A 111,974-nucleotide genomic window follows, 5' to 3' on the forward strand; every position below is an offset into this window, starting at 1 on the left:
TTGCCCGAGCCCGACTCGCCCACCAGCGCGGTCGTCTTGCCGGGCTGGATGGAGAAGCTCACGTCGGCCACCGAACGCACGAGGCCGTCTTCGGTGGGAAAGCTGGTGCTCAGGTTGCTGACCGAAAGACGCGGCGTTGTGTTCGTCATCACGAGGTCTTCTTCAGTTTCGGGTCGAGCAAATCCCGCACGCCGTCGCCCAGCAACTGCAGCGACAGCGCCGTGAGGATGATGGCGAGCCCCGGGAACAGCACCACCCAGAAGGCCTGGTGCGCGTACTGCTGGCTGCCCGCGACCATGGTGCCCCAGGTCGGGATCTCGGGCGGCACGCCGACGCCGAGGAACGACAGCCCCGCTTCCGCCAGGATGGCGTACGCGAAGATGAACGACACCTGCACGAGGATCGGCGACATCAGGTTCGGCAGTATGTGGCGCCACAGGATGCGCGAGGTGCGCACGCCCAGCGCGCGCACCGCTTCCACGAACAGCAACTCGCGCACCACCAGCGTCGAGGCCCGCACCACCCGCGCCACGCGCGGCGTGTACACCAGCACCAGCGCGAGCACGGTGTTCATCAGCGAGGGCCCGAGGACGGCCACCAGCGCGATGGCCAGCAGGATGTCGGGGAAGGACATCATCGCGTCGACCACGCGCATCAGCGGGGTGTCGAGCCGGCGGAAGAAGCCCGCCATCAGGCCCAGCGCGGTGCCTGCAATGACGGCACCGAGGGCGGTGAGCGCCGCGATGGCCAGCGAGTAGCGCGCGCCGTGCACGATGCGCGCGTACATGTCGCGGCCCAGTTCGTCGGTGCCCAGCAGGTGCTCGGCGCTCGGCGCCTTCAGGCGCTGCAGCACGGCCGTGTCGTTGGGGTCGGCCGAGGCGAAGATCGGGGCGCCGATCGCCAGGATGGCGATCACCAGCAGCACCAGGGCGGAAACCATCACGATGCGGCGGTGCATCAGCTGGCGGAGCATTCGGGGCATGCGCATCGCTCAGACCTTCACACGTGGATCGACCACCGCATACAGCAGGTCGATCGAGAAATTGATGAGCACGTAGATCGCGGCAATCACGAGCAGCGCCCCTTGAATGACCGGGTAGTCGCGCCGCAGCACGGCGCTGACCACCAGGTTGCCCACGCCGGGCAGGCCGAACACGGTCTCGGTGATGACGGCGCCGCCGATCATCAGCGCCACCGTGAGGCCGATCACCGTGACGATGGGCACCAGCGCGTTGCGCAGCGCATGCTTCAGCACCACCGTGCTTTCGCTCAGGCCCTTGGAGCGCGCGGTGCGCACGTAGTCTTCACTGAGCACGTCGAGCATCGACGCGCGCGTGAAGCGGATGATGAGCGCCGAGTTCAGCAGGCCCAGCACCGCGGCCGGCAGCACCAGCGCATGGAGGCGTTCGGCCAGCGGCGCGTCGGGCGCGCCGTAGCCCGACACCGGGAACCAGCCGAAGGACACCGCGAAGATCTGGATCAGCACGATGCCCAGCCAGAAGCTCGGAATGCTCGCGCCCAGCATCGCGATGCCGGTGAACAGCTGGTCGACCACGCGCCCGCGGAACACGGCGGAGACGATGCCGCACGGCACGCCGATGAGCGCCGCGATGGCCACTGCCATCAACGCCAGCAGCGTGGTGGGTTCGGCGCGCTCCCACAGCGCCTGCGTCACCGGGCGCTGCAGGAAGATGGAGGTGCCCAGGTTGCCCTGCAGCACCTCGCGCAGCCAGTAGCCGAACTGCACGGGCAGCGGTTTGTCGAGCCCGTACTCCTTCTGCACGCGGGCGATGTCGGCGGCGGTGGCCTGGTCGCCCAGCAGCACCGACACCGGGTCGCCCGATGCGGCTCGCGTGAGCACGAAGACGATCACCGCCACCAGGGCGAGCACGACGAGCATGCCGGCGAGGCGGGATGCGAGATAACGAAACATGGGGCTGGCTCCGGTCGGGCTGGCTGGCTTGCTGGCGCGCTGGCCTACTTGATCTTTGCGTTCCAGAAGAACGGCCAGGTCGCGGGCGTGTAGTTGTCCAGCGCCGGGCTCTTTGCCGACAGGCCGTTGAACTTGCCCACGTTGATGTACGGCACCTCGTCGTACACCACCTGCTGCACCTTGCCCCACAGCGCACCGCGCCTGGCCGGGTCGCTCTCGACGTTGAAGGCCTGCAGCGCCGCCTTCTTGGCGGGCGTGTCCCACCAGCCGGGCGCGCCGTCGCCGAGTTGCGGCGGCGAGAGCATGGGCTCGGGGAACTGGCCCGAGTGGGTGACGTAGATGTCCCACAGTTTCGAGTCGTTGCGGCGCTGCACCAGCGTGGCCCAGTCGACCACGTTCAGGTCGACCTTGAAGCCGGCGCGCTTCAACTGCTCGGCCATCAGCAGCGACATGTTGTAGTGAAAGTCGTACTGCCGGCTGGTGAGCACGCGGATCGGCTCGCCCTTGTAGCCGGCCTTGGCCGCGGCTTCCTTGGCCTTGGGTGCGTTGCGCTGGTTGTACTGGTCGGTGCCGGCCGTCGAATGGAACGGCGAGCCCTTCGGAAAGTGGTTGCCCTCGGCCACGAAGAAGCGCGTGTCGCCGAAGCCGGCCGCGAGCATCTCGCCTTCGCCCAGCGCGGTTTGAATGGCCTGGCGCAGGGCCGGGTTGGCGGCCACGCCTTCCTTGGTGTTGAGCACGAGGTACGGAAAGCCGAACGACGGCGTCATGATCGGCACCGTCTTGCCGCCGGACTTCTCCAGGCGCGGCAGGGCTTCCACCGGCAGCAGGTCGGCAAAGTCGTACTGGCCGGCCAGCGCGCCTTCGACGCGGGTGCTGGCATTGGGCACGGGCACGAAGCGCAGCTCCTCGATGGCCGCCTCTCGCTTGCCGCCGTAGCCGTTCGCGGGCTCCTTGCGCGCGGTGTACTTGTCGAAGCGCGTGAGCAGCACGAACTGGTCGGGGCGGCGCTCCTTGAACTTGTAGGGGCCCGTGCCGACGAAGTCCTTCAGCGGCGAGGCGATCGAGTCCTTGGCCATGATGGCGGCCATGCCGCTGGGCAGCGCGAGCTGCGACAGCAAAGGCGCATAGGGCTCCTTCAGCACCACGTCGATGGCCAGCGGGCCCCTGGCCTTCAGGCTGTCGATTTCCTTGCCCACGGCCTTGCCGCGCGGCGACTGCTCCATCCAGCGCTGCAGGCTGGCGACCACATCGTCGGCGGTGAGCTCGCGGCCGTTGTGCAGCATCACGCCGCGGCGCAAGGTGATGGCGTAGGTCTTGCCGTCGGCCGAGATCTTCGGCATGCCCTCGGCCAGCATCGGCACCACGTTCCACTTGGCGTCGAAGGTGTAGAGCGTCTCGTACACGTGCTGCATGATGGTGCCGACCAGGTCGGCGGTCGAGGCCATCGGGTCGAGCGTCTGCGGCTCGGCCACCATCGCCAGCGTGGCGAAGTTGCGCGGGCCCTGCGCATGGGCGCCCTGGTGCGGCAGCGCGGCGCACAGCATCGCGAGCAAGGAAGCGCCCAGCAAGGTGCGCTTGGACAGCAGAGGCAGGGCGATGCGCTGGACTGGACCGACGTGGGGCATGGGGGACTCCTTCTTGGGGCGGGCGCCGCGAGGTGGGCGGCTTTATGAAAGAAAATTTCTTTCTTGTCCGGACTTTGAAGCACTATTCATGCCAAATCATCCGTGTTAACCCTTGTTCACCGGCTATTCTGAAATAGATTTTCAGAATGGAGAGATACTCGCGGCGCGTTTCATCCCAGTTCCGTCCCCTGATCTTTCATCCCCAAGGAGTCCCCATGCCCCTCGAATACCTCGGCGCCCCGCCCCTCGCTTCGGACCGTCAGGTGCGCCCTTTCTCCCCGGCCGTGCGCGCCGGCGACTTCGTCTATGTGTCGGGCCAGGTGCCCGTGAACAAGGAAGGCGAAATCGTGACCGGCGGCATCGAGGCGCAGACGCGCCAGGTCATGGAGAACCTCAAGACCGTGCTCGCACTGGCCGGCGCCACGCTCGACGATGTGTGCAAGAGCACCGTCTGGCTGCAGGACGCGCGCGACTTCGGTGCCTTCAACCGCATCTACATGGGCTACTTCGGCGAGAACAAGCCCGCGCGCTCGACCACCGAGGCGCGGCTGATGATCGACGCCAGGGTCGAGATCGACGTGGTGGCCTACAAGCCCAAGGCCTGAACCGTCAGTTCAGTTCGGTCTTGCGCCGGATGACGCGCGAGACCAGCCCGTATTCGACCGCCTCTTCGGCCGACAGCCAGCGGTCGCGCTCGATGTCCGCCAGCACCACGTCCAGCGGCTTGCCGGTTTCGCGCGCGATCTCGTGCGCGATGCGCAGGCGGGCCTTGATGATTTCCTGTGCCTGAATGGCGATGTCGGTCGCCTGGCCGCCCGCGCCGCCGCTGGGCTGGTGGATCAGGAAGCGCGTGTTCGGCAGGCACACCCGGCGCTCGCGCGGCGCTGCCAGGAACAGGTGCGTGGCGGCGCTGCCGACCCAGCCGGTGCCGATCATGTTCACCGGCGCGCTGATGAAGCGCACGATGTCGTGGATGGCGTCGCCCGATTCCAGGTGGCCGCCCGGCGAGCTCACGAGGATGTCGATGGGCTTGTCCGCGCTGTCGGCGTCCAGCGCGATGAGGCGGCGCGTCACGTCGGCGGCCACCGAATCGGTGATGCTGCCGAAGATCAGCAGCGTGCGCGACTTGAACGCCTTTTCTTCCAGGTAGGAGTTGCGCGGCTCGGCGGTGGCGGCGGGCTTGGTGTCGTCGTCGGATTCCATCGAGAACATGGGCAGGGTGGACATGAAGAAGGCTCCTGTAGGTTGAACTGTCTTGACGAACAAGCCCACAGTTTCGTGACATGGCGCCTGCTGTGGCAAGCTGGCCCGATGCTCGATGAACGCTATCTCTCGCAATTCGCTGCCCTGCGAAGCCGGCTGGTTCGCGCGGCGGCGCGCATGCTGGGCGGCCACGCGGAGGCCGAGGACGTGGTGCAGGAAACCTACCTGCGCGCGCTCGAAGCCGGCGGCCTGCCCGGGCCCGATTCGGCGCAGGCGTGGCTGACCACGGTGATGCAGAACCTTGCGATCGACCGGCTGCGGCGCGACAACTGGATGCAGCGCTGGCTGCGCGATGCCGATGCGCTCGCGCTCGAAGCCCCTTCGGCGGAAGCCGATGCGGCGCAGGCCGAGTCCATCGAGCAGGCGCTGCGCTCGATTGCCGCCCGGCTGTCGCCGGTCGACGGTGCCGCGGTGCTGTTGCGCGAGGTCTTCGAAGCCAGCTTCAAGGAGATGGCCCAGGCCAGCGGCAAGACCGAGGCGGCCTGCCGGCAACAGCTGCATCGCGCGCTGCTGCGGCTGCGCCAGGACAAGGACGGTGAAGACACCGGCTCGGAAGCGGTCTTCCAGGTGTACCGGCAGGCGCTGAGCGACTGCGATGCACGAACGCTGTTCGCGATGCTGCGGCAGCCGCCGGCGCGTGCGGTTGCTGTGTCGGCTGCGATGGCACCCAGGTCGGGCGCGCCGCGCGTGGTCTGCCAGGTGATGCAGATCGGCGGACGGCTCGGACTGGTGCTGACGCTGGGTGGCAAGGTGTTGTGCGTGCTGCCGCTGGATGCACGGCAGACCGAAGAAGAAGCCGCGTCTTCGTCTTCGTATTAGCCCCTTCCCCCTCTGGGGGAAGGCTGGGATGGGGGCACACGCGGCCTCGAAGGCTGCATGGCGTTGAAGGCCGCGAGCCCCGACCCCTGCCCTCCCCGAAAGGGGAGGGAGAAAGACCAAAGAATCAGCCGGCCAGGCGCCCGGCCACCAGCTGCAGCACCCGATCGCAGCGCTTCGCCAGGTCCTGGTCATGCGTGACCATCACGAACGCCGTGCCGTGCCGCCTTGCCAGGTCGAGCATCAGTGCGAACACGTTGTCCGCCGTGCCGCGGTCGAGGTTGCCCGTGGGTTCGTCGGCCAGCACGCACGCCGGCTGCGTGACCAGCGCGCGCGCGATGGCCACGCGCTGGCGCTCGCCGCCCGACAGCTCGGCCGGCCGGTGATGCAGCCGCTCGCCCAGCCCCACGCTCTGCAGGATCTTCGTGGCCGCCTGCGCGGACGTCGAAGGCTCCACGCGCCGGATCTTCAGCGGCATCGCCACGTTGTCCAGCGCGCTGAACTCGGGCAGCAGGTGATGGAACTGGTAGACGAAACCCAGGTGCTGGTTGCGCAAGCGCCCCTGCTCGGCCGCATCCGCGTGCGCGATGTCCTTGCCGAGCAGCTCGACCTTGCCCGCCGTGGGCGCGTCCAGCCCGCCCATCAGGTGCAGCAGCGTGCTCTTGCCCGAACCCGACGCGCCGACGATGGCCAGCGTTTCGCCGGCGTGCACATCGAGGTCGACGCCATGCAGCACGGTCAGGTCGAGGCGGCCTTCGTGGAAACGCTTGGTCAGTCCACGGGCCTTCAACACAACATCACTCATAGCGCAGGGCCTCGGCCGGGTTCACGCGGCTGGCGCGCCAGCTCGGATACAGCGTGGCGACGAAGGCCAGCACCAGGGAAATGATCGCGATCGGCACGATGTCGCTTTGCTGCGGATCGCTCGGCATCTTGCTGATCAGGTAGATGTCCTTCGGCAGGAAGCTCGCATGGAACAGCTGCTCCAGGAAGGGCACGATCACGTCGATGTTGTAGGCAATGCCCAGCCCCAGCAGCAGCCCGGCCACGGTGCCGATCACGCCCACCATGGCGCCCTGCACCACGAAGATGGCCATGATGCTGCGCGGCGAGCTGCCCAGCGTGCGCAGGATGGCGATGTCGGCGCGCTTGTCGGTCACCGTCATCACCAGCGTGGAGACCAGGTTGAAAGCGGCCACCGCCACGATCAGCGTGAGGATGATGAACATCATGCGTTTCTCGACCTGCACGGCCGCGAACCAGGTCTTGTTCTGGCGCGTCCAGTCGCGGATGAGGAACTCGCCCGGCAGGCTCGTGGCCAGTTGGTCGGCCACGTCGCGTGCCTCGTTCAGGTCCTTCAGCTTCAGCCGGATGCCGGTGGGCCCTTCGAGGCGGAACACCTTGGCCGCGTCCTGCTCGTGCACCATGGCCAGCGCCGAGTCGTACTCGTAGTGGCCCGAGTCGAAGGTACCGACCACGGTGAACTGCTTCAGCCGCGGCACCACGCCGGCCGGCGTGACCTGCCCGCCCGGTGCCACCAGCGTGACCTGGTCGCCCGGCTGCACGAACAGCGAGCGCGCCAGCTCGGCGCCCAGCACGATGCCGAACTCGCCCGGCACCAGCTTGTCGAAGGTGCCCTTGGAAGCAATGCCGTTGATGTCGGTCACCTCGGGTTCGAGCTTGGGTTCGATGCCGCGCACGATGGTGCCCTTCATGTCCTCGCCGCGCGCAATGAGCGCCTGGGTGCTGATGAAGGGCGCCGCGCCGACCACCTCGGGGTGCTTGCGCGCCGCGGCCATGATCTGGTCGAGGCTTTGCAGCGCCTGTCCGTCGCGCGAGAAGATCTCGATGTGCGACACCACGCCGAGCATGCGGTCGCGCACCTCCTTCTGGAAGCCGTTCATCACACTGAGCACAATGATCAGCGCCGCCACGCCCAGGGCGATGCCGAGCATCGAGACACCGGAGATGAAGGAGATGAAGCCGTTGCGCCGCGTCGCCCGGCCTGCGCGCGTGTAGCGCCAGCCGAGCTGCAGTTCATAAGGAAGTCGCATCAAATTTCCTGCCGAGCCGCCTCAAGGGAAATTTGCCCGCCCTCGGGGGGCAGCGAATACACGAAGTGAGGAGCGAGGGGGTACGTCATACGGCGGAATTGTGGCATCCCGGATTAATGAAGGGCTTCCCGGACAATAGGGGAATGGCCGAACCCTCCCCACGTCACCTCTTGATCCCCTTCGCCGGCCGCGGTTCCCCGGCTTGCCGCGCGGCACTGCCCACGTTGCGGCTCCCCAACCTCGAAACCCTGCTGCTTCGCCTCACGCTCGCACACACCGACACGCAGAGCGACAGCACGCGCTCGCCGCCGCACGAACGCGCGCTGGCGCAGGCGCTCGGCATCCTGGCGGCAGACGGCTGCATCCCGTGGGCCGCGTTCGAGGCGCGGCAACTCGGCATCGCCATGCAGGACGATGCCGAAGGCTGGGGCGTCGTCACGCTGTGCAACTGGCAGGTCGGCATCGACGACGTGGCGCTGGGCGACCCGTCGGCCATCGAGATCGACGCGGCCGAATCGGCGGCGCTGCTGGCCGTGGCGCGCCCCTTCTTCGAGGAAGACGGCATTGCGCTGCACGCGTCTCCCGTGCCCGGCCGCTGGCTGGCGCGCGCGCGCATCTTCGACGGACTGGCCACCGCCTCCATCGACCGCGCGGTGGGCTACCCGATCTCGCAGTGGTCGCCGCTGGCCGATGCCGGGCGCTCGCTGCGCCGGCTGCAGAACGAAATGCAGATGCTGCTGTACACCGAGCGCGTGAACGACGACCGCGCCGCGCGCGGCGTGCCGCCCATCAACTCGTTCTGGCTCAGCGGCACCGGCGCGCTGAAAGCAACACCCTCCCCGACCGGCCCCGCGCCCGAGGTGAGCGACGCGCTGCGCGTGGCGTCCCTGCGCGACGACGGCGCCGGGTGGGCCGAGGCGTGGCGGGCGCTGGACGCCGGCCCCATCGCCACGCTGCTGGCCGACTACACCCGCGGCACCGACGTGGCGCTCACGCTGTGCGGCGACCGCGCCGCGCAGCGCTACACGGTGCAGCCGCGCGGCTTGGCGCGCTGGGCCCGGAGCCTTTTCGACCGCAAGCGGGCGTCGGTCGTGCTGGAGTCGCTATGAAAATCATAGCTAGAGAGATCCCGCCGCGCACCGTCTGGGCGCTGGAGCAGGCGGGCGTGCACCCGCTGCTGGCGCGGCTGTTCGCGGCACGCGGCGTGCGCGCCAAGGACGAGCTGGACGACGGCCTTGCGCGCCTGCTGCCGCCCGACACCTTGCGCGGCACGCAGGCGGCCGCCGTGCTGCTGGCCGATGCGATCGCGCAGGACAAGCGCTTGTGCATCGTGGCCGACTATGACTGCGACGGCGCCACCGCCTGCGCGGTCGGCGTGCGCGGCCTGCGCCTGCTGGGCGCCAGACACGTGAGCTACCTGGTGCCCGACCGCGTGGTCGACGGCTACGGCCTCACGCCCCCCATTGCCGAACGCGTGGCCGACAGCGGCGCCGACATGCTCGTCACCGTGGACAACGGCATTGCCAGCGTCGACGGCGTGGCCGCCGCCAAGGCGCGCGGCCTGCAGGTGCTGGTGACCGACCACCACCTGCCCGGCCCCGAGCTGCCGGTGGCCGACGTGCTGGTCAACCCGAACCAGCCCGGCTGCGAGTTCGAGAGCAAGAGCATCGCCGGTGTCGGCGTGATGTTCTACGTGCTGCTCGCGCTGCGCTCCGAGCTGCGCAAGCGCGGCGTCTTCGACGTGGCCACACAGCCCAAGCTCGATGCGCTGCTGCCGCTGGTGGCGCTGGGCACGGTGGCCGACGTGGTGAAGCTCGACGCCAACAACCGCCGCCTCGTGGCGCAGGGCCTGCGCCGCATCCGCGCCGGAACCATGCCGGCTGGCGTGGCCGCGCTCTTCAAGGCCGCGGGCCGCACGGCGGCGGTGGCCACCACCTTCGACTTCGGCTTTGCCCTGGGCCCGCGCATCAACGCGGCCGGCCGGCTGGCCGACATGACGCTGGGCATCGAATGCCTGCTGACCGACGACGCGGGCCGCGCCGAAGAGCTGGCGCGCATGCTCGACGGCATCAACCGCGAGCGCCGCGACATCGAAGGCGGCATGCGCGACCAGGCGCTGCTGCTGGCAGAGTCGCTGTTCGCCATGGACGACAGCGGTGAAGGCATCGCGGCCCCGCCGCCGGCCATCAGCGTGTTCGACGCGAACTTCCACGAAGGCGTGGTCGGCATCGTGGCCTCGCGGATCAAGGACCGTTTTCACCGCCCCACCTTCGTCTTCGCCGCGAGCGGTGCGCCGGGCAAGGAACACGAGCTCAAGGGCTCGGGCCGCTCGATTCCGGGCTTTCATTTGCGCGACGCGCTCGACCTCGTGGCCAAGCGCCATCCGGGCGTGCTGCTGCGCTTCGGCGGCCATGCCATGGCGGCCGGCTGCACGGTGGCGCGCGAGCACTTCAAGACCTTCGAGCAGGGCCTGGCGCAGGTGGCCGGCGAATGGCTGGCGGCCTCGGCGCTCACGCGGCAGCTGGAGACCGACGGGCCGATCGCGCGCGAGTACATGCGCATCGACCTGGTCGACACGCTGCACAAGGAGGTGTGGGGCCAGGGCTTCGCACCGCCGACCTTCAGCGAAGAGGTGGAGGTGGTGTCGCAGCGCCTGGTGGGCGAGAAGCACCTGGCGCTCAAGCTCAAGCACCAGGGGCAGCCGATCGACGCGATCTGGTTCAGCCACACCGAGCCGCTGCCGCCGAAGGTGATGCTGGCGTTCCGGCTCGACGCGGACGAGTGGCAGGGCGTGCGGCGGCTGCGCTTTTTGGTCGAAGGCGCGGAGTTCTAGTGCCGAAAACAGACGCTGCGCCAAGGATTCTGAGACGCAGCGCATAGGCAGCCTGCGCGCGGGAGATACGATCAGTTACTGTTTCTTTCACCGATGCCTTTGACTCGACTTGCCCGAATGCTGCCCAGCCGCCATTTCCGCACCTTGCCCTCCCAAGGCCGCCGCTCATGTTCGACGGCGTGAGCCTTGGCCTGCTGGCGGGCCTGATGGTGTGCGGCCTGGTGCTGCTGCTGGTGTTCGGCACCTTCATCCATGTCTGGTACGTGCTGGCCTGCGGTTTCGCGCTGGCGGCCGTTGCGGGACTGAACGGTTTGGCACCCCACGACGCACTGGCGCACTGGCCGGCCGCGGCGCTGGTGCTGTGGGCCGCGTGCCGGCTCCAGTTCGCGCGGCAACTCTTGCGCATGCGGCATTTCGCGCCGCGCCTGGACAAGGCCGCGCTGGTGCTGCTGGCCGCGCTCGGCCTCACCCTGCTCTACGCCGCGCTCGACACCCGGCTGGCCTGGACGCTGCGCGCGGTGCAGGGGCTGGTGGTGGCCTCCACCGTGCTGCTTGCAGTCGGTGCGCTGCTCGCGCGGCGCGCGCTGCCCTTGACGGTGGCCTTGTTCTGCGCCGGTGCCATGCTGCTGATGGCCGGCATCTGTGCCTCGCCCCTGCCGGCTTGGGGTGAACCCGCCTGGAGCGCCTGGCGCATGAATCCCGCGCAGGCCGCGGTGATCGCCGAACTGGCGCTGCTGGCGCTGGCGCTGGCCGCGCGCATCCGGCTGGTGCTGCGCGCCGAAAAGGCCCTGGAACAACGCACCCAGGCCCTTATGGGCGCCATGGGCACCGACGCGCTCACCGGCGCCACCAGCCGCGCGGGCCTGGAAAGCCGCGGCGCGGAATGGCTGCGCGAGGGCCGCCCCTTCTCGCTGATGATGGTCGACCTGAACGGCTTCAATCGCGTGAATGAACGCCACGGCCGCGCGGGCGGCGACGCCGTGCTCGCCGCCATCGCCCAGCGCCTGCGCCAGCAGGTGCGCGCAGACGACATGGTGGCGCGCCTGGGCGACGACGAGTTCGCGATCCTGCTGGCCGGCAACCCGGCGCGGCAAAAGCTCGCGGAGATGGCGATCCGCATCGAGACCGCGGGCGCCACGCCGGTGGCCTTCGAGGGCCGGCTGCTCGCGGGGGGCGAACTCAGCATGGGCATTGCATGCCACCCCGCCGACGGCGACACGCTGGCGCGCCTGCTCGAATCGGCCGATCGCGCCTTGCGCCATTGCAAGCGGCAGCGCATGGGGCCGTCGTATGCGTTCGCCGGCGAAAAGTCGGGCAGCGCGGCGCCGGGCTGACATCAAGGACGCGCGCGGCACGCCAGCGAGGCGCCCGGCTTTCGAACCTTCTTCTTACCTCGCGCCACGCGAGGCGCAGTGCATGATTCGGGCATGAGATTCCATGCCTTCGCACTGCCTGTTTTTTCAGCACCACCGACGGCACCGCCCTCGCGTGGCTGACGGGCACGGCCTGCCAGGGCCCTCTCATTCATCCGCCCCACATCCAGCGCTTCGCGCATCGCGAGCGGGCGCGTCATGCATCCACAGGAGGACGTTTTTTCCATGCGCCGTTTTGAACTGATCGAAGGAACCGCCAGCAAATTCTGGGAAGTGGAGCGGTCGGACACCGACCTCAACATCCGTTGGGGCCGCATCGGCACCGCGGGCCAGAGCCAGACCAAGTCGTTCGCCGACGCCGCCAAGGCCGCCACCGCGATGACCAAGCTGGCGGCCGAGAAGTCGGGCAAGGGCTACAGCGAAGTGGGCGTGGCGGCGGATGCGGCCATCGGCAAGACCGAAGCCAAGCCGAAGGCCGAGGCGGCGCCGGAAAAGACCACGGCCGCATCGGCCACATCGGCCGCCAAGGCCGCGCCGGCAAGCGACACCGCAGCGGCGGACGCACCGGCCGAAGGCATCGACAGCCAGGCCGACCGCGTGTTCGAAAGCGTGCGCTCGCAGATCGAAGCCGGCACCCTCACCCGCAACGACACGCTGTCGCCCGCCAGCCTCAAGCGCCCGCACGGCGTGAGCGAGCAAGGCGCCGCGCTGGCCTTCAAGCGGCTGCAGTCCGCGGGCCTGCTGGAGGGCTGGGGCACCAGCTGCTCGCCGCCGAAAGACGCGCAGGCCATCGCGAAGGAACTGGGCACTTCGGCGTCGACCACGCAGGCCGCGTCTTCGCCCGCACCGGCCGCGGAACTCGCCATCAACGCCGACACACCGCCCTGGCTTGCCGCCGGCACGCCCATCCGGCTGTCGCCCGACATGCTGCGCGAAGCCTTCCCCTCGCGCCGCTTTCCGCCCAAGCAGGTCGAGCCCCCGGCGAGCGTGGGCGCGGCCTGGCTGCCGGTGCGCCGCAAGCTCGACCTCCACGTGAACATGACCGGCACCGACGCTTCGCTGCGCGACGCCACGCAGCGCATGATCGATCGCAGCACGCAGCCCATTCCCGCGGCCGACGCCGAGGCCGACACCGTGCTGCTGGCGCTGGCGCTGAGCAGCGGCAACCACGGCAACAGCCAGATGGGCGCGGAGCTGGTGCCCTACCTGGCGGCGCAGTACGGCCTGCCGGGCGCGGTCGATGTCCTGCTGGCCGCGCAACAGATCGAGGTGCAGTCCGACTACGACCGGGCGGCGAAGAAGCACCAGTACAGCTTCAGCGCCAGCGTCTCCAAGCAGATGGGCAGCGCCTACTACGGCCCCTTGGGCGAAGGCGAGCAAGCCTTTCGCGCGCACCTGGCGCTGGCCGCCCCCGAGGTCTGGCAGGACTGCCGCGACCGCATCGAGGCCGGCCTGCCCCGCGTGCACCCGAGCCGCCAGCCCGCGCTGGCGATGCTGCTGCCCGACGCGCCCGAAATTTCCAACGCGCTGGTGCACGCGCTCGCGGCCGCGAAGCCCGCGCCCGAGACGATGCACTGGCTGCAGCTGACGGCCACCGACCCCGACGCCGTGGCGCTGGCTGCGAAGGTGCGGCTGAGCTATTCGAGCGGCTTCTGGGGCAGCGGCCCCATGACCAGCACGCTGGTGCAGGAGCGCGGCGTCGACGCGGTGCCCGTGCTGGAGCGCGGCGCGGCCACCGACGACGCGGGCGACGCGCTCGCCTGCATCGGCACGCCCGATGCGGTGCAGGCGCTGGCCCGCGTGGCGAGCACGTCGAAAGGCGCGCTGGCACGCCTGGCACTGTCGGTCGACCGCTGGCCGCTGGCGGCGATTCCCGCGCTGTCGCGGCTGGTCGCGGCGGGCGGCAAGGACGCCAACCTCGTCAAGCCCAGCCTCACGCGGCTGCTGCGCGCGCACGGCGCCGCCCTGCCCGCGCTGCGGCCCTGGCTCGACGCGGGCGCGCAGGCCGTCATCGACCAGCAACTGGCCTTGCTGGCCGGCCCCACCGAGGTGGCCGATGCGAGCGAGCTGCCCGGCGTGCTGGCCGCGCCGCCGTGGCTGGCCAAGGTGCAGAAGAAGACCGCCGCGGCGCTGGTGCTCGAACCGCTGGCGCTGGCCCCGGTCGAGCAATGGGGCGACGGCCTGCGCGAGAGCGCGCTGCGGCTCGCCTCCTGGCAACAGAGCCGCCAGGCCCTGGCCAGGAAAGACATCGCGGTGCTGCTCGACCAGCTGGGCTTCGACCGCAAGGACAAGAAAGAGCACGGGCCGCTCGGCAAGGCGGCGGAGTCGGCAATCAAGGCCGGCGACACCGCCGCGCTGATCGCGCACTGGCGCGCCATGCTCGGCGAACGCAAGGAGGGTCGCTACTACTGGTTCCGTTTCGACTCGTTCGTGGCGGCGGTGCTTCCGGCCGCGGTGGGCGTGCCGTTCTGGAACGCGATTGCCGGGGAATCGGAAAGCGACGACATCGGCGTGATGCTGGCCACCCACGGCCTGGCCGTGCTGCCGGGGCTGGTGGCCATGGTGCGCACCAAGCCCACCGAAAACCTTTCGTACGCGCAGAACTACGGCGCGGCCGAACTCGCCATGCCTGCCGCGCGCGCCTTCGCCAAGCTGAAGACACTGCGCGCCGAAGGCCGCGCCTGGCTGCTGAAGTACCCCGAGCACACCGCCTGCGGCCTGATTGCGCCCGCGCTCGGCAAGGCCGGCGAGGCCCGCGACTGCGCGGGCTCCGCGCTGCGCCTGCTGCAGGCCAACGGCCACGAGGCGCTGCTGCTCGACGTGGCCGGCCGCTACGGCAAGCCCGAGGTGGTGGAGGCATTGCGCGCGGTGCTCGACGAGAGCCCGCTCGACCGTTTCCCCACCAAGCGCGCCAGGCTGCCCGAGTTCTGGCAGCCGCGCAGCTGGCGCCGGCCGACGCTGAAGAACGGCAAGGCATTGCCCGACGAGGCGCTCGACCACCTCGGCCAGATGCTGACCTTCCCGACCAACGAGGAAATCTACGGCGGCATCGCCGTGGTCAGGGAGGCCTGCGACGCCGTATCGCTGGCCGAGTTCGCCTGGGACGCCTTCACCGCCTGGCTCGAGGCCGGCGGCCCGAGCAAGGAAGGCTGGGCACTCGCCATGCTGGGCCAGTTCGGCAACGACGACACCGCGCGCAGGCTCACGCCCTTCATTCGCGCGTGGCCCGGCGAGGCGGCGCATGCGCGCGCCGTGACCGGGCTGGACGTGCTGGCCACCATCGGCAGCGACGTGGCGCTGATGCTACTCAACGGCATTGCGCAGAAGGTCAAGTTCAAGGGCCTGCAGGACAAGGCGCGCGAGAAGATCGACGCCATTGCCGAAGCGCGCGGCCTGAGCACCGAGGAGCTCGAAGACCGGCTCGCGCCCGACCTCGGCCTGGACGAGCAGGGCACCCTGCGGCTGGACTTCGGCCCGCGCGCGTTCAAGGTGGGCTTCGACGAAACGCTCAAGCCCTATGTGCGCGAAACCACCGACGGCGTGGACGGTGCCCGCCTGCCCGACCTGCCCAAGCCCAAGAAGACCGACGACGCCGAACTGGGCAAGGAAGCGGTCGAGCGCTTCAAGCTGCTGAAGAAGGACGCGCGCACCATCGCCAGCCAGCAGCTGCTGCGCCTGGAGGTGGCGATGTGCGCGCGCCGCCGCTGGACGCCCGAGGTGTTTCGCATGTTCCTGGTCGAGCATCCGCTGGTGCGCCACATCGTGCAGCGGCTGATCTGGGGCGTGTATGCGGTGGAAGGCGCAGCCGAGGGCAGCAGCTACGGCGGCACGCTGCAGGCGTGCTTCCGCGTGGCGGAAGACGGCAGCTGCACCACGGCGGAGGACGACACGTTCGCGTTGCCCGAGGGTGCGAGCATCCGCATCGGCGTGCCGCATGCGCTGGACCTGCCGCCCGCCGATGCCGCGGCCTTCGGCCAGGTGTTCGCCGACTACGAGCTGCTGCAGCCCTTTGCGCAGATCGGCCGCGACGTCTACACGCTGACCGACGAAGAAAAGAAGAGCCTGAAGCTGGAGCGCTGGAAGGACGTGAAGGTGCCCACGGGCCGCGTGCTGGGGCTGGCCAACAAGGGCTGGCGCCGCGGCCAGGCGCAGGACGCGGGCTGCATCTGGTACTTCAGCAAGCCGCTGGGCACGAACCGCGTAATCGAGCTGGGCCTGGACCCCGGCATCATCGTCGGCATGGTGGACGAATACCCCGAGCAGACGCTGGGCCAGGTGCAGGTCGGCAAGCCTTCGGGCTGGGGCGACATGCAGGATGCGCAAACGCTGGACCAGCTCGACCCGATTTCCGCCAGCGAACTCATCCGCGACATGGAAGGCCTGCGGGCCTGAACGACACACACATGGCCACACCGAAAAAGACCAACGACGCGTCGGGTACGGCATCGCAGCAACTGCAGCGCCCGCCGGCCGAGATCCAGTACGCCGCGCAGCTCGCGCGGCTGCAGGCGCAGGACACCGACCCGCGACCGCCCGGATGGGCGCTGGGCCTGAAGGCCGCGCGCTCGTTCATCCTCGGCGACGCGGCGCTCGACATTGCGCCGAAGATCGTCGCGCCGGTGGCCAGCATCGAGCGCATGCTGGTCACGCTGGCCACCGGCCGCGGGCTGATGCTGGTGGGCGAGCCGGGCACGGCGAAGTCGATGCTGTCGGAGCTGCTGGCCACGGCCATCTCGGGCATCTCCACGCTCACGATCCAGGGCGGCGCATCGATCACCGAAGACCAGATCAAGTACGGCTGGAACTACGCGCTGCTCATCAACGAAGGCCCGAGCCCGCGCGCGATGGTGCCCGCGCCGCTGTACCTGGGCATGCAGCGCGGCCAGGTGGTGCGCTTCGAGGAAATCACGCGCGCGCCGCTGGAGGTGCAGGACTGCCTGCTGGGCATGCTGTCGGACCGCGTGATGGCGGTGCCCGAACTGGCGGGCGAGCACGGCATGCTCTACGCGCGCGAGGGCTTCAACATCATCGCCACCGCCAACACGCGCGACCGCGGCGTGAACGAAATGAGCGCGGCGTTGAAGCGGCGCTTCGACTTCGAGACGGTGTTCCCCATCCTGGACTTCGACCGCGAACTGGCGCTGGTGCAGGAATCGTCCGCGCGGCTGCTCGCGCAGAGCGGCATTCCGAAGACCGTGCCCGCGCCGGTGCTGGAGCTGCTGGTGTCCACCTTCCGCGACCTGCGCGGCGCGCCGGGCAAGGCTGAAAAAGCCAACGGCAACTGGGGCAACGACGGCGCCATGGACAAGCTCACCGCCGTGATGTCCACCGCCGAAGCGGTGAACGTGGCCCACGCGGTGGGCGTGCGCGCCTGGTTCCTGGAGCAGCGCGAAGGCTCGCCGGCCGACCTGGTCGATTGCATCGCCGGCACGGTGGTGAAGGACAACGCGGACGACCGCGCCAAGCTGCGGCGCTACTTCGAGCAGAAGGCGGCCAAGCGCAACGGTGCCCACTGGCGCGCCTACTACGAAGCCCGGCACCGTCTGCCCTGAACTCGCGCCGATGCAGCAACCCCACATCGTCGGCGTGCGCCACCACAGCCCCGCGTGCGCCGGGCTGGTGGCCGAGCGTATCCGCGCGCTGCGCCCGGCCTACGTGCTGATCGAAGGCCCGGCCGATTTCAACGAACGGCTCGACGAGCTGTACCTGCCGCACCGGTTGCCGGTGGCGATCTACAGCTACCTGTCGGGCGACGACCGGCACCACGGCTCGTGGTCGCCCTTTGCAGAGCATTCGCCCGAGTGGCAGGCGCTGGTGGTGGCGCGCGAGGTGGGCGCGGCCGTGCGCTTCATCGACCTGCCCGCATGGCACGGCGCCTTCTCGCACATGGAGAACCGCTATGCCGACGTGGCCGACCATGCGCACGAGGAGCGCGCCGAAGCCTACGAGCGCGCGCTGACCGAAGAGCTTTCGGTGCAGGGCCGCGACGCCCTGTGGGACCACCTGTTCGAGGACGGCTGCGACGCGGCCGAACTGGCGCGGCGCCTGTCCACCTACTTCGCTCATCTGCGCGGCGACGACGCCGGCTCGCAAGGCAACCAGGCGCGCGAACAGATGATGGCGCGCTGGATCGCCTGGGCGATGGCGCAGCCGACGCAGCCCGGCCGCGCGCAGGCGCTGGTGGTGTGCGGCGGCTACCACGCGCCCGCGCTCGCGCGGCTGTGGCCGGGCATGCCCGCCGAGCTGCCCGCCACGCCGGAGCCTTCGCACGAATCCGTCGAGGCGAACGACGAAGATGCCGGCACGCGCGATGCGCAAGCCCCGCTGCGCTTCGGCTCCTACCTCGTGCCCTACACCTTCAAGCGGCTGGACGCCTTCGCCGGCTACGCCTCGGGCATGCCCTCGCCGGCCTACTACCAGTGGGTGTGGGAGCTGGGCGCCGAGGGCGCGGCGCACCGCGCGCTGCAGCAGGTGATGCGGCGCCTGCGCGAGAAGAAACTCCCCGCCTCCACCGCCGACCTGATGGCCGTGCACCTGCGCGCCCAAGGGCTCGCGCGGCTGCGTGGGCACGAGAAGCCGCTGCGCTCCGACTGGCTCGACGCGCTGGCCGGCGCGCTGGTGAAAGACGCGCTCGACGCCCCGCTGCCCTGGACCTATCGCGGTGCCATGCGCCCCGGCACCGATCCCGTGCTGGTGCAGGCGATGGACGTGCTGGCCGGCGACACCGTCGGACGACTTGCGCCCGGCACGCCGCAGCCGCCGCTGGTGGCCGCGGTGCAGGCCGAGCTGGCGGCGCACGGCATGGTGCTGCGCGGGCAGCTCAAGCTCGACCTGCTGGGCGAGGCCGACCGCGCGAAGAGCCGCGTGCTGCACCGGCTGTCGATCCTGCGGCTGCCCGGCGTGCGCCGCACGCAGGGGCCGAAGCTCGCAATGTCGGGCGAGCGCACCGAGCTCTGGTCGCTCGGCGAACCGCTGGAGCAGCAGGCCGCGCTGATCGAGGCCGGCGCCTGGGGCGCGAGCCTGCACGACGCGGCGCGTGCCCGGCTGGAAGACGACCTGCGGCAGGCGCAGGGCCGGATCGCCCCGCTGGCCGAAGGACTGAACCAGGCGGCATGGGCGGGCCTGTCGGCGCTCAGCGATTCGCTGCTGCGCGAACTGCAGGGCGCCATCGCCAACGAAGCGCGCTTCGAGGCGCTGGGGCCGGCCCTGTCGGTGCTGCACACGCTGCTGCGTCACGGCCAGACGCTGGGCATGGCCGACGCACCGGTGCTGCGCGTGGTGATCGGCGCGGGCTTCGACCGCGCGCTGTGGCTGCTGGAGCCGCCCGCCGCCGTCGCGCCGGCCGAGATGCAGCCGCACCTGGAAGGCCACCTGGCGCTTCGGCAGATCGTGGCCGATGTGCTGGCCCATGCGCAGGACAACGCGCACCACGTGCACGACGCGCACGTGCCCTCGCTGCTCGACGTGGAGCCCGCCCGCGCGCTCGCCGTGTGGCAGCGCAAGGCCGCCGACGCCAGCGCCGCGCCCGTGAGCCGCGGCGCGGCGTTGGGGGCCACGCTGAGCCTGGCCGGTCGCCTGCCGCATGCACAAGCGCAGGAAGACGGCGTGGGCGAAGCGATGCGGCTGCTGCACTCGATGCCTGCCCCGGTGCTCGGCGATGCGCTCACCGGCCTGCTGGCGCTGGCGCGCGAGACGCTGGCGTCCGAGCCCGCCTTCATCGCCGGCATGGACCGCACTGTGCAGGCCCTCGACAACGCCGACTTCGTGCGGGCCATGCCCGGCCTGCGCGGCGCCTTCGCCTGGCTGCCGCCGCAGGAACGCGGGCTGCTGGCCGACCAGGTGCTGGCGCTGCACGACGCCACGCACCTGTCGCGCCGCACACTCACGGCCCACCGCGCAGGAGAGGCCGCGCCCGGGCAGCTGGCCGAGGCGCGGCGCGTGGAAGACGCCGTGCTCGCGCGCCTCGCCGCCTGGGGCGTGACGCTCGACGGTACGCAAGGAACGCTTCACCCATGAGCCTGGACATTCCCGATCCGCTGCAACGCTGGCGCCTGCTGCTGGGCGATCCGGCCGAAGCGGCCTGCGGCGCCCTGAGCGCTGAAGCCCAGGCGGCCGACGCCGCGCTCGACTGGCTCTACGGCCGCGACAGCGACCGCGCGAGCCGCGGCGAACGCAGCGCCGGCCTGGGCCCCTCGGCGCTCAGCACGCCGGACTGGATCAACACCATCCACACGCTCTTTCCGAAAGAGGTGATCGAGCGGCTGGAGCAGGACGCGGTGGAGCGCTACGGCATCGACGAGGTGGTGACCAACCTGGAGGTGCTGGAGCGCATCGAGCCGTCGGAGTCGCTGCTGCGCGCCGTGCTGCACACCAAGCACCTGATGAACCCCGAGGTGCTGGCAGCCGCGCGCAAGCTGGTGGCCGAGGTGGTGCGCCGCATCATGGAGAAGCTCGCCACCGAAGTGCGCCAGGCTTTCAGCGGCAGCCGCGACCGGCGCCGCCGCTCGCGCATGAAGGTGGCGCGCAACTTCGACTTCAAGCAGACGCTGGCTGCCAACCTGCACCGCTACGACCCGGAGCGCCGCAAGCTCTACGTGGAGCGCCCGGTGTTCATCAGCCGCACGCGGCGGCATGCCGAGCCGTGGGACATCATCCTGCTGATCGACCAGAGCGGCTCGATGGTCGACTCGGTGATCCACAGCGCAGTGATGGCGGCCTGCCTGTGGCAGCTGCCCGGCATGCGCACGCGGCTCGTGGCCTTCGACACGGCGGTGGTCGACCTGACGGCCGACGTGTCCGACCCGGTCGAGCTGCTCATGAAGGTGCAGCTGGGCGGGGGCACCGACATTGCGAAGGCGGTGGGCTATGCGCAGTCGCTCGTCGCCAATCCGGCCCGCAGCATCGTCGTGCTGGTGAGCGACTTCTACGAAGGCGGCAGCCCGCACGAGCTGGTGCGGCGCGTGAAGGCGCTGGTGGAGTCCGGCGCCAAGGTGCTGGGCCTGGCCGCGCTCGATGCGACTGCCGAACCCAACTACGACCGCGAGATGGCCGCACGGCTGGTGCGCGAAGGCGCGCAGATCGGCGCGATGACGCCCGGGCAACTGGCCGGCTGGCTCGCCGAGAAGGTGCAGGCATGAGCGGCGACATCGCATGGCGCACCGACCTGCTGGAGCTGACGCCCGAGGCGCTCACGGCACTGGCCAACGCGGGCTTCGTGAAGCGCGCGCAGAAGGACGTGGCCGCCGGCCTGCTGCCGCGGCTGGAGGCCGGTGCGGACGGCGTGGTGCAGGCACATTTCGACGACGGCGTGCGCACCAGCCTGCCGCCGGGGCGCACGCTGCGCGATGCGCAGTGCAGCTGCCCGGCCAGCGGAATGTGCCGGCACCGCGTGATGCTGGTGCTGGCTTACCAGGCGCTGGCCGCATCGTCGAAGGCCGACGCCCCCGAGGCCGCGCACGATGCGCCCACCGACGCCGACGGCGCCTGGAGCCCCGCGCAGTTCGACGACACCGCGCTGGCCGCGAGCTTTGCGCCGTCCGTGCTCGAGCAGGCGAACAGGCTCGCCGCCGCACGGCCGGTGGTCGGCGTGCAGGCATGGCGCAGCGCGAGCGCGCCGCCGGTGGCGCGGCTGCCGATGTGCAGCGTGCGCTTCTTCTCGCGCAGCTCGCTCGTGCATGCGCGCTGCGACTGCAGGCAGGGCAGCGGCTGCGCGCACGTGGTGGTCGCGGTGTGGGCGTTCCGCCAGGCCGGCGCGCTGCCGCCGGGCACCGCGGAAGCGATGGTCGAAGTTCGCCCGCCCGCTTCGGCGGATGAGGACACGGACGCAGCGGGCGTCGCACAGCAGCCGCTGATGCAGGGCGAGGCCGCGCGCGTGCTGCGCGGCCACCTCGACGCCTTGCTGCTCTCGCTCTGGCTCGACGGCTCGAGCCAGCCGCTGATGGCGCTGGCCGCGCGCTTCGAGGCTGTGCGCCAGCAGGCGCTCGCGCTGGGCTGGAACTGGGTCGACGACGCGCTCGACGAGCTGTGGCAACTGCTGCAGGCGCAGCAGGCACGCAGCAGCCGCTTCGAGCCGCTGCGCCTGGTGCGCGTGCTGGCCGAGCTGTGGGCGCGGCTGCAGGCGGCGGCGCATGCCGAGCGACCGCAACCGCAGGCAAGGCCGGCGCTGCTGGCGAGCCAGATCCTCGGCGTCGGGGTGAAGGGCGAGGTGGCGCTCGACCACCTGCGGCTGGTGTCGCTCGGCGCCGAGCTCTGGTCCGACGACACGGCCGAAGGCGCGAGCATTCTCTTCGCCGACCCCGACACGCAGAACGTGACGGTGCTGGAGCGCCAATGGACGCGCGCAGCCGACGCGGCGGCCGGCGGCGCGGCGCAGGCGCTGATGAACCGGCGCGTGGCGGGCTTTCCGCTGCGGCAACTCGCGAGCGGCCAGGTCATCACCAAGACCGCGACGCGGCGCGCCAACGGGCGGGTCGACATCACGGCCGGCGCGCGGCAGACGGGCGTGCTGCCGCTGTCGCCCACGTCGTGGAACGACCTCGTCGCGCCGCTGCGGCAAGGCAGCGTGGCCGCGCTGGTGGCGCACCTGCGCGAGGCGCCGCCCGATTTCGTCCGGCCCAGGCAGGCGGCGAACGGCGCGTCCGCCGGGGCCTCGGGGCAGCTGCACGTGGTGGCCTTCGATCGCATGGAAGTGGTGTCTTGCCACTGGGATGCGGCCGCGCAGGTGCTGCATGCGGCGCTGGCACAGGCGCTGATGGACGAGGAAGTCGAACCCACGGCGGTTCCCGCCGCAGAGCAACTGCGTCTGGCGCTGCCGCACCGCGCGGTGGCGCCGGACGCGGTCGATGCGCTGGCCCGCACGCTGGCTGGCGACCATGGCGCGCTGCGCGCCGTGGCAGGCACGGTGCACCTGCGGGGCGGCGTGGCGGTCATGCAGCCGCTGAGCCTGCTCACCGCGCAGCGCGCCGTGGTGCTGCAGGTGGAGGCGATGGCGCCGCAGCCGCTGGGCTTGCACAGCGAAGTCGACGAGCTGCCCGCGCTGAACGCGCTGGCGAACGACACGCTCGCGCTGCTGGCGTTGTGGCTGCGCCAGGGCCTGCGGCACCAGGGCGGCAATGCGCTGTCGCGCGCCGAGGCGCAGGTGCTGCACCTGAAGCAGGCCGGGCTGGACCGCGGCGCGGCGCTGCTGGGCACGGTGCTGGAGAACCTGCGCTCGGCACAGCGGCCGGCGCTGGCGGCGCAACTGGCGATGCTGGGGCTGCTGATGCAGGGCGTGGCGCAGTCCGCATCGACCGAGGCATCGGTATGAAAAAACCCCCAAGCCATCGCTGACTTGGGGGTTCCTTGCATGGTGCCGCTTGTCGGAATCGAACTGACGACCTTCCGCTTACAAGGCGGGTGCTCTACCAATTGAGCTAAAGCGGCTGAAATTCCAGTGCGTGATTCTAGTGGCGTCGGCCGGCGTGGCCGGCCGCCCAATCACACACCTACTTGACGCGCTTGAGCGACGGCCGCGAGCCGCCGTTGACCGGCGGGCGCGGCGGCTCGTCGACCGGGTCGGTACCTGCGCCGGCATCGACGACGGATTCGTCGCCGTCCTCGCCCGTCACCAGGTGCACGATCTTGCCGGCATCGCCTTCGGTGCCGCGCGAAGCGTCACGCAAGGGCATGCGCGCCGGGCCCTGGGGCGACGGCACGGCCGCCGGGGCGTCGCCGCCCTGGGGGTCCGCGGGAACCGACGGCACGGGCGCCGGAAACGCCATGCCCTGTCCGTTTTCGCGCGCGTAGATCGCAATCACGCGCCCCACCGGCACGCTGATTTCCCGCGCCGAGCCCGCGAAACGGGCCTTGAACTCGATGAAATCGTTGCCCAGCTTGAGCGAGCTGGTCGCGTCGAAGCTGATGTTGAGCACGATCTCGCCGTTCTTCACGTACTCGCGCGGCACCTGGACGGTGTCGTCGACCTGCACGGCGACATAGGGCGTGAACCCGTTGTCGGTGCACCATTCATACAGCGCCCGGATGAGGTACGGGCGGGTGGAAGACGACTCGAGCGCGTTGATCATGAAAGACGGTGAAGAACAGTGAAAGCGGCCACGAAGCTTACTTACTTGCGCATGACCTTTTCGGACGGGGTCAGTGCCTCGATGTAGGCAGGGCGCGAGAAGATGCGCTCGGCGTACTTCAGCAACGGCGCAGCGTTCTTGCTGAGGTCGATGCCGTAATAGTCCAGGCGCCAGAGCAGCGGCGCAATGGCCACGTCGAGCATCGAGAAGTTGTCGCCCAGCATGTACTTGTTCTTGAGGAACACGGGCGCCAGCTGCGTGAGGCGGTCGCGGATATGCGAACGCGCCTTCTCGATCGCCTTCTCGTTGCCCTTGGTGGTGCGGTTCTCGAGCATGGCGACATGCACGAAGAGCTCCTTCTCGAAGTTGAGCAGGAACAGGCGCACGCGCGCGCGGTCGACCGGGTCGCCGGGCATCAACTGCGGATGCGGGAAGCGCTCGTCGATGTATTCGTTGATGATGTTCGACTCGTACAGGATCAGGTCGCGCTCGACCAGAATCGGCACCTGGCCGTACGGATTCATCACGCTGATGTCTTCGGGCTTGTTGTAGAGATCGACATCGCGAATCTCGAAGTCCATGCCCTTTTCGAACAACACGAAACGGCAACGGTGGGAAAAGGGGCAGGTCGTTCCTGAATACAAGACCATCATGGCGAGAGACTCCTAAAAATCAAAAAGAGTGGGTCGCGTTGGCAACCCACTCTGTGGGACCGGATGCCTGGGGCAGGCGTCCGGTCGGCGTGGACGGAACTACTTGACGTCTTTCCAGTACGAGGCGTTCAGTCGCCACACAAAAACCACCGACATGGCCAGGAACAGCAACACCCACACGCCGATGCGAACGCGGGTGTTCTGTGCCGGTTCGGCCATCCATTGCAGGTAGCTCACCAGGTCGCCGACGGCATTGTCGTACTGCACCGATGTCAGGGTGCCGGGAGTGACTTGCTCCCAACCCTTGAACACCTCGGTGGCATGGCCGTGCTGCTCGACCTTGGTGTAGACCGGGCGGCGCTCGCCCTGCAGTTCCCACAGGGGGTTCGGCATGGCGACGCTGGGGAACGCGAGGTTGTTCCAGCCGGTGGCCTTGGTGTCGTCGCGGTAGTAGGTGCGAAGGTAGGTGTAGAGGTAGTCCGCACCGGTGCCGCCGTGGCCTGCGCGCGAGCGTGCCACCAGCGTCAGGTCGGGCGGGTTGGCGCCGAACCATTCCTTGGCCTGGCGCGGGTCGATGTTGGCCTTCATGGTTTCGCCGACCTTGTCGGTCGTGAACAGAAGGTTGTCCTTGATCTGCTGCTCGGTGATGCCGAGGTCCTGCAGGCGGTTGTAGCGCATGAACGCGGCCGAGTGGCAGTTCAGGCAGTAGTTGACGAACAGCTTGGCGCCGTTCTGCAGCGAGGCCACGTCGGTGGTCTTGTTGGGCGCCTTGTCCCAGGCAATGCCCTCGGACTCGGCGGACGCCGCCGCGGAAAAGGTCAGGCCCACTGCCAGACCCAGGACCGCGAGCCAGCCGGAAATGCGTGTCTTCATCGTGTGTTCTCTCAGCTCTTTGGGGCGGCTTGTCTCAATGGGCGGCGAAAACCACGCGCTCGGGCACGGGCTTGAATTCGCCCTTGCGGCTCCACCAGGGCATCAGCAGGAAAAAGCCGAAGTAGAAGAGGGTGCCGATCTGCGAGATGGTCTGGGCGATGTCGAGGGCAAAAGAGCCGATGACCAGGTTGCCCCAGACGCCGGGCGGCTGGATGCCGAGGTAGCCCAGCACCAGGAAGAACAACACGAACACGCCGTACACGTACTTGTGCCAGCTCGGGCGGTAGCGGATCGACCTGACTTCGCTGTGGTCCAGCCACGGCAGGAAGAACAGGATGATGACCGAGCCGCCCATCACCACCACGCCCCAGAACTTGGCGTCGAAGCTCTTGAGCAGGAAGATGACCACGGCGGCCACGACGAGGGCCGCGATCTTCAGGCCCGTGCCCGACTTGCCCTTGACGAAGTTCCAGATGGCGGCCGCGCCGATGATCAGCGCGAACACGTTGACCATGTCGTCGGTGGTCGCGCGCAGCATCGAATAGAACGGGGTGAAGTACCACACCGGGGCGATGTGGTTGGGCGTCTTCAGCGAGTCGGCCGGAATGAAGTTGTTGTATTCGAGGAAATACCCGCCGGCTTCAGGGGCGAAGAAGATCACCGCCGAGAAGATCGTCAGGAACACCACCACGCCGAAGATGTCGTGCACCGTGTAGTACGGGTGCGACGGGATGCCGTCGACCGGATGGCCGTCGGCCCCGCGGTTGGCCTTGATCTCGATGCCGTCGGGGTTGTTCGAACCCACTTCGTGCAGCGCGATCAGGTGGGCCACCACCAGGCCGAGCAGCACCAGCGGCACGGCGATCACGTGGAAGCTGAAGAAGCGGTTCAGCGTGGCGTCGCTCACCACGTAGTCGCCGCGGATCAGCAGGGCCAGGTCGGGACCGATGAACGGAATGGCGGCGAACAGGTTCACGATGACCTGGGCGCCCCAATAGGACATCTGGCCCCAGGGCAGCAGGTAGCCCATGAAGGCTTCGGCCATCAGGCACAGGAAGATCGCGCAGCCGAACACCCAGATCAGCTCGCGGGGCTTGCGGTAGCTGCCGTACATGAGGCCGCGGAACATGTGCAGGTACACCACGATGAAGAACGCCGAGGCGCCCGTCGAGTGGATGTAGCGGATGAGCCAGCCCCACGGCACGTCGCGCATGATGTACTCGACCGATGCGAACGCCTGGGTCGCGTCGGGCTTGTAGTGCATCACCAGGAAGATGCCGGTGACGATCTGGATCACCAGCACGAGCATGGCCAGCGAGCCGAAGATGTACCAGAAGTTGAAGTTCTTCGGCGCGTAGTACTTGCCCCACTGGTCGTTCCAGAGCTTGGTCAGCGGGAACCGGTTGTCGACCCAGTTGAGCAGCTTCGCGCCGGCGGGCGCATTGGGGGAGATATCGTGGAATTCAGCCATGTCGTTCTTCTGCCTCAGGCCTTCTTGGAGTCTTCACCGATCAGGAGCTTGGTGTCCGACAGGTACATGTGCGGCGGCACCGGCAGGTTGTCGGGCGCGGGCTTGTTCTTGAAGACTCGGCCGGCCAGGTCGAACGTGGAACCATGGCAAGGGCAGAGGAAGCCGCCTTCCCAGTCGGCGGGCAGCGAGGGCTGCGGGCCGGCCTGGAAGCGGTCGGTGGGCGAGCAGCCCAGGTGGGTGCAGATGCCGACCACGACCAGCACGTCGGGCTTGATCGAGCGGTGCTCGTTCTGCGCGTACTTGGGGGTGAATTCGTCGGGGTGACGCTTGGAGAGGGGGTCGGCGAGCTGGCCGTCCAGCTTGGGAAGTTCGGCGAGTTGCTCCGGCGTGCGCTTGAGGATCCAGACCGGCTTGCCGCGCCATTCGACGGTCATCTTCTCGCCGACCTTGAGGCCGCCGATGTCGACCTCGACCGCGGCGCCCGCGGCCTTGGCCTTCTCGGACGGCTGGAAAGTGCTCACAAAGGGGATGGCGGTGGCCACGCCACCTGCTACGCCGGCACAGCCGGATGCGATCAACCACGTCCGCTTGCTGGTGTCGATCCGGGGCGAGCCGGAGGTCATGTCACTCATGGGGATCCTCTTGTCTTCTTCGCTGGAGCAGGGGGGTCAACCCGCGATTGTAGCGGGGCGCCGAAGGGATATTCAATGGCGGCCATGCGCATGGCAGGCAGCCGGCGGCCGGGCGCGCCGCATTCGCGGGGCGCCCGCCGCAGGGCGACAAAGGCTGTCGCCAGGGGGACTTCAGTTCAGAAGACCGTGCTGGGTCGCCTCGTGCACGGCCTGGGTCCGCGACTTGACGGACAGCTTGCGATAGATGCTCTTGGCGTGAAACTCGATGGTGTTGACCGACAGGTAGACCGCCTCCGCGATCTGCCGATTGCTCCAGCCCTGTGCGATCAGCCGCAGCACCTTGAGTTCCCGCGGCGACAGCAGTCCAGGCCCTGATTTGCCGGCCGGTTGCGCGGCCCCGGGCGGCGGTGCCTGCACGCGGATGGGTTCGATGCTGCGCGTTCTCGCCGACGCGGCAATCGACCCGACGATGCGCCGCGCGATGCGCGAGTCCATCGGCGAGCCGCCGCGCTCGATCGAACGCAACAGGTAGGACAGCTCGAAGTCGTCGGTCTCGGTCAGCAGGTAGCCGATGGCACCCGCGGCGATCGCGGCGCTGACCAGTTCGGCGTCGTCCTGTGCGGACATGCCGATGCTCTCGATGCGCGCATGGTGCTGGCGCACATGGTTGAGCAGCGCCACGCCGTCCCTGCCCGGCAGTTGCATGTCGACCAGCAGCAGGTCGTAGGGCAAGGCGGCCAGCAGGTTGAGCGCCTCGGCACGGCCCGACGCGACGACCACGCGACGATGCGGCGCGAGCTCCGCAAGAATGCGCCGCATGCGGTCGGCCACCTGCGCATCGTCGGCGACCACGAGCGCGGCATGGAACACGCCGCCGTACAACTGCGCGATCGACAGCGCGGGCCGAGCAGCGGCGTACTGGAGCGTCATTTCCATGACGGCACTCCCCGGTCGATGCGACGGACGGTGTCCGCGCTTCGTGCACTGCTGGCGATGCTCGATAACAAATTGATCACGCGATGCTCCTGCGGCTTTCGGGCTACCTACAGGCAGCCTCGAACTGTTGACTTTCGTTTCAGATACCGCAGGAACGATGCCCACGCGCGCCGGCATCGCGGCGCCGAGGGGCGCAAACGCTGTAGCACTTTGATTTCATTGGGGAATCTGCCGCTGGACACCTGAAAGACAGCGCTCGGATGCGGCCACCGAAGGGCTGTTTTTGCGTCGTTGTTACGTGCGCGTTTCTGCGTGTGTTACGTAGCAGCGCGACACGCCACGCGCGCCCGAAACCGCATGCCGCGACCTGGGAGCGCGTGGTGCGCGATGGCTGCAAAGCCGCATGGGCATTGGGTCTTCGGGCATTCGATTGGTCTGCACATGCGCCGTCGTGCGATGCGCATCGGTCCAGAACTACGGATCCCGGTGATGTTCAGCAACGGACCGGATTCCTAGCATCGGTTGCATGGGGTAACGCAATGAAACCCACCTCCGACTCCCTTGGCGAATCGCCTGGAAGTCGACCAGTGCAAACGATCCTTCAAGGAAGAAATTTTCAGATGACTACACCCAGGCGCTCTGCTTCCCACCCGTCTTCCATCGCTCGCCACTCGGGTGTCGGCCGCCTGCTTGCGTCGGTGCTGGTGGGTGCCGGCTATGTAATGACGCTGCCGGTGGCACATGCACAGGTCACGATCGGCGGACAGACCGTCAACGCCGGCAACGTCGGTGCCAACCCCAACCCCGGCAACAACGGCACCCTGCTGAATGCCCCGGGCGGCATCAACACCAACGCGCTGAGCGCCACGGCTGCCAGCATCACGACCTTGAACGCGACCACGCTCAACGCGACGACCGGCAACATCGGCGCCGTCAATGCCAGCACCGTGACCGCGACCGCGGGCACGATCCGCGCGCTCAGCTCGACGACCGTCAACGCGACGACCGCGAATGCCACGACGCTGAATGCGACCACCGGCAACATCGGCGCCGTCAATGCCAACACCGTGACCGCGACCGCAGGCACGATCCGCGCGCTCAGCTCGACGACCGTCAACGCGACGACCGCAAACGCCACGACGCTGAATGCGACCACCGGCAACATCGGTGCCGTCAATGCGAATACCGTGACTGCGACCGCTGGCACGATCCGCTCGCTCAGCTCGACGACCGTCAACGCGACGACCGCGAATGCCACGACGCTGAATGCGACCACGGCGAACGCCACGACCCTCAACGCAACGACCGGCAACATCGGCACCGTCAACGCCAACACCGTGACTGCGACCGCTGGCACGATCCGCTCGCTCAGCTCGACGACCGTCAACGCGACGACCGCGAATGCCACGACGCTGAATGCGACCACGGCGAACGCCACGACCCTCAACGCAACGACCGGGAACATCGGCGCCGTCAACGCCAACACCGTGACTGCGACCGCTGGCACGATTCGCGCGCTCAGTTCGACGACCGTCAACGCGACGACCGCGAATGCCACGACGCTGAATGCGACCACGGCGAACGCCACGACCCTCAACGCGACCACCGGCAACATCGCCACGCTGAACGCCACCGACATCACGACGTCCAGCCTGTCGGCCACCACCGGCACGATCAACACGCTGAGCACCACCAACGTCACCACGTCGAACCTGTCGGCGTCCAGCGGCACCGTCAACAACCTGACGTCGACCAACGCTTCGACCACCAACCTGTCCGCCGCCAGCGCCACCCTCAACGCCCTGACCGCCAACGCCATGAGCGTCACGACGGTGAGCGCCGGCACGGTGAACGCCGGCACGGTGAACGCAACCACGGTGAACGCCAGCACGGTCAATGCCACCACCGGCAACTTCCAGACGATCACGGCGGCCAACGGCAATATCACGGTGCTGAACACGCAGACTGGCAACATCGCCACCATCAACGCAGTGACGGGCAATGTCACGACGCTGAACGCCGGCACCGTCAACGTGACGGGCAACGTGAGCGCGGGCGGCACGATCACCGCGGGCAACGGCGTGGTCGCCAACGGACGCGTGCAGAACGTGGCACCCGGCGTGCTGCCCACCGACGCCGCGAACATCTCGCAGCTGAACCAGGTCCGCAGCGAAGTGCAGGATGTGCGCAAGACAGGCAGCACCGGCGCGGCCATTGCGCTGGCTGCCGCCTCGGTCCCGGCGCTGGAGGCGGGCAAGAACTTCGGTGTGGGCGTGGGCGTGGGTTCGTACGATGGGCGCTCGGCGGTTGCAGCGGCGGCGAGCTTTCGCATCGGGGAGTCCGCACAGCTCAAGGTCAACTTCGGCAGCGGCAACAACGGCAAGGTCGGCGGCGGCATCGGCGCGTCCTGGTCCTGGTGATGCGCGGCGGTCCGCGAAGCCCCTGCTCCGCGGACCCGCCAGCGGCTGAAAACGAACGACCGGCCCCTATACTGGCCGGGCGGTTTTCTTGCCTTTGCATGCCTTGCCTGCCTTGGACTGAAGCCGGGCTTTGCTCGACGGCCTCCTGACCCGTTCACACGCGGCTTCATGAACTCAACCTCTCCCGCCCCCGCGCCCATGGCGCCGGCCGAAGATGCCGGCCACCTGCTGGAACAGGGGCTGGCGCTGCACCGGGCGAGCCGCATCCCGGAGGCGCTGCAGGTGTACGAAGTGCTGCTCTCGCGCTTTCCGGAACATGCCGATGCGCTGCACCTCACGGGCGAGGCGCTGTGGCGGCAAGGCCGGCCGAAGCTGGCGCTGAACTGGGTGAACCGAGCGATCGCCAGTTCGCCGCACCCCTTCTACTTCAACACCCGCGCCACGATCCTGATGCACATGGGGCTGCTGGCCGAATCGCAGCAGGACCTGCGCCGCGCGATCAAGGCGCTCCCGAACTACCCCGAGGCCTACGTCAACCTGTCGGCGGTGTACCGCCAGCAGAAGAAGTTCCGCCATGCCCGCGAAGCCGCGGCCGAGGCCACGCGGCTTGCGCCGCAGGCGCCCGCGGCCTGGAACAACGCCGGCGCGATCGACATGGAACAAGACCGCTTCGAAGAAGCCGTCGCGCAGTTCGCCCGGGCGCTGGCGCTCGACCCGGGCTACCTCACCGCGCACAAGAACATCGGCAAGATCCGCGCGCACCAGCACGACTGGCAAGGCGCACTGGCATCGCTGGAGCAAGCCCAGGCAGACCCCTGCGACGTCGAAGCGGCCTGCCTGCTGGCGCGCGCGCTGGTCCATTGCGGCCGCCACGACGACGCAGTGGCGCCCATGCAGCGCGCCATGCGCCATGCAACGCCCGAGGTGCGCGCCCGCGCGCTGGCCGAGCCCGACGCCATGGCCGCGCTCTACGGCGTATGCGCCACGCTCGAAGGCGCGGCCATGCGCTTCGCCGAATCGGCGGAGCTGTACCGGCTGGCGCTGGAGTCCATGCCCGAACAGGAGGCGCTGCTCAACAACCTGGGCGCCACGAACTTCCGCCAGGGCCACTACGACGCGGCCATCGAGGTGCTCAGGAAAGCGCTGGCACTGCATCCGCGCCAGGTGCTCGCGCGCTGCAACCTGGGCGTGACCTACGTGATGGCCGGGCAGTCGGAGGCGGCCATCGCGGAGTTCGAGCAGTGCCTGCGCGACGACCCCGACTTCATGCCGGCCATGGTGTGGATGCTGGGCGAAAAGACCCACATCGCACGCTGGGAGGGCGTGCCCGAACTGCGCGAGCGCATCGCCGCGCACCTGGACAACCCCGGCAACGAACAGACCGTGTCGTCGTTCATCCTCATGTCGAACTACGACGACGCGAAGCGCCTGAAAACCTGGACGCAGCGTTCGGCGACGCTGGCCGACGCGAACCTGGGCATCAGGCCCTTCGCCGATGCCGCCACGCGGCGCACGGCGCCGCGCATCCGCGTGGGCTACTACTCGTTCGACTTTCGCAACCATCCCGTGGCCCACCTGACGGCGGAGCTCTTCGGCCTGCACGACCGCCATGCGTTCGAGGTGTTCGTCTACTCCTACGGCCCCGACGACGGGCATCCGGCGCGCACGCGCATCGCCGCATCGGCCGAGCACTTCGTCGACCTGCAGGGGCAGTCGATCCAGCAGATGGCCGAGCGCATCCGCGAGGACGAGATCGACATCCTGATCGACCTGTCGGGCGACACGCGCGGCGCCCGGCCGCAGCTGATGGCCTGCCGCGCGGCGCCCGCGCAGATCATGTGGCTGGGCTACATGGGCACCAGCGGCACACCCAGCTACGACTACCTGGTGTCCGACAACTTTCTCGCGCCGCCCGGCACGGAAGACTGCTACACCGAAAAGCTGCTGCGCCTGCCCGAGACCTTCCAGGTGATCGACACGCAGCGTCCGGTCAATGCACGCCAGGCCACGCGCGCCGACCACGGCCTGCCCGAAGACGCCTTCGTGCTGTGCAACTTCTCGCAGTCTTTCAAGATCCAGCCCGAGACCTTCGACGCCTGGGTGCGCATCGTGCAGGGCATTCCGCACGCGGTGCTGTGGCTGGCGCAGGGGCCCGAGGGCTTCGAGCACAACCTGCGCGCGCACTGGGAGCGGGCGGGCCTGGCGAGCGGCCGGCTGATCGTGTCGCCGCGCATGCCGGTCGAGCAGCACCTGGCGCGCATCGGCCTGGCCGACCTGTTCATCGACACCTTCCCCTACAGCAGCGGCGCGACCGCGAACGACGTGCTGTGGTCGGGCGTGCCGCTGCTGGCGCTCACGGGCACGACCATGGTGTCGCGCATGGCGGGCAGCCTGCTGCATGCCATCGGCCTGTCCGAACTGGTGGCCACGGACCACGCCGACTACGTGCGCAAGGCCGTTCACTTCGCCACGCACCGCGGCGAACTCGCGGCGCTGCGCGCACGCCTCGCGCAGGCCAAGGACGCGCGCCGCGGCTACTTCGACACGCCGCGCTTCGTGCGGCATCTCGAGGACGGATTCAGGCAGATTGCCGCGCGCAGCCGCGCGGGGCTGCCGGCCGCGCACATCGATGTGGCCGCGCAACCGGATGACAAACAGCCGATCGCGGGCATACTCGGCCTTCCCTCAACAAGCAAAGCTCAAGCAGCCATTTGAATCATGAGCATCGTCAGTGAATTCAAGGAATTTGCCGTCAAGGGCAATGTGATCGACCTCGCGGTGGGCGTGATCATTGGCGGCGCGTTCGGCAAGATCGTCGACTCGCTCGTGGCCGACATCATCATGCCGATCGTGGGCCTGGTGTTCGGCAGGCTCGACTTCTCGAACCTCTTCGTGGTGCTGGGCACCGCACCGCCCGGCGTGGCGAACACGCTGGCCGACCTGAAGAAGGCCGGCGTGCCGGTGCTGGCCTACGGTAACTTCATCACCATCGCGGTCAACTTCGTGATCCTGGCTTTCATCATCTTCATGATGGTCAAGCAGATCAACCGCCTGAAGCGCAACGACGAACCGGCCGCGGCACCCGCCACGCCTGAAGACGTGGTGCTGCTGCGCGAGATTCGCGACAGCCTCAAGCAACGTCCTTGAGCACGAAGGCGCATTCAGGCGCCTTCAGGTAGCCCGGGCGCCGTTCACGCGCCCTTGAGCACCCTGGCCATGCGCAGCGCCTCGACGAGGCTGGACGCATCGGCCCGCCCCGTGCCCGCGATGTCGAACGCGGTGCCGTGGTCGGGGCTGGTGCGCACCAGCGGCAGGCCCAGCGTCACGTTCACGCCCTTCTCCACGCCCAGGTACTTGACCGGGATCAGGCCCTGGTCGTGGTACATCGCCACCACCACGTCGAACTCGCCGCTGGACGGCACGCCGGCCTTGGCGCGCGCGCGCATGAAGACCGTGTCGGGCGCATGAGGTCCGCGGGCGTCGATGCCTTCGGCGCGCGCCGCCTCGATGGCCGGCGCAATGATCTCGCGCTCTTCCGAGCCGAACAGGCCGCCCTCCCCCGCATGCGGGTTAAGGCCCGCCACGCCGATGCGCGGCACGCGGCCCAGCGCATGGCTCAGCGCGCGGTGCGTGATGCGCAGCGTGTCGAGCACGCCCTCGAAGCGCACCGCCTCGATGGCGTGGCGCAGCGACATGTGGATGCTGACGAGCACGGTGCGCAGCTCGTCGTTGGCCAGCATCATGCGTACAGGCACCTCGGCCACGGTGCGCCCCAGGTGCGCGGCCGCCTCGGCCTGCAGCAGCTCGGTGTGGCCGGGGTACGGAAAGCCCGCGGCGGACAGCGCTTCTTTGTGCAGCGGCGCGGTGACGATGGCGCCGATCTCGCCGCGCAGCGCAGCCCGCGCGGCCCACACTACGCATTCGCCCGCCACGCGGCCGGCCTCCGCGCTGATGCGGCCCTGTTCGACGTGCGACGGCGCAGCGACCACCTGCAGCACCGGGATGCAACGCGGCGGCACGGTGGCGGCCTCGGCGACCGACGCGATCTCGAGCACCGGCCAGGCCGGCTGCCCCGGCGCGGCGAGCGCCTGCGAGGCCCGGCGCACGGTGCCCACATCGCCCGCGACGAAGGCGCCGCGCGTGGCCTCGGGCGCGTCGCGGAAGGCCTTGACGATGATCTCGGGGCCGATGCCCGCGGGGTCGCCCAGGGTGATGGCGATGGCGTCGTTCATGCGGGGTTGTCGATGTCGATGAATTCGTGCACCAGCCCGAGCTGCGCCGCCACGTGCCCGGCCACCGCCTGGGCGCCGTAGCGCTCGGTGGCGTGATGCCCGCAGGCCAGGTAGGCGACGCCCATCTCGCGTGCGTAGTGGGCCTGCGGCTCGGAGATCTCGCCGGTGAGGAAGGCGTCCGCGCCTGCGGCGATGGCGGCCTCGAAGTAGCCTTGCGCGCCGCCTGTGCACCACGCTATGTTTTTAATAGCGCGATATGCATTATCGACGAGCGTTACCGGCCTTTTCAGCACCGATTCGACGTGCGTGGCGAGCGCTCGGGCATCGGCAAAGCCCGCGCCGCTTTCCTGGGTGCCCAGAAAGCCGAGTTCCTGCTCGCCGAAGCGCCCGCCAGCGCCGGCGTGCGCCACGAGCCCCAGCTGCAGCCCGAGCTGTGCGTTGTTGCCGAGTTCCGGATGGGCGTCCAGCGGCAGGTGGTAGGCGAACAGGTTGACGTCGGCGCCCAGCAGCAGGCCCAGGCGCTGCTTCATCCAGCCGGTGACGCGCCCGTCCTGGCCGCGCCAGAACAGGCCGTGGTGAACGAAGATGGCGTCGGCCTCGGCGTGGATCGCGGCCTCGATCAACGCGCGGCTGGCGGTGACGCCCGAGACGATCTTGCGGACCACGGTGCGGCCCTCGACCTGCAGGCCGTTGGGTCCGTAGTCCTTGAAGCGGCCGGGGGCCAGCAGCAGGTCGAATGCGTGAAGCAATTCGTGGCGGGTGGTGCTCATCGCGACATTGTCGCGCCGCCTCGGCAAGCCGCGCCGGTGCGCCGGGCCTTACGCCACGCAGCGCGTGGGTGCCATGTGTCGGCCAACAGCCCCCTCTTCGACCTGGCAGTGCGGTCTCCGGCGCGCACGATTGGGAGACAATTGACAACGTTGCTGCGCCTCGAAGCAGCCTTGACCGTCTTTCTCTCCAATCTTTCATGAAACGCACCTGGCTGCTCTTTGCCCAAGCCGTGACCGTCCTGCTGGCGGCCTACTTCGTCGTTGCAACGCTCAAGCCCGAGTGGATCCACAAGCGCTCGACGTCGCTGGGCGGCGTGGTGTCCATCGTGGAGGCGCCGACGGGCGGCGCTGCCGTCGCGGCGCCCGGCAGCCTGAGCGTGCCGGCCAAGAAGGCCTCGCCCGCGGTGGTGAGCATCAACACCAGCAAGGCCGCGCAGCGCCACCCGCGCAGCAACGACCCTTGGTTCCGCTTCTTCTTCGGCGACCAGGACGACCAGCCCCAGGTGGGCCTGGGCAGCGGCGTGATCGTCAGCCCCGACGGCTACATCCTCACCAACAACCACGTGGTCGAGGGCGCCGACGAGATCGAGGTGACGTTGAACGACAGCCGCCACGCGCGCGGCAAGGTGATCGGCACCGACCCCGACACCGACCTGGCCGTGCTGAAGATCGAGCTCGACAAGCTCCCCGTGATCGTGCTGGGCGACTCCGATGCATTGCTGGTGGGCGACCAGGTGCTGGCCATCGGCAACCCGTTCGGCGTGGGGCAGACGGTGACCAGCGGCATCGTCTCGGCGCTGGGGCGCAACCAGCTGGGCATCAACAACTTCGAGAACTTCATCCAGACCGACGCGGCCATCAACCCGGGCAACTCGGGCGGCGCGTTGATCGACGTCAACGGCAACCTGCAGGGCATCAATACCGCCATCTACTCGCGCTCGGGCGGCAGCATGGGCATCGGCTTCGCCATTCCGGTGTCGATGGCCAAGATCGTGCTCGAGGGGATCGTCAAGGACGGTCAGGTGCGCCGCGGCTGGATCGGCGTGGAGCCGAACGAACTGTCGCCCGAACTGGCCGAGACCTTCGGCGTGAAGGCGGATGCGGGCGTCATCATCACCGGCGTGCTGCAGAACGGCCCGGCCGCCAAGGCGGGCATTCGCCCGGGTGACGTGATCACCTCGGTGGGCGAAAAGAAGACGGACAGTGTGCAGGCGCTGCTGACCGCGGTGGCGGGCCTGAAGCCCGGCAGCTCCTCACGGTTCGCGTTGCAGCGCGGCAGCGACAAGATGGAGCTGGATGTGACGCCGGGGCTGCGACCGAAGAGCCCCGTCAAGCAGGTGCCCGCCCAACAACCCGAATAACGGGCCGGCGGGCCGGTCGGGTCAACCGATCAGGACTGCGCCGAGTCGGCGCTTTCCTCTTCTTCGGGCTTCCTGCCGCTCCTGGCGAAGTACTTGGCACCCAGGATGCCGACTTCGTAGAGCACGCACATCGGCACTGCCAGCGCCAGTTGAGACACCACGTCGGGCGGCGTCAGCACGGCGGCCACCACGAAGGCCACCACGATGAAGTAGCCGCGGAAAGACTTCAGCTTCTCGATGGTGACCATCTCGAAGCGCACCAGCAGCATCACCACGATCGGCACCTGGAAAGCCACGCCGAAGGCGATGTACAGCGAGAGGATGGCCTCGACGTACGAAGAGATGTCGGGCGTCGCCTGCACCGCGGCCGGCGCAAATCGCTGGATGAAGCTGAACATCTTGTCGAGCACGAACAGCTGCACGAAGGCGATGCCGCTGTAGGCCAGCAGGCTGCCGAAGAAGATCAGCGGCAGCGCGAACTTGCGCTCATGACTGTAGAGCCCGGGCGCCACGAACATCCATGCCTGGTACATGAGCCAGGGCAGCGCCAGTAGCACGGCCGCCATCATCAACACCTTCAGCGGCACGAAGAACGGCGAGAACACACCGATGGCGATCAGCTTCGCGTCGTGCGGCATGTGCGCCTTGATCGGCATCGCGATGATGTCGATCAGCCCGCCGGGGCCCGGCCAGATGGACAGCAGGATGCCCGCGATCACCAGGCCGTAGACGCAATAGAGCAGGCGGTCGCGAAGCTCGACCAGGTGAGCCACGAACGGCTGTTCGGTGCCCGCCAGCTCGTCTTCTTTGTCGTTGTTCTTGTTGTCGGAATCGGCCATTGGAAAAGAAGATAGCGTGACGTCGGCCGGCGTGCGGCGCTCGGGGAACGCGGTGGTGGGGGTGCGCTAGTTGATCTTGTTGATCGTGTGCGGGCGGAAGCGGGCGACCCGTGCCGCGCCCGACAGCGCCTTGGTGCGCACGCCGTTGCGCGACTTGTACCACTGCGGCGTGGCGCCCTGCTTCAGGCGCCAGTTCTTGCGCGGATGCTTGTATTCGGGCGGCGCGGGCGGCTCGGGTTCGGCCAGCGCCGAGAGTGTTTCGCCCGAACCGCTGAACTGCTTCTCGAAGTCGCTCGCGCCGGTGTGGATGCTGTGCTCGACGTCGCGGGCCGCATCCTCCACGGTGGTCTTCATCTTGCGGAGCTCGTCGAGCTCCATCGAGCGGTTGACTTCGGACTTGACGTCGTTCACGTAGCGCTGCGCCTTGCCGAGCAGGGTGCCCACGGTGCGCGCCACGCGAGGCAGCTTTTCCGGACCGATGACGATCAGCGCCACGACGCCGATCATCGCCAGCTTCTCGATACCGAGGTCGAACACGTGCGGTCCGCGCTCAGGACTTCTGACGCGCTTCGACGTCGATGGTCGACTTGTCGTTGACCGGCTGGCCGGTCACTTGCTGGGCGGGTGCCGAAGTGCCGGCGGGCGCGTCGGCGCTGCCGTCCTTCATGCCGTCCTTGAAGCCCTTGACGGCGCCGCCAAGGTCCGAACCCATGTTGCGCAGCTTCTTGGTGCCGAAGATCATGACCACGACGAGCAGCACGATCAGCCAGTGCCAGATGGAAAAAGAACCCATGGAGAACTCCTAAGAATGTGTCCGATTTTAGTCGGGCGAAATGTGACAGTTTGGCTTAAGCGTACTCAGCCGCGAAGCCATGGCCGGGGACCGCCCATGACATGGACATGGAGATGGTGAACCTCCTGCCCGCCCTCGTTGCCGGTGTTCACGACCACCCGGAAACCGCCCTCCGGATAGGGCTTGCAGCCCTGCTCCAGTGCCAGCCTGGGGGCCAGCGTCATGATCTTGCCCATGAGCGCCGCGTCCTCGGGCGTGAGCTGCGCCATCGAGGCGATGTGCTTTTTGGGCACCATCATGAAATGCACCGGCGCCCAGGGCGCGATGTCGTGAAAGGCGAACAGGTCGTCGTCTTCGTAGACCTTGCGCGAGGGGATCTTGCCTTCGACGATCTTGCAGAAGACGCAATTCGGGTCAGATGACATCTTGGGGTTCCATGGGGCGGCTGTCGTTCATGCGGATCATGCCTTTCACGATCCGGTACAGGAACCACAGCGAAATCAGGCTCCAGGCGATCCAGCCGGGGATGAAGAAGAGCAGCCAGAGCCACGACGTCACGATGTAGAGCAACCCGGCCCACAGCACCGAGCGGATGCGCCAGCTGAAATGCGAGGCCTGCCAGGTGCCGGCTGCGTCGTCGCGTTTCACGAAGTCGATCACCAGCGCCAGCAGGAGCAGCAGCACGGAGGCCTGCGCCCCCGGCACGACGGCGCCGATGGCCACGATCAGGTGGAGGATGTAACTCACCCAGCCCCAGGTCTTGAGGGAATCGTCGGGTTTCATGTTCACGATGTCGTTGGCCATGAGGGGTGTCCTTTCAACCGTTAACCGTTGCCGTTGCCGGCCTCGCGGGCCTGCACCTTGCGCAGCGCCTTTTCCTCGATGCCGCTGGTGCCCTCGCGGCGCTCGAGCTCCGCGGTGACGTCGGCGGGCGAAAAACCGTAGTGCGCCAGCGCCACCATGGTGTGGAACCACAGGTCGGCCACTTCGTTCACTATTTTCGAGCGGTCGCCACCGTGGTCGGCGTCCTTGGCGGCCATCACGACCTCGGTGGCTTCCTCGCCGATCTTCTTCAGGAAGGCATCGGGGCCCTTGTGCAGCAGCCGGGCGGCGTAGCTCTTCTCGGGGTCGCCGCCGTTCGCGGGCAGGCGGCTCTCGATGACGGCGGCCAGGCGTGCCAGGGCATCGACGGACGAGGAAAGACTGGGGTTGTTCACCGTGGCGGTCATTTGTAGATCGACTCCGGGTCTTTCAGCACGGGTTCGACCACCGTCCACTGACCCTTTTCGTACTTGCTGAAGAAGCAGCTGTGGCGCCCCGTGTGGCAGGCGATGCCGGGCTCGTGGCCGAGCTGGGTGACCTTGAGCAGCACCACGTCGTTGTCGCAGTCCAGGCGGATCTCGTGCACGGTCTGCACGTGGCCCGACTCCTCGCCCTTGAACCACAGCTTGTTGCGCGAGCGGCTGAAATACACCGCACGGCCCAGCTCGGCGGTCTTTTCGAGCGCCTCGCGGTTCATCCAGGCGAACATCAGGACGTCGTTGCTGCCCTGCTCCTGCGCGATGACCGGCACCAGGCCGTTCGCGTCCCACTTCACTTCATCGAGCCATTTCATCGCGGTATTGTCGGGGATAGAAAAAGACCCTTGAGGGGCGTTCGAACGCGGCCCCGGGGGCGTTCGCTCAGCGATCGATCCGCACGGGAATGCCCCGCGCGGCCATGCGGGCCTTGGCCTCGCCCACGGTGTGCTCGCCGTAGTGGAAGATGCTGGCCGCCAGCACCGCGTCGGCGCCGCCGGTCTGGATGCCGTCGGCCAGGTCGTCCAGGCTGCCCACGCCGCCCGAGGCGATCACCGGCACGTTGACCGCATTGCTCACCGCGCGGGTCAGCTCCAGGTCGAAGCCGCTCTTGGTGCCGTCGCGGTCCATGCTGGTCAGCAGGATCTCGCCGGCGCCGCGTCGCGCCATCTCGGTGGCCCACGCCACGGCGTCCAGGCCGGTGTTCTTGCGCCCGCCATGGCTGTACACGTCCCAGCCGGCACCGCGGGTAGCGGCCTCTTCGGGGCTGCGGCGCTTGGCGTCGATGGCAACCACGATGCACTGCGAGCCGTACTTCTGCGAGGCGGCGTCGATCACGTTCGGGTCGGCGATGGCGGCGGAGTTGAAGCTGGTCTTGTCGGCGCCCGCGTTGAGCAGCCGGCGCACGTCGGCCACGGTGCGCACGCCGCCGCCCACGGTCAGCGGAATGAAGACCTGCGAGGCCACCGCCTCGATGATGGGAAGGATCAGGTCACGCCCGTCGCTGGTGGCGGTGATGTCGAGGAAGGTGAGCTCGTCGGCGCCTTGCGCGTTGTAGCGTGCGGCAATCTCGACCGGATCGCCCGCGTCGCGCAGTTCGAGAAAGTTGACACCCTTGACGACACGGCCGCCGGTGACGTCGAGGCAGGGAATGATGCGTTTGGCAAGCATGGGGTGGACCAGAAAAAGAACCGGATGAATCAGAGAACGCGCAGCTGTTGCCAGCCCTGCCATTGGGCGCCGGGCGCCAGCAGCACGGGCTCGTCGATGCGGGCGGCCTCCACGCACAGCATGTGGCGAAAGCCGTCCGCGGGCATGTCGGCGAGTTTCGCACCGAGCACCGCGCCGGGGTTCCACACCACCGTTTCGCTGCAGCTCGCGCTTTGCGAAATCTCGAGCTTGCCGCCCGGCTGCACGAGCCGCAGCGGCTGGGCGGGCGCGGCGTACACGCTGTCGAACTCTGCATCGAAATGCAACGCCGCCGCGGTTTCCACGTGGCGGTCGTCGCGCAGCGAATCCCAGCGGTTGGCACCCTGCAGGCCTTCGAGCCGCACATCGGCGATGTCGTCCACGCGCAGGTAGGTGTGCAGCGCCGCTGTGAAGGTCCAGGGCGCGCGGTCGATGTTGATCAGCGTGAGCGTCGTGCGCAGCTGGCCGCGCGACAGGGCGGCTTCGAGCTGCGCCTCGAAAGCGTGCGGCCAGAGCTTGCGGGTGGCGTCTGAATCGCGCAGCGTCAGGCGCAGCGTATCGGGCGCGTCCGACGCCTCGTGCTTCCAAGGCAAATTGCGCATGAAGCCATGCTTGGGCAACATGCCGCGCTGGTTGAACTGGGGGCAGCAAACGGGTACGCCGCCGCGGATGGCGGTATGCCCGTCGAACACCGCCGAAGGGCTCAGGTAGAGCCTTTCCACCCCGTCGCCCGCGGTCCAGGAGAGCACTTGCGCGCCATGCAAAGCGACGGTGAGGGTGCTTTCGTCGGGGCCTGCAACGCGCAATGCGGGCTGGCCGCGAAACTCGATCGGGGTGATTTGCATGGCCGGAATTGTAGGCAGCGCCCGCGCGGTGGCACGGAATTGGCATCGGGGCCCATTGCGTGCACGGGGCCTTCTTGGATACCCTGTGACCGCTTCAGTCCCGTGCTCGAAAAAATCACTCACACACGACAAAAGGGGATACGCATGAAGAAAAAGCTGCCGATGGCCGCCTGGATCCTGATTGCCATGGTGCTAGGCATCATCGTGGGCTACATGATCTTCACGAGCTTCCCGGACAAGAAAGCCGCCAAGGAGATCGCCGACTACGTCTCCATCGTCTCGGACGTGTTCCTGCGCCTGATCAAGATGCTGATCGGCCCGCTGGTGTTCTCCACGCTGGTGGTGGGCATCGCGCACATGGGCGACGCCAAGTCGGTCGGACGCGTGTTCGGCAAGGCCATCGGCTGGTTCCTGACCGCCTCGCTGGTGTCGCTGGTCATCGGCCTGATCATGGCCAACCTGCTCAAGCCCGGCGAGAACCTGGGCCTGCCGCTGCCCGACATCGGCGCCTCGGCCAACCTGGCCACCTCCAAGTTCACGCTGAAAGACTTTGTCAGTCACACGGTGCCCAAGTCGTTCGTGGAAGCCATGGCCAACAACGAGATCCTGCAGATCGTGGTGTTCTCGATGTTCTTCGGCGTGGCGCTCGCCTCGCTGGGCGACAAGGCCAGGACGCTGGTGGCCGCCATCGAGGAGCTTTCGCACGCCATGCTCAAGATCACGGGCTACGTGATGAAGCTCGCGCCGCTGGCCGTGCTGGCCGCCATGGCGGCCACGGTGGCGGTGAACGGCCTGAGCATCCTGCTGAAGTTCGCCGTGTTCATGGGCGACTTCTATCTCGGCCTGTTCGTGCTGTGGAGCGTGCTGGTGCTGGCGGGCTTCGTGTTTCTGGGGCCGCGCGTGTTCAAGCTGCTGGTGCTCATCAAGGAGGCCTTCCTGCTGTCCTTTGCCACGGCGAGCTCGGAAGCTGCTTACCCGAAGATCCTGCAGGCGCTCGACCGTTTCGGCGTGAAGCGCAAGATTTCGAGCTTCGTGATGCCGATGGGCTACTCGTTCAACCTGGACGGCTCGATGATGTATTGCACCTTCGCCGTGCTGTTCATCGCGCAGGCCTACAACATCCACATGCCGATCAGCACGCAGGTCACGATGCTGCTGATCCTGATGCTCACATCGAAGGGCATGGCCGGCGTGCCGCGCGCCTCGCTCGTGGTAATTGCCGCCACGCTGAACCACTTCGACATTCCCGAGGCGGGGCTGCTGCTGATCCTGGGCGTGGACACCTTCCTCGACATGGGCCGCTCGGCCACCAACGCGGTGGGCAACTCCATCGCCACCGCGGTGGTCGCCAAATGGGAAGGCGAGCTGCTCTCCGAGAGCGACGCCGACGTCAACGCCCGGGCCATCGACGAGGAAGCCAACGCCACCCTCGCCCACCCGGCGCACGCGTGAGCCGGCACGCCATGAAGCGCATCGGCACGCTTGCATCCGCCTGCGCCGCGTTGCTGGCGGCCCTGGTGCTGGCGGTTCCTGTGCAGGCGCAGGAGCTCACCGGCACACTGGCCAAGGCGCGCTCCACAGGCACCATCGCCCTCGGCTACCGCGAGTCGTCGGTGCCGTTCTCGTACCTCAATGCGCGCAAGGAGCCCATCGGCTATTCGATCGAGCTCTGCCGCTCGCTGGTTGCCTCCATCGAGGACGCGGTGAACAAGAGCTTGGCCATCAAGTGGGTACCCGTGACCTCCGACTCGCGCATCGACGCGGTCGCCAGCGGCAAGGTCGACCTGGAGTGCGGCTCCACCACCAACAACCTCGAGCGGCAGAAGCGCGTGAGCTTCTCGCCCACCATGTTCGTCTCGGGCACCAAGGTGCTGGTGAAGAAGGGCTCGCCCATCAAGTCGTTCCGCGACCTGGCCGGCAAGAAGGTGGCCGTGACGGCCGGCACCACCAACGAGAAGACGCTGCGCGAGCTGTCGGAGAAGTTCAAGCTCGGCATCGACCTGGTCGTGACGCCCGACCATGCGGAATCCTTCGGGCTGGTGAAGAGCGGCCAGGCCGACGCCTTCGCCACCGACGACGTGCTGCTGTACGGCCTGATCGCGCAGGACGCCGCCAAGGCGAACTACGAGGTGGTCGGCGACTTTCTCTCCTACGACCCCTACGGGATCATGTACCGCAAGGACGACCCGCAGCTCAACAAGCTGGTCGTCGACGCCTTCCAGGTGCTGGCCGAAGACGGCGAAATCGAGCGGCAGTACAAGCGCTGGTTCCTGCGCAAGCTGCCCACCGGGGAGAGCATCAACCTGCCGATGAGCGCGCAGCTGGAAACGATCATCCAGACGATGTCGGTGAAGGCCGAATAAGCCTTTCGCCGCCCTGCCCTACCGTGCGGGCCACTCCCAGCGCGGGATCTCGCTCATGTCGAGGTTGGCGATGCGCGTTTCGCCGAACTGCTTTTCGAGCACCACCGGCTGCAGGCCGTCGCTGTCTTCCAGCGCCGCGATCAGCCGCGCGGCATGCGACACCACGATCACCTGCGACTGGCACGCCGCCTGCGCGATGAGGCGGCCGAGCGCGGGCAGCAGGTCGGGGTGCAGGCTCGTTTCCGGCTCGTTGAGCACCAGCAGCGCGGGCGCGCGGGGCGTCAGCAGGGCCGCGATCCACAACAGGTAACGCAGGGTGCCGTCGGACAGTTCCGCCGCCGTCAGAGGCCGCAGCAGGCCGTGCTGGTGCATCAACGTCTCGAAGCGGTCGCCGGTCACCTGGACTTGGACGCGGGCTCCCGGAAAGGCGTCGTCCACGGCACGGTCGAGCGCCTCGCCGTCGCCGATCTCGCGGATGGTCTGCAGCGCCGCGGCCAGGTCGGCGCCGTCGTTGGCGAGCACGGGCGTGCAGGTGCCCAGCTGCGGCTGGCGCGCGGGCGCCTCGGCATCGCAGCGGAAATGGTCGTAGAAGCGCCAGGAGCGCATCTGCTCGCGCAGCGTGAGCATCTCGGGCGCGTCGCGCGGGTCGGCGTGCTCGGTCATCATGCTGGCGAAGGCCGGCATCGGCCGGCCGACGGCCTGCCAGCCCTTGCCGTCGCGCAGGCGCAGCGCGGCACCCTTGCGGTCGACCAGTTGCGTGGAGGGGCGCAGCATCGGGCCGCTCCAGATGGCCTCGTGCTTGATCTGCGGATCGCACGAAAAAGCCGTCGACGGAACCGGCGGCGGCAGGCCGATATCGATGGCGTAGCCGAAATCCTCGCTTTCGACGCCGGCGAAGCCCAGCTTCAGCGCCACCGGCTCGCTGCGCGTGGTGCCTTGCACGGGCACCTCGCCGCGCAACATGGCCGCCGGGAACCGCTCGGGCCCGGCCCACAGCGTGGAAGACAGGCCGCCTTCGCGTACCAGCGAGCGGATCACGCCGCCGTTGGCAATGTCGGCCAGCAGCCGCATCGCCCGGTACACGCTCGATTTGCCGCTGCCGTTGGCGCCGGTCACCAGCGTGAGGCGGCCGAGCGGCACCGTCAGCTGGCGCAGCGAGCGGTAGTTGGCAATGGCGAGCGCGGAGAGCACGCGCTGCTACGGCAAAGGCGTCAGGCGCCTGCCAGCTCGTCCGCGCGGGCTTGCGCCGCGGCGAAATCGAGGTCGCCCGAATAGATGGCGCGTCCGCAAATGACGCCTTCGACGCCCTCGAATTCGACCGCGCAGAGCTTGTCGATGTCGGCCATGTTCGACAGGCCGCCCGAGGCGATCACCGGAATGCTCAGCGCCCGCGCCAGCTTGACGGTGGCCTCGATGTTGATGCCCGAGAGCATGCCGTCGCGGCCGATGTCGGTGTAGATGATCGACTCGACGCCGTAGTCCTCGAACTTCTTGCCCAGGTCGGCCACCTCGTGGCCCGTGAGCTTGCTCCAGCCGTCGGTGGCGACCTTGCCGTCCTTGGCGTCCAGGCCCACGATGATGTGGCCGCCGAAGGCGCTGCAGGCGTCTTTCAGGAAGCCCGGGTTCTTGACCGCGGCGGTGCCGATGATCACGTAGCGCAGGCCGTCGTCGATGTAGCGCTCGATGGTGTCGAGGTCGCGAATGCCGCCGCCGAGCTGCACCGGAATGTCGTCGCCGACTTCCTGCAGGATCGCCTTGATGGCGGCGTGGTTCTGCGGCTTGCCGGCGAAAGCGCCGTTCAGGTCGACCAGGTGCAGCCGGCGCGCGCCGGCGGTGACCCACTTGCGGGCCATGGCGGCAGGGTCTTCGCTGAAGACGGTGGACTGGTCCATGTCGCCCTGCTTGAGGCGAACGCAGTGGCCGTCTTTGAGATCAATGGCGGGAATGAGGAGCATGGAAGTGACGCGAGTGTGCGGAGTCCGGGCTGTGGGGGTTCGGCCCGGACAAAAAAGGTTCAGGGATTCCAGTGGAGGAAGTTGCGATAAAGCTGCAACCCGTGGTCCGCACTCTTCTCGGGGTGGAACTGGGTGGCAAAAATGTTATCGCGTGCAATGGCTGCGGTAAAGCTCGCGCCGTAATCCGCTTCGCCCACGCTGTGCTTCGGGTCGACCGGACAGGCGTAGAAGCTGTGCACGAAATAGAAATAGCTGTCGTCGGGCACGCCCGCCCACACGGGGTGGGGTTGGGCCTGGCGCACCTGGTTCCAGCCCATCTGCGGCACCTTGAAGCGGCTGCCGTCGGGCTGCAGGCGACCGGCCAGGTCGAACTTGACGACCTCGCCCGGAATGAGGCCCAGGCCGTCGGTCGGGCCTTCGTGGCTGTGCGACAGCATCATCTGCATGCCCACGCACACGCCGAACAGCGGCTTGCCGGCCGCCGCCTCGAGCACCGATTCCTGCAGGCCGGACTCGCGCAGTTCGCGCATGCAGTCGGGCATGGCGCCCTGCCCCGGCAGCACCACGCGGGTGGCCTTGCGCACCACGTCGGGGTCGGAGGTGACGAACACCTCCACGCCCACCTGGTCGGCCGCATGGCGCACGGCCTGCGACACCGAGTGCAGGTTGCCCATGCCGTAGTCGACGACCGCGACGGTATTTGCTACGGATTTCATAGCTGTTTGCCGGCGCGCATCACAGCGACCCCTTGGTCGACGGGATCACCCCGACGGAGCGGGGGTCGAGCTCCAGCGCACCGCGCATGGCGCGCGCGAAGGCCTTGAACACTGTTTCGCACTGGTGGTGCGCGTTGATGCCCTTGAGGTTGTCGATGTGCAGCGTGACGAAGGCGTGGTTCACGAAGCCCTGGAAGAACTCGTAGGTGAGCTGGCTGTCGAAGGTGCCGATCATCCCGCTGGTGAAGGGCACGTGCATCACGAGGCCGGGGCGGCCCGAGAAGTCGATGACCACGCGGCTCAGCGCTTCGTCCAGCGGCACGTAGGCATGGCCGTAGCGGCGGATGCCCTTCTTGTCGCCGATGGCCTTGGCCACCGCCTGGCCGAAGGTGATGCCCACGTCTTCCACCGTGTGGTGGCCGTCGATGTGCAGGTCGCCCTGGCAGTCGATGTCCAGGTCGATCAGCCCGTGGCGGGCGATCTGGTCGAGCATGTGGTCGAAGAAACCGATGCCGGTCGAGAGCTTGGCGCGGCCGGTGCCGTCGAGGTTGACGCTGACGCTGATCTTGGTTTCCGCGGTGTTGCGGGTGACGGACGCGATGCGCTCGCCGCTGTCCTGGGGGGTGGGGGTGGTCATAGTGAGGCTTCGAGTGCCGAGAGCATGCGCGCATTCTCGTCGGCCGTTCCGACGGTGAGGCGCAGGCAGTTGGCGAGCAGTTCGTGCATTTTAGAAACGTTCTTCACCAGCACCCCGCGCGCCTTCATGCCCTCGAAGGTCTTGGTGGCATCGGGCACGCGCAAAAGGATCATGTTGGCGTCGCTGGGCCAGGTCTTCACGCCGGCCAAGCGGCCGAGCCCCGTCATCAGGCGCTCGCGCTCCTCGCGGATCTGCCGGGCCTGGGCCTCGAACACCTCGGCGTGCTCCAGCGCGAACAGCGCGCACTCGCAGTTGAGCACGCTGATGTTGTAGGGCGGGCGCACCTTGTCGATCTCGGCGACCAGCGCGGCCGGGCCCATCAGGTAGCCCAGCCGGATGCCGGCCAGGCCGAACTTGCTGAGCGTGCGCATCAGCAGCACGTGGCCGTGCTTCGCGAGCCGGTCGATGTAGCTTTTGGCGGCAAAGGGCTGGTAGGCCTCGTCCATCACCACCAGGCCGCCCTGCGCGCCCTGGGCCTGGACGATCTTCTCGATGACGGCGTCGTCCCAGAGGTTGGCGGTCGGGTTGTTCGGGTAGGCCAGGTAGACGATGGCGGGCTTCTCGCGCGCGATGGCAGCCAGCATGGCGGCCTCGTCGAGCTCGAAATCGGCCGTGAGCGGCACGCCGACGAACCTCAGGCCCTGCAGCTGCGCGCTCATGGCGTACATCACGAAGCCGGGCAGCGGCGCCAGCACCGTGGCGCCGGGCTGGTCGCAGGCGATGTCGAGCAGCGAGATCAGCTCGTCGGAGCCGTTGCCCAGCATCAGGGCGAAGCCTTCGGGCATCTGCGCGTGGGCGGCGAGCGCACGCTGCAGGTCGGCGCCGCGTTCGCCCGGATACCGGTTGAGCGCCAGCGCGCCGAGCCGCGCGCCGAGCTCGGCCTGCAGCGCGGGCGGCAGGCCGAAGGGGTTTTCCATCGCGTCGAGCTTGATGAAGCCGCTGGCGTCCTGCACCGCGTACGCATGCATGGCCCGCACGTCGGAGCGGATGCGGTCGAGCGGGGAGCGGGCGTTTTCAGGAGCGGTCATCGGGTGCAGCGGTAGCTGTTTTTCAGGGCGCCGGCCATGACCAGTTGAACGGGCATGTCGGCTTCGTAGCTGTCGGCGTTGCGGCTCAGCTCGCTCTGGTAGAGCGAGCGGGCCATGGCCGGTTCCAGGCGGCGGCCCTCGACGCAGAACACGGGCGCCTGCCCGTTGCGCTGCGAAGCCTCGACGCCTTCGCGCAGGCCTTCGAGCACACCGACAAGGTAGTAGCTGGCATAGGCCTTGCCGTCTTTTTCGCCAGCCTCGAGCGTGCGCAGCTCGCGGATGCTCATGGCCTGCGCGCCGGCGGCGGCCATCAACGCAAGAAACAAAAAGGCAGCACGTTTCACGGGCATCACTTGCGGTAGCGCGGCGCCGGCGCGTAGGCGCCGTCGGCCGGGAAAGCGCTGGGCTGCGACGGGGTGGCGTCACGGCGCTGGCGGCGGGGGGCGTCTTTTTCTTCGAGCTCGAACAGCGCGGCGCCAATGACGCCGATGTTGCGCACGTCGCCGGCTTCGGTGTTCGCGGCATAGGCACGGCCCGGCGCGGCGAAGCGGAAGGCTGCGACCTCGTTCTGGTTCTTTCGGAAACCCTCGACGGTCAGGGCCTGCAACGGGCGCAGCACGTAGCCGCCGTTGCGCAGGCTGCCGGGCTTGCCGTTCAACACGTCCAGCCCGTCGACCGTGGCGACGACCTCGTAGCTGCGCTCGCTGAGGTTGCGAAAGCGCAGCGTGTAGCGCGAGCCCTGGACGCCGGCCAGGCGGAACATGTCTTCTGCGCCCGCGCCACGGCGTGCGCGCTGCAGCGACAGGGGCTGGCCCTCTTCATCGAGCACCGACCATTCGATGTCGCCGTCCGCCAGCATCAGGCTCAGGCGGCGTTCGGGGTTGTTGCCCACCGCACGGCGCACGGCCGCCGCTTCGTTGTAACCGAGCGAAGCCACGTCGTCCGGCTGGGTTGACAGGCGCGTGGTGACGACCTCCTGTGTCTTCGACTCGCGGCCCTCGCCCCACTGCGTGCCGAGTTGCGGCGCGGGCGCGGCCGGCGCAGGGGCCGCGCGGGAGGTGACACCGACAGCAGACAAGTCGCGCGGCACCTGCGGCATCTGCGTGCAGGCGGCCAGCAGCGCGGCACCGGCAACGAAGCCGGTGGCGAGTCTGGACAGACGCGAACGACAGAGACGGTCAATCATCTTGCTTGCTCCTTCCGGAGGCTTGTCATGGGAGCTCAGATCTTACGCAGCCGCATGCGGGCGGCTTCGGCGTGCGCCTGCAGGCCTTCGCCTTCGGCCAGCGTGACGGCGATGGGGCCCAGCACCTGGGCGCCGGCCTCGCTGACCTCGATCAGGCTGGAGCGCTTCTGGAAGTCGTACACGCCCAGCGGGCTCGAGAAGCGCGCCGTGCCGCTGGTGGGCAGCACGTGGTTCGGGCCGGCGCAGTAGTCGCCCAGGCTCTCGCTGGTGAAGGCACCCAGGAAGATCGCACCGGCGTGGCGCAGCAGAGGTTCCCAGCGGTTCGGCTCGCTGCTGCTCACCTCGAGATGCTCAGGCGCGATGCGGTTGCTGATCTCGCAGGCCTCTTCCATGCTCCGGGTGTGGATCAGCGCGCCACGGCCGTTGAGCGAGGCGGCGATGATCTCGGCGCGCGGCATGGTGGGCAGCAGGCGGTCGATCTCGGCCTGCACACGGTCGATGTAGGCGGCGTCGGGGCACAGCAGGATGCTCTGGGCCAGCTCGTCGTGCTCGGCCTGGCTGAACAGGTCCATGGCCACCCATTCGGGCGGCGTGCTGCCGTCGGCCAGCACCAGGATCTCGCTCGGGCCCGCGATCATGTCGATGCCCACGGTGCCGAACACGCGGCGCTTGGCGGCCGCCACGTAGGCATTGCCGGGGCCGGTGATCTTGTCGACGGCGGGGATGGTGGCGGTGCCGTAGGCCAGTGCGGCCACGGCTTGTGCGCCACCGATGGTGAAGGCGCGGGTGACGCCGGCGACATAGGCGGCCGCCAGCACCAGCACGTTGCGCTCGCCCTTGGTCGACGACTGCCCGCCCGCCCCCCCGGTGGCCACGCTGCCCTTCACGGGCGTCGGAACCACCATGATGATTTCGCCGACACCGGCCACATGGGCTGGAATGGCGTTCATCAGCAGGCTGGACGGATAGGCCGCCTTGCCGCCGGGAACATAGATGCCGACGCGGTCCAGCGGCGTGACCTTCTGGCCCAGCAGCGTGCCGTCCACGTCGCGATAGCTCCAGCTTTCGCCGCTGGCCTTCTTCTGCGCCTCGTGATAGCTGCGAACGCGATCGGCCGCGGCTTGCAACGCCGTGCGCTGGTCGTCGGGCAAGGAATCGAAGGCTTCCTTGAAGTCGGCCTGAGTGAGCTCCAGTTCCGGCACGGTGTCGGCGCCGAGTCCGTCGAAGCGGCGCGTGTACTCGAGCACCGCGTCATCGCCGCGCTTCTGCACATCGGCCAGGATGTCCGCCACCACCTTCTCGATGGCCGCGTCCGCGTCCGCGGACCAATGCAGCCGCGCCTTGAATTCAGCGTCGAAGCTGGCTGAAGTCGTGGAGAGTCGGACGGGGGCTGCTTTCAGGTTCATTGCGTTTGAGAGGAGTGGAATGTCTGAGACGGTGCTTGGGCGCACTCATTCGATATCGTCTTGAGCCAGCGAGGGCGAATTCACCAGCCTGCCCCGTAGCTTGATCGTTGCTTCGAGCGCGCGGGCTCCAGCCCAAGCAGCGAGCAGCGCAAAAAGGCATGCAATTCCGCCCACGGCGCCACCACTTGTCAGCCTAAACATGACCACGAGCAGCGTCACCACCGCAAGCAAGAGCGCTGCGCCGGATGCAATGCGACTGCGATACCTGCCGATGCCGAACGCGCACGCCGCGTTGATGAGCGCATCGACCAAGCCAGCCTTGTCAACGATGAGCGCCGACACCGCCTGCGCGCCAGCAACGAAGTACAAGGCCTTCGCGGTGTCCTTGACCATCTCGAGAGCCGCGTAGTGGCTGTCGAGGCGGGCGAAAAAGCTTTTCTTGCTCTCTTCTGACATGGCCACCTCAGATCTGGGGAATGGCCGACGCGAAGGCGTCGATGATGCGGCGGATGGGCTCGCGCTTGAGCTTGAGCGCGGCCTGGTTCACCACGAGGCGCGCGCTGATGTCCATGATGCGTTCCACCTCGACGAGGTGGTTGGCCTTGAGCGTGTTGCCAGTCGAGACCAGGTCGACGATGGCGTCCGCCAGGCCCGTGAGCGGCGCCAGTTCCATGCTGCCGTAGAGCTTGATCAGGTCGACGTGCACGCCCTTGCTGGCGAAGAAGTCGCGCGCCAGGCCCACGTACTTGGTCGCCACGCGCAGGCGCGAGCCCTGCTTCACGGCCGAGGCGTAGTCGTAGTCGTTGCGCACGGCCACGCTCAGGCGGCAAGCCGCGATGCGCAGGTCCAGCGGTTGGTACAGGCCTTGGTTGCCGTGTTCGAGCAGCACGTCGGAACCCGTCACGCCCAGGTCGGCGCCGCCGTACTGCACGTAAGTGGGAACGTCGGAGGCGCGCACCAGCACCACGCGCACGTCGGGGCGGGTGGTGTCGAGAATGAGCTTGCGCGACTTCTCCGGGTCTTCGGTGACCTCGATGCCGGCGGCGGCCAGCAGGGGCAGCGTCTCTTCGAAGATGCGGCCTTTGGACAGAGCAAGCGTGATCACGATTGCGGCTCCTGTGATGTCAAGGTGATCATGCGGCGGCTCCCGCCACGCGTTCGATGTCGGCACCCAGCCCGCGAAGCTTGGCTTCCATGCGGTCGTAGCCCCGGTCCAGGTGGTAGATGCGGTCGACCAGCGTCTCGCCCTCGGCCACGAGGCCGGCGATGACGAGGCTGGCCGAGGCGCGCAGGTCGGTGGCCATCACGGTGGCGCCGGAGAGCTGCTGCACGCCCTCGACCATCGCCACCTTGCCCTCGACGTGGATGCGCGCGCCCAGGCGCACCATCTCGTTCACGTGCATGAAGCGGTTCTCGAAGATGGTCTCGGTGACCATCGAGGCGCCGCGCGCAATGACGTTCAGGGCCATGAACTGGGCCTGCATGTCGGTCGGAAAGCCCGGGTATTCGGTGGTGCTGAAGCTCTGCGCCTTCAGGTTCTCGTATGCCGGACCCTTGGAGGCGATGCGCACGCCGTCCTTTTCGCAGGCGACGGTGCAGCCGGCGTCGCGCAGCTTGTCGATCACCGCGTCCATGTGGTCGCCGCGCGCATGGCGCAGAAAGGCGTCGCCGCCCGTGGCCGCCACGGCGCACAGGAAGGTGCCGGCCTCGATGCGGTCGGCCACCACGGCGTGCTCGCAGCCGTGCAGCTTCTCCACGCCCTGGATGCGGATGTGGCTGGTGCCGTGGCCTTCGATCTTCGCGCCCATGCGGATCAGCATTTCGGCCAGGTCGACGATCTCGGGCTCCTGCGCGGCGTTCTCGAGCAGGGTCTCGCCCTCGGCCAGCGCGGCGGCCATCAGGAAGTTCTCGGTGCCGGTGACGGTGACCATGTCGGTCAGGATGCGCGCGCCCTTCAGGCGGGTGCGGCCCTCGGGCAGCCGCGCAAGCATGTAGCCGTGGTCGACCACGATCTCCGCGCCCATGGCCTGCAGGCCCTTGATGTGCTGGTCGACCGGCCGCGAGCCGATGGCGCAGCCGCCGGGCAGCGACACCTTGGCATGACCGAAGCGCGCCAGCAGCGGGCCCAGCGCCAGCACGGAGGCGCGCATGGTCTTCACGAGTTCGTAGGGCGCCTCGGGGTTGCCGAGGTCTGCAGCGTTCAGGCGGACGGTGCCGTTGTCGTCGCGCTCGGCCGCAACGCCCATGTTGCGCACCAGCTTGAGCATGGTCGACACGTCCTGCAGACGCGGCACGTTGTGCAGCGTCACGGGCTGGTCGGTCAAGAGCGCCGCGCACAGCTCGGGCAGCGCGGCGTTCTTGGCGCCGGAAATGAGTACTTCGCCGCGGAGCTCTCGCCCGCCGCGAATCAGAAGTTTGTCCATCGAAATTCCAGCGAAGTCAGGGGCCCACGGGGGCCGGAACGTTATTTTTCCACTGCGGCCCATTCGGCCGGGGTGTAGGTCTTCATCGAGAGCGCATGCACCTCGTCGGTGTGCATTTTCGCACCGAGGGTGGCGTACACCCGCTGATGGCGCTGAATGGCGCGCTTGCCCTCGAACTCGGCCGAGACGATGGTGGCGTACCAATGTCGGCCGTCCCCCTCGAGCGTGATGTGCTCGCACGGAAGATGGGACTGGATCAGGGCCTGTAGTTGTTCGGCGGTCATGGGGTGTGGAGAAAAACGTTCAGCTGCGGATCTTGTAGCCGATGCGCAGGAGGTGGACGGCAACGGCGCTCACCACCAGCCAGGCGGTGCCGACGATGCCCAGGCTCAGCCAGGGCGAGGCGTCGCTCACGCCGAAGAAGCCGTAGCGGAAGCCGTCGATCATGTAGAAGAACGGGTTCAGGTGGCTCACCTTCTGCCAGAAAGGCGGCAGCGAGCCGATCGAATAGAACACGCCCGACAGGAAGGTCATGGGCATGATCAGGAAATTCTGGAACACGGCCATCTGGTCGAACTTTTCGGCCCAGAGGCCCGCGATGAGCCCCAGCGTGCCCAGCATGGCGGCGCCCAGGAACGCGAACACGACGATCCAGAGCGGCGCCACGAAGCTGGGCATGGCAAAGAACATGGTGACCACGAACACGCCGAGCCCCACGGCCAGCCCGCGAATGATCGACGAACCCACATACGCGAAGAACCAGCCCCAGTGCGACAGCGGCGTGAGCAGCACGAACACCAGGTTGCCCATGATCTTGCTCTGGATGATCGACGACGAGCTGTTGGCGAACGCGTTCTGCAGCACGCTCATCATCACGAGGCCGGGCACCAGAAAGGCGGTGTAGGGCACGGTGCCGTAGACCGTGACACGGCCTTCGAGCACGTGGCCGAACACCATGAGGTACAGCAGCGCGGTGAGCACCGGCGCACCGACGGTCTGGAAGCCGACCTTCCAGAAACGCAGCGTTTCCTTGTAGAGCAGCGCGCGCCAACCCGTGACAGCCATCATGGGGCCCCCTTGCGCGGCACTGCGTGTCCTCGCGTCCCCCCGAGGGGGAGCTTCGCTTGCTTGGGGCGGCGCGGCGCGGCGCTCATCGCGCGACCTCCAGCGGCGTCTGCTCGCCCGCCATCAGGTCGATGAACACGTCTTCCAGGTCGGCCTTGCGCATTTCCACGTCTTCCACCGCGACGCCGGCTTCGCGGATCGCGGCCAGCAGTTGTTCGACTTCATGGGCGTTCTGCGCCGGCAGCTGCACGATGCGCCCGGTGATGCGCGCATGCTGGGCAATGGCCCAGGGCAGCATGGCGTCAGTCTTGAAGCGCAGCACGTTGCTCGCGGCCGACTTCAGCAGCTCGCTGGTGCGGTCAAGTGCGATCACGCGGCCCTGCTTGAGCATCGCGATGCGGTTGCACAGCGCCTCGGCCTCTTCAAGGTAATGGGTCGTCAGCAGCACGGTGCTGCCCTGCTTGTTGAGCCTGGCGACGAACTGCCACAGCGTCTGGCGCAGCTCGACGTCCACGCCGGCGGTGGGTTCGTCCAGCACGATCACCGGCGGCTTGTGCACCAGCGCCTGCGCCACCAGCACCCGGCGCTTCATGCCGCCCGAGAGCTGGCGCATGTTGGCCGTGGCCTTGTCGGCGAGGCCCAGGCTTTGCAGCAGCTCGTCGATCCACGCCTCGTTGTTCTTGATGCCGAAGTAGCCCGACTGGATGCGCAGCGACTCGCGCACGTTGAAGAACGGGTCGAACACCAGCTCCTGCGGCACGATGCCGAGCTGGCGGCGCGCCTCGGCAAAGTCGCGCTGCACGTCGAAACCGTGCACGCTGATGGTGCCGGACGTGGGGCGCGACAGGCCCGCGAGCATGCTGATCAAGGTGGTCTTGCCCGCACCGTTGGGGCCCAGCAGGCCGAAGAATTCGCCCGGCTCGATCTGGAAAGTGACCTCGTCGACCGCCTTCAGCCCTTGCTTGCCTTGGGCTTTTTGTTGTCGGGAGGGGGGGTAGGTCTTGGAGACCGATTGGAATGAGATCGCGGGCATGGGAGCCCGCGATTTTACCGGGCCGTTACTTTTTCAGGGCGCGGCGGGCAAAAGGCCTGCGATTCCGTACAGCGCCGCCAGTTCGCGCAGGCGCGGCGACAGGCCCTTGACCGAGAAGCCGCGACCCAGCGCGCTGGATTCGCGCCGGCATTCGAGCAGCACCGCCAGCGCCGACGAATCGAACTGCGCCAGCGCGGTGGCGTCCACCACAGTGGACGACGAATCGGCTTGCCCCTTCAGCCCCTGCTGCAGCATGCGCATGCAGGCGGGGGCCTCGTCATGGGTCAGGCGCGTGGGCAGGACCAGCATCGGTCAGCTCTTGCCGTTGCCCTTGTTGCGCGCCGCCAGCGCCGCAATCAGGCCGTCGATGCCGCTCTTGTTGATTTCCTGCGAGAACTGGGTGCGGTAGGTGTCGACCAGCCAGACGCCCAGCACATTCAGGTTGTAGACCTTCCATCCGGCGCCCTGGCCGGGGGTCTTCTCGAGGCGGTAGTCCAGCTGGACCGGGTCGCCGCGGCCCTTGACCTCGGTGCGCACCAGCACGTCGGCGTCGTCGGGCGAACCGCGGAACGGACGCACGGTGACGGCCTGGTCGCTGACCTGGTCGAGCGCGCCGGCATAGGTGCGCACCAGCAGGGTCTTGAACTCGTCCTGCAGGCGCTTTTGCTGCTCGGGCGTGGCGGTGCGCCAGGCCGGGCCGACGGCCGAGGACGTCATGCGCTGGAAGTTGACGTTGGGCATGATCTTGCTGTCGACCAGCAGCATGATCTTGTTGACGTCGCCCGACTTGATCGACTTGTCCGACTTGATGGTGTCGAGCACGTCGGTCGAGATGCGCTTGACCAGCGCATCGGGGGTTTCGTCGGCAGCGCGTGCAGGGCTCACGAAGGCGGCGGCGGCGCTGAACAGCAGCGCGCCAGCGAGCACCAGGTGGCCGAAGCCGCGTCGTTGCAGGATCGTCTTGTTGTTCATGGAGAGGTCCCTCAGGTTTCGGATTTCGCGCAACACGCACTAAAGCGGCGTGTCACGATAGAACGGGTTCGACAGGCCCCCGGCCTACCGGGTTCCTGTAGCGCAGGTGAAGCCTTGCAACTTAATGCAAGCAAGCCGCCTGTGCTGGCCGCGTCCGGCTTGTTACTTGCCTGCGTCTTCGTCGGGGCTCTTGCCGTCGTGGATCAGGCTGAGACGGCGTTGCAGGAAGGCGTCGCGCGTGAACGAATACTTGTCGAGCGCGGCGTCGTCGATCAGGCGACCGGCGCGCAGGTACTGCGAGCGCGTGTCGACCACGCGCAGCACGGTCAGCGAATTGCGCCACGCCACGTCGTTCATGGCATTGAGCGGGTCGCCGTAGAAATCGACTGGCTTGGCGACCGTATCGCGCAGTGTCGAGGGGCCGAGCACCGGCAGCACGATGTACGGGCCGGCGCCCACTCCCCAGCGGCCCAGCGTCTGGCCGAAGTCTTCGTCATGGCGGTCGATGCCGGCTTCGGTGGCCACGTCGAGCAGGCCGCCCAGGCCGAAGAAGGTGTTGACGTTGACCCGCATGAAGGTCTCGGCGCTGTTCTGCAGCTTGAGCTGGGCCACGCTGTTGGCAAAGCTCCAGACGTCGCCCAGGTTGCCGAAGAAGTTGTTCACGCCGGTGCGAACCATCGAGGGCAGCACGTTGACATACACCGTGGACACCGGCACGAGCACGGCCTGGTCGAGCTTGTCGTTGAACGTGAACACGCCACGGTTGAACGGCTCGAAGGGGTCGGCCGGGTTGGCGTTGGGGCCGGTGGCGCAACCCGCCACGAGTGCGAAGACCGCGGCAGCGCTGGTCCAGCGCGCGTATTTGGCTGTTTTGTTCATGGCAGTCGATGCGACGTGCGAAAAAGATCGTGTTTTCATTTTTTATTGGGGGTGCCCTGCGCCGTGCCGGAGCTGGAGCTCCCGTCGGCGGCCTTGCTGTAGAGGAACTGGCTGATCAGGTTTTCCAGCACCACCGCGGATTGCGTGGCTGTGATGGTGTCGCCGGCCTGCAGGTTCTTCTCCTCGGCGCCCGCCTCGATCCCGATGTACTGCTCGCCGAGCAGGCCACTGGTCAGGATCTTGAGCGAACTGTCCTTGGGAAAACTGTAACGGTTTTGCAAAGCCAGTGTGACGTCGGCCTGAAAGGTCTTGTCGTTGAAGGAGATGGATTCCACGCGGCCGACCACCACGCCCGCGCTGCGGATCGCGGTTTGCGGCTTGAGCCCGCCGATGTTGTCGAAGCGCGCGGTCACCGCATAGGTCTTCTGGAAGTTCAGACTCAGCAGGTTGGCCGACTGCAGCGCGAGAAACAGCAATGCGGCGGCGCCGATCAGCACGAACAGGCCGACCCAGATGTCATTGTTGGAACGTTGCATGGTTTGAACTCTCTAGAACGATGGGAGCCAGGCTCCTTTAGATACTGAACATCATGGCGGTCAACAGGAAGTCGAGCCCCAGCACCGCCAGCGATGCCGTCACCACCGTGCGCGTGGTCGCGCGCGACACGCCTTCGGGCGTCGGCTGGGCTTCGTAGCCCTGCAGCAGTGCGATGAAGGTCACGGTGAAACCGAAGACGATGCTCTTGACGACGCCGTTGCCCACATCGCGCCATACATCGACGCCACCCTGCATCTGCCCCCAGAACGCGCCCGGGTCCACGCCCAGCATCAGCACGCCCACCACGTAGCCGCCCATGATGCCGACCGCGCTGAACACGGCGGCCAGCAGCGGCATGGTGATGACGCCGGCCCAGAAGCGCGGCGCCAGGATGCGCTGCACCGGGTCGACGGCCATCATTTCCATGGCGCTCAGTTGCTCGTCGGCCTTCATGAGGCCGATTTCCGCGGTAAGCGACGTACCGGCGCGCCCGGTGAACAGCAAGGCGGCCACCACGGGCCCGAGCTCGCGCACCAGGCTCAGCGTGACCAGCAGGCCCAGCGCTTCCGCGGAGCCGTAGCGCTGCAGCGCGTAGTACATCTGCAGGCCCAGCACGAAGCCCACGAACAACCCCGACACGCCGATGATGGCGAGCGAGTAGTTGCCCAGGAAATGGATCTGGTCGCGCACGAGGCCGAAGCGGCGCATGATCTGCGCGCCCGGCCCGAGCAGGCGAAAGAAGAGCTTCGCGCCGTACCCAAGATGGGCCAGACGGCTGCGCACGCCATAGCCGATGTCGGCGGGCTTCCACCAGCTCATGACCGCCCTCCTTCGACATTGCCGAAATCGTCTTCGATGCTGACGCCCGGGTAATGGAAGCGCACCGGCCCGTCGGGCAGCGCATTCACGAACTGATGGACGAGCGGGTCGACGCTGTTGCGCACTTCGTCGGGGGCGCCCTGCGCGGCGATGCCGCCGTTGGCCAGGATGATCACGTGGTCCGCGATGCGGAAGGTTTCTTCCAGGTCGTGCGACACGATGATGCTGGTGAGACCGAGCGTGTCGTTGAGCTGGCGAATCAGCCGCGCCGCAGTGCCGAGCGAAATGGGGTCGAGGCCGGCGAAGGGTTCGTCGTACATCACGAGGTCGGGGTCGAGCGCGATCGCGCGCGCCAGCGCCACGCGCCGTGCCATGCCGCCCGACACCTCGCTGGGCATCAGGTCGCGCGCGCCGCGCAGGCCGACGGCATCGAGCTTCATGAGCACGATGTCACGCACCAGCGCTTCGGACAACTGCGTGTGCTCGCGCAGCGGAAACGCCACGTTGTCGAACACGCTCATGTCGGTGAACAGGGCGCCGAACTGAAAGAGCATGCCCATGCGGCGCCGCGCCGCGTAGAGCGCCTTGGCGTCGAACCTGACGACGTCCTGACCATCGAAAAGCACCTCGCCGCGCTGCGCCTTCTGCTGTCCGCCGATCAGGCGCAGCACCGTGGTCTTGCCGCCGCCCGACGCGCCCATCAGGGCCGTCACCTTGCCGCGCGGCACGGCGAAAGACACGCCGTCGAGAATGGCGCGCGCGCCGTAGCCGAACGAGACGTTGCGGAACTCTACGAAGGGATGTGGCGGTGCGGCTGGGTCCATCTCAATAAAAAAGCCGGGCGCTTTTTCAAGCATCCCGGCATGCGGTTTCACGCGGATGATAACGGGGCCATGACCGGGCCCGCTAAATTGAAACAAAATTCATCGCGGCAAGTCGCTGAATCCCATCAGAAATTCATCGACCGAACGTGCCGCTTGACGGCCCTCGCGAATGGCCCACACAACCAGCGACTGGCCTCGGCGGATGTCGCCGGCGGCAAACACCTTCGGCACGTTGGTGGCATAGCCGCCGATGAAATCGACCGTGGCCCGGGCGTTGCCGCGCGCGTCTCGCTCGACACCGAAGGCGTCCAGCACGGTGGCCACGGGGCTGATGAAGCCCATGGCCAGCAACACCAGGTCGGCCTTCAGCACCTGCTCGCTGCCCGCCACTTCCTGCATCTTGCCGTCCTTCCACTCGACGCGAACGGTCTTCAGGCCGGTGAGCTTGCCCTTTTCGCCGATGAATTCCTTGGTGGAAATGGCGAACTCCCGCTCGCAGCCCTCTTCGTGGCTGGAACTGGTGCGCAGCTTGATCGGCCAGTACGGCCAGGTCATCGGGCGGTTTTCTTCCTCGGGCGGCTGCGGCATCAGCTCGAACTGCGTGACGCTGGCAGCGCCGTGGCGGTTGCTGGTGCCCACGCAGTCTGAGCCCGTGTCGCCGCCGCCGATCACGATCACATGCTTGCCTTCGGCGCGCAACTGGCCCTTGAGCTTGTCGCCCGCGTTCACGCGGTTCTGCTGCGGCAGGAACTCCATGGCGTAGTGAACGCCGTCCAGGTCGCGGCCCGGCACCGGCAGGTCGCGCGATTGCTCCGCGCCGCCCGTGAGCACCACCGCGTCGAATTCCTTCTGCAGCTGTTCGGGCGTGACGGTTTCCTTGGCGAGGTTGGTCACCTTGGAGCCCTTGCCCAGCGGCTCTTTCGCCGCACCGACCATCACGCCGGTACGGAAGGTCACGCCCTCGGCCTTCATCTGCTCGACACGGCGGTCGATGTGGGTCTTCTCCATCTTGAAGTCGGGAATGCCGTAGCGCAGCAGGCCGCCGATGCGGTCGTTCTTCTCGAACAGCGTCACGTCGTGGCCCACGCGTGCCAGCTGCTGCGCAGCCGCCATGCCGGCCGGGCCCGAACCCACCACGGCCACCTTCTTGCCGGTCTTGTGCTTGGCCACGCGCGGCGCCACCCAGCCTTCGTCCCAGGCGCGGTCGATGATCGCGTGCTCGATCGACTTGATGCCGATGGCGTCGTCGTTCACGTTGAGCACGCAGGCCGCCTCGCAGGGCGCGGGGCAGATGCGGCCGGTGAACTCGGGGAAGTTGTTGGTCGAGTCGAGCACCGCGAAGGCGTTCTGCCAGTCGTTGCGGTACACGAGGTCGTTGAAGTCCGGAATGATGTTGTTGACCGGGCAGCCGCTGTTGCAGAACGGCGTGCCGCAGTCCATGCAGCGCGCGCCCTGCACCTTGGCCTGCTCGGGCGTCAGGGCAACGACGAATTCCTTGTAGTGCTTGAGCCGCTCGTCGATGGGCTTGTAGCCCTCTTCGATGCGTTCATGCTCCATGAAGCCGGTGATTTTTCCCATCGTGCTTTCCTCTGTTCTTCGTGTTCGTTGCCGCTCAGACCGCGGCGGTTGCGGACGGCGCTGCCAGCGCATGCGGCTCGAGACCGGCGTGCGCGTCGTTGCCGCTGCTCGCCAGCTCGACCTTGCGGTCGTGCAGTTCGCCCAGGGCGCGCTTGTATTCGTTCGGGAACACCTTCACGAACTTGGTGCGCGACACGGCCCACGTGTCGAGCAGCTCGCGCGCGCGCTTGCTGCCGGTCCAGCGGTGGTGCTCTTCGAGCAGCTTCTTGAGCTGGGCCTCGTCGGTCTCGCCGCCGTGCCAGATCTTGCGATGCACGCTGGCCGTCTGCTCGGCCGAGGTGAGCACCTTGTCGAGCGACACCATCGAGAGGTTGCAGCGCGTGGCGAACTGGCCGTCCTCGTCGTAGACGAAAGCCACGCCGCCGCTCATGCCGGCCGCGAAGTTGCGGCCCGTCTTGCCCAGCACTGCGACAGTGCCGCCGGTCATGTATTCGCAACCGTGGTCGCCCGTGCCTTCAATGACCGCCGTGGCGCCCGAAAGACGCACCGCGAAACGCTCGCCGGCCACGCCGCACAGGTAGGCCTCGCCGGTGGTCGCGCCGTACAGCGCGGTGTTGCCGACGATGGTGTTGCGCACCGCTTCGCCACGGAAGTCCAGGCTGGGGCGAACCACCACGCGGCCGCCCGACAGGCCCTTGCCGGTGTAGTCGTTGGCGTCGCCGATCAGGTACAGCGTGATGCCGCGTGCCAGGAAGGCGCCGAACGACTGGCCGCCCGTGCCTTCGAGCTGGATGCGGATCGAATCGTCAGGAAGGCCTTGCGGATGCACCTTGGTCAGCGCACCCGAGAGCATGGCGCCCACCGAGCGGTTGACGTTGCGCACCACCTCGATGAACTGCACCTTCTCACCCTTGTCGATGGCGGGACGCGACTTCTCGATGAGCTTGACGTCCAGCGCGCGCTCCAGGCCGTGCTCCTGGTTCTCCACGTGGAAGCGCGGCACGTCGGCCGGCACGTTCGGCAGCGCGAAGAGCCGGCTGAAATCCAGGCCCGAAGCCTTCCAGTGCTCGATGCCCTTGCGCATGTCGAGCAAGTCGGCGCGGCCGATCAGGTCGTCGAACTTGCGAATGCCCAGCTGGGCCATGATCTGGCGCACTTCTTCGGCCACGAAGAAGAAGTAGTTGACGACGTGCTCGGGCTTGCCCGAGAACTTCTTGCGCAGGATCGGGTCTTGCGTGGCCACGCCCACCGGGCAGGTGTTCAGGTGGCACTTGCGCATCATGATGCAGCCCTCGACCACCAGCGGCGCGGTCGCGAAGCCGAACTCGTCGGCGCCCAGCAGCGCGCCGATGGCGACGTCGCGGCCGGTCTTCATCTGGCCGTCGGCCTGCACGCGGATGCGGCTGCGCAGGCGGTTGAGCACCAGCGTCTGCTGCGTTTCGGCCAGGCCGATTTCCCACGGGCTGCCCGCGTGCTTGATCGACGACCAGGGCGAAGCGCCCGTGCCGCCGTCGTGGCCGGCAATCACGACGTGGTCGCTCTTGCACTTGGCCACACCCGCGGCGATGGTGCCGACGCCGATTTCGCTCACCAGCTTCACGCTGATGCTCGCGTGCGGCGCGGTGTTCTTCAGGTCGTGAATGAGCTGGGCCAGGTCTTCGATCGAGTAGATGTCGTGGTGCGGCGGGGGCGAGATGAGGCCCACGCCCGGCACGGCATAGCGCTGCTTGCCGATGTACTCGGTGACCTTGCCGCCGGGCAGCTGACCGCCCTCGCCCGGCTTGGCGCCCTGCGCCATCTTGATCTGGATCTGGTCGGCCGAATGCAGGTACTCGGCCGTGACGCCGAAGCGGCCCGAGGCCACCTGCTTGATGCGCGAACGCAGCGAATCGCCGTCCTTCAGCGGCAGGTCGACCTCGACGTTGGCCGCGCCGATCACGCTCTTGAGCGTGTCGCCCTGCTTGATCGGAATGCCCTTGAGTTCGTTGCGGTAGCGCGCGGGATCTTCGCCGCCCTCGCCCGTGTTGCTCTTGCCGCCGATGCGGTTCATGGCAATCGCGAGCGTGGCATGCGCCTCGGTGCTGATCGAGCCGAGCGACATGGCGCCGGTGGCGAAGCGCTTGACGATGTCGGCGGCGGACTCGACCTCGTCGACCGGCACAGCCTTGGCCGGATCGATCTTGAACTCGAACAGGCCGCGCAGCGTGAGGTGGCGGCGGTTCTGGTCGTTGATGAGCTGGGCGTATTCCTTGTACGTGTTCCAGTTGTTGGAGCGCGTGCTGTGCTGCAGCTTGGCGATGGCGTCGGGCGTCCACATGTGCTCTTCGCCGCGTGCGCGCCAGGCGTACTCGCCGCCCGCGTCCAGCATGCTGGCGAGCACCGGGTCGTCGCTGAACGCAGCCTTGTGCATGCGGATGGCTTCCTCGGCGATCTCGAAGACGCCGATGCCTTCCACGCGGCTGGCGGTGCCGGTGAAGTACTTGTTGACGGTGACGGTGTTCAGCCCGATGGCCTCGAACAGCTGCGCGCCGCAGTAGCTCATGTAGGTGCTGACACCCATCTTGGACATGATCTTCGACAGGCCCTTGCCGATGGCCTTGACGTAGTTGTAGACCGCCTTGTCGGCGCTCAGGTCCCCCGGCAGGTCGGCGTGCATCGCCGCCAGCGTTTCCATGGCCAGGTACGGGTGCACGGCTTCCGCGCCGTAGCCGGCCAGCACGCCGAAGTGATGCACCTCGCGGGCCGACCCGGTTTCCACCACCAGGCCGGCGGTGGTGCGCAGGCCTTCACGCACCAGGTACTGGTGCACGGCCGACAGGGCCAGCACGGCGGGAATGGCCACCTGCGTGGGGCTCACGCCGCGGTCGCTCACGATCAGGATGTTGTGGCCGCCCTTGATGGCGTCCACCGCCTCGGCGCACAGCGAGGCCAGCTTGGCTTCGACGCCCTCGTCGCCCCAGGCCAGCGGGTAGGTGATGTCGAGCACGTAGCTCTTGAACTTGCCCTGGGTGTACTTGCCGATGTCGCGCAGCTTCGCCATGTCGGAGAAGTCGAGGATCGGCTGGCTCACTTCGAGCCGCATGGGAGGGTTGACCTGGTTGATGTCCAGCAGGTTGGGCTTGGGGCCGATGAAGGACACCAGCGACATCACGATGGCTTCGCGGATCGGGTCGATCGGCGGGTTGGTCACCTGCGCGAACAACTGCTTGAAGTAGTTGTACAGCGGCTTGTTCTTGCTGGAGAGCACGGCCAGCGGGCTGTCGTTGCCCATGGAGCCGATGCCTTCTTCGCCGGCCTGCGCCATCGGGCTCATCAGGAACTTGATGTCTTCCTGGGTGTAGCCGAAGGCCTGCTGGCGGTCGAGCAGCGCCACCTGGCTCAGCGGTGCGGAGAACGGCTCGGCCTTGACGCTGTCGAGCTTGATGCGCAGGTTTTCGATCCACTGCTTGTAGGGCTTGCTGTTGGCGAGGGTGGACTTGACCTCCTCGTCGTCGATCATGCGACCCTGCTCCAGGTCGATCAGGAACATCTTGCCGGGCTGCAGGCGCCACTTGCGCACGATCTTCTGCTCGGGCACGGGCAGCACGCCCGACTCCGACGCCATGATGACCAGGTCGTCGTCGGTCACGCAGTAACGCGAGGGGCGCAGGCCGTTGCGGTCGAGCGTGGCGCCGATCTGGCGGCCGTCGGTGAACACGATGGAAGCGGGGCCGTCCCACGGCTCGAGCATGGCGGCGTGGTACTCGTAGAACGCGCGGCGGCGCGGGTCCATGGTGGTGTGCTGCTCCCAGGGCTCGGGAATCATCATCATCACGGCCTGGCTGATCGGGTAGCCGGCCATCGTCAGCAGCTCGAGGCAGTTGTCGAAGGTGGCGGTGTCGGACTGGCCGGCGAAGCTGATCGGGTAGAGCTTCTGCAGGTCGGCGCCCAGCACGGGCGAGGACATCACGCCTTCGCGTGCCTTCATCCAGTTGTAGTTGCCCTTGACCGTGTTGATTTCGCCGTTGTGCGCCACGTAGCGGTACGGGTGGGCCAGCGGCCATTCGGGGAAGGTGTTGGTCGAGAAGCGCTGGTGCACCAGGCCCAGGGCAGAGACGCAGCGCTGGTCTTGCAGGTCCAGGAAGTAGGTGCCGACCTGATCGGCCAGCAGCAGGCCCTTGTAGACCACCGTGCGGCTCGACATGCTGGGTACGTAGTACTCCTTGCTGTGCTTGAGCTTCAGGCGCTGGATGTTGGCGCTGGCGGTCTTGCGGATCACGTAGAGCTTGCGTTCCAGCGCGTCCTGCACGATCACGTCGTTGCCGCGGCCGATGAACACCTGGCGCAGCAGCGGCTCCTTGGCGCGCACGGTGGGCGACATGGGCATGTCGCGGTTGACCGGCACGTCGCGCCAGCCGAGCAGCACCTGGCCTTCGGCTTTGATGGCGCGTTCCATCTCCTGCTCGCAGGCTTCGCGCGATGCGTGTTCCTTGGGCAGGAAGATCATGCCGACGCCGTATTCGCCGGGCGGGGGCAGCGTGACGCCCTGGCTGGCCATCTCTTCGCGGTACAGGTGGTCGGGCAGCTGGATCAGGATGCCCGCGCCGTCGCCCATGAGCTTGTCGGCGCCCACGGCGCCGCGGTGGTCGAGGTTTTCAAGGATCTTCAAGCCCTGCAGCACGATGGCATGGCTTTTCTCGCCCTTGATGTGTGCCACGAAGCCGACGCCGCAGGCGTCGTGCTCGTCGGCACCGGAATACAGACCGTGTTCTTGGAGATGTTGGATCTCGGCAGCCGTCGTCATGGGCGCGCTCCTTCAGTTTTCGCAGGGAAAGGGAGCATATTGCGATGCACAAAGAATGCCAAACACTTTAATAGGGGTCAGATTCTTATTAAAGCTTGAGTTTTCTTGTCAGAATTAAAATGGGGACACATCAAAATCAGGAGCGCGAACTCCAATACCGACGACCGTTCAGCCGGTATTTCGTCTCAGGTTTGGCTGTTCGACGGCGGCCGACCGGCCTTGGCCTTGACGACCCGACGCTCGGTCGATTTCTGCAATGTGTCGAGAAAATCCTCGTCGCCTGCGGCCCAGCCGCGCAAGGTGGCCTCGGTCAGCGCCGTCTGGTCGGCCGCTCGCACCCCGCTGCGCACCAACTCGACGTAGGCCGCTTCCCGCGCGAACGGCGTGTTGCCGAGTTCCCAGTACAGCGGATGCGGCGTGAGCAGACGGTCGTGCCGCAGCCCGGCGTAGTGGCCGTGGCTGGACCACGGGAACTCAAGCGCATCGGTCGCCATGCCCGCGCGCACCGGATTGAGATCGATGTACGCCATGCAGGTCAGCAGGTAGCGGTCGGTCTGGATCAGCGTCGAGCGGTAGCGGCCTTCCCACAACGTGCCGCTGCGCCCATGGCGGTCGTTGAAGTAGCGCACGTAGCTGCGCCCCACCGACTGCATGAGCTGCGGCAGGCCGGTGGTGCTGTCGGGCGTGGCCAGCAGGTGGAAGTGGTTGTCCATCAGCACGTAGGCATGCAGCGCGATGCCGAAGCGCGCCGCGTTCTCGGCCATCAGGGCGAGCAGCTTCTCGTGGTCGGCGCGGTCCACGAAGATCGCCTGGCGGTTGTTGCCGCGCTGGATCACGTGGTGCGGCATGCCGGCCAGCGTGAGGCGGGGAAGGCGTGCCATGGGGTGGGCGTGGACGGACGGGCCTGCGGGCTGCGCCGGCGCTCAGGCCAGATGAAAGCGCGTGTCGCCCAGCGAGTCGAGCCCGAACTGCGCCAGCAGCTCGCGCAGCCGCGTGGCCGCGCTGGCCTTGCGCTGGCCCGTGTGGCGCGCCAGGATCAGTTCGTTCTTCATGCTGTGCTCCCAGCCCACCAGTTCGGTGACCGTGACGCTGTAGCCGTTGGCTTCGAGGTACAGGCAGCGCAGCACGTTGGTCAGCTGGCTGCCGATTTCGCGCGTGTGCAGCGGATGGCGCCACAGCTCGGCCAGCGGCGTGCGCGACAAGGCAAGCGCCTTGGTCTCGCGCAGGCAGGCCGCCACTTCGGCCTGGCAGCACGGCACCAGCACCATGCAGCGGGCCTTCTTGGCGAGGCCGAAGGCAATGGCGTCGTCGGTGGCGGTGTCGCAGGCATGCAGCGCGGTGACCACGTCGATCTGCGCCGGCAGTTCGCTCGCCTGGGCCGACTCGGCCACGGTGAGGTTGAGGAAGGACATGCGCTCGAAGCCCAGGCGCTGCGCCAGCACGCGCGAGCGCTCGACCAGCTCGCTGCGCGTCTCGATGCCGTAGACATGCCCCCCGCCCTGCCGCGGGCGGAAGAACAGGTCGTAAATGATGAAACCCAGGTACGACTTGCCCGCGCCATGGTCGGCCAGGGTGGCGCCCGCGCCCTCTTCCGGCAACTCGCGCAGCAGCTGCTCGATGAACTGGAACAGGTGGTAGACCTGCTTGAGCTTTCGCCGCGAGTCCTGGTTGAGCCGGCCCTCGCGGGTGAGGATGTGCAGCTCCTTGAGCAGTTCGACGGACTGGCCCGGCTTCAGCACCTCGGCCAGTTCCGCGTCCGCCTTGGCGGCCTTGTTCGTCCGGGGGGCTTGCGCTGCGAATTTGGTGTTCATGCCTTGGCACTCCCGGGGCCGACGTCCAGCGCGGCCCAGCCTTGCGAGCCCAGCGCTTCAAGGGTGTCGATGTTGCGCTCGAAGATCATTTCCGCATCGGGGAAGGCTTCGACCGCGCGGTCCACGCTGTCTTCGCGCAGCAGGTGCAGCGTGGGGTACGGCGCGCGGTTGGTGGCGTTGCCGATGTCGTCGGCTTCGGTGCCCGCGAACTGGAAGTGCGGATGAAAGCTCGCCAGCTGGAACACGCCGTCGTAGCCGGCGCGCACAAGCTGGCGTTCGGCACGCGCCGTGAAATCGTTGAAGTCCAGGAAGTCGGCCAAGGTGTTGGGTGCAATCAAAAGGGTGGTGTCGCGCTGGACGGCGTCGAGCGCCGCGAGGTCTTTGGCTTCGGACAGGAGCGCGTCCATCAGGTCGGCCTGTTCGGCGCTCTCGTACACGGCGTAGTGGATCTGCCCCTTCGCATGCACGGCTTTCGCGAACGGGCACAGGTTCAGGCCGATCACCGCGCGCTCCAGCCAGCGGCGCATGTCGGCTTCGGCCTGACGGGAGTCGATTGTCGCCGGGGTGCTCATGCCATCTCCGCCGCAGGGCGAATCCGCCCCAGGCGCCGCGCGAGCGCCATACCGGCCAGCGAGCAGGCCAGCGTGGCCGTCCATGTCCAGTGCCAGCCGCCAGCGCGGTGGGCCACCCACGCCACCGCCGGCGGCGCCAGGAACTGGCCGAGCGACGAGGCCTGCTGCATGAGGCCGATCGTCGTCGAGACGGTGGAGGGCCCCGGCGCCAGCCGCACGCCGAGAAAGAACAGCGTGGCCGGTACCATGCCGCCGCCCAGCGAGAACGCACAGACCGCGAGGTAGCGCAGCGCGGGCGGCAGGCTCTTTGCATCGGTGCCCTGCCCCAGTTGCGCGAAGGCCGCCACGCCGCCCAGCGCCATCGTCAGGAAACCGAGCTGCAGCAGCCGCTGCGGTGCCACGCCGCGTTGCAGCCAGCGGCCGCCGGCGATGTTGCCGACGATGTTCATGGCGGCGGCCAGCGCGGTCAGCACCGCGTTCCAGGCGGGCGACACGCCGGCGCCCGCATAGATGGCGGGCAGGAAGCCGATCACCGCCATCCACTGGGCCGAGTACACGGCGAAGGTCAGGCCGACCAGCCAGGGCGCGCGGGCACCGACGGTGGCACGCAGGCGCGACGACCAGCCGATCGACACGTTCGCCGGGGCCACCGGCCGCAACCGGTCGGCCGGCACCGCCCGCCATACCCACAGCGCGGCCAGCGCGGAGACCAGCGACAGCGCCCACCACCAGTCGGCCCATCCGCCCCACGCGATCAGCGCCGGTCCGAGCAGTAGCGCCAGCGCCACGCCCAGCGGCATGTAGGCGCCCCACAGGCCCAGCGCGGCCTTGTCGGCGCCTGGCGGCGTAAGGGCGCGAATCAATCCAGGCCCTGGCATCACGGCCAGCAGAAAACCGATGCCCTCGACCGCGCGCAGCGCCAGCAACCACGCCACGGCGTGCGTGCCGCCCAACGCGCCGACGCCGACCAAGCCGCCCACCAGGCTGGCCACTGTCAGCACGCCCAGCCCCGTCAGCATGCTGCGGCGCAGGCCGATGCTGTCGGCCGCCAGGCCCGCGGCCAGCCCGAGCGTCATGCTCGCCACCTGAACGAGCGACAGCAGGAATCCCGCCTCCACCAGGCCGATGCCGAGCGAGGCCTGCAACGCGGGCACGGCCGGCGGCAGCTTGCCCAGATGCAACGCAGCACTGACGCCGCCCAGCAGCACGGCGAAGGCGGCGACCGGCACGCGCGGTCGTGCGGATGCGGACGCAGACGCGGCAGGGCTCACGCGATGCCCCGGCGGCCCGTGAGCCGCTCATGCTCGCGCATGGCAAAACGGTCGGTCATGCCCGCGATGTAGTCGGCCACCGCGCGGTGCCGGTCGCCGCGCCCGGCATAGGCGTCGGGCATCTCGGCGCTGCGCGCGAGGTAGGCGTCGAACAGCTCCCGCACCACCGCTTGCGCTTGGTCGGTGGTCTGCGTGACCTGGGGATGGCGGTAGAGGTTGCGAAAGAGAAAGCGCTTCAGGTCTTCCGATTGCGCCTGCATGGCCTCGCTGAATGCAACGACGGGTGTTGCCTGGCGCACCGCATCGGCGTCGGCCGGTCCGAGCGCCTCCAGCGCGGCGCGCGTCGCGTCGATCACGTCGTAGACCTGCGCGCTCAGCATGCGACGGATGGTCTCGTAGAGCACGCGGCGGCCCTGCAATTGCGGGTGCTCTTTGAGCGCCTCGCGGCGGTAGCGCTCGAACAGCGCCACGTCGGACAGCTGCTCGACGCTGATGAGGCCCGAGCGCACGCCGTCGTCGATGTCGTGGGCGTTGTAGGCGATGGCATCGGCCAGGTTGCACAGCTGGGCTTCGAGGCCCGGCTGCGTGCGGTCCAGAAAGCGCCGGGCCACGCCATTCGGCTCGGCGGCTTCCAGCTTCTCGGCATTGGCGCGCGAGCAGTGCTTGAGGATGCCCTCGCGGGTTTCGAAGCTGAGGTTCAGGCCGTCGTACTGCGGGTAGCGATGCTCGAGCGCATCGACCACGCGCAGGCTTTGCAGGTTGTGCTCGAAGCCGCCATGCCCGGACATGCAGGCATTGAGCGCATCCTGCCCGGCGTGTCCGAAGGGCGTGTGGCCCAGGTCGTGCGCCAGCGCGATCGCCTCGACCAGGTCTTCGTTGATGTGCAGCGCGCGGGCAATGGAGCGGCCGAGCTGGGCGACTTCCAGCGAATGCGTGAGCCGAGTGCGAAACAGGTCGCCTTCGTGGTTCAGGAAGACCTGGGTCTTGTAGACCAGCCGGCGGAAGGCCGTCGAATGCACGATGCGGTCGCGGTCGCGCTGGAAAGCATCGCGCGTGGGCGCGGGCGGCTCGGCATGCCTGCGGCCGCGCGATTGCGCGGGGTGGCAGGCATAGGCAGCGAGATTCATTGGGGCACCCTTGACGCTGCGCGCCTTCCCGCCAAGCGGGAGCGAGCTTGCTTGGGGCGGCCCGGCGCGGCGCTCACTGGTGCACCCTTGGCGCTGCGCGCCTTCCCGCCAAGCGGGAGCGAGCTTGCTTGGGGCGGCCCGGTGCGGCGCTCATCCCTCGCAGCATTGCGCGAGCACTTCGCGCACCAGCGCGTCCGGCGCGCTGCGGACCACGGCGGAGCCGGGCTTGTCGATCACCACGAAGCGGATCTCGCCGGCTTCGGACTTCTTGTCGACGCGCATCAGCTGCAGGTAGCGCTCGGCCCCCAGTGCCGGGCCGACGGTCGGCAGGCCGGCACGCTGGATCAGGCGCGTGAGCCGCTCGACGAAGGCCGCGTCGACGCCGCCGAGCCGCTGCGACAGGTGCGCCGCCATGACCATGCCGCAGCCGACGCCCTCGCCGTGCAGCCACTCGCCGTAGCCCAGGCCCGACTCGATCGCATGGCCGAAGGTGTGGCCGAAATTGAGGATCGCACGCAGGCCGGTCTCGCGCTCGTCCTGGCCGACCACCAGCGCCTTGATCTCGCAACTGCGCTTGACGGCGTAGGCCAGCGCGGCCGGGTCGCGCGCCACCAGCGCGTCGATGTTCGCCTCGGTCCAGTCGAAGAAGGCCATGTCGTGGATCGGGCCGTACTTGATGACCTCGGCCAGGCCGGCGCTGAGTTCGCGCGGCGGCAGGGTCTGCAGCGTGGCCAGGTCGCACACCACGAGCTGCGGCTGGTAGAACGCACCGATCATGTTCTTGCCCAGCGGGTGGTTGATGGCCGTCTTGCCGCCCACCGAGGAGTCGACCTGCGCGAGCAGCGTGGTCGGCACCTGGACGAAAGGCACGCCGCGCATGTAGCTGGCGGCAGCGAAGCCGGTCATGTCGCCCACCACGCCGCCGCCGAGCGCGAACATCACCGTCTTGCGGTCGCTGCCGTGGCCCAGCAGGGCGTCGAAGATCAGGTTCAGCGTTTGCAGGTTCTTGTGCACTTCGCCGTCGGGCAGCTCGAGCAGGTGAACCGTGCGGTAGCGGCCTGCAAGGGCAGCTTGCAGGGCCTTCGCATAGAGCGGCGCCACCGTGGTGTTGCTGACGATCAGGGCGGAAGCGGCCGCCGGCGCGGCGGCGAAGCTCTCGGGAGCGTCCAGCAGGCCGGCACCGATCAGGATGGGATAGCTGCGCTCGCCGAGCTGGATGTCGACGCGTTCTGGCGCAGCGGAAAGTACGGACAAGGACATGGCAGCGAGTTTAGGCGCTGCAGCCAGGGCCGGCTCAGGCGGCGGGCTCTTCCGGATGGGCTCCGGGCTCGACGATCCCGGCCAGTTCGAGCTGCATGACGATGATGTTCACCAGCATGGCGATGGACGGACGGCCTGTGTCGACCACGTCGTGCGCGGTTTCCCGGTAGAACGGGTCGCGCGCGTCGTGCAGCTCCCGCAGGCGGCCCAGCGGATCGGCCACCTGCAGCAAGGGACGCTTGACGTCGTGACGCAGGCGCCTGAACAGGTCCTCGGGGGACGAGCGCAGGTAGATCACGTGGAAGTGATCGCGCAGCTGGTTGCGGTTGGCATCGCGCAACACCGCCCCGCCGCCGGTGGCCAGCACGCCCTGGGCGTTGGCCGCCAGGTCGGCGATGACCTCTTGTTCAAGGTCGCGGAACACGACCTCACCTTCACGATCGAAAAAATCACGGATCGAACAGCCGATGCGCTGCTCGATCACGTGATCGGTGTCGATGAAAGGAAGGGCCAGCCGCATCCCCAGGCGCCGGCCCACTGCAGATTTTCCGGCGCCGGGCAACCCGACGAGTGCGACCGCCACGCGGTGGCTGCTACGCCCGCGCGTCAGCGCGCGGCGTTGCGGTCGGTAATCATCTTCGGAGTGATAAAGACGAGCATTTCGGTCTTGTTTGCAACGCGTTCGCGCTTGCGGAACAGTGCCCCCAGGTAGGGCACTTCACCCAGCACCGGCACGCGCGATTCGTCATTGGTTTCGGTGAGTTCGAAGATACCACCGATGACGACCGTGCCGCCGTTCTCGACCAGCACCTCGGTTTGCACGTGCTTGGTGTTGATGGCCGGGCCCGCCGACGTGTTCACGCCGCGCGCGTCCTTGCTGACGTCCAGCGTCAGGATGATGTTGCCTTCGGGCGTGATCTGCGGCGTCACCTCGAGCTTCAGCACCGCCTTGCGGAACGAGATCGAGGTCGCACCGCTGGATGTAGCCTGCTGGTAAGGAATTTCCTCGCCCTGCTCGATCAGCGCCTTGGTCTGGTCGGCCGTGATCACGCGGGGGCTGGACACCAGCTTGCCCTTGCCATCGGCCTCGAGCGCCGAGATTTCGAGGTTCAGCATGCGCGAGAAGCTCGAATTGAAGAGTGAGATCGCGAAGGCGCCTGCCGAGTTGCCGGTGCCGCCCGCATCGCCTGCCGGCAGGTTGATGAAGTTGGAGTTGGTGAACCCGGTGCCCGTGGTACCTGTACTGGGTACGCCGCCGACCGTGGCGAAAGCGCGGTTGCCCGCCGACGACGCAAAGCGTTCGCCGGAAATGCCGCCACCGAGTCTCACGCCCAGCGACTTGCCGAAGGTGTCGGACGCCTCCACGATGCGCGCCTCGATCAACACCTGGCGAACCGGAATGTCGAGCTTCTGGATCAACTCGGAAACCTGCGCCAGGCGCGACGGAATGTCGGACACGAAGAGCTGGTTGGTGCGCGATTCGGCGATCACGCTGCCGCGGGGGCTCAGGATGCGGCTCGTGTTGCCACCACCGCCACCGCCACCGCCACCCGCGGAGGCGCCCGAGCCGGTCAAGCCTTGCGCGATCACCAAGGCCTTGGTGTAGTTCAGCTGGAACGACTGCGTGCGCAGCGGCTCCAGGTTTTCGATGGCCGCCTTGGCCTCGAACTCGAGCTTTTCCTTGGCGTTGAGTTCGTCCTTGGGCGCGATCCACAGCACGCTGCCGTTCTTGCGCATGCCCAGGTTCTTGGCCTGCATGATGATGTCGAGTGCCTGGTCCCACGGCACGTCTTTCAGCCGCAGCGTCAGCGCGCCGGTGACGGAATCCGAGGTCACGATGTTGAAGTTCGTGAAGTCGGCGATCACCTGCAGCAGCGAACGGATCTCGATGTTCTGGAAGTTGAGCGAGAGCTTCTCGCCGTTGTAGCCCACGCCTTGCGTCAGCTTCGTCGGGTCGACCTTGCGGGCCCGCATTTCGACCACGAATTGGTTCTCGCTCTGGTACGCGCTGTGCTCCCACTCGCCCTTGCCCTCGATCGTCATGCGAACGCGGTCGCCCGATTGTTGCGAGGTGATCAACTGGACCGGAGTGCCGAAGTCGGCCACATCGAGGCGGCGGCGCAGGCCTTCGGGCAGCGTCGACTTGGTGAATTCCACAACGAGGTTCTTGCCCTGCTGCTTCACATCGACGCCGACCTGGTTGTTCGGAAGATCGACGATCACACGGCCGGTGTTGTCCTTGCCGAGCCGGAAGTCGACGTCACGCAGCGGCAGGGTGTCACGGTTGCGATTTTCTGCGAATGTGGTCGCATTGGATACGGCCAGCGCGGTACCCGCCGCCGGTTCGAGAATGACCAGCAGCGACTTGCCCTGGATCTCGGTCTTGTACGCCGTGGCTTGCTTCAGGTTCAACACCACGCGGCTGCGGTCGCCCGCCTGAACCACATTCACCGAACGCAGGTTGCCCTGGTTCACTTCGATGGCGGAGCGGCCAATCGCATTCGTGACACCGGGGAAATCAAGCGCGATGCGCGCCGGCGTCTGCACGGCAAACCCCGCGGGCGCGGCCGTAAGCGGCTGTGCGAGATCGATGCGGATCACTTCCGCACCCGACTGGGTCGAGCTGGTCACCGCTTCAATGGCGTTTTGCGCATGGGCCACGGCCAATGCACCGAAGGCCAGCAGACCCAGGCCGGCAGCGCGCAGCCATCGAGCCATCTTTGATTTTTCTTGGTTCATTTCGCTCTCTCTTGCAGCTGCAGCGTCGCAACGCGTTCGATCCATTCACCGGCGGCGTCCTGCACGATCTCGCGCAAGCCGACTTCGGTTTCATTGATGCGGGTGATACGTCCGTAGTTGAGTCCCAGGTATTCGCCGACGCGCACCTTGTACAGCAGCTTGTCCATACGGATCAGCGCCACAGGCTGCTTGTTGCGATCCATGCTCCCGACCATCGTCATCGAGTCGAGCGGAAAGGCTTCCAATGGCTCCTTGCGGCGTGCCAGTTCGGGCGCGATCAGCTCCGAGGTGCTCGGCTGATTCGAATCGCGGCGCAGCGCCTGGGTGAGCTTCAGGATGTTGAAAGGCTCGAAGGACGAGGCCTCGGTGTAGACCTGCGGCGTGAATTTCTTGGGCGCCGTGATCGGCGGCACCGAAGGCTTTACCTGCGCACGCTGTTCGGCCATCCAGCGTTGCGTTTCGCCCTGATCGGACTCGCACGCGCTCAACCCCGCAGCAGCCAGCGCCACGCAGAGCATCTTGGCAACGGCCTTCACTTCTTCTTCTCCTTCGACACGGCGGCGCGCTTCTGTGCAGCCCGCTCGTCGTCGTCGAGATATCGGAAGGTGCGCGCGGTGGTGTCCATCGTCAGCATGTCCTTGTCCTTTTGCGGCGTGACGGTGATGTTGTTCAGCGTCACGATGCGCGACAGGGCCGCCACGTCGGCCACGAAGGCGCCCATGTCGTGATAGCGCCCGGTGACGCGAACAGCGATCGGCAGCTCGGCGTAGTAATCCTTGACCGACACTTGCCCCGGACGGAACAGCTCGAACTGCAGGCTGCGGCCGAGCCCGGCCTGGTTGATGTCCGACAGCAGCGCGTCCATTTCCGCCTTGCTGGGCAGTTGCTTCTCGAGCAAGGTCACGTACTGCTGTACCTGCTCGCGCTGCTTCTTCAGCAGCTCGAGGTTGGCGGCTTGCGCCACTTTCTTCGAGTAGTCGGCTTTGAGCGTGACTTCCTTGGCGCGCTCGCTTTCCAGCTCGTCATTGGAATTGGTCAGCCAGACAAACCACAGGGCGACCAGCACCAGGGCCGTCACAGCCAGGCACAGCGCATAGCGGGGGACCGTCGGCCACATCGACGGATCGTTCGGATTGAGTCCGCGGAACTGGTCACCGAAGCGGCGCAGGGCCGCGGCGACATCCACTTTCGGGGAGGGGCGATTGCTTGCCATGATCGATTACCCCTTGGACTGCGCCGTTGCAGCCAATGCCTTGTCGGCAGCGGCCTTCTGCGCGTCGGTGGGCCGTTTCAGACCGATGCGCATGGTGAAGTTGGCCACGCGGCGCTGGTCGCGCTGGGTCAGGTTGACGTTGGCCGAGGTGATTTCGACCAGCTCAGGCTTCACCAGCCACGGACTGTTGTTGCCCAGGTTGCGCAGCAGCTCCGAGACCCGCTCGTTCGATTGCGCCATGCCTTGCAGCGTGATGGTCTGGTTGTCCTGCTTCATGCTGGTCAGGTAGACGCCGTCGGGCAGTTGCCGGACCAGCTCATTGAGCAGGTGCACCGGCAGGTTGCGGTCGCCCTGAAGGTCTTCGACCGCCAGCTGGCGCGCGCGCAGGGCCGCGATTTCTTCCTGCAGCGTCGAGATTTCCTTGATCTCGACCTCGAGCTTCTTGATCTCGGCCTGAAGAAAGCCGTTCTTCGATTGCTGCCCGGAGATCTGTGCTTCGAACCACAGGTAGCCCAGCCCGGCGATCAGCAGGCCCAGCACGGCCGCGGCACCCAAGGTGCCGTAGAACGCCTCGCGGCGCTTCTTGCGCGCGGCTTCGCGGTGCGGAAGCAGGTTGATGAGGATCACTGCAGGAACCTCCGCATGGCCAGACCGCAGGAGGTCAGATAGGAAGGCGCCTCGCGCCGGACCTTCTTTTCGCGAATGTTCGAACTGAAGTCCATGCCGTCGAAGGGATTGAGCAGCGAGCAGGCGAACGAAGTCTGCCGGGTCACGGCATTGGTCAGGCCCGGCAGCGATGCCGAACCGCCCGCGAGCAACACGTAGTCCACGCGGTTGTGCGGCGTGCTGGTGAAGAAGAACTGGAGCGCCCGCGCGATTTCCTGCGCGATGCTCTCGACAAAGGGCTTGAGCACGCCGGAGCCGTAGTCGTCCGGCAGGTCGCCGCTGCGCTTCTTGGCCTCGGCTTCTTCGGCGGAAAAACCATACTGGCGCACGATGAGCTGTGTGAGTTGCGCGCCGCCGAAGGCCTGGTCGCGGTCGTACAGCACTTCCTGGTTGCGCAGCACCTGCATGCTGGTGGTGAAGGCACCCACTTCGAACAGTGCCACGATGGCGTCCGTTCCCTTGCCGGGCAATTGTTCGATCAGGCGGGCCGTCGCCAGGCGCGACGCATAGGACTCGACGTCGAGGATCATCGCCTTCAAGCCCGCGGCTTCCGCCAGGCCTTCACGGTCCTGGACCTTTTCCTTGCGGGACGCGGCAATCAGCACTTCCACGTCGCCGGGCGAGCTGCTGCTCGGGCCCGTGACGCAGAAGTCGAGGCTGACTTCGTCCAGCGAGAAAGGGATGTACTGATTGGCTTCGGACTCAACCTGGATCTCGAGCTCCTGCTCGCTCATGCCGCCCGGAAGAATGATCTTCTTGGTGATCACCGCCGAAGGCGGCAGGGCGAGCGCGACATTGCGGGTGCGGGTGCCGCTCTTGCGAATGACACGCCGGACCGCTTCCGCCACTTCGTCGAACTTCTCGACGTTGCCGTCCGTGATCCAGCCACGCTCCAGGGGTTCGATGGCACAGCGCTCCAGAACCAGCTTGCCGCTGGCCTCACGGCCGAGCTCGACCAGCTTGACGCTGGACGAACTGACATCCAGCCCGAGCAAGGGAGCGTTCTGACGACGAAACAATGATCCAAGAGCAGCCAAGGTAGGTCCCTCTATCCCCTGTATTTGTAACCAATAGAAAAAATTGCGTTCGGTTGCATGCTAGCAGCAGGCGTAGCACCTACCAAGCAACGCCAGGGAGCAAACCTGTCAATCGTTGTCAAAACCTGACGTCAAATGCGCATTTTGTAACTTTTGAATTAGCCAGATGCAAGAGCAACAAAGATCGGATCGTGGGGAGGGGGCGGCTTTTTATAATGTCCGGTGACTCCCCGGCCCCCCATGCAAGAAACATCCAGCCCCAAAGGGCCAGCCAAGACCCCTCCCCCCCGACGCCCGACCTGGCTGAAATGGCTTTTGCGCCTTTTCTTCTGGGGATTCGGCATCGCTGCAGCCGGCGTGCTGTCGGTGGTGTGCGTGGTGGCGGTGGCCCTGGCGGTCGCGTATCCGAACCTGCCCGACATCTCCGAGCTCTCCGACTACCGGCCCAAGCTGCCGTTGCGGGTGTTCTCGTCCGAGGGCGTTCTGATCGGCGAGTTCGGCGAGGAGCGCCGCAACCTCACGCCGATCTCGGCGATTCCCAAGGTGGTGAAGGACGCGGTGCTCGCCGCCGAAGACTCCCGCTTCTACGACCACGGCGGCGTGGATTACAAGGGCATGGTTCGCGCGGGCCTGGCGAACTTGAACCGCGTGAAGAGCCAGGGCGCCTCGACCATCACGATGCAGGTGGCGCGCAACGTCTACCTGAGCTCCGAGAAGACGCTGACCCGCAAGATCTACGAAGTGCTGCTGACCTTCAAGCTGGAGCACCTGCTCAGCAAGGACCAGATCTTCGAGATCTACCTGAACCAGATCTACCTGGGCAACCGGGCCTACGGTTTTGCCGCTGCCTCGGAGGCCTACTTCGGCAAGCCGCTGCAGGAGCTCACGATCGCGCAGGCCGCGATGCTCGCGGGGCTGCCGAAGGCGCCCGGCGCAAACAACCCTGTGAACAACCCGCAGCGCGCGCGCGGCCGCCAGTTCTACGTGATCGACCGCATGCAGGAAGCCGGCTTCATCACCGCCGAGCAGGCGGGCGAAGCGAAGAAGGAAGAACTGCACCTGCGCGACGCAGCCGATCCGAACCGGCTGCACGCCGAGTACGTGGCCGAAACCGTGCGCCAGCTCATGTACACGCAGTACGGCGACAGCACCTACACGCGCGGCCTGAAGGTCTACACCTCGCTGGTGGCGGCCGACCAGGCCGCAGCCTACAAGGCACTGCGCAAGGGCATCATGGACTACGAGCGCCGCCAGATCTATCGCGGCCCCGAGAAGTTCGTCGACCTGCCCGCCGACGCCAAGGAAGTCGACGAAGCGGTGGACGATGCATTGAGCGACCACCCCGACAACGGCGACGTGATGGCTGCCGTGGTGCTCAAGGCCACGGCCAAGCAGATCGACGCCGTGCGCGCCAACGGCGACGCGGTGCAGATCACGGGCGAAGGCCTCAAGCCCGCGCAGTCCGGCCTGTCCGACAAGGCACCGCCCAACATCAAGATCCGTCGCGGCGCGGTGATCCGCGTGGTCAAGACGCCCAAGAACACCTGGGAAATCACGCAGCTGCCCGAGGTCGAGGGCGCATTCGTCGCCATGGACCCGCGCGACGGTGCCATCAAGGCACTGGTCGGCGGCTTCGACTTCGGCAAGAACAAGTTCAACCACGTGACGCAGGCCTGGCGCCAGCCGGGGTCGAGCTTCAAGCCCTTCATCTATTCCGCGGCGCTCGAAAAGGGCTTCACGCCCGCCACCGTCATCAACGACGGCCCGCTCTTCTTCGATGCCGCCACCACCGGCGGCCAGCCCTGGGAGCCGAAGAACTACGGCGGCGGCTACGACGGCCCGATGTCGATGCGCACCGCGCTGATGAAGTCGAAGAACCTCGTGTCGATCCGCATCCTGCAGTCCATCGGCACGCGCTACGCGCAAGACTGGATCACCAACTTCGGCTTCGACAAGGACAAGCACCCGGCCTACCTGCCGATGGCGCTCGGCGCGGGCGCGGTCACGCCGATGCAGATGGCGGTGGGCTACTCGGTGTTCGCCAACGGCGGCTACCGCGTCAACCCGTACCTCGTGACCCGCATCACCGACCACAAGGACAAGCTGCTGGTCGACAAGCAGCCGACGCTGCTCAACGAGGCGGCGCGTGCCATTCCGCAGCGCAACGCCTTCATCATGGACACGCTACTGAACTCCGTGGCCCGCGCCGGCACCGCCGCCAAGGCGCAGGCCATGCTCAAGCGCCCCGACCTGTACGGCAAGACCGGCACCACCAACGATTCGCTCGACGCGTGGTTCGCGGGTTTCCAGCCGACCATGACGGCGATCTCGTGGATCGGCTACGACACGCCGCGCAACCTGGGCGACCGCGAAACCGGCGGCGGCCTGAGCCTGCCGATCTGGATCAACTACATGGAAACCGCCATCAGGGGCGTGCCGGTGACCGAACTGTCGGCCAACCCGCCGTCAGGCATCGTGAGCGTCGGAGGCGAGTGGTACTACGACGACTACGCACCGGGCCGCGGCGTGGCCAGCCTGGGTGTCGAGTCCTCTGCGCCTGTGGCGCCGGTAGAGAGCCTCACGGGCGCGCCGATCAGCCCGCAGCCCCCACCCGAGGAGCGCAACCGCATCCTCGACCTGTTCAGGAACTGATGAAGACGGATCAGGCAGCCGCGAACGCCAGCGGCTGCCCGGCTTGCAGGGTCGCTTCGCGCGACAGGTTGCCGAAGAACTCCTCGCCGGTCTTGGTGTCGACCCAGGCCAGGCCGTCGTGGCGATAGTGGTAGCCGCCGGAACGCGCGGCCAGCCAGATTTCCTGCAGGGGTTTTTGCAGGTTGACGATCAACTGGCTGCCGTTTTCGAATGAAATCGTGATCATCCCGCCGACGCGCTGGTTGTCGAGGTCGACCTCGCTCGCGTCGTTGATGCCGTCGCAACCGCGCTCGATGGCGGAGAGCGCAGCTTCGGCGCGGTCCATGTACTCAATGTCGGTCATTACAATTTCGCTATGTTGAATGTTCGCCAAATTCTAGTGAGCACCCGCCCCCGCGCTGCGCTCATGGTCTGCCTTGTCGCAGCCGCCACCGGGCTGGTCGCCTGCGGACAGCGCGGCGCGCTGTACCTGCCGACCGATCCCGCCGCCGTCCAGCGGGCGACCTTGCCGCAGCTCATGACGCCAGAGAGCCTGAGGTCGTCGCCCTCATCCTCCAGCGAGGCGGCGCCCGCACCGGCTGCAGCCGCCAGCGCACCGGCCGCCGGTGCCAGCGCGCCGGCCGGCAGCGGCAACACGGGGACCCGGAGATGACCGGCACCGTCACGTCCGCCGCCCTCCCCGGTCACCCGCACATCGCAGAGCGCGACGGCGCGCTGCACGTCGAGGGTCTCGCGCTCGATGCGCTGGCCCGTGAGCACGGCACCCCTCTTTTCGTCTACTCCAGGCAATGGATGCTGGACGCCCTGGCGGCCTACCAGCGCGGGTTCGAAGGGCGCGACGCCCTGATCTGCTACGCGATGAAGGCCAATTCATCGCTCGGCGTGTTGCGCGTGTTCGCGCAGGCCGGCTGCGGCTTCGACATCGTCTCGGGTGGCGAACTGTCGCGCGTGCTGGCCGTCGGCGCCGATCCCAAGAAGATCATCTTCTCCGGCGTCGGCAAGACCCGCGCCGAGATGCGCCAGGCCCTGGCGGCCGGCATCGCCTGCTTCAACGTCGAGAGCGAAGCCGAGCTCGACGTGCTCAACGACGTGGCGCTGGCCGAAGACCGCCGCGCACCCATCAGCATTCGCATCAATCCGAACGTCGACCCGAAGACGCACCCGTACATCTCCACCGGCCTGAAGGGCAACAAGTTCGGCATTGCGCACGACCGCGCGGTCGAGGCATATCGCCGCGCCGCGAAGCTGCCCGGCCTGGAAGTGGTCGGCATCGACTGCCACATCGGCTCGCAGATCACCGACGCATCGCCCTACCTCGACACCTGCGACCGGATGCTGGACCTCGTCGAGGCCATCGAAGCGGCCGGCGTGCCGATCCATCACCTGGACTTCGGCGGCGGCCTGGGCATCGACTACAACGGCGAAGTGCCGCCCAAGGCCGATGACCTCTGGCATCAGCTGCTCGCCAAGCTCGACGCGCGCGGCTTCGGCCAACGCAAGCTCGTCATCGAACCCGGCCGCTCACTGGTCGGCAACGCCGGCGTGTGCGTGACCGAGGTGCTGTACACCAAGCCGGGCGAAGACAAGAATTTCTGCATCGTCGACGCGGCCATGAACGACCTGCCGCGCCCCGCGATGTACCAGGCCTTCCAGCGGATCGTGCCGCTGCGCACGCGCGCCGGCGATGCACCGACCTACGACGTGGTCGGCCCGGTCTGCGAAAGCGGCGACTGGATCGGGCGCGACCGCGCGCTCAACGTGGTGGCCGGCGACATGCTGGCCGTGCTGTCGGCGGGCGCATACTGCATGAGCATGTCCAGCAACTACAACACGCGCGGTCGTGCCGCCGAGGTGCTGGTGAGCGGCGCCACCGCCACGCTGATCCGCCGTCGCGAGACGATGGAAGACCAGTTGCGCGCGGAAATCGACGGCTGAGCGCCGTCCGTCAGCCGGTGCGCAGCGGCTTCTCGCTGCTGCGCGCCACACCCGCCGCGGACTGCCTGGCCTTGCTGCGCTTGCTCGCGAAATTCCACACCCGCCAAGCCAGCAGCACGCCGATGATCGCAACGTAGATGAACACTTCGGCAAAGTTGTTCTTGCCCGCGCGCATCCAGAAGAAGTGCAGCAGGCCGAGCCCCGCGATCACGTAGACGAGCTTGTGCAGCATCTGCCAGCGCTTGGCGCCCATGGCCTTGATTGCGCGATTGAACGACGTGGCGGCCAGCGGCGTCAGCAGCACGAAGGCCAAGAACCCCACCAGAATGAACGGCCGCTTCGCGATGTCCTTGGCGATGTCGCCCCACTCGAAGCCCATGTCGAACCAGCTGTAGCACAGCAGGTGAACCACCACGTAGAAGTAAGCGAACAGGCCCAGCATGCGGCGGTAGCGCGCGAGCGCGTTCCATTTGCTGATGACGCGCAACGGCGTCACCGCCAGCACGATGCAGATGAAGCGCAGCGTCCAGTCGCCGGTGGCGCGAATCAGGAACTCGGCGGGGTTGGCACCGAGCCCGTCGGTGAACGCGCCGTAGCCCAGCCGTGCGAACGGCAGCAGGCACAGCAGGAAGATGACCGGCTTGGTCGCCGGATGCATGAGCAGCTTGTTCATGGGAGCGGCGAGCGCGTGGCGCGCGGGTTCAGAAGTTCTTCTTCAGGTCCATGCCCGCATACAGCTGCGCGACCTGGGCTTCGTAGCCGTTGAACATCTCGGTCTTGCGCCGCTTGGCGAACAGGCCGCCGCCGTCGCCGATACGCCGCTCGGTGGCCTGGCTCCAGCGCGGATGGTCGACGTTGGGGTTCACGTTCGAATAGAAGCCGTATTCGTTGGCGGCCGCCTTGTTCCAGGCGGTGCTCGGCTCCTTCTCGACGAAGCGGATCTTCACGATCGACTTGGCCGACTTGAAGCCGTACTTCCATGGCACCACCAGGCGCACGGGCGCACCGTTCTGATTGGGCAGCACCTCGCCGTACATGCCGAAGGCCAGCAGCGTGAGCGGGTTCATCGCCTCGTCCATGCGCAGTCCCTCGGTGTAGGGCCAGTCGAGCACGCGCGAGCCCACGAAGGGCATGGTCTTGGGGTCGGCCAGCGTCACGAACTCGACGAACTTGGCGTTGCCCTGCGGCTCGACCTTCTTGATGAGTTCGGCCAGCGAATAGCCGACCCACGGGATGACCATCGACCAGCCTTCGACGCAGCGCAGGCGGTAGATGCGTTCTTCCTGCGCGCTGAGCTTGAGCAGGTCTTCGATGCCGTACTTGCCGGGCTTCTTGACCAGCCCCTCGACCTCGACGGTCCAGGGCCGCGTCTTCAGCGTGCCGGCGTTCTTGGCCGGATCGGCCTTGTCGGTGCCGAACTCGTAGTAGTTGTTGTAGGTCGATGCGTCCTTGTACTCGGTGAGCTTGTCCATGGACATGGCACCGGGTACCGCCGACTTGGCGCCCGGCAGCGGCGCGAGCTTGTTAGGGCGTTCTGCCTGGGCCCAGGCTTCGCGCGACGCGAAAGCCGCCAGCGCCGCGCCTGCCGCACCGCCCGCCATGAGCTTGAGCAGGTCGCGCCGGCTTTCGTATTCGGCACGCGGCGTGATCTCGCTCGACAGCGGGTGAATGAAGCCGTCGTTGCTGCTGTGGCGACGGATCGGGCGGGAATGGAACGACATGACAGGCCTTTCGCGTGAATCGTGATGCTCAGGGTAGTTCGTGACCGGCCCTGCTTTGGTTACGCGCCATCGCGGCGCGTGGTTTCAATTCTTCGCGAAGACCGGCAAGGCCGCGAGCCTGCGCCTACAAGGTGCCGTAGCTGTGCAGCCCGCTCAGGAACATGTTGACGCCCAGGAAGGCGAAGGTCGTGACCGCCAGGCCGCCCAGCGCCCACCAGGCCGCCACGGTGCCGCGCAGGCCCTTCACGAGCCGCATGTGCAGCCAGGCCGCGTAGTTGAGCCAGACGATCAGCGCCCAGGTTTCCTTCGGGTCCCAGCTCCAGTAGCCGCCCCATGCATCGGCCGCCCACAGCGCGCCCAGCACGGTGGCGATGGTGAAGAAGGCGAAGCCGACGGTGATCGACTTGTACATGACGTCGTCCAGCACCTCGTTGGCCGGCAGTCGCGCCGCGATGCGCTTGCGCCCCAGCAGAATGCCCGCCGCGATCAGCGCGGAGATGCCCGCATAGACCACCCAGTAGCTGCCGCCGGCTTCCTGCACGCGCTGGCGGAACGCCACCGGCACGAAGCACAACGCCACGCCCAGCAGCCAGATCGGCGTGAGCTTGTACCAGCGCTTCTCCTCGGCCTGCTCCTTGATGAGGTAGGCGAAGGCCACCATGGCCGCGAGCGAGAAGGTGCCGTAGCCGATGAAGTTGGCGGGCACGTGCAGCTTCATCCACCAGCTCTGCAACGCAGGCACCAGCGGCTGGATTTCATGCGCCTCGCGCACGATCGTGTACCAGAGCAAAAAACCGACCGCGGCGCTGACGACCAGCATCACGAAGGCGCCCAGCGCGCGCGTGTTGTAGCGCTCTTCGAAGTAGAGATAGAACGCGGCCGTCAGCCAGCAGAACAGCACGAACACTTCGTACAGGTTGCTCACAGGGATGTGGCCGATGTCCGGGCCGAGCTGGTGGCTTTCATACCAGCGCACCATGGTGCCGATCAGTGCCATGGTGACCGCAGCCCAGGCCAGGCGCGAGGCGATCGCATCGAAGGTGTCGGCCTGCTTGCCGCCGAAGAAACCGAGCCAGTAGAACAGCGTGCTCATGAAGAACAGCACGCTCATCCACAAGATGGCCGACTGGCTCGACAAAAAGTACTTGAGCCAGAACACCGTGTCGGCCCGCGCCAGGTCGCCCTGGTACGAGCTGATGGCCAGCAGCGAGGCCGCGGCCACCACCAGGGCCAGCACGCGCAGCGGCCGCCAGAACCAGCCGATGGAGATCATCGCGATCAATGCAGCGGCAAGGATCGGCTTCTCGTAGTAGTCCATCGACCCCGCGTAGCGCGTGAACGCGAACAGGCCGCCGGCCAGCACCAGCGCCGCGAACACCCAGTCGAACAGGTTGCGGCGCGAGAGCCAGCTTTCATTGAGCGTGAGGGTCGTGGTGTTCATGGTGTCGCCGTTTGTTCTTTGTCCAGTGCGAGCAGCTTGTGCTTGAGATGCTCGAATTCGCGATCGCTGTCGATGGTCTTGCGGTTGACCGAGAAGGCCATCGTGGCGGCCGTGTGCGGGTCTCCGGAGGCCGTGCCGTCGGGTGCGAGCCACACCCACAGTCGGCGTTCGCGCACGTACAGCATGGCAAAAATCCCGATGATCAGCAACAGGCAGCCCAGATACACCACATTCTTGCCGGGGGCGCGCGCCACCTGGAACACGCTGGCCTGCACCTGGGTGAAGTCGGTCATCATCATCGCGACCGGGGCCGGGTAGAAGTGCGCGTCGCTGATGGCCAGCACGGCCTGCGTGAGGTAGGCCTGCGATTTGTCGTCGTCGGGCAGCGCAGCCAGGCCGGCGCCTTCGCGGCTCAGGTTGAGCACCTCGAACAGCACGTCGTTCAGGATGCGCACCAGCACCCCGCCGGCGCGCTCGCGCTCGGCCTCGGGCACGTTGACTTCCATGAACTCGGCAATCGCCTGCCAGCCGCCCACGGTGGTGGCGTCGGCCTTGGCGCGCTCGCTGCCCGCGAACAATGCGAGCGCGCGCGTGGCCGACACGCGCAGCTGCCCGGCCATCTCGGGGCGCTTCGGGTCGCTCGCCTTGGCGATGTAGCGCTCGATGGCCTTGGCGCGGGTGTCGGCGTCGCCGAGCGCGGTGCGCATGCGCACGAAGCCGTCCATCGAGCCCTGGTCGTCGGCCGGCACGCGCAGGTAGCGGAACGGGTCTTCGGGCTTCTCGCGCATGCCCAGCAGGAACACGGGCTGACCGTCGCCGGTGTCGACCGGAACCATGTAGTTCTGGTACTCGCGCGCCTGGCCCGAGGCGTCGCGCAGCTTGTAGCCGATGCTCGGGCCGATGTTGCGCAGCACCTTCGGCTTGTTGACCTTGTTGGCCGCGCCCAGGCGCGACTCGATGTCGTGGCGCAGGTCGACCTTGCGCACGTCGGCGCCGCTGCGCAGCGGGCCGGCGTCGGCGAAGTTCTCGACGTTGATCACGCGCAGCGCGGCGTACTCGAGCGTGAGCTTGTCTTCGCCGTTGGTGATCTCGGTGGTGGGGCCGCCGATGACGCCTTCGACCTCGAAGGGCTTGGCCGCGGCCGCCATCGGCACGGCCGCGAGCTTCACCTTGGAGCCGCCGTCGTCGAAGCTGGACTGGTAGATCTCCACGCCCTTGTAGCTGGCCGGGTGATTGACCTCGATGCGCGCGGGCACCGCTTCGCCTGTCTCGCGGTCGTGCAGCACCACCTCGCTGGCGAAGAGCTTGGGCATGCCGGTCGAGTAGTACTCGACGATGAACTTCTTCAGCTCGATGGAAAACGGCAGCTCCTGCAGCAGCACGCCGTCGGCCTGGTTCAGGATGGCCACGCTGCCCTGCCCGCCTTCGGGCACGAGGATGTTGCCGCGGAAGGTCGGGTTGCTGGCGGACAGCCGGTACTGCGGCGGCACGTCGGCGATCATGCCGCCGCCGGTGAACACGCTCTTGCCGTTGAACCACGTCTGCGCGCGCACCATGAGGTCGCCGTCGAGCAGCCCGCCGATGCACACCAGCACGATGGCGCTGTGGGCCGCGATGTAGCCGAGCTTGTGCGCGCCGCCCGCGCGCGCCGCGACCATCCAGCCCGCCGGGGTCGCGCGGCTGCCGTCGGTGGCCTCGCGCTGCTGCAGCTTCACCTTCCATCCGCCGCTCACCAGCAACTGCCCGATGCGCTGGGCCGCGGCTTCGGGCGTTTCATCGAGGCGGCTTTCCGCGCGCTGCCCGAAGGCCTTCAGGCTCTGCGCGCGAATGTCTTCCTTGAAGGTCTTCAGGTCGGCCAGGATGCGCGGCGTGTTGCGCGAGATGCACAGCGTGGTGCTGATCACCAGGAACAGCAGGATCAGCAGGAACCACCAGGCGCCGTAGACCGCGTCGAGCTTGGCCGCGCGGAACAGCGCGGCCCAGAACGGCCCGAACTGGTTGATGTAGTTGTTGATCGGCTCGTGCTGCTTGAGCACCGTGCCGATGACCGACGCGATGCAGATGACGGTGAGCAGCGCAATGGCGAAGCGCATCGACGAAAACAGCTCCACCGCAGCGCGAAGCATTTGCGGGCCGCGACGAACGCGAAGGCCATGTGTGGAGACGGACATCGGCGAGAGGAATGAATGAAGGGAAGGAAGAAAAAAGCAAAAGGGCGGGCCATCCTCCTGGATCGGCCCGCCCTTTGTTTGGGGTTGTTGTCGGCGGTTAGTTCACGCTCGAAGGCGCGTCGTCATCAACGCAGGCCGGCAATGTAGTCGGCCACGGCCCTGATTTCACGGTCGTTGAGCTTGGCGGCGACGCCGGTCATGGGTGCGCTGTTCAGGCGCACGTTGTCGCGAAAGGCAGTGAGCTGGGCCACGGTGTATTCAGAGTTCTGGCCACCCAGGCGCGGGTACTGGGCGGGAATGCCGGCGCCGTTCGGGCTGTGGCAACCGGCGCAGGCCGGGATCTGGCGCTCGCCGATGCCGCCGCGGTAGATCTTCTCGCCCATGGCGAGGGTGTCCTTGTCTTTCGAGAAACCCGGCTTGACCTTCTTCGAGCCCACGAACCAGGCGATGTTGCGCATGTCTTCTTCGGACAGCGCGGAAGCCAGCGGCTTCATGATCGCGCTCTTGCGCTTGCCGGACTTGAATTCTTCCAGCTGCTTGAGGATGTATTCGGGATGCTGTTGCGCCAGCTTGGGGTTTGCCGCGATGGCGGCGTTGCCGTCCGCGTTGTGGCACGACGCGCAACTCTGGCTGTTGGCCGGCGTCGCGTTGAACAACGTGTCCCCCTTGGCAGGGTCCGGCTTGGGAGGCTTCGCGGGGGCCGCACTCGCCGCTCCTGGAGTTGCCGCGTGTTCATCGGCTGCAAAACTCGCGCTGCATGCGATGCCCACGAGGGCTGCAAGCAGAATATTGGCAAACAACTTCATATCGGGGGGCTTCGCTTCGAATTTATTGGCGCAAAACCTCACGATTCTACAATGTGGGTCTAGTTTCGAAAGTCCGTAGATGCCCTCCCCGCGCGCCAAGCCCGCTGCCTATCCTTCCCGCGCGGCTCCCGCCGCGGACCCCCAGGTCGCCGAACGCGAGCGCGTGGCACTGGGCTGGTTGCACACCGCCCACTTCCTCACCAGCGCGCCCCAGCTGGAACACCTGCCCCCCGTCGACCTGCCCGAAATCGCCTTCGTCGGCCGCTCCAACGCGGGCAAGTCGACCGCCATCAACACCCTCACGCAGCAGACGCGCCTGGCCTTCGCCTCGAAGACACCGGGCCGCACGCAGCACATCAACCTGTTCGGCATCGGCAAGCAGAAGGTCGATGACGCCGTGCTGGCCGACCTGCCCGGCTACGGCTACGCGGCCGTGCCCAAGGAAGCCAAGCTGCGCTGGCAGCGCGTGATGGGCAACTACCTGATGACGCGCGAAAGCCTGCGCGGCGTGGTGCTCATGTGCGACCCGCGCCAGGGCCTGACGGAGCTCGACGAGATCCTGCTCGACGTGATCCGCCCGCGCGTGGAGCAAGGCCTGAAGTTCCTGGTGCTGCTGACCAAGTCCGACAAGCTCACGCGCAGCGAAGCCGCCAAGGTGCTGTCGATCACGCGACTCAACGCCGGCGGCGGCGAGGTGAAACTGTTCTCGGCCCTGAAGAAGCAGGGTGTCGGCGAGGCGGCCGAGCTGCTGTGGCGCTGGGTGCATCCGGAAGGAGCCGCGGCCCCTGCCACTGCGACGACCGAGACCGCCGAGCCGATCGACCCCACGGAGCCGCCGCCCGCAGACGAGTAGGCCGAAAACAGGCTGCAACGGCCGTCCAGCGTGCGTGGTTCACTATCAAAAAAATAGCGACAGTCAACCCAAGGAGACAACGAGCATGACCGAGACCTTCCAACGCAGCCTGCCCAACGGCACCACGCTGAGCTGCCGCGCCGCCGGCGAGCCGGGCCGCCCACTGATGGTGTTTTTGCACGGCTTTCCAGAAGCCGCGTTCATCTGGGACGAACTGCTCGACTACTTCTCGGACCCGGCGCACGGGGGCTACCGCTGCGTGGCGCCCAACCTGCGCGGCTTCGAGCGATCGAGCGCGCCGACCGACGTGGCGGCCTACAAGCCCCATCTGCTGATCCAGGACATCCAGCAACTCGTCGCCACCGAAAGCGCCGACGGCACCATGGCCGCGCTGGTGGCCCACGACTGGGGCGGCGCCTTCGGCTGGGGCTATGCCAATGCATTTCCGGCGCAGGTCGGCAAGCTGGTCATCATCAATTCGCCGCATCCTGGCACCTTCACCCGCGAGCTGCGCAACAACCCGGCGCAGCAGCAGGCCAGCGCCTACATGCATTTCCTTGCGCGCCCCGACGCAGAGGTATTGCTCGCGGCCGACGACTTCAAGCGCATGTGGCCCTTCTTCACGCTGATGAAGGCCGGCCCCGACGGCTTCGGCTGGCTCACCGAAGAAGTGAAGCAGCAGTACCGCGAGGTGTGGGGCGCGGGCCTCACGGGCGCGTGCAACCTCTACCGCGTGACACCGATGAAGCCGCCGCTGCCGGGCCAGACCGTCGACGGCATTCCGGTGCTGCCGCACGAGCGGCTCACGGTGAACGTGCCGACCTTCGTGTTCTGGGCGCTCGACGACGCCGCGCTGCTGCCCGGCCTGCTCGAAGGGCTCGACGCGTACGTGCCGAAGCTCGAGATCAGGAAGGTGCCCGACGCGACCCACTGGATCGTGCACGAGCAGCCGCAGTTGGTGGCCCGGGAGATCGAGGCCTTTCTTCAGCGCGATCAATAGATCGGCGGCTCGCCTTCGGGGCGCGTCTTGAACCGGCGGTGCACCCAGTAGTACTGGGCCGGCATCGTGTCGATGTAGCCCTGCAGGCGCTCGTTCATGAGCGCCGTGTCGGCCTCGACGTCGTCGGTCGGAAAGTTCTGCCAGGTCGCCAGCACCTGGATTTCGTAGCCGCCCGGCGTGAGCCTGGACACCACCGGCACCACCTTGGCCTTGCCCAGCCGCGCAAAGCGCGACAGCGAGGGCACGGTGGCCGCCTGCACGCCGTAGAACGGCACGAAGATGGTCTGGTCTCGGCCGAAGTCCATGTCCGGCAGCAGGTACAGCAGGCCGCCCTTGCGCAGGCCCTGCAGCACCGGCTTGATGCCGTCCACCCGGTTGAGCGCCGCCACGTCGCCGAAGCGCGTGCGGCCCTCGCGGATCCAGGCGTCGACCATGGGGTCGCGCTGGGTTGTGTAGATGGTGGCCGAGGGGCGCGCCGTGTGCATGGTCAGCGCGGTGGCCGCGGCGTCCAGCCCGTAGAAATGCGGCGCGAACAAAATCATCGGCGCGTCGCCCTCGGCGATCTCGCGGATCTCCGGTGCGGCGCCGACCACCTTGAGCCGGCTCGCCACCACCTTCTCGGACGCATGCCAGAGCCAGCCGCGGTCGAGCCACGACTGCGCCACGTAGACGAAGGTTTCGCGCGCCAGGGCGCGCCGCTCGGCCTCGGACTTCTGGGGGAAGCAGACGGCCAGGTTGGTGTCGACCACGCGCCGCCGCGGCACGGCCACGGTGTGCAGGATGCGGCCCAGCACCCTGCCGAAGCCACGCACGAGTGGCAGGGGCAGCGGCGCGATCGCGCGCATGAAACCGATGCCGAGCCGGGAACCGAAGCTCATGCGGCCTCCCCGGTGGCGGCGGTCACGCGCTCTGCGCGCGGCTCCTTGTAGCGCGCGTAGTCCCACACGTACTGCCCCGGCAGGCTGTGGATCAGCCGGCCGATGCCGTCGTTCATGGCGGCCGCCGCGTCCTCGATGGAAGCGGCCGGGTCGGTGAGCGCGGTCCCGACGATGGGTTCGAAGCGAATCACATAGCCAGCGCCGCGTGGCAGGCGTTCGCACACGCTCAGGAAGCAGGCCGCGCGGGTCTGTTGCGCAAGGCGGGGAAGCAGGGTCATGGTGTACGCGGGGCGGCCGAGGAAAGGCGCCCACACGCCCTGCCCCAGCGGCGGCACCTGGTCGGGCAGGATGCCGGTGTAGCCGCCGCCGCGCAGCGTGCGGATCAGGCCGCGCACGCCGCTGTTGTTGGTGGGCAGCGTGTGCAGGCCGGGACGGTCGCGCGAGCCGGCGGCGATCAGCGCGGCCATCCATTTCTTGCGCGCCGGACGGAACAGCGCCGTGATGGGGCCGTAGGCCGCCAGGAAGCGTTCGCCGATGGCCTGGCCGCACATTTCCCAGCTGCCGAGGTGCGGCGCCACCAGGATCACGCCCTTCTTCGCCTGCATGGCCGCCTCGAAGGCCTCGACGCCTTCCCAGCGCACCACGCGGTCCAGCACGGTCTGGCCGTGGGGGCGCAGCCACAGCCAGGGCAGCTCGGAGGCCATCTTGCCGGCGGCGGCGATCGCGGGACGGTACTGGTGGGGCGCGAAGCCCGCGCTCTCGGCATGGGCCTTGAAGCGGCGGCGATAGCCCGGCGCGCTCCACCAGACCAGCCAGCCCAGCATCGCGCCGAACCCATGCATCAACGGCATCGGCACGCGGGCAAGCAGGCGGAACAGGGTGATCATTGAAACGGGAGGGGGGTCAAAAAACGGACGCGCGCGCATGGTATGGCGCGGCTCGGAATAGAATGCAAATTGTCGCCGAGTTACGGAACAACTTGCAGGGCGACAAACACAAGCGCGAAGCGATTGTGCCCGGTCGATTCTTTCGACACTCTGCTAAAGCGTTCGCCAGGGCTCCGCAGAGTTGGCAACGCGCCAAATCACTTCAAGGAGCTTTGAAAAATGGCGAACGATTTTCTCTTCACTTCCGAATCCGTTTCCGAAGGCCACCCCGACAAGGTTGCCGACCAGATCTCGGATGCCATCCTGGACGCGATCTTCGAGCAGGACCCCCGCAGCCGCGTGGCCGCCGAGACGCTGACCAACACCGGTCTCGTGGTGCTCGCCGGTGAAATCACCACCAACGCCCACGTCGACTACATCCAGGTTGCGCGCGACACCATCAAGCGCATCGGCTACGACAACACCGAGTACGGCATCGACTACAAGGGTTGCGCCGTGATGGTCTGCTACGACAAGCAGTCCAACGACATCGCCCAGGGCGTGGACCACGCATCGGACGACCACCTGAACACCGGCGCGGGCGACCAGGGCCTGATGTTCGGCTATGCCTGCGACGAAACGCCCGAGCTGATGCCCGCGCCGATCTACTACGCGCACCGCCTCGTCGAGCGCCAGGCCCAGCTGCGCAAGGACGGCCGCCTGCCCTTCCTGCGCCCCGACGCCAAGAGCCAGGTCACGATGCGCTACGTGGACGGCAAGCCGCACAGCATCGACACCGTGGTGCTGTCGACGCAGCATCACCCCGACCAGAGCGAGACGCAAACCAAGATGAAGGCCTCGTTCAACGAAGCCATCATCGAAGAGATCATCAAGCCCGTGCTGCCCAAGGAATGGCTGCAGAACACGCGCTTCCTGATCAACCCGACCGGTCGTTTCGTCATCGGCGGCCCGCAAGGCGACTGCGGCCTCACCGGCCGCAAGATCATCGTGGACACCTACGGCGGCGCCTGCCCGCACGGTGGCGGCGCGTTCTCGGGCAAGGACCCGTCGAAGGTCGACCGCTCGGCCGCCTACGCCGCGCGCTACGTGGCAAAGAACATCGTGGCCGCCGGCATCGCGCGCCAGTGCCAGATCCAGGTGGCGTACGCCATCGGCGTGGCCGAGCCGATGAACATCACGGTCTACACCGAAGGCACCGGCGTGATCTCCGACGAGAAGATCGCAGCACTCGTGCGCGAACACTTCGACCTGCGTCCGAAGGGCATCATCCAGATGCTCGACCTGCTGCGCCCGATCTACCAGAAGACCGCCGCCTACGGCCACTTCGGCCGCGAAGAGCCCGAGTTCACCTGGGAAGCGACGACGCAAGCCCCCGCGCTGCGCGCAGCCGCCGGCCTGTAAGGCCCTCGAGGCCTACAGGTCCTGCCGCGCCCTTTGCGCCGGCTCGACCGGTGCAAAGCGCACCGTGACCAGCAGCCCGCTCGCCTCGCGCGGGTTGGCTGCGAGGTCCACGTCGGCATCGAAGGCACGCGCGATCTCGCGCACGATGGCCAGGCCCAGCCCCGTGCCCTCGGTGTCCTGCGACACCCGATAGAAGCGCTCGAACACGCGCTCGCGCACCTCGGGCGCAATGCCCGGGCCGTTGTCTTCCACGGTCAGCTCGACCGAACCCTCCCGCTTGCGCACACCGACCGTCACGCGCGCGCCTTCCTGCGTGTAGCGCAGCGCGTTGTCCAGCAGGTTGGTCACCAGCGCATCGAGCAGCGCGGGCTGCGCCAGCACGACGGCGTGCTCGAGCCCGGCCTGCGACTCGAGTCCCAGGTCGATGCCCCGGCGGTCCGCCAGCGCCGCGAGCTGCTCCACGCAGCGCAGCGCCACCGCCGCCAGGTCGACCCGTTCGAGCCGCGTGTGCGCATCGCCGTGCTCGGCCTGCGCCAGCAGCAGCAGCTTGTTCGTCACGTCGACCAGCCGCCGGTTGCTGGTCTGCATGGCGACCCACATGGCGTCCATGTCGGCGCGGCGGGTATCCCATTCGCCGCGGTGCTGGCGCGTGTAGCGCGCGAACTCGATCTGCGAGGCCTGCATGGCCAGCGGCGTGCGCAGCTGGTGCGCCGCGTCGGCGATGAAGCGGCGCTGCGTCTCGGAGTGCGCTTTCAGCTGACCCACGAAGCGGTTGATGGTGTCGGCCACCGGACGCAGTTCGCTGTGCAGCGCCGCGGGGTCCACCACGAGGTCGAGGTGCAGCGGATCGCGCTGCGCGAGCTGCTGGCTCAGCCGCACGATCGGGCGCAACTCCAGCGTCAGCGCCGCCACGGCCAGCACGATGGCCAGCACGAGCGCGATCAGCAGGTATTGCATCGAAGGCCACCACAGCGTGCGCAGCATGTGGTTGCGGCTGCCTTCGGTCTTGCCGACCGCGATGGTGATGTCACGCGAACCCGCGGATTCATACATGGCGCGCGTGGTGACCACGGCGCGCAGCGGCTGGCCGGCGAAGTGGGTGTCGTACCACTGCGCGCGGTCCACGCCCTCGGGCTTGCGCACGGGGGGCAGCGGGAAGTCGGGCGAGCCGGCCAGCACCTCGCCGTTCGCGCCCGTCACGCTGAGGAACACGCGGTCGCGCTCGGGCGACACGAACAGGCTCAGCGCCGACGGCGGCACGCTGGCCTGCACGTCGTCGCCTTCCCAGATCAGCCGGTCCGACAGCACCTTGGCGGACGAGAGCAGGTCGTGGTCCTGCACGTAGTCGGCCACTTCCGCGGCGTTGCGCCAATTGAGGTACCCGCAGATCGCCACGAACACCGACAGCGGCAGCAGCAGCCACAGCGCCAGGCGCAGGCGAAGGCTGGCGCGCTTCACTGCGGGCCGCTCCTAGTCTTCCTGCCGCGTGCGCAACAGATAGCCCACGCCGCGCAATGTGATGATCGTCGCCTGGCTCGCTTCGAGCTTCTTGCGCAGCCGGTGGATGTAGATGTCGACGGCATCCGCGCTGGGCTCGTCGTCCAGCCCGAACATCGCGTCGATCAGCGCCTGCTTCGACACCGTGCTGCCCGCCTTGAGCATCAGCGTCTCGAGCAGCGTGCGTTCGCGCGGCGGCAGCGCCAGCTCTTCGCCGGCCAGCGTGAACTGCCGTGTGCGCAGGTCGTAGCGCAGGTCGCCGCAGGCGATGTCGTTGGCCTTGCCCGGCATCTGCCGGCGCACCAGCGCCTTGATGCGCGCCACCAGTTCGCGGACCTCGAAGGGCTTGACCAGGTAGTCGTCGGCGCCGATCTCCAGGCACAGGACCTTCTGGTCGAGCGATGCGGTGGCCGTGAGGACGATCACCGGCACCGTGTCGCCGCGCTCGCGCAAGCGGCGCAGCACGGCCTTGCCGGAGAGCTGCGGAATGTTGAGGTCGAGCAGCACCACGTCGTAGGCCGTCTGCGTCAGCAGCCGGTCGGCCGCGTCGCCGTTGTCCACGTGGTCGACCACGAAGTCCTGCGCGCGCAGCAGGCTGGAAAGCCAGTGCGCGAGTTGCGGGTTGTCTTCGATCAGCAGCAGCTTCATGGGGGAGCGGGGTTGGTGGCCGTGGATTCTAGGAAGCAACGCCCGGCGCCCTGCATGTAGGGATAACCATGACGAAACCCGAAGGCGGCTGAAAGCTGACCGAAGGATGGCGCTTTCTAGACTGGCTTCGTCCTGCGAACGAAGTGCGCGGGCCGCTCGAAACCATTCCAACACGGAGAGACACCATGTCCGCCACCCGCCGCACCCTGCTGGCCGCCGCCCTGTGCACCGCCTTCGCCGCCGCCCCGCTCGCACAGGCCGCCGACGCGCCCATCACCATCATGGTGGGCGGCATCAACAAGATCATCTACCTGCCGGCCAAGCTCACCGAGGCGCTGGGCTACTTCAAGGACGAAGGCCTGAACGTCGAGCTGCAATCGCAGCCCGCCGGCGTCGATGCCGAGAACCAGCTGATCGCCGGCGCGGTGCAGGGCGTGGTGGGCTTCTACGACCACACCATCGACCTGCAGAGCAAGGGCAAGGAGATCCAGGCCATCGCCGTGTTCTGCAAGGTGCCGGGCGAGGTCGAGCTGGTGTCGACCAAGGCCTCCGATGCGGGCTTCAAGAGCATGGCCGACGCCAAGGGCGGCAAGACGCTGGGTGTGACCGGCCTGGGCTCGTCCACCGACTTCCTCACGCGCTACCTGGCCGACCGTGCGGGCGTGGCCTCCAAGGACTACTCGCTGTTGCCCGTGGGCGCCGGCAACACCTTCATCGCGGCCATGAAGCAGGACCGCATCCAGGCCGGCATGACCACCGAGCCCACCGTGTCGCAGATGCTCAAGACCGGTGAGGCCAAGGTGCTGGTCGACCTGCGCACCGAGGCCGACACCGTCAAGGCGCTCGGCGGCCTGTACCCCGCCGCCAGCCTCTACGTGCAGAACACCTGGGCCGAGTCGCACAAGGCCGAGGCCACCAAGCTGGCGCACGCCTTCGCCCGCACCATGGAATACATCCACACGCACAGCGCCGAGGACATCGCCGAGAAGGTGCCGCGCGACTACTACGGCAACGACAAGGCGCTGTATGTCACGGCCCTGAAGGCGTCGCTGCCGATGTTCACCACCGACGCGAAGATGCCCGCCGGCGGCCCCGAGACCGTGCTGAAGGTGCTCGCCACCTACAAGCCGCTGGTGAAGAGCAAGAACATCGACCTGTCCAAGACCTACAGCAACGCCTACCTGGCAAGTGCTTCAGTGGCGGCGAAGTGACCATGCGAGCCGGCATTCCCCCCAGCAACAGCACCTTGACCTCGGCGATCGACTTCGACGACGTCTCGCTGCGCTTCATCTCGCAGGACGGCAACGCCACCGTGGCGCTGCGCAACTTCAGCATGTCGGTGGCGCGCGGCGAGTTCGTCGCCATCGTCGGGCCCACGGGCTGCGGCAAGTCGACCACGCTGAACATGATCACCGGCCTGCTCAAGCCCACGGTGGGCGAAGTGAAGGTGATGGGCCAGCCCGTGACGGGCGTGGACCCGCGCATCGGCTTCGTGTTCCAGGCCGACGCGGTGTTCCCGTGGCGCAGCGTGGAAGACAACGTGGCGGCCGGCCCGGTGTTCCGCGGCAAGCCCAGGAAGGAGGCGATGGAACTCGCACAGGAGTGGATCCACCGCGTGGGCCTGTCGAAGTTCGGCAAGCACTACCCCCACCAGCTGTCGGGCGGCATGCGCAAGCGCGTGGCGCTGGCGCAGACCTTCATCAACAACCCCGAGATCCTGCTGATGGACGAGCCCTTCTCCGCGCTCGACATGCAGACCCGCACGCTGATGCAGGACGAGCTGCTGCAGCTGTGGTCGGGCAACGGCGGCTGCGTGGTGTTCGTCACGCACGACCTGGAAGAAGCCATTGCGCTGGCCGACCGCGTGTTCGTGCTGTCGGCACGGCCCGCCACGCTCAAGCGCGTGTACGAGATCGACCTGCCGCGCCCGCGCGTCACGTCGGAGGTGCGCTACGACCCGCGCTTCATCGAGCTCTCCAAGCACATCTGGGACGATCTTCGCCAGGAAGTGGTCATCCAGTGAACACGACGACAACGACAACAAAAACCATGACGCCTTCCACCACCCCCACGGCGGCCGTACTGCCCTCGTCGCTCAGCGACGCTGCGCTGGCGCGCGAATCCGAGAGCGCGCAGGCGGCCATTCGCGCGCGCCGCCGCCTGATCATCTCGTTGCGGCTGATCGTGCTCGTGGTCGCGCTGGGCGGCTGGGAGATCGCGGCGCGCCTGAAGTGGATCGACCCGTTCTTCTATTCGATGCCCACGATGATCTACGACCAGCTCGTGGAGTGGATGCGCGACGGCACCTCGCAGGGCTCGCTGTGGATGCAGGTCGCGGTGACGCTGGAGGAAACGGTGATCGGCTTCCTGATCGGCTCGATTGCAGGCATCTTCTGCGGCATCCTGCTCGGGCGCAACAAGCTGCTGTCGGACGTGTTCAGCCTGTACATCCAGATCGCCAACTCGATCCCGCGCGTGGTGCTGGGCTCGATCTTCGTCATTGCGCTGGGCCTGGGCATGGCCTCGAAGGTGGCGCTGGCGGTGGTGATGGTGTTCTTCGTGGTCTTCGGCAATGCCTTCCAGGGCGTGCGCGAAGCCGACAAGTACATGATCGCGAACGCGCAGATCCTGGGCGCCTCGCCGCGCCAGGTGACGATGTCGGTGGTCATTCCGTCGGCCATGTCGTGGATCCTGGCGAGCCTGCACGTGAGCTTCGGCTTTGCGCTGGTCGGTGCGGTGGTGGGCGAGTTTCTCGGCGCCAAGGAAGGCATCGGCCTGCTGATCTCGACGGCGCAAGGCGCGTTCAATGCCAGCGGCGTGTTCGCGGCGATGATCGTGCTGGCGGTGGTTGCTTTGGCCGCCGACTTCCTTCTGAGTTCGCTCGAGAAGCGGCTGCTGAAGTGGCGGCCCGCGGCGTTCTGACGACTGCGCGGTTGCACACGGGAACGGCGGGCATCACCCGCCGTTTTTTGTTTTCATGCCGCTGCCGATGGCATCAGAACCGGTAGGCACCGCTCACGCCCACCGTCCAGTTGCGCCCCGGCGCAGGCTCGTAATAGCGGCCATTGCCTTCGTTGACGATCACCGAACCCACGTAGCGCCGGTCGAACAGGTTGTCGACACGCGCAAAGGCATTGAATTCCCAGCGCTCCCACTTCTTCAGATAGCCCGCGTACACCGCCGCGACGGCATAGCCCGGCGCGCTCGCCGTGTTGACGTCGTTGGCCTGGAGCATGCCCAGCGCGCGCATCTCCACGCCCGCGCGCCAGCCTTCGGGCGGCACCCAGCCCAGCGACGCGAACAGCGACTGCCGCGCGATCCCGGGAATGCGGTTTCCCGCCGACACCGTGTTGCCCGTCCCGCAGGGCGACGGTGAGCAGAAGGCATCGCGGTAGGTCGCGTCCAGCCAGGTGTAGGCCACCTGCGTGCGCCAGTGATCGGTGGTCTCGTGCTGCCAGCCCAGCTCGAAACCGTTGCGCCGGGTGCGCCCCGCGTTCTGGAAGGTCGCGCGGCCGCCGACGTTGGTGTCCGTCACGATCTCGTCGCGCGTGCGGGTCTGGAACAGCGCCGCCGTCAGCAGTCCGCCTCCGAGCCGGGCCTTGGCGCCGAGCTCGACGCTGTCGTTCACCGAAGGGCGCAGCGCGAAGTTCAGGCCGCTCGCGCCGTTCGCGCGGTACGACAGCTCGTTGAGCGTCGGCGTCTCGAAACCTCGGCCGATGGAGCCGTACAGCGCGAGGTCGGGCGTGGCCTGGTAGCGCAGCGAGGCCACGGGCAGCGTCCTGCTGTAGCGCGCGCTGCCGCTGTCGTCGCGGTTCGTGCCGACGATGTAGCGGTCCTGCGAATTGAAGTGCACGCTGCTGCGGCGCACGCCCGCTTCGAGCGTCCAGCGGTCGGCGAAGCGCCAGGTGGCCTGGGCGTAGGGGTCGAGGTTCCACACCTCGTTGAGCTCGTTGCGCCGCAGCCGGCCCTGCACGCCCAGCACGGGCGCCGCGACGGGGCCCAGGTAGTTCTCGTAGCCGCGGCGCTTTTCGCGCAGGCTGTCGTAGCCCAGGCCCACGACCACGTCGAAGGGCCGGTCGGCCAGCGTGAGCGCGGCATTCCAGCGCAGGTCCACGCCGCCGTATTGCCGCGACAGGTCGATCACGCCGCCCGCATGCAGCGGGTTCTGCTGCGCCGACGGGGGAATGGACTGGTACTGCGTGGTCTTGCGTTCGCCGCTGTAGAGCATCAGGCGCAGCCCCTGTTCTGCATCGATGCGCCGCTCGTAGAGCAGCCCGACCTGCGTCTGCGCTACCGTCTTGCGGGTGTCGTACTGCGTGGCCAGCGGCGCGCTGCGCGGGGCCAGCGCGTACTGGCCCGCTGTGAGTCCCAACGGGTCTTGTGCGTCGATGCGCACGCTGTTCATGATGAGCGTGAGCTTGTCGCCGTTGTCCAGCGCGATGCCCAGCTTGCCGTTGGCGATGTCGCGGCGCGCGGCGCCGTGCTCGCGCCAGCCGTCGGTGTGGAAGCGGCTCGCATCGAGCAGGTAGTCGACCGCGCCCTGCGAGCCGCTCAATTGCAGCGACTGGCGCCACGTGCCGAAGCTGCTGCCCGCGAGGGAATACGACAGCCGCGGCGGGCCTTCGCCCGAGGCGGTGAAGGCCTGCACCACGCCGCCGGAAGAATTGCCGTAGAGCGCGGAGAACGGCCCGCGCAGCACTTCCACGCGGTCCACCGAGCCGATGTCGATGTTGGAGGTCTGGCCCTGCCCGTCGGGCAAGGTGGCCGGAATGCCGTCGACATACAGCCGCACGCCGCGCACGCCGAAGGTCGAGCGCGCGCCGAAGCCGCGAATCGACAGCTGCAGGTCCTGCGCGTAGTTCAGCCGGTTCTGCACCTGCAGACCCGGCACGGCGCCCAGGCTTTCCGAGAGGTTGACCTGCAGGCGGCTGTCGCGCATGTCGCTGCCGTCGACCCGGTCGACCGAGCCGGGCACGTTGAAGGGCGTGACCTCGCCGCGCGGCGTGGAGACAGTGATTTCGCGCAGGCGCGAAACACCCGCGTCCGGACCGGTGCCGGGACCGGCCGGCGGCTCCGGCTGGGCCTGCGCGGCCGATGAAGCCCCCAGCAACAAAAGACCGGCTGCAGCGACGGGAGCGATGTTCATCGCGCCGATTCTGCTTCGGCCGTGCCACCCGCCGTGTCGCGGTGACGCGACGCCAAGGGAAAACTAGCGGGTGGGCGACTTTCGCCAGCCGAACCAGGCGCATACGACAACCGGAATGCACAGGGTGATCCAGGCCAGGATGTCGCCCAGCCCGCCGTCGCTGAACAACGCAGAGATCAGCCCGAAGGTCGTCAGCAGGCCCAGCGCGATCGGCCAGCCCCACATGCGCCAGAAGCCCTGGTGTTGGTGTTGCTTCATGCCTGCGCCTTCATGGCCGGTGCCGGCTCGGCCGGTGCGCCGCCGGGAACCCCCGGCTGTTCATGCGCCGCGGTCTTGCGGGACGCGGGCACGGGGTTGCCCCGCTTGAGCCACAGGTACAGCCCGCTGCCCAGCACGACGATGGTGGCGATATCGAGCAGCGCCCAGAGGATCTGCATCGGCATGCCGCCGTAGTCGCCGAAGTGCAGCGGCTGCGACACCAGCAGCGCCGTAAGGTACCAGGGCAGCTTCGGCGACGCGGTCACCTGGGCCGTCTTGGCGTCCACCAGCACCGGCTGGAAAAGCTTGGAGGTGAAGGGCTCGCTGCCGCGCACGAAGAAAGTGGTGTGGTGCGGGCTCGAGAACGAGGTGCCTGGGAAGGCGATGAACGACAGCTTCATGCCGGGCGCATGCTGCAGCGCGGCGTCCATCGAGCGCTGCACCGAGGCGCGCTCGTTCACCGCCACCACCGGCTCGTTCTTGTAGGGGGTGAGCAGCGCGCTGAGCTGGTCGTACTGCCAGTACTTGATGACCAGGTCGGCCCAGGTGTTGATCATGCCGGTGGAGCCCACCACGAACAGCCACACCAGCGTGACGATGCCCAGCAGGTTGTGCAGGTCGAGCCACTTCAGGCGCGGACGCTTCTCGCGGCGCACCGTGCCGAAGTCGAGCTTGCGCATGAAGGGCGAATACAGCACCACGCCCGACACGATGGCCACCAGCAGCAGCAGGCCCATGAAACCCAGGAAGAGCTTGCCCGGCAGGCCCGCGAACAGGTCGACGTGCAGCTTGAACATGACGTACATGAAGCCCTCGTCGAACTTCGGCTGCGCGAGGATGTCGCCCGTGCGCGCGTCGACCGCGACCGACTTGAAGTCGTCCGTGGGCGCCGGCGTGGGCGTGAGCGTGACGAACCACAGGCCGTCGTCGTCCTCGGGCTGCGAGGCGAACTGCACCACGCGGTCGGGGTGCTTGGCCTTGGCGATGTCGAGCACGCGGTCCAGGCTGATGTGGGGTGTGCCGGCCGGCATCTTCGGAGCCTCGACCTCGGTGCCCAGCAGGTGGCCGATCTCGTGGTGGAAGATGAGCGGCAGCCCCGTGAGGCACAGCAGCAGCATGAACACCGTGCACACGAGGCTGCTCCACTTGTGCACCCAGGCCCAGGTCTTGATTTTTCGGCTGTTCATGTCGCGGCGGCTGTTTTCGGGGGGAACGTTGATAGAAGCGGTATCCGGCAGCGGCGGGCGGCGTTGAAATGACGATGCAGCTTCGCGGCACGCCGCCAGCCTCGTCATTCGACGCCACCCCACAACACAATCGAGAACCATTCTCATTTTAGATGAGACTGTTTCCTGTTCGTCCAATCCCCAAGGCTGCGCAGGGGGTTGCGTTGTGAAATTGCGTCTTCTTTTCGAGGCGAAACAGCTACCATGCCGCCCGCACGCCCCCGTGCGTTCGCGGCCCTCATGTTCAAGCTCATTGCCCTTCTGTCTCCCGTGTTGCGCGGTCCGGCCTTGCGCCTGATGGCCATGGCCATGGCCGCGGCTTTGGCGCTGGCAGGCTGCGCCGGGCTTCCCCCGCGCATGCCTGAGCCGCCGGCCTTCGCCATTGCTTCCTCCGCGGCCACCGAGCTCGGCCGCGCGGCGAGCAGCCTCAATTCGCCGCCCGACGGGCTGTCCAGCATGCGCCCGCTGATCGAGGCCTCCTTCGCGCTCGACGCGCGGCTCGAACTCATGCGGCGCGCCACGTCCTCGCTCGATATCCAGACCTACCAGCTCGGCAACGACAAGACCGGCCGGCTGCTGCTGCGCGAAATGCGCAATGCCGCCCGGCGCGGCGTGCGCGTGCGGCTGCTGCTCGACGACTTCTACACGGCCGGCATGGACCCCCTGCTGCTCGGCCTGGCCGCCGAGCCCAACGCCGAGGTGCGGCTGTTCAACCCATTCGTGAATGCGCGCGACCATTCGTCGGGGCGCTGGCTGGAGTTCTTCGGCGACTTCCGCCGGCTCAACCATCGCATGCACAACAAGCTGTTCGTGGCCGACGGCGCCATGGTCATCGCGGGCGGGCGCAACCTCGCCGACGAGTACTTCCTGCGCAGCGAGAGCGCGAACTTCATCGACTTCGAGTTGCTCATGGCCGGCCCGGTGGCCCCCGAGTCCGCCGCCATCTTCGACACCTATTGGAACAGCGACGTGGTCTACCCCCTGCGCAGGGTGGCCAGCACAAGCCGCACGCCGCAGGCGCTGAAGGCCGATTTCGAAGAAGCGACCTCCCCGGCCCACGCCCCCTCGCCCGACCCGCTCCCCATCACCGACCTGCTCGGCGACCTGCCGCTGGGCGCGCAGCTCGCCGACGTGGCAGAGCTGAAATGGATGCGCGCCGAGGCGCACGCCACGGCCGACAGCCCCAACAAGGCACTCGGCGTCATGACGCAGCCCACGGAATCGCTGGCGCATCGCTTCCATGAAATGCTGGCCACCGCGCGCTCGAACGTGGTGGTGATCTCGCCCTACTTCATTCCGGGAGACGAGGGCATGGAGCGCATCCGCATGGGGCGCGAGCAGGGGATCAACATCACCGTCATCACCAATTCGCTGGCCGACAGCGACGAGCCGCTGGTCAACATCAACTACAACCGCTACCGCGTCGACATGCTCAAGCTGGGCGTGAACCTGTACGAGGTCAGCACGCAGCAACTGCGCCGCGCCGGCCAGTTCCGCACCCTGCTGAAAAAGGCCCGCGGGCGCCTGCACGCCAAGCTGGCGCTGGTCGACCGGCAGTGGGTGCTGCTCGGCTCCATGAACCTCGATCCGCGCTCGGCACTTTTGAACACCGAGTTCGGCGTGCGCGTGCGCAGCTTCGAGCTGGCGCAGGCCCTGCTGTTCGCCTACCAGCTCGACGACATCGAAGGCGTGTACCGCGTGACCTTGAACCCCGACGGCCAGAACGTGCAGTGGGTCGGCACCGGCGACGTCGACAACGAGGTGCTCGACAGCGAGCCCGACTCCAGCATGCTCACGCGGCTGCAGCTGCTGCTGTTTTCGTGGTTCGTGCCGACCGACCAGCTGTAGCAGCGCACCGCCATGCGATCCATGGGCAACGAACCCGACCTCGCCATCAATTTCGAGCAGTTGCGCACCTTCGCGCTGGTGCTCGAACTGGGCAGCTTTTCCGCCGCGGCCGACCGCCTGGGCCTGACACAGCCGGCGGTCAGCGTGCAGGTGAAGCAACTCGAAAGGCGCCTCGGCGTGCGCCTGATCGAACGGGTGGGCCGCCGTGTCGGCCCCACGCCCGCGGGCACCGACCTGATGGCGGAGCTGCCCCAGGTGGTGGCGGCGCTGTCCAACGCGATCAATGCGGCCACGTTCCATTCGGCGGGCGTGGCGGGCCGCGTGCGGCTCGGCACCGGGGGCACCAGCTGCCTCTACCTGTTGCCCCCGGCGCTGCGCGACCTGCGCGCGCGCTATCCGCTGCTCAACATCATCGTGAGCACGGGCAACACCGAGGGCTACGTGCGGCGCGTGGAAGACAACACGGTCGACGCCGCGGTGGTCACGCTGCCGGTCAGCTCGCGCGCGCTGGCCGTCACGCCGATCCTGCACGACGAGTTCGTGGCCATCTGCCAGCACGGCAGCATCGACTGGCCCGCCGAGGTGACGGCGGCCATGCTCGGCGCGCTGCCGCTCGTCAAGTTCGTGTCGGAAGCCAGCGCGCGCAGCCTCGTCGACGACTGGCTGCGGCGCGGCGGATGCACCTCGCCGCCGGTGATGGAGTTCGACAGCGTCGAGGCCATCAAGGCCATGGTGGCGGCCGGCCTGGGGGTGGCGATCCTGCCGAGGATGGCGGTCACGGGCCGGGGGCACCACCCCGAGCTCGACCTGCGCGCGCTGCACCCGCCGCTGCACCGCACGCTGGCGCTGGTCACCCGCAACGACAAGCCGCTGAGCAAGGGCCTGCGGCAGGTGATCGACGCGGTGCTCGCGGCGGGGCAAGCCTTCGAAGCGGCGGCGGCTAGCGTGCGTCCAGCAGCCTGAGCGTTTGCGCCAGCACCCGGGTACCGGCGGCCACCTGCTGCTTGCTCGCCCACTCTTCCTGGCAGTGGCTGCGGCCGTCCAGGCAGGGGATGAAGATCATCCCCATCGGGCCCGTGGCCGCGACATGCATCGCGTCGTGGCCGGCGCCGCTGGGCAGCGCACGGTGCGCCAGCGCCAGGCCGTCGGCGGCCCGGGCCACGGCCTGCATGACGATGTCGTCGCACCGCGTGGGCGGCGTGCGCGTCAGGGGTGCGGCGCTGCAGGCGACGCGCAGCCGCAGGAAGTCGTCGTGGCACAGGGCCATCACGCGCTCGGGAAAGTCGTCGAGCACCGTCTGCGCGTTGCTGCGCACCTCCAGCACCATGTCGACGCGGCCGGGCACGGCGTTGGGCACGTTGGGGCTCATCGAGAGGCGCCCCACCGTCGCCACCACGTAGTGCGGGTGGCCGTCCATGGCGCTGGCTTCGCGATGCACCGCGTCGATCAGCCGGGCCGCGCCCACGAGCGCGTCGCGGCGGATGTCCATCGGGGTGGTGCCCGCGTGGTCGGGCTGGCCGATCACCGTGAACGCGACGCGGCGGATGCCCACGATGTCGGTGACCACGCCGATCGGCAGGCCCTCGCGCTCCAGCACCGGCCCCTGCTCGATGTGCAGTTCCACGAAGGCGGCGATGCTGCCGGGTCCGCGGGCCGCGCTGGCCAGGTCGTCGGGCCGTGCGCCGATGCGCACCATGGCCTGCGCGAGGCTTTCGCCGGCCTCGTTGCAGGCGCCGAGCATGGCCGCGTCCAGCGTGCCGGCGAAAGCACGGCTTCCCACGCACGAAATGCCGTAGTCGCTGGGCTCTTCCGAAAGAAAGTCGATCACTTCGAGCGGATGGCGCAGCAAGACGCCGCTTTCGTGCAGCGACTGCGCCACCTCCAGCCCCGCCAGCACGCCCAGGATGCCGTCGAAACGGCCACCGCCCACCACGGTGTCGCAATGCGACCCGGTGACCAGCGGCGCCAGCCCGGGCTCGGTGCCCTCGCGGCGCCCGGTCAGGTTGCCGGCGGCGTCGAGGTGCACGGCAAGCCCGGCTTGCGCGAACTCGCCGCGCAGCCATTGACGGCCTTGGTCGAACTCGGGCGAGAAGGCGCGCCGCGTCCAGGGAACGTCAGGGCGGGTGAAGGAGGCGAGTGTTTCGAGGCGCTGCCAGAGGCGATCGGCCTGGATGGGGAGGGTGAAAGGCATCCCCGTATGGTGACGCGCACGGCGCGTTCCATGAAGCGCGACCGGGTAATGCGGGCCATAAAGAATTTTTTACCCGCCCTCTGACAAGCCCGCCGACGAAACCGGGCAACGCGCAAGAGACCGCTCGACGGTTCACGCGCTGGCAGGCGGACAGCAGGCGCAACCGCCACCCGGGCGCAGGCGCCGGTAGCTCGACGCATCGCCGTGTGCCGCCGCGCGGCCTGAAGCGTCCTGGCTGCGCCGGGTGCCCAGCGAGTGCGGCACGCTCAACGCGCGGCCCGACGACGCGCCGCATGCGGGGCAAGGCGCGGGCCGGTCGAACAAGGCCATCGGCCGTCGCTCGACGAAGGGTCCGCAGCGCGCGCAGGCGTAGTCGTAGGTGGGCATGCCGCGTGCCGGCTACCAGCCGCCCGATTCCCCGCGCGCCACATAGCGGCCGCGGCCGGCCTTGCCGAGCCACCGCTCGCCGTCGACGATGAGTTCGCCGCGCAACAGCACCTTCTTCACCTGCCCCGTCACGCCGTGGCCTTCGAACAGCGTGAAATCGCAGTTGCCGTGCTGCGTCTTCGCCGAAATGACGTGCTGCGCGTCGGGGTCGAAGATCACCAGGTCGGCATCGCTGCCGACGGCGATGGTGCCCTTCTGCGGAAACAGGCCGAACAGCTTCGAGGGCGCCGTGGACACCAGCTCCACGAAGCGGTTCAGCGAGATGCGGCCCGCGCGCACGCCGCCGTCGTACAGGGTCGGCATGCGCGTTTCCACGCCGGGCACGCCGTTGGGGATCTTGGAGAAATCGTTCTGGCCGTACGGCTTCTGGTTGATGCGCCCCAGGTGCCCTTCCTTCATGCAGAAGGGGCAGTGGTCGGTGGACACCAGTTGCAGGTCGTCGGTGCGCAGCGCGGTCCACAGGGCCTGCTGCGACTCCTTGGAGCGAAGGGGCGGGCTCATCACGTAGCGCGCCAGGTCGAAGTCTTCGCTGTCGTAGGCGCTGTCGTCGAAGAACAGGTAGTGCGGGCAGGTTTCGGCGAACACCGGCACCCCCATGTCCCGCGCCTCGACCACGTGCCTGAGCGCTTCCTTGGCCGAGAGGTGCACGAAGTACACGGGGGCGTCGGCGAGCTCGGCCAGCTTGATGCCACGGTGCGTGGCCTCGCCCTCCATGATCGCCGGGCGCGTGAGCGCGTGGTACTTCGGTGCGGTGTGGCCCTGGGCCAGCGCCTCCTTGATGAGCAGCTCGATGATGGTTCCGTTCTCGGCGTGCAGCGCGATCATGCCGCCGTGCTGCCCGACCATGCGCATGGCCTGGAAGATGGCCGCGTCGTCGACCATCACCGACCCCGGGTAGGCCATGAACATCTTGAAGCTGGAGACACCCTCATGCCGGATCGCATGCTGCATGTCGGCCAGCACCTGCTCGTCCACGCCGGTCACGATGACATGGAAGCCGTAGTCGATGCAGGCCCCGTCGGCGCCTTTGGCGCGGGCGCGTTCGATGGCCTCGAGCACGCTCACGCCCTTGCGCTGGAAGGCGAAGTCCACGATGGTGGTGGTGCCGCCGAACGCGGCCGAGCGCGTGCCCGACTCGAAGCTGTCGCAGGTGGTCGAGTCGCCGAAGGTGTTGTCCATGTGGGTGTGGCAGTCCACCCCGCCCGGCAGCACCAGCATGCCGGCGGCGTCGATGACCTCGACGCCGGGCCCGACGTCGAGCGCGCGGCCGATGGCGACGATGCAGCCGTCGTCGATCAGCAGGTCGGCGGTGTAGTCGTCCACGGCCGTGACGATGCGGCCGTTGCGGATGATCTTGCGGGTCATGGTGGGTTCTCCGGGGTTCGGTTCAGTTCATGCGGACACGCCGGCTTCGGCCAGCGCGCGCTCCAATGCGGCCACTTCCTCGCGCGGCAGCGGGCCCAGCGGCGCGCGCATGGCGTCGCTCGGGAAGCGGCCCAGCAGCTTCAGGCAGGTCTTCAGGCGCGCCGTGGCGTAGCCGCCCGGCGCCGTGCCGTAGATCGCCCTGGCGAGCGGATAGATGCGTTCGTTGAGGCTGCGCGCCGTTGCGAGATCGCCCCGCCTCATCGCAAGGTCGAGGTCGATCACCAGCTCGGGCACGACCGCGGCCAGGCTCACCAGGCTGCCTTCGCTGCCGACGGCGAAGCAGGTCAGCAGGTGCTCGTCGCCCGAGGCCATCATGGCGACGTGCGGCGCCACGCGCTGGACCAGCCGGCGGTTGGCCTCGTAGGCCGCGGCCTCCCAGCTGCCCTCCTTGACGCCGACCACATGCGGCAGCTGCACCAGCTCGGCCAGCACCTCGGGGCGATAGCCCAGGGTGCCCGCATTGACGCCGGCCTGGTAGAGCATCAGCGGCAGGCCGGCGTTGGCGTTGGCGATCCGGTGGTGCGTCACGGCCATGCGCGCGTCCTGCGAGAGCGCCCACGAGAACGGCGGAAAGACCAGCACGGCGTCGGCCCCCGCGGCCTTTGCGTCGTCGACGTGGCGCCGGGCCTCGAAACTGTCTTCGGCGTTGATGCCGCACACCAGCAACGAGCGCGTGCCGCAGACCTCGAACGCGATCTCGGTCACACGGCGCTTTTCTTCTCGCGAGAGCGTGAAGTTCTCGCCGGCGTGGCCGTTGATCAGCAGGCCCTTCATGCCCGGGACGCGGGCGTTGGCGTCCAGGTGACGCGCCAGCGTCGCCTCGTCGATGCGGCCGTCGTCGTGCAGCGGGCACAGGGTGGCGGCATAGATGCCGTGGAAAGCGTCGGGTTGTTCAGGAATCATGGCAACGGGGTGTCAAGCGCCGGGCATCGGCATGCCCAGCAGGCGGGCGGGATCGAAAAGAGGCAGGTCGGGTGTCTGCCCGAGGATGTGCTGGGCCATGATCCGGCCCATGAACGGGCCGCTGGTGTAGCCCGAATGGGCGCTGCCGACCACGTAGGCCCGCGGCACGCCGGGCACGTCGCCGACGATCGGCATGGCGTCGGCGGTCTCGGCCTCCAGGCCGAGCCAGATGCGCGCGATGCGGGCTTCGGCCAGGGCGGGCACGGCATAGGCGGCCAGGCGCATGTTGCCCACCAGGTTCTGCGCGCGCACCTCCACGCCCCCGCGCTCGCGGTCGCCCTCGCCCTGCCAGCCGCCGCCGATGAGCACGGTGCCGTTGGCGAACTGCTTGAGCGACAGCAGCCCGTTGGCCACGCTGAGCACGGTGCGCATCACCGGCCGGATGCGCTCGGTCACGATGAGCTGGTTGACCAGCACCTTGATGGGAATCCGCACGCCGAGCCAGGCCAGCATGTCCTGGATCCACACACCGCCCGCGAGCACCACGCGCGCCGCCTGCAGGGGCGCTCGGCCCGCCGTGCCGGCGAAGCGCACGACGTGGCCCGCGTCGCCGGAATCGACGGCCTCGACGGGCGCGTTCTCGATCACCTCCACACCCGCGACGGTGAGCGCATGGCGAAAGGCGCGGCCCGTGAGGTAGGCGCTGGCGAAGCCGTCGATGTCGCAGTACCCCGCCTTCAGCAGGCCGGGGTGCACGCCGGGCTCGATCTCTCGGGCGCGCGCCGCCGAAATGACTTCGATGGGCGCGCCGTAGTCGCGGCGCGCCTTGGCGCGCAGCTCGACCAGCTCGCACTCGGCCTCGGTGAAGGCCAGGGTGAGGCCCGGCACGTGGGTGGCCAGCACGCCCATGCCCAGCCATTGCTCGGCGTCCATCCACATCTGCCAGGCGCGCATGGCATAGGGCACCAGCGCGGCGCGCGTCATGTGCAGCGTCAGCGTGCCGGCGTTGACGCCGGACGCCTCGCGGCACAGCGGCCCGCGGTCGACCAGCGCGACCCGCATGCCGCCTTGCGCCAGATGCAGCGCGGTCGAGCAGCCCATGACGCCGCCGCCGATCACGACCGCGTCATGGGCCGAAGGGGAACCCGCGCCGCGACTCACAGCGGGGCCGCCTTCGGAATGGGAATGTCGGCGTAGGTGTAGTCGCCGGCCACCTCGGCGAGCGAGACCGGCCGCAACGGCGCCCGGCCGGTGAAGCAGCCCGCGGCTTCGCGGCTGCCCACGTGGGCCGCGAGCAATGCGCCCGCGACGTCGCCGCAGGTGCGCCCCTGGCAGGGGCCCATGCCGCAGCGCGTCCAGGCCTTGAGCTGGTTCATGTCGCGCGCCCCGTCGCGCGCGGCGGCGTCGATCTCGCCGCGGGTCACGTCCTCGCAGCGGCAGACCACCGTGTCGGGCGCGATGCCCGCGAGGCTGCCTTCGCGCAAGGCCATCAGGCCCGCCATCGCGCGCCCGAAGCGCGCGGGCTTGCGCCACTGCGCGAGCAGGCGATCGCGCAGCGCCGCATGCGCGCCGGGCGCCAGCAGCCCCAGGTCACGGGCGCAGGCCACGGCCGCAAGCTCGCCCTGGGCGCCGGCCGCGGCGGCACCGGCAATGCCCGCCCCGTCACCGGCGACGTACAGGCCGGCGACGGAGGTGCGGCCCTCGTCGTCGGCGTGCGCGATCCAGCCGCCGCGCGCCGCGTCGTAGCGATGGCGCGCGCGCAGCAGCCGGGTGACGTCGGTGCCGGGCACCAGGCCGTGCCCCACCGCGACGCTGTCGGCCTCGATGACCGAATGCGCGGCGCCCGGCACCGGCGCACCGGTAGCGTCGACCTGCTGCACGCGAACCCGAAACCCATCGCCGAGCGCCTCGACCGACGCGATACCGTGGCGATAGCGCATCGGCACCCCGGCCATGCGCAGGCGCGCCTGCCATTGCAGCCCCTGCCACAGCAGATCGGGCCGACCGGCCAGCGAAGGCAAGGTTCGCAGCCAGTCCGCCCGGCTCGCGAGGTCCAGCACCGCGGCGACCTCGCCGCCGACCTTGAGGATGCCGCTCGCCACGGCCAGCAGCAGCGGGCCGCTGCCGGCGACCACCGTGCGCCGGCCGGGCAGCATGTTCTGCGACTTGAGAAGGAGGGTGGCCGCGGCCAGGCCGATCACACCGGGCTCGGTCCACCCGGCGAAGGGCACGACCCGCTCGATGGTGCCGGTCGCCACCAGCAGGGCGCGCGGCTGCCAGCTCACCACGCCGCCGGGGCCGATGAGGTCGGTGCGCAGGCTGCTGCCCACGTTCCATACCTTGTGGCCGAACAGGCAACGCACGCCCGCGCGGCGCAGCTCGGCGCGCAGGGCGTCGCCCTGCATGGCCT

Annotated in this window: 104 protein-coding genes and 1 tRNA gene (2 of these 105 only partly in view); 27 read left to right on the plus strand and 78 right to left on the minus strand. The window is 67.8% G+C overall.

Annotated features, from left to right (window positions below; translation table 11 throughout):
• The 4 genes in view from ACSFA5_RS14910 to ACSFA5_RS14925 are tightly spaced (at most 44 nt apart) and all read right to left on the minus strand, a layout consistent with a single transcriptional unit that may run on beyond the window.
• Positions 1-149, minus strand: partial view of an ABC transporter ATP-binding protein gene (locus ACSFA5_RS14910; protein WP_435444824.1) — the 5' end (the start) only. The gene continues 883 nt to the left of window position 1, outside the view; 149 of the gene's 1,032 nt are visible here — the first part of the coding sequence; the start codon lies at positions 147-149; its stop codon lies off the left edge, out of view.
• The gene (locus tag ACSFA5_RS14915; protein WP_435444825.1) at positions 149-988 is read right to left on the minus strand and encodes an ABC transporter permease; all 840 of its coding nucleotides are present in this window, start codon (positions 986-988) and stop codon (positions 149-151) included. The genes ACSFA5_RS14910 and ACSFA5_RS14915 overlap by 1 nt, the downstream gene beginning before the upstream one ends.
• A gap of 3 nt (positions 989-991) precedes the next feature.
• A complete protein-coding gene (locus tag ACSFA5_RS14920) occupies positions 992-1,933 on the minus strand; it encodes an ABC transporter permease (RefSeq protein ID WP_435444826.1) in 942 nt (313 codons plus the stop codon).
• A 44-nt stretch (positions 1,934-1,977) separates the two neighbouring features.
• A complete protein-coding gene (locus ACSFA5_RS14925) occupies positions 1,978-3,558 on the minus strand; it encodes an ABC transporter substrate-binding protein (protein WP_435444827.1) in 1,581 nt (526 codons plus the stop codon).
• A gap of 215 nt (positions 3,559-3,773) precedes the next feature.
• Between ACSFA5_RS14925 and ACSFA5_RS14930 the strand changes: the two genes are divergently transcribed.
• Positions 3,774-4,163, plus strand: coding sequence for a RidA family protein (locus ACSFA5_RS14930; protein WP_435440561.1), 390 nt, complete (start codon positions 3,774-3,776; stop codon positions 4,161-4,163).
• 4 nt (positions 4,164-4,167) lie between these two features.
• Here the strand turns inward: ACSFA5_RS14930 and ACSFA5_RS14935 are convergent, their stop codons facing one another.
• Positions 4,168-4,761, minus strand: coding sequence for an ATP-dependent Clp protease proteolytic subunit (locus ACSFA5_RS14935; RefSeq protein ID WP_435445348.1), 594 nt, complete (start codon positions 4,759-4,761; stop codon positions 4,168-4,170).
• A 75-nt stretch (positions 4,762-4,836) separates the two neighbouring features.
• Between ACSFA5_RS14935 and ACSFA5_RS14940 the strand changes: the two genes are divergently transcribed.
• The gene (locus tag ACSFA5_RS14940) at positions 4,837-5,640 is read left to right on the plus strand and encodes a sigma-70 family RNA polymerase sigma factor (protein WP_435444828.1); all 804 of its coding nucleotides are present in this window, start codon (positions 4,837-4,839) and stop codon (positions 5,638-5,640) included.
• A gap of 124 nt (positions 5,641-5,764) precedes the next feature.
• On the opposite strand, the gene lolD is transcribed toward ACSFA5_RS14940, so the two are convergent.
• Complete coding sequence (gene lolD, locus ACSFA5_RS14945; protein WP_435444829.1) at positions 5,765-6,442, minus strand: lipoprotein-releasing ABC transporter ATP-binding protein LolD; 678 nt, start codon at positions 6,440-6,442, stop codon at positions 5,765-5,767.
• Complete coding sequence (locus ACSFA5_RS14950) at positions 6,435-7,691, minus strand: lipoprotein-releasing ABC transporter permease subunit (protein ID WP_435444830.1); 1,257 nt, start codon at positions 7,689-7,691, stop codon at positions 6,435-6,437. Before ACSFA5_RS14950 ends, lolD begins: the two co-directional genes overlap by 8 nt.
• Before the next feature lie 224 nt (positions 7,692-7,915).
• Here ACSFA5_RS14950 and ACSFA5_RS14955 point away from each other — a divergent pair, with 224 nt between their 5' ends.
• The 8 genes from ACSFA5_RS14955 to ACSFA5_RS14990 all read left to right on the plus strand — a co-directional run bounded on the left by ACSFA5_RS14955 (position 7,916) and on the right by ACSFA5_RS14990 (position 23,202).
• On the plus strand, positions 7,916-8,800 hold the full coding sequence (locus ACSFA5_RS14955) for a hypothetical protein (RefSeq protein WP_435444831.1): 885 nt from the start codon (positions 7,916-7,918) through the stop codon (positions 8,798-8,800).
• Entirely contained in the window at positions 8,797-10,524 is a 1,728-nt protein-coding gene (gene recJ / locus ACSFA5_RS14960; RefSeq protein WP_435444832.1) for a single-stranded-DNA-specific exonuclease RecJ, read from the plus strand. Before ACSFA5_RS14955 ends, recJ begins: the two co-directional genes overlap by 4 nt.
• A 167-nt stretch (positions 10,525-10,691) precedes the next feature.
• Positions 10,692-11,858, plus strand: a complete 1,167-nt coding sequence (locus tag ACSFA5_RS14965) for a GGDEF domain-containing protein (protein WP_435444833.1) — start codon at positions 10,692-10,694, stop codon at positions 11,856-11,858.
• A gap of 264 nt (positions 11,859-12,122) precedes the next feature.
• Complete coding sequence (locus ACSFA5_RS14970; protein WP_435444834.1) at positions 12,123-16,289, plus strand: WGR and DUF4132 domain-containing protein; 4,167 nt, start codon at positions 12,123-12,125, stop codon at positions 16,287-16,289.
• Between the two features lie 11 nt (positions 16,290-16,300).
• Positions 16,301-17,449 (plus strand): ATP-binding protein, encoded by a 1,149-nt coding sequence (locus tag ACSFA5_RS14975; RefSeq protein ID WP_435444835.1) that lies wholly within the window; start codon positions 16,301-16,303, stop codon positions 17,447-17,449.
• A 10-nt stretch (positions 17,450-17,459) separates the two neighbouring features.
• A complete protein-coding gene (locus tag ACSFA5_RS14980) occupies positions 17,460-19,913 on the plus strand; it encodes a DUF5682 family protein (protein WP_435444836.1) in 2,454 nt (817 codons plus the stop codon).
• Positions 19,910-21,034 carry a VWA domain-containing protein gene (locus tag ACSFA5_RS14985; RefSeq protein WP_435444837.1) on the plus strand — a complete coding sequence of 375 codons (1,125 nt, stop codon included), beginning with the start codon at positions 19,910-19,912 and terminating at the stop codon, positions 21,032-21,034. The genes ACSFA5_RS14980 and ACSFA5_RS14985 overlap by 4 nt, the downstream gene beginning before the upstream one ends.
• Complete coding sequence (locus tag ACSFA5_RS14990; RefSeq protein WP_435444838.1) at positions 21,031-23,202, plus strand: SWIM zinc finger family protein; 2,172 nt, start codon at positions 21,031-21,033, stop codon at positions 23,200-23,202. The genes ACSFA5_RS14985 and ACSFA5_RS14990 overlap by 4 nt, the downstream gene beginning before the upstream one ends.
• A 40-nt stretch (positions 23,203-23,242) precedes the next feature.
• Here the strand turns inward: ACSFA5_RS14990 and ACSFA5_RS14995 are convergent.
• The 7 genes from ACSFA5_RS14995 to ACSFA5_RS15025 form a co-directional block, all read right to left on the minus strand.
• Positions 23,243-23,318: transfer RNA gene (locus ACSFA5_RS14995), tRNA-Thr, on the minus strand.
• Positions 23,319-23,380: 62 nt separating this feature from the next.
• A complete protein-coding gene (locus ACSFA5_RS15000) occupies positions 23,381-23,959 on the minus strand; it encodes a ClpXP protease specificity-enhancing factor (RefSeq protein ID WP_435444839.1) in 579 nt (192 codons plus the stop codon).
• Positions 23,960-24,000: 41 nt separating this feature from the next.
• Positions 24,001-24,612 carry a glutathione S-transferase N-terminal domain-containing protein gene (locus tag ACSFA5_RS15005; RefSeq protein ID WP_435444840.1) on the minus strand — a complete coding sequence of 204 codons (612 nt, stop codon included), beginning with the start codon at positions 24,610-24,612 and terminating at the stop codon, positions 24,001-24,003.
• Between the two features lie 99 nt (positions 24,613-24,711).
• Positions 24,712-25,485, minus strand: a complete 774-nt coding sequence (locus tag ACSFA5_RS15010; RefSeq protein ID WP_435444841.1) for a cytochrome c1 — start codon at positions 25,483-25,485, stop codon at positions 24,712-24,714.
• A 34-nt stretch (positions 25,486-25,519) separates the two neighbouring features.
• Positions 25,520-26,956 (minus strand): cytochrome b, encoded by a 1,437-nt coding sequence (locus ACSFA5_RS15015; RefSeq protein WP_435444842.1) that lies wholly within the window; start codon positions 26,954-26,956, stop codon positions 25,520-25,522.
• A 14-nt stretch (positions 26,957-26,970) separates the two neighbouring features.
• The gene (gene petA, locus ACSFA5_RS15020) at positions 26,971-27,588 is read right to left on the minus strand and encodes a ubiquinol-cytochrome c reductase iron-sulfur subunit (RefSeq protein ID WP_435444843.1); all 618 of its coding nucleotides are present in this window, start codon (positions 27,586-27,588) and stop codon (positions 26,971-26,973) included.
• Between the two features lie 171 nt (positions 27,589-27,759).
• Positions 27,760-28,524, minus strand: a complete 765-nt coding sequence (locus ACSFA5_RS15025; protein WP_435444844.1) for a LuxR C-terminal-related transcriptional regulator — start codon at positions 28,522-28,524, stop codon at positions 27,760-27,762.
• Positions 28,525-29,144: 620 nt separating this feature from the next.
• On the opposite strand from ACSFA5_RS15025, the gene ACSFA5_RS15030 reads away from it, so the two are divergent.
• The 3 genes from ACSFA5_RS15030 to mscL all read left to right on the plus strand — a co-directional run bounded on the left by ACSFA5_RS15030 (position 29,145) and on the right by mscL (position 34,091).
• Complete coding sequence (locus ACSFA5_RS15030) at positions 29,145-30,944, plus strand: beta strand repeat-containing protein (protein WP_435444845.1); 1,800 nt, start codon at positions 29,145-29,147, stop codon at positions 30,942-30,944.
• 168 nt (positions 30,945-31,112) lie between these two features.
• Positions 31,113-33,659: a tetratricopeptide repeat protein gene (locus ACSFA5_RS15035; protein ID WP_435444846.1), complete on the plus strand. Its 2,547-nt coding sequence runs from the start codon at positions 31,113-31,115 to the stop codon at positions 33,657-33,659.
• A gap of 3 nt (positions 33,660-33,662) precedes the next feature.
• Positions 33,663-34,091, plus strand: coding sequence for a large conductance mechanosensitive channel protein MscL (mscL, locus tag ACSFA5_RS15040; RefSeq protein ID WP_435444847.1), 429 nt, complete (start codon positions 33,663-33,665; stop codon positions 34,089-34,091).
• A 44-nt stretch (positions 34,092-34,135) separates the two neighbouring features.
• Here mscL and pdxA read toward each other — a convergent pair whose 3' ends face one another.
• Both pdxA and ACSFA5_RS15050 read right to left on the minus strand, forming a co-directional pair.
• Entirely contained in the window at positions 34,136-35,176 is a 1,041-nt protein-coding gene (pdxA, locus tag ACSFA5_RS15045; RefSeq protein ID WP_435444848.1) for a 4-hydroxythreonine-4-phosphate dehydrogenase PdxA, read from the minus strand.
• Entirely contained in the window at positions 35,173-35,946 is a 774-nt protein-coding gene (locus ACSFA5_RS15050; protein ID WP_435444849.1) for a Nif3-like dinuclear metal center hexameric protein, read from the minus strand. Before ACSFA5_RS15050 ends, pdxA begins: the two co-directional genes overlap by 4 nt.
• Positions 35,947-36,143: 197 nt before the next feature.
• On the opposite strand from ACSFA5_RS15050, the gene ACSFA5_RS15055 reads away from it, so the two are divergent.
• A complete protein-coding gene (locus tag ACSFA5_RS15055; RefSeq protein WP_435444850.1) occupies positions 36,144-37,307 on the plus strand; it encodes a trypsin-like peptidase domain-containing protein in 1,164 nt (387 codons plus the stop codon).
• Between the two features lie 29 nt (positions 37,308-37,336).
• On the opposite strand, the gene tatC is transcribed toward ACSFA5_RS15055, so the two are convergent.
• The 9 genes from tatC to ACSFA5_RS15100 all read right to left on the minus strand — a co-directional run bounded on the left by tatC (position 37,337) and on the right by ACSFA5_RS15100 (position 42,270).
• Positions 37,337-38,146 carry a twin-arginine translocase subunit TatC gene (gene tatC / locus ACSFA5_RS15060; RefSeq protein ID WP_435444851.1) on the minus strand — a complete coding sequence of 270 codons (810 nt, stop codon included), beginning with the start codon at positions 38,144-38,146 and terminating at the stop codon, positions 37,337-37,339.
• Between the two features lie 66 nt (positions 38,147-38,212).
• On the minus strand, positions 38,213-38,683 hold the full coding sequence (tatB, locus tag ACSFA5_RS15065; RefSeq protein ID WP_435444852.1) for a Sec-independent protein translocase protein TatB: 471 nt from the start codon (positions 38,681-38,683) through the stop codon (positions 38,213-38,215).
• 13 nt (positions 38,684-38,696) lie between these two features.
• A complete protein-coding gene (gene tatA, locus ACSFA5_RS15070) occupies positions 38,697-38,939 on the minus strand; it encodes a Sec-independent protein translocase subunit TatA (protein WP_116912174.1) in 243 nt (80 codons plus the stop codon).
• A gap of 65 nt (positions 38,940-39,004) precedes the next feature.
• Positions 39,005-39,364: a histidine triad nucleotide-binding protein gene (locus ACSFA5_RS15075; protein ID WP_435444853.1), complete on the minus strand. Its 360-nt coding sequence runs from the start codon at positions 39,362-39,364 to the stop codon at positions 39,005-39,007.
• Positions 39,354-39,743 (minus strand): DUF4870 family protein, encoded by a 390-nt coding sequence (locus ACSFA5_RS15080; RefSeq protein ID WP_435444854.1) that lies wholly within the window; start codon positions 39,741-39,743, stop codon positions 39,354-39,356. The genes ACSFA5_RS15075 and ACSFA5_RS15080 overlap by 11 nt, the downstream gene beginning before the upstream one ends.
• A 20-nt stretch (positions 39,744-39,763) precedes the next feature.
• Entirely contained in the window at positions 39,764-40,168 is a 405-nt protein-coding gene (locus tag ACSFA5_RS15085; RefSeq protein WP_435444855.1) for a phosphoribosyl-ATP diphosphatase, read from the minus strand.
• Positions 40,165-40,554: a phosphoribosyl-AMP cyclohydrolase gene (gene hisI / locus ACSFA5_RS15090; protein WP_435444856.1), complete on the minus strand. Its 390-nt coding sequence runs from the start codon at positions 40,552-40,554 to the stop codon at positions 40,165-40,167. Before hisI ends, ACSFA5_RS15085 begins: the two co-directional genes overlap by 4 nt.
• Positions 40,555-40,621: 67 nt before the next feature.
• Positions 40,622-41,407 (minus strand): imidazole glycerol phosphate synthase subunit HisF, encoded by a 786-nt coding sequence (hisF, locus tag ACSFA5_RS15095; RefSeq protein ID WP_435444857.1) that lies wholly within the window; start codon positions 41,405-41,407, stop codon positions 40,622-40,624.
• A 29-nt stretch (positions 41,408-41,436) separates the two neighbouring features.
• Positions 41,437-42,270, minus strand: coding sequence for a D-hexose-6-phosphate mutarotase (locus tag ACSFA5_RS15100; protein WP_435444858.1), 834 nt, complete (start codon positions 42,268-42,270; stop codon positions 41,437-41,439).
• A 144-nt stretch (positions 42,271-42,414) separates the two neighbouring features.
• On the opposite strand from ACSFA5_RS15100, the gene ACSFA5_RS15105 reads away from it, so the two are divergent.
• Positions 42,415-43,722, plus strand: coding sequence for a dicarboxylate/amino acid:cation symporter (locus tag ACSFA5_RS15105; protein ID WP_435444859.1), 1,308 nt, complete (start codon positions 42,415-42,417; stop codon positions 43,720-43,722).
• An 11-nt stretch (positions 43,723-43,733) separates the two neighbouring features.
• Positions 43,734-44,633: an amino acid ABC transporter substrate-binding protein gene (locus ACSFA5_RS15110; protein WP_435444860.1), complete on the plus strand. Its 900-nt coding sequence runs from the start codon at positions 43,734-43,736 to the stop codon at positions 44,631-44,633.
• 18 nt (positions 44,634-44,651) lie between these two features.
• Here ACSFA5_RS15110 and ACSFA5_RS15115 read toward each other — a convergent pair whose 3' ends face one another.
• The 34 genes from ACSFA5_RS15115 to ACSFA5_RS15280 all read right to left on the minus strand — a co-directional run bounded on the left by ACSFA5_RS15115 (position 44,652) and on the right by ACSFA5_RS15280 (position 78,230).
• Entirely contained in the window at positions 44,652-45,824 is a 1,173-nt protein-coding gene (locus tag ACSFA5_RS15115; RefSeq protein WP_435444861.1) for an AAA family ATPase, read from the minus strand.
• Between the two features lie 20 nt (positions 45,825-45,844).
• Positions 45,845-46,588 carry a 1-(5-phosphoribosyl)-5-[(5-phosphoribosylamino)methylideneamino]imidazole-4-carboxamide isomerase gene (gene hisA, locus ACSFA5_RS15120; RefSeq protein ID WP_435444862.1) on the minus strand — a complete coding sequence of 248 codons (744 nt, stop codon included), beginning with the start codon at positions 46,586-46,588 and terminating at the stop codon, positions 45,845-45,847.
• Between the two features lie 59 nt (positions 46,589-46,647).
• A complete protein-coding gene (gene hisH, locus ACSFA5_RS15125; RefSeq protein ID WP_435444863.1) occupies positions 46,648-47,304 on the minus strand; it encodes an imidazole glycerol phosphate synthase subunit HisH in 657 nt (218 codons plus the stop codon).
• A 19-nt stretch (positions 47,305-47,323) separates the two neighbouring features.
• Positions 47,324-47,941, minus strand: coding sequence for an imidazoleglycerol-phosphate dehydratase HisB (gene hisB, locus ACSFA5_RS15130; RefSeq protein WP_435444864.1), 618 nt, complete (start codon positions 47,939-47,941; stop codon positions 47,324-47,326).
• On the minus strand, positions 47,938-49,029 hold the full coding sequence (hisC, locus tag ACSFA5_RS15135; protein WP_435444865.1) for a histidinol-phosphate transaminase: 1,092 nt from the start codon (positions 49,027-49,029) through the stop codon (positions 47,938-47,940). Before hisC ends, hisB begins: the two co-directional genes overlap by 4 nt.
• Positions 49,026-49,379: a hypothetical protein gene (locus ACSFA5_RS15140; protein WP_435444866.1), complete on the minus strand. Its 354-nt coding sequence runs from the start codon at positions 49,377-49,379 to the stop codon at positions 49,026-49,028. Before ACSFA5_RS15140 ends, hisC begins: the two co-directional genes overlap by 4 nt.
• A complete protein-coding gene (locus ACSFA5_RS15145) occupies positions 49,379-50,215 on the minus strand; it encodes a hypothetical protein (protein WP_435444867.1) in 837 nt (278 codons plus the stop codon). Before ACSFA5_RS15145 ends, ACSFA5_RS15140 begins: the two co-directional genes overlap by 1 nt.
• 35 nt (positions 50,216-50,250) lie before the next feature.
• The gene (hisD, locus tag ACSFA5_RS15150; RefSeq protein ID WP_435444868.1) at positions 50,251-51,621 is read right to left on the minus strand and encodes a histidinol dehydrogenase; all 1,371 of its coding nucleotides are present in this window, start codon (positions 51,619-51,621) and stop codon (positions 50,251-50,253) included.
• 45 nt (positions 51,622-51,666) lie between these two features.
• Positions 51,667-52,077: a hypothetical protein gene (locus ACSFA5_RS15155; protein ID WP_435444869.1), complete on the minus strand. Its 411-nt coding sequence runs from the start codon at positions 52,075-52,077 to the stop codon at positions 51,667-51,669.
• A gap of 7 nt (positions 52,078-52,084) precedes the next feature.
• The gene (gene hisG / locus ACSFA5_RS15160; RefSeq protein WP_435444870.1) at positions 52,085-52,726 is read right to left on the minus strand and encodes an ATP phosphoribosyltransferase; all 642 of its coding nucleotides are present in this window, start codon (positions 52,724-52,726) and stop codon (positions 52,085-52,087) included.
• Between the two features lie 28 nt (positions 52,727-52,754).
• Complete coding sequence (gene murA / locus ACSFA5_RS15165; protein ID WP_435444871.1) at positions 52,755-54,044, minus strand: UDP-N-acetylglucosamine 1-carboxyvinyltransferase; 1,290 nt, start codon at positions 54,042-54,044, stop codon at positions 52,755-52,757.
• A 41-nt stretch (positions 54,045-54,085) separates the two neighbouring features.
• Positions 54,086-54,328: a BolA family protein gene (locus ACSFA5_RS15170; RefSeq protein WP_007835251.1), complete on the minus strand. Its 243-nt coding sequence runs from the start codon at positions 54,326-54,328 to the stop codon at positions 54,086-54,088.
• A 19-nt stretch (positions 54,329-54,347) separates the two neighbouring features.
• Complete coding sequence (locus ACSFA5_RS15175; protein WP_435444872.1) at positions 54,348-55,112, minus strand: ABC transporter permease; 765 nt, start codon at positions 55,110-55,112, stop codon at positions 54,348-54,350.
• 82 nt (positions 55,113-55,194) lie between these two features.
• A complete protein-coding gene (locus ACSFA5_RS15180) occupies positions 55,195-56,142 on the minus strand; it encodes an ABC transporter ATP-binding protein (RefSeq protein ID WP_435444873.1) in 948 nt (315 codons plus the stop codon).
• 33 nt (positions 56,143-56,175) lie between these two features.
• Positions 56,176-56,451, minus strand: a complete 276-nt coding sequence (locus ACSFA5_RS15185; protein WP_093048583.1) for an STAS domain-containing protein — start codon at positions 56,449-56,451, stop codon at positions 56,176-56,178.
• Positions 56,452-56,454: 3 nt separating this feature from the next.
• Positions 56,455-57,114 carry an MlaC/ttg2D family ABC transporter substrate-binding protein gene (locus ACSFA5_RS15190; RefSeq protein WP_435444874.1) on the minus strand — a complete coding sequence of 220 codons (660 nt, stop codon included), beginning with the start codon at positions 57,112-57,114 and terminating at the stop codon, positions 56,455-56,457.
• Positions 57,115-57,276: 162 nt separating this feature from the next.
• The gene (locus tag ACSFA5_RS15195; protein WP_435444875.1) at positions 57,277-57,993 is read right to left on the minus strand and encodes an MlaA family lipoprotein; all 717 of its coding nucleotides are present in this window, start codon (positions 57,991-57,993) and stop codon (positions 57,277-57,279) included.
• Between the two features lie 35 nt (positions 57,994-58,028).
• Positions 58,029-58,529, minus strand: coding sequence for an outer membrane lipid asymmetry maintenance protein MlaD (gene mlaD, locus ACSFA5_RS15200; RefSeq protein ID WP_435444876.1), 501 nt, complete (start codon positions 58,527-58,529; stop codon positions 58,029-58,031).
• Between the two features lie 37 nt (positions 58,530-58,566).
• Positions 58,567-59,349 (minus strand): lipid asymmetry maintenance ABC transporter permease subunit MlaE, encoded by a 783-nt coding sequence (mlaE, locus tag ACSFA5_RS15205; RefSeq protein WP_435444877.1) that lies wholly within the window; start codon positions 59,347-59,349, stop codon positions 58,567-58,569.
• Entirely contained in the window at positions 59,346-60,206 is an 861-nt protein-coding gene (locus tag ACSFA5_RS15210; RefSeq protein WP_435444878.1) for an ABC transporter ATP-binding protein, read from the minus strand. Before ACSFA5_RS15210 ends, mlaE begins: the two co-directional genes overlap by 4 nt.
• A 66-nt stretch (positions 60,207-60,272) precedes the next feature.
• Positions 60,273-61,751 carry a glutamate synthase subunit beta gene (locus tag ACSFA5_RS15215; RefSeq protein ID WP_435444879.1) on the minus strand — a complete coding sequence of 493 codons (1,479 nt, stop codon included), beginning with the start codon at positions 61,749-61,751 and terminating at the stop codon, positions 60,273-60,275.
• Positions 61,752-61,785: 34 nt separating this feature from the next.
• Positions 61,786-66,534 carry a glutamate synthase-related protein gene (locus ACSFA5_RS15220; RefSeq protein ID WP_435444880.1) on the minus strand — a complete coding sequence of 1,583 codons (4,749 nt, stop codon included), beginning with the start codon at positions 66,532-66,534 and terminating at the stop codon, positions 61,786-61,788.
• A gap of 185 nt (positions 66,535-66,719) precedes the next feature.
• Positions 66,720-67,415: a transposase gene (locus ACSFA5_RS15225; RefSeq protein ID WP_435444881.1), complete on the minus strand. Its 696-nt coding sequence runs from the start codon at positions 67,413-67,415 to the stop codon at positions 66,720-66,722.
• Between the two features lie 42 nt (positions 67,416-67,457).
• Positions 67,458-68,345 (minus strand): class I SAM-dependent methyltransferase, encoded by an 888-nt coding sequence (locus tag ACSFA5_RS15230; protein ID WP_435444882.1) that lies wholly within the window; start codon positions 68,343-68,345, stop codon positions 67,458-67,460.
• Positions 68,342-68,917, minus strand: coding sequence for a DUF1415 domain-containing protein (locus ACSFA5_RS15235; protein ID WP_435444883.1), 576 nt, complete (start codon positions 68,915-68,917; stop codon positions 68,342-68,344). The genes ACSFA5_RS15230 and ACSFA5_RS15235 overlap by 4 nt, the downstream gene beginning before the upstream one ends.
• The gene (locus ACSFA5_RS15240) at positions 68,914-70,146 is read right to left on the minus strand and encodes an MFS transporter (RefSeq protein ID WP_435444884.1); all 1,233 of its coding nucleotides are present in this window, start codon (positions 70,144-70,146) and stop codon (positions 68,914-68,916) included. The genes ACSFA5_RS15235 and ACSFA5_RS15240 overlap by 4 nt, the downstream gene beginning before the upstream one ends.
• A gap of 38 nt (positions 70,147-70,184) precedes the next feature.
• The gene (locus ACSFA5_RS15245) at positions 70,185-71,315 is read right to left on the minus strand and encodes a deoxyguanosinetriphosphate triphosphohydrolase (protein ID WP_435444885.1); all 1,131 of its coding nucleotides are present in this window, start codon (positions 71,313-71,315) and stop codon (positions 70,185-70,187) included.
• A gap of 150 nt (positions 71,316-71,465) precedes the next feature.
• On the minus strand, positions 71,466-72,575 hold the full coding sequence (aroB, locus tag ACSFA5_RS15250) for a 3-dehydroquinate synthase (RefSeq protein WP_435444886.1): 1,110 nt from the start codon (positions 72,573-72,575) through the stop codon (positions 71,466-71,468).
• A 34-nt stretch (positions 72,576-72,609) separates the two neighbouring features.
• Complete coding sequence (locus tag ACSFA5_RS15255) at positions 72,610-73,158, minus strand: shikimate kinase (protein WP_435444887.1); 549 nt, start codon at positions 73,156-73,158, stop codon at positions 72,610-72,612.
• Positions 73,159-73,181: 23 nt separating this feature from the next.
• Positions 73,182-75,314, minus strand: coding sequence for a type IV pilus secretin PilQ (locus ACSFA5_RS15260; protein ID WP_435444888.1), 2,133 nt, complete (start codon positions 75,312-75,314; stop codon positions 73,182-73,184).
• Complete coding sequence (locus ACSFA5_RS15265; RefSeq protein ID WP_435444889.1) at positions 75,311-75,850, minus strand: pilus assembly protein PilP; 540 nt, start codon at positions 75,848-75,850, stop codon at positions 75,311-75,313. Before ACSFA5_RS15265 ends, ACSFA5_RS15260 begins: the two co-directional genes overlap by 4 nt.
• On the minus strand, positions 75,847-76,527 hold the full coding sequence (locus tag ACSFA5_RS15270; RefSeq protein WP_435444890.1) for a type IV pilus inner membrane component PilO: 681 nt from the start codon (positions 76,525-76,527) through the stop codon (positions 75,847-75,849). Before ACSFA5_RS15270 ends, ACSFA5_RS15265 begins: the two co-directional genes overlap by 4 nt.
• 6 nt (positions 76,528-76,533) lie before the next feature.
• A complete protein-coding gene (locus ACSFA5_RS15275) occupies positions 76,534-77,154 on the minus strand; it encodes a PilN domain-containing protein (RefSeq protein ID WP_435444891.1) in 621 nt (206 codons plus the stop codon).
• Positions 77,151-78,230 carry a pilus assembly protein PilM gene (locus tag ACSFA5_RS15280; RefSeq protein WP_435444892.1) on the minus strand — a complete coding sequence of 360 codons (1,080 nt, stop codon included), beginning with the start codon at positions 78,228-78,230 and terminating at the stop codon, positions 77,151-77,153. Before ACSFA5_RS15280 ends, ACSFA5_RS15275 begins: the two co-directional genes overlap by 4 nt.
• Positions 78,231-78,470: 240 nt before the next feature.
• On the opposite strand from ACSFA5_RS15280, the gene ACSFA5_RS15285 reads away from it, so the two are divergent.
• Positions 78,471-80,882, plus strand: a complete 2,412-nt coding sequence (locus ACSFA5_RS15285; protein WP_435444893.1) for a penicillin-binding protein 1A — start codon at positions 78,471-78,473, stop codon at positions 80,880-80,882.
• Between the two features lie 10 nt (positions 80,883-80,892).
• On the opposite strand, the gene cyaY is transcribed toward ACSFA5_RS15285, so the two are convergent.
• Positions 80,893-81,225: an iron donor protein CyaY gene (gene cyaY / locus ACSFA5_RS15290; protein ID WP_435444894.1), complete on the minus strand. Its 333-nt coding sequence runs from the start codon at positions 81,223-81,225 to the stop codon at positions 80,893-80,895.
• Positions 81,226-81,261: 36 nt separating this feature from the next.
• On the opposite strand from cyaY, the gene lptM reads away from it, so the two are divergent.
• Together lptM and lysA are read left to right on the plus strand one after the other, a co-directional pair.
• Positions 81,262-81,534: an LPS translocon maturation chaperone LptM gene (gene lptM, locus ACSFA5_RS15295; protein WP_435444895.1), complete on the plus strand. Its 273-nt coding sequence runs from the start codon at positions 81,262-81,264 to the stop codon at positions 81,532-81,534.
• Entirely contained in the window at positions 81,531-82,817 is a 1,287-nt protein-coding gene (gene lysA, locus ACSFA5_RS15300) for a diaminopimelate decarboxylase (RefSeq protein WP_435444896.1), read from the plus strand. The genes lptM and lysA overlap by 4 nt, the downstream gene beginning before the upstream one ends.
• Before the next feature lie 10 nt (positions 82,818-82,827).
• Here lysA and ACSFA5_RS15305 read toward each other — a convergent pair whose 3' ends face one another.
• The 5 genes from ACSFA5_RS15305 to ACSFA5_RS15325 all read right to left on the minus strand — a co-directional run bounded on the left by ACSFA5_RS15305 (position 82,828) and on the right by ACSFA5_RS15325 (position 88,956).
• Positions 82,828-83,490 (minus strand): protein-methionine-sulfoxide reductase heme-binding subunit MsrQ, encoded by a 663-nt coding sequence (locus ACSFA5_RS15305; protein WP_435444897.1) that lies wholly within the window; start codon positions 83,488-83,490, stop codon positions 82,828-82,830.
• 28 nt (positions 83,491-83,518) lie between these two features.
• Positions 83,519-84,538, minus strand: a complete 1,020-nt coding sequence (gene msrP, locus ACSFA5_RS15310) for a protein-methionine-sulfoxide reductase catalytic subunit MsrP (protein ID WP_435444898.1) — start codon at positions 84,536-84,538, stop codon at positions 83,519-83,521.
• Between the two features lie 124 nt (positions 84,539-84,662).
• On the minus strand, positions 84,663-85,979 hold the full coding sequence (ccsB, locus tag ACSFA5_RS15315; RefSeq protein ID WP_435444899.1) for a c-type cytochrome biogenesis protein CcsB: 1,317 nt from the start codon (positions 85,977-85,979) through the stop codon (positions 84,663-84,665).
• On the minus strand, positions 85,976-88,150 hold the full coding sequence (locus tag ACSFA5_RS15320; RefSeq protein WP_435444900.1) for a cytochrome c biogenesis protein ResB: 2,175 nt from the start codon (positions 88,148-88,150) through the stop codon (positions 85,976-85,978). Before ACSFA5_RS15320 ends, ccsB begins: the two co-directional genes overlap by 4 nt.
• A gap of 125 nt (positions 88,151-88,275) precedes the next feature.
• Positions 88,276-88,956 (minus strand): c-type cytochrome, encoded by a 681-nt coding sequence (locus tag ACSFA5_RS15325; protein WP_435445349.1) that lies wholly within the window; start codon positions 88,954-88,956, stop codon positions 88,276-88,278.
• A gap of 79 nt (positions 88,957-89,035) precedes the next feature.
• Here ACSFA5_RS15325 and yihA point away from each other — a divergent pair, with 79 nt between their 5' ends.
• Complete coding sequence (gene yihA / locus ACSFA5_RS15330; RefSeq protein WP_435444901.1) at positions 89,036-89,809, plus strand: ribosome biogenesis GTP-binding protein YihA/YsxC; 774 nt, start codon at positions 89,036-89,038, stop codon at positions 89,807-89,809.
• Positions 89,810-89,894: 85 nt separating this feature from the next.
• Positions 89,895-90,809: an alpha/beta fold hydrolase gene (locus ACSFA5_RS15335; RefSeq protein ID WP_435444903.1), complete on the plus strand. Its 915-nt coding sequence runs from the start codon at positions 89,895-89,897 to the stop codon at positions 90,807-90,809.
• Here ACSFA5_RS15335 and ACSFA5_RS15340 read toward each other — a convergent pair.
• Both ACSFA5_RS15340 and ACSFA5_RS15345 read right to left on the minus strand, forming a co-directional pair.
• A complete protein-coding gene (locus tag ACSFA5_RS15340) occupies positions 90,803-91,687 on the minus strand; it encodes an LpxL/LpxP family acyltransferase (protein WP_435444904.1) in 885 nt (294 codons plus the stop codon). The genes ACSFA5_RS15335 and ACSFA5_RS15340 overlap by 7 nt on opposite strands.
• A complete protein-coding gene (locus ACSFA5_RS15345; protein ID WP_435444905.1) occupies positions 91,684-92,574 on the minus strand; it encodes a lysophospholipid acyltransferase family protein in 891 nt (296 codons plus the stop codon). Before ACSFA5_RS15345 ends, ACSFA5_RS15340 begins: the two co-directional genes overlap by 4 nt.
• Before the next feature lie 219 nt (positions 92,575-92,793).
• Between ACSFA5_RS15345 and metK the strand changes: the two genes are divergently transcribed.
• Positions 92,794-93,975, plus strand: coding sequence for a methionine adenosyltransferase (gene metK, locus ACSFA5_RS15350; protein WP_435444906.1), 1,182 nt, complete (start codon positions 92,794-92,796; stop codon positions 93,973-93,975).
• Positions 93,976-93,987: 12 nt separating this feature from the next.
• On the opposite strand, the gene ACSFA5_RS15355 is transcribed toward metK, so the two are convergent.
• Together ACSFA5_RS15355 and ACSFA5_RS15360 are read right to left on the minus strand one after the other, a co-directional pair.
• A complete protein-coding gene (locus tag ACSFA5_RS15355) occupies positions 93,988-95,433 on the minus strand; it encodes a sensor histidine kinase (protein ID WP_435444907.1) in 1,446 nt (481 codons plus the stop codon).
• Between the two features lie 12 nt (positions 95,434-95,445).
• On the minus strand, positions 95,446-96,120 hold the full coding sequence (locus ACSFA5_RS15360) for a response regulator (protein WP_435444908.1): 675 nt from the start codon (positions 96,118-96,120) through the stop codon (positions 95,446-95,448).
• 185 nt (positions 96,121-96,305) lie between these two features.
• Here ACSFA5_RS15360 and ACSFA5_RS15365 point away from each other — a divergent pair, with 185 nt between their 5' ends.
• Genes ACSFA5_RS15365 through ACSFA5_RS15375 form a run of 3 tightly spaced genes read left to right on the plus strand, consistent with a single transcriptional unit; the run spans position 96,306 to position 99,042 of the window.
• Positions 96,306-97,331 carry an ABC transporter substrate-binding protein gene (locus ACSFA5_RS15365; RefSeq protein WP_435444909.1) on the plus strand — a complete coding sequence of 342 codons (1,026 nt, stop codon included), beginning with the start codon at positions 96,306-96,308 and terminating at the stop codon, positions 97,329-97,331.
• Between the two features lie 2 nt (positions 97,332-97,333).
• Positions 97,334-98,143, plus strand: a complete 810-nt coding sequence (locus ACSFA5_RS15370) for an ABC transporter ATP-binding protein (protein WP_435445350.1) — start codon at positions 97,334-97,336, stop codon at positions 98,141-98,143.
• A gap of 26 nt (positions 98,144-98,169) precedes the next feature.
• Complete coding sequence (locus tag ACSFA5_RS15375) at positions 98,170-99,042, plus strand: ABC transporter permease (protein ID WP_435444910.1); 873 nt, start codon at positions 98,170-98,172, stop codon at positions 99,040-99,042.
• A 73-nt stretch (positions 99,043-99,115) separates the two neighbouring features.
• Here ACSFA5_RS15375 and ACSFA5_RS15380 read toward each other — a convergent pair whose 3' ends face one another.
• From ACSFA5_RS15380 to ACSFA5_RS15390, 3 genes are all read right to left on the minus strand, one after another.
• Positions 99,116-101,266, minus strand: a complete 2,151-nt coding sequence (locus ACSFA5_RS15380; protein WP_435444911.1) for a TonB-dependent receptor domain-containing protein — start codon at positions 101,264-101,266, stop codon at positions 99,116-99,118.
• Between the two features lie 63 nt (positions 101,267-101,329).
• Complete coding sequence (locus ACSFA5_RS15385) at positions 101,330-101,524, minus strand: hypothetical protein (protein WP_435444912.1); 195 nt, start codon at positions 101,522-101,524, stop codon at positions 101,330-101,332.
• Complete coding sequence (locus ACSFA5_RS15390) at positions 101,521-102,711, minus strand: PepSY-associated TM helix domain-containing protein (protein ID WP_435444913.1); 1,191 nt, start codon at positions 102,709-102,711, stop codon at positions 101,521-101,523. Before ACSFA5_RS15390 ends, ACSFA5_RS15385 begins: the two co-directional genes overlap by 4 nt.
• A 243-nt stretch (positions 102,712-102,954) precedes the next feature.
• On the opposite strand from ACSFA5_RS15390, the gene ACSFA5_RS15395 reads away from it, so the two are divergent.
• Together ACSFA5_RS15395 and ACSFA5_RS15400 are read left to right on the plus strand one after the other, a co-directional pair.
• Positions 102,955-104,598, plus strand: coding sequence for a phospholipase D family protein (locus ACSFA5_RS15395; RefSeq protein WP_435444914.1), 1,644 nt, complete (start codon positions 102,955-102,957; stop codon positions 104,596-104,598).
• 12 nt (positions 104,599-104,610) lie between these two features.
• The gene (locus ACSFA5_RS15400) at positions 104,611-105,561 is read left to right on the plus strand and encodes a LysR family transcriptional regulator (protein ID WP_435444915.1); all 951 of its coding nucleotides are present in this window, start codon (positions 104,611-104,613) and stop codon (positions 105,559-105,561) included.
• Here ACSFA5_RS15400 and ACSFA5_RS15405 read toward each other — a convergent pair.
• The 6 genes from ACSFA5_RS15405 to ACSFA5_RS15430 form a co-directional block, all read right to left on the minus strand.
• Positions 105,539-106,789, minus strand: a complete 1,251-nt coding sequence (locus ACSFA5_RS15405) for a Zn-dependent hydrolase (protein ID WP_435444916.1) — start codon at positions 106,787-106,789, stop codon at positions 105,539-105,541. The two genes, ACSFA5_RS15400 and ACSFA5_RS15405, sit on opposite strands and share 23 nt — an antisense overlap.
• Before the next feature lie 132 nt (positions 106,790-106,921).
• A complete protein-coding gene (locus tag ACSFA5_RS15410) occupies positions 106,922-107,176 on the minus strand; it encodes a zinc ribbon domain-containing protein (protein ID WP_435444917.1) in 255 nt (84 codons plus the stop codon).
• A gap of 12 nt (positions 107,177-107,188) precedes the next feature.
• Positions 107,189-108,601, minus strand: a complete 1,413-nt coding sequence (gene hydA / locus ACSFA5_RS15415) for a dihydropyrimidinase (RefSeq protein ID WP_435444918.1) — start codon at positions 108,599-108,601, stop codon at positions 107,189-107,191.
• A gap of 27 nt (positions 108,602-108,628) precedes the next feature.
• Complete coding sequence (locus tag ACSFA5_RS15420; protein ID WP_435444919.1) at positions 108,629-109,564, minus strand: dihydrodipicolinate synthase family protein; 936 nt, start codon at positions 109,562-109,564, stop codon at positions 108,629-108,631.
• A 12-nt stretch (positions 109,565-109,576) separates the two neighbouring features.
• Positions 109,577-110,725, minus strand: a complete 1,149-nt coding sequence (locus ACSFA5_RS15425; RefSeq protein ID WP_435444920.1) for an NAD(P)/FAD-dependent oxidoreductase — start codon at positions 110,723-110,725, stop codon at positions 109,577-109,579.
• Positions 110,722-111,974 carry the 3' portion of an FAD/NAD(P)-dependent oxidoreductase gene (locus tag ACSFA5_RS15430; protein WP_435444921.1) on the minus strand. 196 nt of this gene lie beyond the right edge of the window, so only the last 1,253 of its 1,449 coding nucleotides appear in the window; its start codon lies beyond the right edge, outside the window; its stop codon occupies positions 110,722-110,724. Before ACSFA5_RS15430 ends, ACSFA5_RS15425 begins: the two co-directional genes overlap by 4 nt.

The sequence above is a fragment of the Variovorax monticola genome (genome assembly GCF_051216855.1).
Taxonomy (GTDB): Bacteria; Pseudomonadota; Gammaproteobacteria; order Burkholderiales; family Burkholderiaceae_C; genus Variovorax.

Excerpts from the sequence above, each read along its gene's own strand:
- ACSFA5_RS14915 (WP_435444825.1), bottom strand. The coding sequence starts at position 988 with ATGCGCATGCCCCGAATGCTCCGCCAGCTGATGCACCGCCGCATCGTG.
- ACSFA5_RS14920 (WP_435444826.1), bottom strand. The coding sequence starts at position 1,933 with ATGTTTCGTTATCTCGCATCCCGCCTCGCCGGCATGCTCGTCGTGCTC.
- ACSFA5_RS14925 (WP_435444827.1), bottom strand. The coding sequence starts at position 3,558 with ATGCCCCACGTCGGTCCAGTCCAGCGCATCGCCCTGCCTCTGCTGTCC.
- ACSFA5_RS14930 (WP_435440561.1), top strand. The coding sequence starts at position 3,774 with ATGCCCCTCGAATACCTCGGCGCCCCGCCCCTCGCTTCGGACCGTCAG.
- ACSFA5_RS14935 (WP_435445348.1), bottom strand. The coding sequence starts at position 4,761 with ATGGAATCCGACGACGACACCAAGCCCGCCGCCACCGCCGAGCCGCGC.
- lolD (WP_435444829.1), bottom strand. The coding sequence starts at position 6,442 with ATGAGTGATGTTGTGTTGAAGGCCCGTGGACTGACCAAGCGTTTCCAC.
- ACSFA5_RS14950 (WP_435444830.1), bottom strand. The coding sequence starts at position 7,691 with ATGCGACTTCCTTATGAACTGCAGCTCGGCTGGCGCTACACGCGCGCA.
- recJ (WP_435444832.1), top strand. The coding sequence starts at position 8,797 with ATGAAAATCATAGCTAGAGAGATCCCGCCGCGCACCGTCTGGGCGCTG.
- ACSFA5_RS14965 (WP_435444833.1), top strand. The coding sequence starts at position 10,692 with ATGTTCGACGGCGTGAGCCTTGGCCTGCTGGCGGGCCTGATGGTGTGC.
- ACSFA5_RS14970 (WP_435444834.1), top strand. The coding sequence starts at position 12,123 with ATGCGCCGTTTTGAACTGATCGAAGGAACCGCCAGCAAATTCTGGGAA.
- ACSFA5_RS14975 (WP_435444835.1), top strand. The coding sequence starts at position 16,301 with ATGGCCACACCGAAAAAGACCAACGACGCGTCGGGTACGGCATCGCAG.
- ACSFA5_RS14980 (WP_435444836.1), top strand. The coding sequence starts at position 17,460 with ATGCAGCAACCCCACATCGTCGGCGTGCGCCACCACAGCCCCGCGTGC.
- ACSFA5_RS14985 (WP_435444837.1), top strand. The coding sequence starts at position 19,910 with ATGAGCCTGGACATTCCCGATCCGCTGCAACGCTGGCGCCTGCTGCTG.
- ACSFA5_RS14990 (WP_435444838.1), top strand. The coding sequence starts at position 21,031 with ATGAGCGGCGACATCGCATGGCGCACCGACCTGCTGGAGCTGACGCCC.
- ACSFA5_RS15000 (WP_435444839.1), bottom strand. The coding sequence starts at position 23,959 with ATGATCAACGCGCTCGAGTCGTCTTCCACCCGCCCGTACCTCATCCGG.
- ACSFA5_RS15005 (WP_435444840.1), bottom strand. The coding sequence starts at position 24,612 with ATGATGGTCTTGTATTCAGGAACGACCTGCCCCTTTTCCCACCGTTGC.
- ACSFA5_RS15010 (WP_435444841.1), bottom strand. The coding sequence starts at position 25,485 with ATGAAGACACGCATTTCCGGCTGGCTCGCGGTCCTGGGTCTGGCAGTG.
- ACSFA5_RS15015 (WP_435444842.1), bottom strand. The coding sequence starts at position 26,956 with ATGGCTGAATTCCACGATATCTCCCCCAATGCGCCCGCCGGCGCGAAG.
- petA (WP_435444843.1), bottom strand. The coding sequence starts at position 27,588 with ATGAGTGACATGACCTCCGGCTCGCCCCGGATCGACACCAGCAAGCGG.
- ACSFA5_RS15025 (WP_435444844.1), bottom strand. The coding sequence starts at position 28,524 with ATGGAAATGACGCTCCAGTACGCCGCTGCTCGGCCCGCGCTGTCGATC.
- ACSFA5_RS15030 (WP_435444845.1), top strand. The coding sequence starts at position 29,145 with ATGACTACACCCAGGCGCTCTGCTTCCCACCCGTCTTCCATCGCTCGC.
- ACSFA5_RS15035 (WP_435444846.1), top strand. The coding sequence starts at position 31,113 with ATGAACTCAACCTCTCCCGCCCCCGCGCCCATGGCGCCGGCCGAAGAT.
- mscL (WP_435444847.1), top strand. The coding sequence starts at position 33,663 with ATGAGCATCGTCAGTGAATTCAAGGAATTTGCCGTCAAGGGCAATGTG.
- pdxA (WP_435444848.1), bottom strand. The coding sequence starts at position 35,176 with ATGAACGACGCCATCGCCATCACCCTGGGCGACCCCGCGGGCATCGGC.
- ACSFA5_RS15050 (WP_435444849.1), bottom strand. The coding sequence starts at position 35,946 with ATGAGCACCACCCGCCACGAATTGCTTCACGCATTCGACCTGCTGCTG.
- ACSFA5_RS15055 (WP_435444850.1), top strand. The coding sequence starts at position 36,144 with ATGAAACGCACCTGGCTGCTCTTTGCCCAAGCCGTGACCGTCCTGCTG.
- tatC (WP_435444851.1), bottom strand. The coding sequence starts at position 38,146 with ATGGCCGATTCCGACAACAAGAACAACGACAAAGAAGACGAGCTGGCG.
- tatA (WP_116912174.1), bottom strand. The coding sequence starts at position 38,939 with ATGGGTTCTTTTTCCATCTGGCACTGGCTGATCGTGCTGCTCGTCGTG.
- ACSFA5_RS15075 (WP_435444853.1), bottom strand. The coding sequence starts at position 39,364 with ATGTCATCTGACCCGAATTGCGTCTTCTGCAAGATCGTCGAAGGCAAG.
- ACSFA5_RS15080 (WP_435444854.1), bottom strand. The coding sequence starts at position 39,743 with ATGGCCAACGACATCGTGAACATGAAACCCGACGATTCCCTCAAGACC.
- ACSFA5_RS15085 (WP_435444855.1), bottom strand. The coding sequence starts at position 40,168 with ATGACCGCCACGGTGAACAACCCCAGTCTTTCCTCGTCCGTCGATGCC.
- hisI (WP_435444856.1), bottom strand. The coding sequence starts at position 40,554 with ATGAAATGGCTCGATGAAGTGAAGTGGGACGCGAACGGCCTGGTGCCG.
- hisF (WP_435444857.1), bottom strand. The coding sequence starts at position 41,407 with ATGCTTGCCAAACGCATCATTCCCTGCCTCGACGTCACCGGCGGCCGT.
- ACSFA5_RS15100 (WP_435444858.1), bottom strand. The coding sequence starts at position 42,270 with ATGCAAATCACCCCGATCGAGTTTCGCGGCCAGCCCGCATTGCGCGTT.
- ACSFA5_RS15105 (WP_435444859.1), top strand. The coding sequence starts at position 42,415 with ATGAAGAAAAAGCTGCCGATGGCCGCCTGGATCCTGATTGCCATGGTG.
- ACSFA5_RS15110 (WP_435444860.1), top strand. The coding sequence starts at position 43,734 with ATGAAGCGCATCGGCACGCTTGCATCCGCCTGCGCCGCGTTGCTGGCG.
- hisA (WP_435444862.1), bottom strand. The coding sequence starts at position 46,588 with ATGCTCCTCATTCCCGCCATTGATCTCAAAGACGGCCACTGCGTTCGC.
- hisH (WP_435444863.1), bottom strand. The coding sequence starts at position 47,304 with ATGAAATCCGTAGCAAATACCGTCGCGGTCGTCGACTACGGCATGGGC.
- hisB (WP_435444864.1), bottom strand. The coding sequence starts at position 47,941 with ATGACCACCCCCACCCCCCAGGACAGCGGCGAGCGCATCGCGTCCGTC.
- hisC (WP_435444865.1), bottom strand. The coding sequence starts at position 49,029 with ATGACCGCTCCTGAAAACGCCCGCTCCCCGCTCGACCGCATCCGCTCC.
- ACSFA5_RS15140 (WP_435444866.1), bottom strand. The coding sequence starts at position 49,379 with ATGCCCGTGAAACGTGCTGCCTTTTTGTTTCTTGCGTTGATGGCCGCC.
- ACSFA5_RS15145 (WP_435444867.1), bottom strand. The coding sequence starts at position 50,215 with ATGATTGACCGTCTCTGTCGTTCGCGTCTGTCCAGACTCGCCACCGGC.
- hisD (WP_435444868.1), bottom strand. The coding sequence starts at position 51,621 with ATGAACCTGAAAGCAGCCCCCGTCCGACTCTCCACGACTTCAGCCAGC.
- ACSFA5_RS15155 (WP_435444869.1), bottom strand. The coding sequence starts at position 52,077 with ATGTCAGAAGAGAGCAAGAAAAGCTTTTTCGCCCGCCTCGACAGCCAC.
- murA (WP_435444871.1), bottom strand. The coding sequence starts at position 54,044 with ATGGACAAACTTCTGATTCGCGGCGGGCGAGAGCTCCGCGGCGAAGTA.
- ACSFA5_RS15170 (WP_007835251.1), bottom strand. The coding sequence starts at position 54,328 with ATGACCGCCGAACAACTACAGGCCCTGATCCAGTCCCATCTTCCGTGC.
- ACSFA5_RS15175 (WP_435444872.1), bottom strand. The coding sequence starts at position 55,112 with ATGATGGCTGTCACGGGTTGGCGCGCGCTGCTCTACAAGGAAACGCTG.
- ACSFA5_RS15180 (WP_435444873.1), bottom strand. The coding sequence starts at position 56,142 with ATGCCCGCGATCTCATTCCAATCGGTCTCCAAGACCTACCCCCCCTCC.
- ACSFA5_RS15185 (WP_093048583.1), bottom strand. The coding sequence starts at position 56,451 with ATGCTGGTCCTGCCCACGCGCCTGACCCATGACGAGGCCCCCGCCTGC.
- ACSFA5_RS15190 (WP_435444874.1), bottom strand. The coding sequence starts at position 57,114 with ATGAACAACAAGACGATCCTGCAACGACGCGGCTTCGGCCACCTGGTG.
- ACSFA5_RS15195 (WP_435444875.1), bottom strand. The coding sequence starts at position 57,993 with ATGAACAAAACAGCCAAATACGCGCGCTGGACCAGCGCTGCCGCGGTC.
- mlaD (WP_435444876.1), bottom strand. The coding sequence starts at position 58,529 with ATGCAACGTTCCAACAATGACATCTGGGTCGGCCTGTTCGTGCTGATC.
- mlaE (WP_435444877.1), bottom strand. The coding sequence starts at position 59,349 with ATGAGCTGGTGGAAGCCCGCCGACATCGGCTATGGCGTGCGCAGCCGT.
- ACSFA5_RS15210 (WP_435444878.1), bottom strand. The coding sequence starts at position 60,206 with ATGCTTGAAAAAGCGCCCGGCTTTTTTATTGAGATGGACCCAGCCGCA.
- ACSFA5_RS15215 (WP_435444879.1), bottom strand. The coding sequence starts at position 61,751 with ATGGGAAAAATCACCGGCTTCATGGAGCATGAACGCATCGAAGAGGGC.
- ACSFA5_RS15220 (WP_435444880.1), bottom strand. The coding sequence starts at position 66,534 with ATGACGACGGCTGCCGAGATCCAACATCTCCAAGAACACGGTCTGTAT.
- ACSFA5_RS15225 (WP_435444881.1), bottom strand. The coding sequence starts at position 67,415 with ATGGCACGCCTTCCCCGCCTCACGCTGGCCGGCATGCCGCACCACGTG.
- ACSFA5_RS15230 (WP_435444882.1), bottom strand. The coding sequence starts at position 68,345 with ATGAACACCAAATTCGCAGCGCAAGCCCCCCGGACGAACAAGGCCGCC.
- ACSFA5_RS15235 (WP_435444883.1), bottom strand. The coding sequence starts at position 68,917 with ATGAGCACCCCGGCGACAATCGACTCCCGTCAGGCCGAAGCCGACATG.
- ACSFA5_RS15245 (WP_435444885.1), bottom strand. The coding sequence starts at position 71,315 with ATGAATCTCGCTGCCTATGCCTGCCACCCCGCGCAATCGCGCGGCCGC.
- aroB (WP_435444886.1), bottom strand. The coding sequence starts at position 72,575 with ATGTCCTTGTCCGTACTTTCCGCTGCGCCAGAACGCGTCGACATCCAG.
- ACSFA5_RS15260 (WP_435444888.1), bottom strand. The coding sequence starts at position 75,314 with ATGAACCAAGAAAAATCAAAGATGGCTCGATGGCTGCGCGCTGCCGGC.
- ACSFA5_RS15270 (WP_435444890.1), bottom strand. The coding sequence starts at position 76,527 with ATGGCAAGCAATCGCCCCTCCCCGAAAGTGGATGTCGCCGCGGCCCTG.
- ACSFA5_RS15285 (WP_435444893.1), top strand. The coding sequence starts at position 78,471 with ATGCAAGAAACATCCAGCCCCAAAGGGCCAGCCAAGACCCCTCCCCCC.
- cyaY (WP_435444894.1), bottom strand. The coding sequence starts at position 81,225 with ATGACCGACATTGAGTACATGGACCGCGCCGAAGCTGCGCTCTCCGCC.
- lysA (WP_435444896.1), top strand. The coding sequence starts at position 81,531 with ATGACCGGCACCGTCACGTCCGCCGCCCTCCCCGGTCACCCGCACATC.
- ACSFA5_RS15305 (WP_435444897.1), bottom strand. The coding sequence starts at position 83,490 with ATGAACAAGCTGCTCATGCATCCGGCGACCAAGCCGGTCATCTTCCTG.
- msrP (WP_435444898.1), bottom strand. The coding sequence starts at position 84,538 with ATGTCGTTCCATTCCCGCCCGATCCGTCGCCACAGCAGCAACGACGGC.
- ccsB (WP_435444899.1), bottom strand. The coding sequence starts at position 85,979 with ATGAACACCACGACCCTCACGCTCAATGAAAGCTGGCTCTCGCGCCGC.
- ACSFA5_RS15320 (WP_435444900.1), bottom strand. The coding sequence starts at position 88,150 with ATGTCCGTCTCCACACATGGCCTTCGCGTTCGTCGCGGCCCGCAAATG.
- ACSFA5_RS15325 (WP_435445349.1), bottom strand. The coding sequence starts at position 88,956 with ATGAAGTTGTTTGCCAATATTCTGCTTGCAGCCCTCGTGGGCATCGCA.
- yihA (WP_435444901.1), top strand. The coding sequence starts at position 89,036 with ATGCCCTCCCCGCGCGCCAAGCCCGCTGCCTATCCTTCCCGCGCGGCT.
- ACSFA5_RS15335 (WP_435444903.1), top strand. The coding sequence starts at position 89,895 with ATGACCGAGACCTTCCAACGCAGCCTGCCCAACGGCACCACGCTGAGC.
- ACSFA5_RS15340 (WP_435444904.1), bottom strand. The coding sequence starts at position 91,687 with ATGAGCTTCGGTTCCCGGCTCGGCATCGGTTTCATGCGCGCGATCGCG.
- ACSFA5_RS15345 (WP_435444905.1), bottom strand. The coding sequence starts at position 92,574 with ATGATCACCCTGTTCCGCCTGCTTGCCCGCGTGCCGATGCCGTTGATG.
- metK (WP_435444906.1), top strand. The coding sequence starts at position 92,794 with ATGGCGAACGATTTTCTCTTCACTTCCGAATCCGTTTCCGAAGGCCAC.
- ACSFA5_RS15360 (WP_435444908.1), bottom strand. The coding sequence starts at position 96,120 with ATGAAGCTGCTGCTGATCGAAGACAACCCGCAACTCGCGCACTGGCTT.
- ACSFA5_RS15365 (WP_435444909.1), top strand. The coding sequence starts at position 96,306 with ATGTCCGCCACCCGCCGCACCCTGCTGGCCGCCGCCCTGTGCACCGCC.
- ACSFA5_RS15370 (WP_435445350.1), top strand. The coding sequence starts at position 97,334 with ATGCGAGCCGGCATTCCCCCCAGCAACAGCACCTTGACCTCGGCGATC.
- ACSFA5_RS15375 (WP_435444910.1), top strand. The coding sequence starts at position 98,170 with ATGACGCCTTCCACCACCCCCACGGCGGCCGTACTGCCCTCGTCGCTC.
- ACSFA5_RS15380 (WP_435444911.1), bottom strand. The coding sequence starts at position 101,266 with ATGAACATCGCTCCCGTCGCTGCAGCCGGTCTTTTGTTGCTGGGGGCT.
- ACSFA5_RS15385 (WP_435444912.1), bottom strand. The coding sequence starts at position 101,524 with ATGAAGCAACACCAACACCAGGGCTTCTGGCGCATGTGGGGCTGGCCG.
- ACSFA5_RS15390 (WP_435444913.1), bottom strand. The coding sequence starts at position 102,711 with ATGAACAGCCGAAAAATCAAGACCTGGGCCTGGGTGCACAAGTGGAGC.
- ACSFA5_RS15395 (WP_435444914.1), top strand. The coding sequence starts at position 102,955 with ATGCCGCCCGCACGCCCCCGTGCGTTCGCGGCCCTCATGTTCAAGCTC.
- ACSFA5_RS15400 (WP_435444915.1), top strand. The coding sequence starts at position 104,611 with ATGCGATCCATGGGCAACGAACCCGACCTCGCCATCAATTTCGAGCAG.
- ACSFA5_RS15405 (WP_435444916.1), bottom strand. The coding sequence starts at position 106,789 with ATGCCTTTCACCCTCCCCATCCAGGCCGATCGCCTCTGGCAGCGCCTC.
- ACSFA5_RS15410 (WP_435444917.1), bottom strand. The coding sequence starts at position 107,176 with ATGCCCACCTACGACTACGCCTGCGCGCGCTGCGGACCCTTCGTCGAG.
- hydA (WP_435444918.1), bottom strand. The coding sequence starts at position 108,601 with ATGACCCGCAAGATCATCCGCAACGGCCGCATCGTCACGGCCGTGGAC.
- ACSFA5_RS15420 (WP_435444919.1), bottom strand. The coding sequence starts at position 109,564 with ATGATTCCTGAACAACCCGACGCTTTCCACGGCATCTATGCCGCCACC.